General features: G+C 74.6%; 66 protein-coding genes (1 of these 66 cut by a window edge). 22 read left to right on the top strand and 44 right to left on the bottom strand.

Going from position 1 to position 80,788, the window contains the following annotated elements:
* Nucleotides 1–1,451: the 3' portion of a phosphoenolpyruvate--protein phosphotransferase gene (ptsP, locus tag OIE69_RS33270; RefSeq protein ID WP_326578031.1), read on the top strand. The gene continues 220 nt to the left of window position 1, outside the view; 1,451 of the gene's 1,671 nt are visible here — the last part of the coding sequence; its start codon lies beyond the left edge, outside the window; it ends in the stop codon at nucleotides 1,449–1,451.
* An 81-nt stretch (nucleotides 1,452–1,532) separates the two neighbouring features.
* On the opposite strand, the gene OIE69_RS33265 is transcribed toward ptsP, so the two are convergent.
* Together OIE69_RS33265 and OIE69_RS33260 are read right to left on the bottom strand one after the other, a co-directional pair.
* Complete coding sequence (locus OIE69_RS33265) at nucleotides 1,533–2,465, bottom strand: hypothetical protein (RefSeq protein ID WP_326578029.1); 933 nt, start codon at nucleotides 2,463–2,465, stop codon at nucleotides 1,533–1,535.
* 32 nt (nucleotides 2,466–2,497) lie between these two features.
* Nucleotides 2,498–3,847 carry an MFS transporter gene (locus tag OIE69_RS33260; RefSeq protein WP_326578027.1) on the bottom strand — a complete coding sequence of 450 codons (1,350 nt, stop codon included), beginning with the start codon at nucleotides 3,845–3,847 and terminating at the stop codon, nucleotides 2,498–2,500.
* A 47-nt stretch (nucleotides 3,848–3,894) separates the two neighbouring features.
* On the opposite strand from OIE69_RS33260, the gene OIE69_RS33255 reads away from it, so the two are divergent.
* Nucleotides 3,895–5,214, top strand: coding sequence for an aminotransferase class I/II-fold pyridoxal phosphate-dependent enzyme (locus tag OIE69_RS33255; RefSeq protein WP_326578025.1), 1,320 nt, complete (start codon nucleotides 3,895–3,897; stop codon nucleotides 5,212–5,214).
* Between the two features lie 35 nt (nucleotides 5,215–5,249).
* Here OIE69_RS33255 and OIE69_RS33250 read toward each other — a convergent pair whose 3' ends face one another.
* Nucleotides 5,250–7,265, bottom strand: a complete 2,016-nt coding sequence (locus OIE69_RS33250) for an acetoacetate--CoA ligase (protein ID WP_326578023.1) — start codon at nucleotides 7,263–7,265, stop codon at nucleotides 5,250–5,252.
* Between the two features lie 220 nt (nucleotides 7,266–7,485).
* Between OIE69_RS33250 and OIE69_RS33245 the strand changes: the two genes are divergently transcribed.
* Nucleotides 7,486–9,840, top strand: coding sequence for a glycoside hydrolase family 31 protein (locus OIE69_RS33245; protein WP_326578021.1), 2,355 nt, complete (start codon nucleotides 7,486–7,488; stop codon nucleotides 9,838–9,840).
* A gap of 19 nt (nucleotides 9,841–9,859) precedes the next feature.
* Here OIE69_RS33245 and OIE69_RS33240 read toward each other — a convergent pair whose 3' ends face one another.
* Nucleotides 9,860–10,369, bottom strand: coding sequence for an NUDIX domain-containing protein (locus tag OIE69_RS33240; protein WP_326578019.1), 510 nt, complete (start codon nucleotides 10,367–10,369; stop codon nucleotides 9,860–9,862).
* A gap of 117 nt (nucleotides 10,370–10,486) precedes the next feature.
* Between OIE69_RS33240 and OIE69_RS33235 the strand changes: the two genes are divergently transcribed.
* Complete coding sequence (locus OIE69_RS33235) at nucleotides 10,487–11,944, top strand: VWA domain-containing protein (protein ID WP_326578017.1); 1,458 nt, start codon at nucleotides 10,487–10,489, stop codon at nucleotides 11,942–11,944.
* Here the strand turns inward: OIE69_RS33235 and OIE69_RS33230 are convergent.
* The 4 genes from OIE69_RS33230 to OIE69_RS33215 form a co-directional block, all read right to left on the bottom strand.
* Entirely contained in the window at nucleotides 11,875–13,182 is a 1,308-nt protein-coding gene (locus OIE69_RS33230; RefSeq protein ID WP_326578015.1) for an adenylosuccinate synthetase, read from the bottom strand. The two genes, OIE69_RS33235 and OIE69_RS33230, sit on opposite strands and share 70 nt — an antisense overlap.
* A 25-nt stretch (nucleotides 13,183–13,207) precedes the next feature.
* Complete coding sequence (locus OIE69_RS33225) at nucleotides 13,208–14,200, bottom strand: hypothetical protein (protein ID WP_326578014.1); 993 nt, start codon at nucleotides 14,198–14,200, stop codon at nucleotides 13,208–13,210.
* Between the two features lie 69 nt (nucleotides 14,201–14,269).
* Nucleotides 14,270–15,286 (bottom strand): molecular chaperone DnaJ, encoded by a 1,017-nt coding sequence (locus OIE69_RS33220; RefSeq protein WP_326578012.1) that lies wholly within the window; start codon nucleotides 15,284–15,286, stop codon nucleotides 14,270–14,272.
* Nucleotides 15,283–16,209: an NUDIX hydrolase gene (locus OIE69_RS33215; RefSeq protein WP_326578009.1), complete on the bottom strand. Its 927-nt coding sequence runs from the start codon at nucleotides 16,207–16,209 to the stop codon at nucleotides 15,283–15,285. The genes OIE69_RS33220 and OIE69_RS33215 overlap by 4 nt, the downstream gene beginning before the upstream one ends.
* Nucleotides 16,210–16,367: 158 nt before the next feature.
* Here OIE69_RS33215 and OIE69_RS33210 point away from each other — a divergent pair, with 158 nt between their 5' ends.
* The 4 genes from OIE69_RS33210 (at nucleotide 16,368) to glpK (ending at nucleotide 20,470) form a co-directional block, all read left to right on the top strand.
* Nucleotides 16,368–16,829 (top strand): Zn-ribbon domain-containing OB-fold protein, encoded by a 462-nt coding sequence (locus tag OIE69_RS33210; RefSeq protein WP_326578007.1) that lies wholly within the window; start codon nucleotides 16,368–16,370, stop codon nucleotides 16,827–16,829.
* Nucleotides 16,826–18,022 (top strand): lipid-transfer protein, encoded by a 1,197-nt coding sequence (locus OIE69_RS33205; protein WP_326578006.1) that lies wholly within the window; start codon nucleotides 16,826–16,828, stop codon nucleotides 18,020–18,022. The genes OIE69_RS33210 and OIE69_RS33205 overlap by 4 nt, the downstream gene beginning before the upstream one ends.
* Before the next feature lie 152 nt (nucleotides 18,023–18,174).
* A complete protein-coding gene (locus OIE69_RS33200; protein WP_326578004.1) occupies nucleotides 18,175–18,906 on the top strand; it encodes an MIP/aquaporin family protein in 732 nt (243 codons plus the stop codon).
* A gap of 7 nt (nucleotides 18,907–18,913) precedes the next feature.
* The gene (gene glpK, locus OIE69_RS33195) at nucleotides 18,914–20,470 is read left to right on the top strand and encodes a glycerol kinase GlpK (protein WP_326578002.1); all 1,557 of its coding nucleotides are present in this window, start codon (nucleotides 18,914–18,916) and stop codon (nucleotides 20,468–20,470) included.
* Nucleotides 20,471–20,515: 45 nt separating this feature from the next.
* On the opposite strand, the gene OIE69_RS33190 is transcribed toward glpK, so the two are convergent.
* From OIE69_RS33190 to OIE69_RS33175, 4 genes are all read right to left on the bottom strand, one after another.
* A complete protein-coding gene (locus tag OIE69_RS33190; protein ID WP_326578000.1) occupies nucleotides 20,516–21,121 on the bottom strand; it encodes a GTP-binding protein in 606 nt (201 codons plus the stop codon).
* A gap of 243 nt (nucleotides 21,122–21,364) precedes the next feature.
* On the bottom strand, nucleotides 21,365–21,757 hold the full coding sequence (locus OIE69_RS33185; protein ID WP_326577998.1) for a DUF742 domain-containing protein: 393 nt from the start codon (nucleotides 21,755–21,757) through the stop codon (nucleotides 21,365–21,367).
* Nucleotides 21,758–21,767: 10 nt separating this feature from the next.
* Nucleotides 21,768–22,190 carry a roadblock/LC7 domain-containing protein gene (locus tag OIE69_RS33180; RefSeq protein ID WP_018561123.1) on the bottom strand — a complete coding sequence of 141 codons (423 nt, stop codon included), beginning with the start codon at nucleotides 22,188–22,190 and terminating at the stop codon, nucleotides 21,768–21,770.
* Nucleotides 22,187–24,805: a sensor histidine kinase gene (locus tag OIE69_RS33175; protein ID WP_326577994.1), complete on the bottom strand. Its 2,619-nt coding sequence runs from the start codon at nucleotides 24,803–24,805 to the stop codon at nucleotides 22,187–22,189. The genes OIE69_RS33180 and OIE69_RS33175 overlap by 4 nt, the downstream gene beginning before the upstream one ends.
* A 323-nt stretch (nucleotides 24,806–25,128) precedes the next feature.
* Here OIE69_RS33175 and OIE69_RS33170 point away from each other — a divergent pair, with 323 nt between their 5' ends.
* Nucleotides 25,129–25,569, top strand: coding sequence for a hypothetical protein (locus OIE69_RS33170; RefSeq protein ID WP_326577993.1), 441 nt, complete (start codon nucleotides 25,129–25,131; stop codon nucleotides 25,567–25,569).
* A 170-nt stretch (nucleotides 25,570–25,739) separates the two neighbouring features.
* Here OIE69_RS33170 and OIE69_RS33165 read toward each other — a convergent pair whose 3' ends face one another.
* The 9 genes from OIE69_RS33165 to OIE69_RS33125 all read right to left on the bottom strand — a co-directional run bounded on the left by OIE69_RS33165 (nucleotide 25,740) and on the right by OIE69_RS33125 (nucleotide 42,230).
* Nucleotides 25,740–30,461 carry a coiled-coil domain-containing protein gene (locus OIE69_RS33165; RefSeq protein WP_326577991.1) on the bottom strand — a complete coding sequence of 1,574 codons (4,722 nt, stop codon included), beginning with the start codon at nucleotides 30,459–30,461 and terminating at the stop codon, nucleotides 25,740–25,742.
* Nucleotides 30,462–30,541: 80 nt separating this feature from the next.
* Nucleotides 30,542–31,423 carry a hypothetical protein gene (locus OIE69_RS33160; RefSeq protein WP_326577989.1) on the bottom strand — a complete coding sequence of 294 codons (882 nt, stop codon included), beginning with the start codon at nucleotides 31,421–31,423 and terminating at the stop codon, nucleotides 30,542–30,544.
* 40 nt (nucleotides 31,424–31,463) lie between these two features.
* On the bottom strand, nucleotides 31,464–33,014 hold the full coding sequence (locus OIE69_RS33155; RefSeq protein WP_326577987.1) for a hypothetical protein: 1,551 nt from the start codon (nucleotides 33,012–33,014) through the stop codon (nucleotides 31,464–31,466).
* A 44-nt stretch (nucleotides 33,015–33,058) separates the two neighbouring features.
* Entirely contained in the window at nucleotides 33,059–36,661 is a 3,603-nt protein-coding gene (locus OIE69_RS33150) for a hydantoinase B/oxoprolinase family protein (RefSeq protein WP_326577985.1), read from the bottom strand.
* 4 nt (nucleotides 36,662–36,665) lie between these two features.
* Nucleotides 36,666–37,628, bottom strand: a complete 963-nt coding sequence (locus OIE69_RS33145) for an SGNH/GDSL hydrolase family protein (protein ID WP_326577983.1) — start codon at nucleotides 37,626–37,628, stop codon at nucleotides 36,666–36,668.
* Entirely contained in the window at nucleotides 37,625–38,779 is a 1,155-nt protein-coding gene (locus OIE69_RS33140) for a glycosyltransferase (protein ID WP_326577981.1), read from the bottom strand. The genes OIE69_RS33145 and OIE69_RS33140 overlap by 4 nt, the downstream gene beginning before the upstream one ends.
* A complete protein-coding gene (locus OIE69_RS33135) occupies nucleotides 38,776–39,897 on the bottom strand; it encodes a glycosyltransferase family 4 protein (protein WP_326581492.1) in 1,122 nt (373 codons plus the stop codon). Before OIE69_RS33135 ends, OIE69_RS33140 begins: the two co-directional genes overlap by 4 nt.
* A gap of 122 nt (nucleotides 39,898–40,019) precedes the next feature.
* Nucleotides 40,020–40,199, bottom strand: coding sequence for a hypothetical protein (locus tag OIE69_RS33130; protein ID WP_326577979.1), 180 nt, complete (start codon nucleotides 40,197–40,199; stop codon nucleotides 40,020–40,022).
* A gap of 606 nt (nucleotides 40,200–40,805) precedes the next feature.
* A complete protein-coding gene (locus OIE69_RS33125) occupies nucleotides 40,806–42,230 on the bottom strand; it encodes a HEAT repeat domain-containing protein (RefSeq protein ID WP_326577977.1) in 1,425 nt (474 codons plus the stop codon).
* Nucleotides 42,231–42,578: 348 nt separating this feature from the next.
* Between OIE69_RS33125 and OIE69_RS33120 the strand changes: the two genes are divergently transcribed.
* The gene (locus OIE69_RS33120) at nucleotides 42,579–44,066 is read left to right on the top strand and encodes a PP2C family protein-serine/threonine phosphatase (RefSeq protein ID WP_326577975.1); all 1,488 of its coding nucleotides are present in this window, start codon (nucleotides 42,579–42,581) and stop codon (nucleotides 44,064–44,066) included.
* 259 nt (nucleotides 44,067–44,325) lie between these two features.
* Here the strand turns inward: OIE69_RS33120 and OIE69_RS33115 are convergent, their stop codons facing one another.
* On the bottom strand, nucleotides 44,326–45,801 hold the full coding sequence (locus OIE69_RS33115) for a DNA-binding protein NsdB (RefSeq protein ID WP_326577973.1): 1,476 nt from the start codon (nucleotides 45,799–45,801) through the stop codon (nucleotides 44,326–44,328).
* A gap of 395 nt (nucleotides 45,802–46,196) precedes the next feature.
* Here OIE69_RS33115 and OIE69_RS33110 point away from each other — a divergent pair, with 395 nt between their 5' ends.
* Complete coding sequence (locus OIE69_RS33110) at nucleotides 46,197–47,291, top strand: aminoglycoside phosphotransferase family protein (protein WP_326577971.1); 1,095 nt, start codon at nucleotides 46,197–46,199, stop codon at nucleotides 47,289–47,291.
* Nucleotides 47,292–47,609: 318 nt separating this feature from the next.
* Nucleotides 47,610–49,619, top strand: coding sequence for an N-acetylmuramoyl-L-alanine amidase (locus tag OIE69_RS33105; protein ID WP_326577969.1), 2,010 nt, complete (start codon nucleotides 47,610–47,612; stop codon nucleotides 49,617–49,619).
* On the opposite strand, the gene OIE69_RS33100 is transcribed toward OIE69_RS33105, so the two are convergent.
* The 7 genes from OIE69_RS33100 to OIE69_RS33070 all read right to left on the bottom strand — a co-directional run bounded on the left by OIE69_RS33100 (nucleotide 49,582) and on the right by OIE69_RS33070 (nucleotide 57,769).
* Nucleotides 49,582–50,082 carry a hypothetical protein gene (locus OIE69_RS33100; protein ID WP_026251371.1) on the bottom strand — a complete coding sequence of 167 codons (501 nt, stop codon included), beginning with the start codon at nucleotides 50,080–50,082 and terminating at the stop codon, nucleotides 49,582–49,584. The genes OIE69_RS33105 and OIE69_RS33100 overlap by 38 nt on opposite strands.
* Nucleotides 50,083–50,131: 49 nt before the next feature.
* Nucleotides 50,132–53,014: an ATP-binding protein gene (locus OIE69_RS33095; RefSeq protein ID WP_326577966.1), complete on the bottom strand. Its 2,883-nt coding sequence runs from the start codon at nucleotides 53,012–53,014 to the stop codon at nucleotides 50,132–50,134.
* Between the two features lie 384 nt (nucleotides 53,015–53,398).
* On the bottom strand, nucleotides 53,399–53,638 hold the full coding sequence (locus OIE69_RS33090; protein WP_018561140.1) for a DUF397 domain-containing protein: 240 nt from the start codon (nucleotides 53,636–53,638) through the stop codon (nucleotides 53,399–53,401).
* Nucleotides 53,639–53,746: 108 nt separating this feature from the next.
* A complete protein-coding gene (locus tag OIE69_RS33085) occupies nucleotides 53,747–54,925 on the bottom strand; it encodes a thiolase domain-containing protein (RefSeq protein WP_326577963.1) in 1,179 nt (392 codons plus the stop codon).
* Nucleotides 54,922–55,995, bottom strand: a complete 1,074-nt coding sequence (locus tag OIE69_RS33080) for a thiolase domain-containing protein (protein ID WP_326577961.1) — start codon at nucleotides 55,993–55,995, stop codon at nucleotides 54,922–54,924. The genes OIE69_RS33085 and OIE69_RS33080 overlap by 4 nt, the downstream gene beginning before the upstream one ends.
* The gene (locus OIE69_RS33075; protein ID WP_326577959.1) at nucleotides 55,992–56,945 is read right to left on the bottom strand and encodes an OB-fold nucleic acid binding domain-containing protein; all 954 of its coding nucleotides are present in this window, start codon (nucleotides 56,943–56,945) and stop codon (nucleotides 55,992–55,994) included. Before OIE69_RS33075 ends, OIE69_RS33080 begins: the two co-directional genes overlap by 4 nt.
* Nucleotides 56,946–56,965: 20 nt before the next feature.
* A complete protein-coding gene (locus OIE69_RS33070) occupies nucleotides 56,966–57,769 on the bottom strand; it encodes a crotonase/enoyl-CoA hydratase family protein (protein WP_326577957.1) in 804 nt (267 codons plus the stop codon).
* A 257-nt stretch (nucleotides 57,770–58,026) separates the two neighbouring features.
* On the opposite strand from OIE69_RS33070, the gene OIE69_RS33065 reads away from it, so the two are divergent.
* The 7 genes from OIE69_RS33065 (at nucleotide 58,027) to OIE69_RS33035 (ending at nucleotide 63,380) form a co-directional block, all read left to right on the top strand.
* Nucleotides 58,027–59,658 (top strand): acyl-CoA synthetase, encoded by a 1,632-nt coding sequence (locus OIE69_RS33065; protein WP_326577956.1) that lies wholly within the window; start codon nucleotides 58,027–58,029, stop codon nucleotides 59,656–59,658.
* Nucleotides 59,659–59,707: 49 nt separating this feature from the next.
* Nucleotides 59,708–60,328, top strand: a complete 621-nt coding sequence (locus OIE69_RS33060; protein ID WP_326577954.1) for a hypothetical protein — start codon at nucleotides 59,708–59,710, stop codon at nucleotides 60,326–60,328.
* 67 nt (nucleotides 60,329–60,395) lie between these two features.
* A complete protein-coding gene (locus OIE69_RS33055; protein WP_089226808.1) occupies nucleotides 60,396–60,917 on the top strand; it encodes an isochorismatase family protein in 522 nt (173 codons plus the stop codon).
* A complete protein-coding gene (locus OIE69_RS33050) occupies nucleotides 60,908–61,600 on the top strand; it encodes an aminoglycoside phosphotransferase family protein (protein WP_326577950.1) in 693 nt (230 codons plus the stop codon). Before OIE69_RS33055 ends, OIE69_RS33050 begins: the two co-directional genes overlap by 10 nt.
* A gap of 9 nt (nucleotides 61,601–61,609) precedes the next feature.
* Nucleotides 61,610–62,158, top strand: coding sequence for a chloramphenicol phosphotransferase CPT (cpt, locus tag OIE69_RS33045; RefSeq protein WP_326577948.1), 549 nt, complete (start codon nucleotides 61,610–61,612; stop codon nucleotides 62,156–62,158).
* 215 nt (nucleotides 62,159–62,373) lie between these two features.
* Nucleotides 62,374–62,961, top strand: coding sequence for a cysteine dioxygenase (locus OIE69_RS33040; protein WP_326577946.1), 588 nt, complete (start codon nucleotides 62,374–62,376; stop codon nucleotides 62,959–62,961).
* Nucleotides 62,958–63,380 carry a rhodanese-like domain-containing protein gene (locus OIE69_RS33035; RefSeq protein WP_326577944.1) on the top strand — a complete coding sequence of 141 codons (423 nt, stop codon included), beginning with the start codon at nucleotides 62,958–62,960 and terminating at the stop codon, nucleotides 63,378–63,380. The genes OIE69_RS33040 and OIE69_RS33035 overlap by 4 nt, the downstream gene beginning before the upstream one ends.
* On the opposite strand, the gene OIE69_RS33030 is transcribed toward OIE69_RS33035, so the two are convergent.
* From OIE69_RS33030 to OIE69_RS33010, 5 genes are all read right to left on the bottom strand, one after another.
* Complete coding sequence (locus tag OIE69_RS33030) at nucleotides 63,349–64,047, bottom strand: alpha/beta fold hydrolase (RefSeq protein ID WP_326577942.1); 699 nt, start codon at nucleotides 64,045–64,047, stop codon at nucleotides 63,349–63,351. The genes OIE69_RS33035 and OIE69_RS33030 overlap by 32 nt on opposite strands.
* 83 nt (nucleotides 64,048–64,130) lie before the next feature.
* On the bottom strand, nucleotides 64,131–64,952 hold the full coding sequence (locus OIE69_RS33025) for a universal stress protein (protein ID WP_326577940.1): 822 nt from the start codon (nucleotides 64,950–64,952) through the stop codon (nucleotides 64,131–64,133).
* Between the two features lie 77 nt (nucleotides 64,953–65,029).
* Entirely contained in the window at nucleotides 65,030–66,598 is a 1,569-nt protein-coding gene (locus tag OIE69_RS33020) for an acyl-CoA synthetase (RefSeq protein WP_326577938.1), read from the bottom strand.
* A gap of 13 nt (nucleotides 66,599–66,611) precedes the next feature.
* Nucleotides 66,612–67,715, bottom strand: a complete 1,104-nt coding sequence (locus OIE69_RS33015) for an NAD(P)H-dependent flavin oxidoreductase (RefSeq protein ID WP_326577936.1) — start codon at nucleotides 67,713–67,715, stop codon at nucleotides 66,612–66,614.
* 532 nt (nucleotides 67,716–68,247) lie between these two features.
* Entirely contained in the window at nucleotides 68,248–69,165 is a 918-nt protein-coding gene (locus OIE69_RS33010) for an SDR family oxidoreductase (RefSeq protein ID WP_326577934.1), read from the bottom strand.
* A gap of 181 nt (nucleotides 69,166–69,346) precedes the next feature.
* Here OIE69_RS33010 and OIE69_RS33005 point away from each other — a divergent pair, with 181 nt between their 5' ends.
* Nucleotides 69,347–70,243, top strand: a complete 897-nt coding sequence (locus OIE69_RS33005) for a LysR family transcriptional regulator (protein ID WP_326577932.1) — start codon at nucleotides 69,347–69,349, stop codon at nucleotides 70,241–70,243.
* Between the two features lie 6 nt (nucleotides 70,244–70,249).
* Here the strand turns inward: OIE69_RS33005 and OIE69_RS33000 are convergent, their stop codons facing one another.
* The 6 genes from OIE69_RS33000 to OIE69_RS32975 all read right to left on the bottom strand — a co-directional run bounded on the left by OIE69_RS33000 (nucleotide 70,250) and on the right by OIE69_RS32975 (nucleotide 75,172).
* A complete protein-coding gene (locus OIE69_RS33000) occupies nucleotides 70,250–72,280 on the bottom strand; it encodes a serine/threonine-protein kinase (RefSeq protein WP_326577930.1) in 2,031 nt (676 codons plus the stop codon).
* A gap of 77 nt (nucleotides 72,281–72,357) precedes the next feature.
* On the bottom strand, nucleotides 72,358–73,224 hold the full coding sequence (locus OIE69_RS32995; protein ID WP_326577928.1) for an oxygenase MpaB family protein: 867 nt from the start codon (nucleotides 73,222–73,224) through the stop codon (nucleotides 72,358–72,360).
* Nucleotides 73,225–73,364: 140 nt separating this feature from the next.
* Nucleotides 73,365–73,820, bottom strand: a complete 456-nt coding sequence (locus tag OIE69_RS32990) for an SPW repeat domain-containing protein (RefSeq protein ID WP_326577926.1) — start codon at nucleotides 73,818–73,820, stop codon at nucleotides 73,365–73,367.
* Between the two features lie 175 nt (nucleotides 73,821–73,995).
* Nucleotides 73,996–74,370, bottom strand: a complete 375-nt coding sequence (gene crcB / locus OIE69_RS32985; protein ID WP_326577924.1) for a fluoride efflux transporter CrcB — start codon at nucleotides 74,368–74,370, stop codon at nucleotides 73,996–73,998.
* On the bottom strand, nucleotides 74,367–74,714 hold the full coding sequence (locus OIE69_RS32980) for a DUF190 domain-containing protein (protein WP_326577922.1): 348 nt from the start codon (nucleotides 74,712–74,714) through the stop codon (nucleotides 74,367–74,369). The genes crcB and OIE69_RS32980 overlap by 4 nt, the downstream gene beginning before the upstream one ends.
* Nucleotides 74,711–75,172, bottom strand: a complete 462-nt coding sequence (locus OIE69_RS32975) for a fluoride efflux transporter FluC (protein ID WP_326577920.1) — start codon at nucleotides 75,170–75,172, stop codon at nucleotides 74,711–74,713. The genes OIE69_RS32980 and OIE69_RS32975 overlap by 4 nt, the downstream gene beginning before the upstream one ends.
* A gap of 286 nt (nucleotides 75,173–75,458) precedes the next feature.
* Between OIE69_RS32975 and OIE69_RS32970 the strand changes: the two genes are divergently transcribed.
* Entirely contained in the window at nucleotides 75,459–75,953 is a 495-nt protein-coding gene (locus OIE69_RS32970) for a nucleotidyltransferase domain-containing protein (RefSeq protein ID WP_392567598.1), read from the top strand.
* A 365-nt stretch (nucleotides 75,954–76,318) separates the two neighbouring features.
* On the opposite strand, the gene OIE69_RS32965 is transcribed toward OIE69_RS32970, so the two are convergent.
* The 4 genes from OIE69_RS32965 to OIE69_RS32950 all read right to left on the bottom strand — a co-directional run bounded on the left by OIE69_RS32965 (nucleotide 76,319) and on the right by OIE69_RS32950 (nucleotide 79,837).
* Nucleotides 76,319–77,497: an acyl-CoA dehydrogenase family protein gene (locus OIE69_RS32965; RefSeq protein WP_326577919.1), complete on the bottom strand. Its 1,179-nt coding sequence runs from the start codon at nucleotides 77,495–77,497 to the stop codon at nucleotides 76,319–76,321.
* Between the two features lie 89 nt (nucleotides 77,498–77,586).
* Nucleotides 77,587–78,450: a 5-oxoprolinase subunit C family protein gene (locus tag OIE69_RS32960; protein ID WP_326577918.1), complete on the bottom strand. Its 864-nt coding sequence runs from the start codon at nucleotides 78,448–78,450 to the stop codon at nucleotides 77,587–77,589.
* Nucleotides 78,447–79,076, bottom strand: a complete 630-nt coding sequence (locus tag OIE69_RS32955; protein ID WP_326577917.1) for a 5-oxoprolinase subunit B family protein — start codon at nucleotides 79,074–79,076, stop codon at nucleotides 78,447–78,449. Before OIE69_RS32955 ends, OIE69_RS32960 begins: the two co-directional genes overlap by 4 nt.
* Nucleotides 79,073–79,837, bottom strand: a complete 765-nt coding sequence (locus OIE69_RS32950; RefSeq protein ID WP_326577915.1) for a LamB/YcsF family protein — start codon at nucleotides 79,835–79,837, stop codon at nucleotides 79,073–79,075. Before OIE69_RS32950 ends, OIE69_RS32955 begins: the two co-directional genes overlap by 4 nt.
* 217 nt (nucleotides 79,838–80,054) lie before the next feature.
* On the opposite strand from OIE69_RS32950, the gene OIE69_RS32945 reads away from it, so the two are divergent.
* Nucleotides 80,055–80,765, top strand: a complete 711-nt coding sequence (locus OIE69_RS32945; protein ID WP_326577913.1) for a GntR family transcriptional regulator — start codon at nucleotides 80,055–80,057, stop codon at nucleotides 80,763–80,765.
* Nucleotides 80,766–80,788 lie beyond the last annotated feature (23 nt).

Below are 80,788 nucleotides of genomic sequence, written 5' to 3'. Positions count from 1 at the left end.
CCCAGGCGCTGATGGCGCAGGACCCCGAGCTGATGGCCGACGTGGAGCGCCGCATCGCGGTGGGCAGCTCGGCGGAGCGTGCGGTCTACGACGCCTTCGCCTCCTACCGGGCGCTGCTCGCCAACGCGGGCGAGTACCTGGCGGGGCGGGTCGCGGACCTGGACGACGTGCGCAACCGCATCGTGGCGCGGCTGCTCGGGGTGCCGATGCCGGGTGTCCCGGACAGCGACGAGCCGTACGTCCTGATCGCGCGGGACCTGGCGCCGGCCGACACCGCGCTGCTGGACCCGTCGCTGGTACTCGGCTTCGTGACCGAGGAGGGCGGGCCGACCAGCCACAGCGCGATCCTCGCGCGTGCGCTGGGGGTGCCCGCGGTGGTGGCGCTGCCGGGTGCCACGGAGCTGGCGGAGGGCACGGTCGTCGCCGTGGACGGCAGTACCGGTGACATCTACGTGGACCCGGGCAAGGACCGGCGGGCCGAGCTGGCGAAGGCCGCGGAGGAGCGCAGGGCGGCGCTCGCCGCGACCTCCGGTCCCGGTGCCACCTCCGACGGGCACAAGGTGCCGCTGCTGGCGAACGTCGGCGGTCCCGCGGACGTCGAGGCCGCCGTGAAGGCGGGCGCGGAGGGCGTGGGCCTGTTCCGTACGGAGTTCCTCTTCCTGGACGACTCGAAGCACGCGCCGTCGGAGGAGAAGCAGGTCGAGGCGTACCGGCAGGTGCTGGAGGCCTTCCCCGAGGGCCGGGTCGTCGTCCGGGTGCTGGACGCGGGGGCGGACAAGCCGCTGGAGTTCCTGACCCCGGCGGACGAGCCCAACCCGGCGCTCGGTGTGCGCGGTCTGCGGACGCTGCTCGCGCACCCCGACGTGCTGCACACGCAGCTGCGGGCGCTCGCCAGGGCCGCCGAGGGTCTGCCGGTGTACCTCGAGGTCATGGCGCCCATGGTGGCGGACCGCGTCGACGCCAAGGCGTTCGCGGACGCGTGCCGGGAGGCCGGGCTGCACGCGAAGTTCGGCGCGATGGTGGAGATCCCGTCGGCGGCGCTGCGGGCGCGTTCGATCCTGCAGGAGGTCGAGTTCCTCTCGCTGGGGACGAACGACCTGGCGCAGTACACCTTCGCGGCGGACCGCCAGGTCGGCTCGGTCTCGCGGCTGCAGGATCCGTGGCAGCCGGCGCTGCTGGACCTGGTGGCCGCGGCGGCCGAGGCCGCGCGGGCCGAGGGCAAGAGCTGTGGTGTGTGCGGTGAGGCGGCCTCCGATCCGCTGCTGGCGTGCGTGCTGACGGGTCTGGGCGTGACGAGCCTGTCGATGGGCGCGGCGTCGCTCCCCTACGTGCGGGCGACGCTGGCGAAGTACACCCTGGCGCAGTGCGAGCGGGCGGCGGCGGCCGCCCGGGCGACGGACACAGCCGACGAGGCGCGGCGCGCGGCGCAGGCGGTGCTGTCCGGGGAGTGATCGCTTCCCGTTCTCTCCAGGGGCGTCCCACCGGTGGTGGGGCGCCCCTCGGCGATCCCCGGTTCCCCCGTTCTGCCGTGCTCAGTCGTCCTCCGGTGGCGGGAGGGCGAATCCGGGGCGGTGGACGACCCCGGGCTCCGGTGGGACTGGGTCGCCGGACTCGGCATCGGTGCAGTAGGCGTTGAAGACCTGTGCCTCGGTGAGGGGCTGGAGCCAGCCGTCGCGCAGGGTCCAGCCGCGGACTTCGTCCGGGCGGTCCGGCGGGGGCTGTCCGGTGCCCACGCCGCTGCGCAGGACGAGGCCTCCGGGGCTGTCCTCGGCGAAGCCCGCGGCCAGGACGGTGCAGCAGACCAGGGCCTCGGCCTCGACGAGGTGGACCATGCCCTGCTCGTCGCAGCGGGCGTGCATGGCGGCGAGGAGCGTGGTGCCCTCGGCCGGGACGCTGCAGACGAGGTGGTGGTGGCCCGGTCCCGCGGCTTCGAGGAGGCGCATCAGGGCCTGGGACGCGCGGTCGAAGGAGGTGCGGGCGAGGTCGTCGCCGCAGCCGGCGCAGTCCCCGGCGTCGGCCAGGATGCCGGAGGCCCGTTCCCAGGTGGCCTGGCGGCCGGCCTCGTACTCGAGCTCGGTGACGAGGAGTCCCAGGGGCTGTCCGGTGTAGGGGACGGTGGGTCCGGTCGTGGTGACGTCGGCGGCGTAGCGCGTGCGGGAGCGCGAGCTGTCGGGGTCGTGTCCGGTGCCGGCGCAGTACTCGGCGTACTCGTCCGGGTCGAAGGGGCCGACGCGGACGTGGATGCCGCGGGAGGCGAGGGAGCGCAGCAGGCCCTCGATCTGCCGGAGGTAGGTCGGGTGGTCGTCGAAGGTGAAGCTGCGATAGCCGCGCATGGCGGCGAAGTCGGCGGGGTCGGTGAGGACGGCGACGGTGGTCGGCGACTCGCGTCGCAGGGTGCGGCGGCCGCTCCTCGCGGCGCCGCGGGCGGGGCGGGTGCTCTGCTTGCGGTGCTTGGTGTGTGCCATGACGGCTCCCCCTCGGTACGACGGATCAACTGTCACTCACCGTAATCGACGCTACTGACAGTGACCGTGCCGCTGGGGACGGCGGGGGCCTGGGGGGCCGCGGCGCGGGGCCGTTCCAGGGCGTCCAGCCGGTCCAGGCGGCGGCGTACGAGGGTGCGCTGCCCGACGGAGACGGCCGCGAGCGCGCCACCGAGGCCCAGCCAGCCGAGCGGGCCCGCGGCGATGACGGCGGAGGTGAGCAGGACCGGGCCGGCCGAGCGCTGGGCCGACTGCGCGAGTCCGTGGACGCCTAGGTACGCGCCCTGGGACCGGCCGGGGGCGAGGGCGAGGGACAGCTCCCAGGAGATCACGGCGTGGACGATCTCCGCGGCGGTGAAGGCCGTGGCGGCGACGACGAGGGCGACGACGGCGATCCCCGCCGAGTCCACAGCCGAGACGGCCATGGCGCCGCCCGCGACGAGGAAGGCGACGCCGAGCAGCGGAAGCGAGGCGGCGGCCCTGCGGGGCTCGTCGCCGAGGCGGCTGAGGCGGACCTGGAAGAGCACGACGAGGACGTTGTTGAGCACGAAGAGCAGGGCGACGAGGCTGTGCGGTGCGGCGGTCGCGGTGGCGATCCACAGGGGCAGGCCGACGTTGAGCGCCGTGTCGTCGAGGAACAGCAGGGTCTCGGTGGCGGTGTACGCGAGGTAGCCGCGGTCGCGCCAGGGGCCGGTGGCCGGGGCCTTGCTCCGGGGCGGTTCCCCGCCGGCAGCGGTGGAGGCGGTGGCCACCACGCGTACGGGCGACGGTGGTTCGGCGCAGCGCAGGACGAGCAGGGCGGCACCGGCGAAGGAGAGGGCGTCCCCGACGAGCATGGTGCGGTAGGCGGTGTCGGTGCCGATCGCGAGGGCGACGGCGGCGGCGAGTCCGCCGATGCCGAAGCCGATGTTCACCACGGTGCGCTGGAGTGCCTGGTAGCGGACGCGGTCCGGGCCGGCGACGCGGGCGGCGTACAGCTTGGTGAGGACCGAGGCGGAGCGGTCGCCGAGGCTGCCGAGGGCGGCGATGGGGAGCAGCAGCCAGAGGGTGCCGGTGAACAGGATGCCGACGGCGGCCGCGGCGCGCAGCGCGTGGACGGCGGGGAGCAGCCGGGTGAGCGGGACGCGGTCGGCGACGCGGCCCGCGACGGGGGTGCCCGCGACGCCGACGGCTCCGGCGACGCCGAGCAGGAGGCCGATCTCGTGCGGGGCGAGTCCGGCCACGTAGGTGTAGTAGAGGGCCGAAGTGCCGTACCAGAGGCCGGATCCGGCCTTGTCGGTCAGGCTCACCCAGAGCATGCGGCGGCCTTCGCGGCCGCCCGGTACGAGGTGCTCGATGTCGCTGCGGCTGCGAGGGAATCGCATGTACTGCCCCCTTGACCCGAAGTTTGTATTGATACAGACTTGCGAATGTGGCAGCACAATATGCGATCAGCGGCACGAGCGCCAAGGGCATTGCCGCGTCCGTCGAACGAGGCGTGGCCGAGGGGACGTTGGCCCCCGGGGCCGCGCTCCCGCCGGTGCGGACGCTGGCCGATCGCCTGGGAGTGAGCCCCGGCACGGTGGCGACCGCCTACAAGGAGCTGCGGCAGCGCGGGATCGTCGTCACGCGCGGGCGTGGCGGCACCGTCGTCGCGCAGGCGCCGTCGGTGGCGTCCAGGAGACCGCCGAAGGTGCCGGCCGGGCTGCGGGACCTGGCGGGCGGCCACCCGGACCCGGCGTTCCTGCCGGAGCTGCCGCCGTCGGTGCAGGTGACGCCCGGGGCGCGCTCGCACCGGTCGGCTCCGCGGCTGCCCGAGCTGGAGGAACCGACCCGCGCGTGGTTCGACCGCGACGGGGTGCCGGCGGACGACGTGACCTTCGCGCACAGCGCGCTCGACTGCGTGGGGCGGCTGCTCTCCGTCGAACTGCGGCCGGGCGACGCGGTGGCGATGGAGGACCCGGGCTACCACCATCTGCTCGACCTGGTGCCCGCGCTGGGGCTGCGGATGGTGCCGGTCGCGGTGGACGACGAGGGCATGCGGCCCGACGCGCTGCACGACGCGCTGCGGGCCGGGGCCCGCGCGGTGGTGTGCAGTCCGCGCTCCCAGAACCCGTACGGAGGGGCCTTCTCGCCCGAGCGACGGGACGCGCTGCTCGGCGTGCTGCGGGAGGCGCCCGACGTGCTCGTGGTCGAGAACGACCACGCCGCGGAGGTCGCGGGCGTGCCGCTGCACAGCCTCGCCTCAGGTGGGCTGCCGCGCTGGGCACAGGTACGTACGGTCACCAAGTACCTGGGCACGGACCTGCGGTGGGCCGCCCTCGCCTGCGACCCGACGACCCTGGCGCGGCACGACGGGCGGCTGCTGCTCACCTCGGGGTGGATCAGTCATGTGCTGCAGGGGATGGCCGCGCGGCTGATGACGGACGCCGCGGCGCGGCTGCTGGTGGACGCCGCCCGGAACGCGTACGCGCAGCGGCGCGAGGCACTCGTGGCGGAGCTGGGTGCGCGCGGGATCGCGGCGCACGGGGCGAGCGGGCTGAACGTGTGGGTGCCGGTGCGCGACGAGGCGGCGGTGGTCAACGGCCTGCGCTCGCGCGGATGGTGGGTGGCCGCGGGGGCGAGGTTCCGGCTCGCGGCGGGGCCGGGGGTGCGGATCACGACCGCAGGTCTGGCCCCCGCGGAGGCGGGTGCCCTGGCCGCCGACTTCGCGGACGCCCTGGGCGAGTTCGGCGCGACGTACGGGGGGTGAGGCGGGCCTGGCCCGCCCCTCCCCCCTCCGGGCGCTCAGCCGCGGGTGCGGGAGAGCTCCTCGTAGAACCGGAGCAGCTCCACGTTGTCGACGGAGCCCGGGTTGACGGCCTTGTCCATCGGCGTGCCCTGCAGCAGCTTCTTCACCGGGACCTCGATGCGCTTGCCGGTGAGGGTGTGCGGGATGCCGGGGACCGGGATGATCTCGTCGGGGACGTGGCGGGGGGAGAGCTGCTCGCGGATGGTGCGCCTGACCTTGTCGCGGAGGGCGTCGTCGAGCACCGCGCCCTCGGCGAGCTGCACGAACAGGGGCATCCAGTAACCCCCGTCGGGCTCCTCGACGCCGATGACGAGGGACTCACGGATCTCCGGGAGCCGTTCGACGGCCTCGTAGATGTCGGCCGAGCCCATGCGGACGCCCTGGCGGTTGAGGGTGGAGTCGGAACGGCCGTGGATGACCACCGTGCCGCGCGAGGTCAGGGTGATCCAGTCGCCGTGCCGCCAGACGCCGGGGAACATCTCGAAGTAGCTGTCGTGGTAGCGGCTGCCGTCGGGGTCGTTCCAGAAGTGGACGGGCATCGACGGCATGGGGTTGGTGACGACCAGCTCGCCCACCTCGTCGGTGACGGGCTTGCCGTACGGGTCCCAGGCCTGCAGGTCGGTGCCGAGGCAGGGAGCCTGGAGCTCGCCGATGTACACCGGGAGGGTCGGGACGCCGCCCGCGAAGCAGCTGCACACGTCGGTGCCGCCGCTGACGGAGGCGATCCACAGGTCCTCCTTGACCTCGTCGTGGATCCAGCGGAAGCCGTCCGGCGGGAGCGGGGAGCCGGTGGTGGCCACGCACGTGACGGCCGACAGGTCGTGGTCGCGGCCGGGGCGGACGCCGGCCTTGCGGCAGGCGATGACGTACGCGGCGGAGGTGCCGAACACGGTGGTGCCGGTGCGCTCGGCCACACCCCACTGGGCGCCGGTGTCGGGGAAGCCGGGGCTGCCGTCGTACAGCACGATCGTGGAGCCCGCGAGCAGTCCGCCGACGAGGAAGTTCCACATCATCCAGCCGGTGGAGGTGTACCAGAAGAACCGGTCGCCCGGGCCGAGGTCGAGGTGGAGGCCGGTCTGCTTGAGGTGCTCCAGCAGGATGCCGCCCTGGGACTGGACGATGGCCTTGGGCAGGCCGGTGGTGCCGGAGGAGTAGAGCACCCACAGCGGGTGGTCGAAGGGGACCTGCTCGTACACCGGCTCGGGGTCGCCGGAGACCACGGACTCCCACTCCAGGGCGCCCTCGGGGGCGGGCGTGCCCAGCAGCGGGATGTGCACGACGGCGCGCAGCGAGGGGAGTTCGGCGCGCAGTTCGGCGACGACGCCGGTGCGGTCGTGCTCCTTGCCGCCGTAGCGGTAGCCGTCGACGGTGAACAGGACGACGGGCTCGACCTGCTGGAAGCGGTCCAGCACGCTGCGGGCGCCGAAGTCCGGGGCGCAGGACGTCCACACGCCGCCGACGGCGGCGGTGGCCAGCAGGGCGACGACGGCCTGGGGGACGTTGGGCAGGTAGCCGCTGACCCGGTCGCCGGGACGGACCCCGAGGGCGCGCAGCTCGTGGGCGAGGGAGGCGACCTGGCGGCGCAGACCGGCCCAGCTGGTGGCGCCGATCTCGTGCCGCTCGTCGAGGTGGAGCAGGGCGGGCTCGTCGGCCCGCGCGGCGTCGCCGGCGGGACGCAGGGCGTGCTCGGCGTAGTTGAGGGTGGCCCCGGGGAACCACTTCGCGCCGGGCATGGAGGCGTCGGCGAGGACGGTCTCGTACGGCGAGGAGAAGCGCACGTCGAACCACTCGACGACGGACCGCCAGAAGGTCTCGGGCTCGCGCACCGACCAGGCGTGCAGCGCCTGGTAGCCGGCGACGGGATCGGCGGTGTCGGGGGCGGGCGCGCCGTGGTGCTCGGCGGCCCAGGCCTGGAAGCGCGTCACCTGGGCACCGGAGACACGGTCCGGGCCGGGCTGCCACAGGGGCCGCTCGGTCGCCGGGTCGGCGGTGGACTCAGGTGTGGTGCTCATGGGGCGGCTCCCGGACGGTACGCGACGCTGCGTGATGTGCGGCTGGACCCCGACCGGGCGGAATGTCCCCGGTCGCGGATGGGCAGGACGATGCCACGTGATCGTCTCCGGCGCCAGGGCACACCCCACACATTCGGGGGTGGAAGCATGTGCCCGGCCGCCAGACGGAAGGCGGCCGGCCGGCGGCGGGGCGGGCGGGAACGGTGAAAGGGTGGGCCTTATGGATGCTCGGGACCTGGTGCGACAGGTACGGCAGGTCGGATCGGCGAACGGGCTGAGGGCGGTGCGCGCGGCATGGCGCCGGCAACGTACGGACGCGCGGGACCTCCCGCGCCGGGGACCGGAGCGCGCGCGGGTGCCGGGACCCGCCGAGGGCGCGGACCCGCTGCCGGGCGGTGGACTGGTCCGCTTCGCCCGCTCGACCCTGCGGGTGCGGGTCGCGGCCGGCGGCGCGGTGTTCTGCGGGTGGGACGGTGCCGAGCCGGAGCCCTCGTACGCGCTGGACGGAGGCTGCCCCGACGCCGACACACGGGCCGTCATCGAGCCCGACAAGGACGGCTGGCGGGTGGTGTCGGAGCGGATCACGGTGCTGGTCTCCCGGCACGGGGCGGTGGAGTTCCGCACACCGGGCGGCCTGCTGCTGCGGCGTGACCTGCCACCGCGCTGGTGGGACCCGGTGAACACGGCGGAGGACGCGCAGCCGCGCTGGGTGCATCGCTCGGAGACGGCGGCGGACGCGGCCGTGTTCGGGCTCGGCGGGCGGGCCTCGGGACCGCGGCTGGGCGAGGGCACGTACCGGCTGTGGAACACCGACCCCGGCGGCGCCTTCGAGCCGCAGACCGATCCGCTGTACATCACCATGCCGCTGCAACTCGTCGTCGCCGACGCGGGCAGCCATCTGGTCTTCCACGACAACACCTGGGACGGCCGCGTGACCCTGCGCGACGGCGAGGAGGGCGCGGGTTCCGGCCACGACCGCCCCGGCGGCTGCGAGACGCGCATGGACGGCGGCCCGCTGCGCTACTGGGTGATCCCCGGCACGCCCGCGCGGATCCTCGCCTCCTGGACCGCGCTGACCGGCCGGCCGGCGCTGCCGCCGCGCTGGGCACTGGGGTACCAGCACTCGCGCTGGGGCTTCGGCACGGCGGCGGAGGTGCGGCGGGTCGCGGCGGGTTACCGCGAACGGGAGCTGCCGCTCTCCGCGCTGCACCTGGACATCGACCACTACGACGGCCACCGGGTCTTCACCGTCGACCGCGAGCGCTTCCCCGACCTGCCCGCGCTCGCCGAGGAGTTGCGCGGGCACGGGGTGCGCCTGGTGTCGATCGTCGACCCGGCGGTCAAGCTGGAGTCGGGCAACGCGGTGCACGACAGCGGGGTCGCGGCCGAGGCCTTCGTACGCGACGCGCAGGGACACCCGGTGCGCGGCGTGGTGTGGCCGGGCGACGCGCTCTTCCCCGACTTCACCGACCCGCGGGTTCGCACATGGTGGGGCGGGCTCTACGCGGAACGGCTGACCCAGGGCTTCGCCGGGGTGTGGCACGACATGAACGAGCCGGTGTCCTTCGCCGCGTTCGGCGACACCACCCTCCCCCGCTCCGCCCGGCACGCCCTGGAGGGCCGCGGCGGCGACCACCGCGAGGCCCACAACGTGTACGGGCTGACCATGGCCCGGGCCGGGCACGAGGGGCTGCGCGAACTGCGCCCCGACTCCCGGCCGTTCCTGTTCTCCCGTTCCGGCTGGGCGGGCATGCAGCGGTACGGCGGCACGTGGTCGGGCGACGTGTCGACGGGCTGGCCCGGGCTGCGCTCCTCGTTGTCCCTGGTGCTGGGGCTGGGCCTGTGCGGGGTGCCGTACTCCGGGCCGGACGTCGGCGGGTTCACCGGGAGCCCGTCGCCGGAGCTGTATCTGCGCTGGTTCCAGATGGCCGCGTACTTCCCGTTCTTCCGTACGCACTCGGCGATCGACGCCGGGCACCGCGAGCCGTGGGAGTTCGGGCCGAAGGTGCTGGAGGCGGCCGGGGCGGCGATGCGCGAGCGGGAGCGGCTGATGCCGTACCTGTACACACTGGCGCACACCGCGCGGCGTTCGGGCGCGCCCTATGTGCGGCCGGTGTGGTGGGGCGACCCGGAGGACCGCAAGCTGCGTGCCTGCGGGGACGCCTTCCTGCTGGGGGACGCGCTGCTGGTGGCGCCGGTGCTGGAGCAGGGGGCGACGGAGCGGGCGGTACGGCTGCCGCGGGGCCTGTGGTACGACACCGCGACCGGGCAGGCGTACCAGGGGCCCGGGCAGGTGCTGTTGCCCGCGCCGCAGGAGCGCGTCCCGGTGCTGGCCAGGGCCGGTGCCGTGGTGCCGGTGGCGGAGGAGGACGGCACGGTGGCCCTGGAGGTGTGGGCGCCGGCGCCCGGGCGCGACGGGGGCGGCACGCTGGTCACCGACGCCGGGGACGGCTGGGCGGAACCGCGGGTGGAGCGCTTCACCTCACGGGTCTCGGACGGGGAGGTCGTCGTGGTGCGCGAGGAGCACGACGAGGTGGGGTACCGGGTGCGGGTGCGCGGCGCCGCCCCCCGGTAGCGGCCGTTCGGGCGGCGCGTCAGTAGCGGCCGCCGAACCAGTTGCGCGCCGCCTCGGTGTGCAGCGGGAACGCCAGCTCCGCCGGGGCGAGGAGGATCTCCCGGCCGTCGGTCTCGTCGGTGGCGACGGCGGGCGGGAGGTCCTCGGCGGTCCGCTCCGGCAGGAGGCCGAAGACCAGCAGGTGCCCGGTGTCGCCGCTGAGGGCGTCCGCCAGCCGTACGTCGCCGGCGGCGGCCTTGACGCCGGTCTCCTCGTCGAGTTCGCGGACCACGGCCTCCTGCCACGTCTCGCCGAGGTCCACGAAGCCGCCGGGCAGGGCGAGCAGTCCGCGCCGCGGCTCGATGGACCGGCGCACGAGGAGCAGACCGGTGCCCCCGGGGGTGCGCACGGGCAGCAGGGCGATGGCGACGGGAAGCGGATTGCGGTACGTGACGCCGCCGCAGGCCGCACACGAGCGCGGCCAACCCGCGTCGGGGGCGAACTCCGCACCGCAGTAGGTGCAGTGGCTGTCCTTCTGACGAGTGGTCACGCGCGGACTGTAGCGGACCGCGTCGGGGGAACCGGCCGGATCCGCGCGGCCCGCCATGGCACGGGGGTCGTGCGGAGCCCTGTCCGTCGCGGTGGGTGAGAGGGCACACTGGCGTCCGTGACACCCGAATCCCTCGGAAAAGGCGCCAATCTTCCGGTACCCGTGCCCGCCGTGCGGGCCGTGCTCGACTGGAGCGCGGGCCCCGGCGTGCCCGATGTCGACGCCTCGGCACTGCTGCTGACCGGCGACGGACGGGTGCGTTCGGACGCCGACTTCGTCTTCTACAACCAGCCCGCGCACGCCTCCGGCGCCGTGCGCCACACCGGTAAGCAGGCCGGGCCCGGGCAGGCCTCGGACACGCTCGACGTCGACCTGGCCCGCGTGGAGCCGGCGGTCGAGCGGATCGTGCTCTGCGCCTCCGCGGACGGCGGCACCTTCGGCCAGGTGCCGGAGTTGCGGCTGCGGCTGCTGGACGCGCGCAACGGGGCCGAGATCGCTCGGTTCGACATGGGGGCGACGACGGAGACCGCGTTCCTCGGCGGTGAGCTGTACCGGCGCAACGGGGTCTGGAAGTTCCGTGCCGTCGGGCAGGGCTGGAACTCCGGACTGGCCGGGCTGGCCACGGACTTCGGGATCACCGTCGACGCGCCGCAGCCGCCCGCGGCGCCGTCCGCCCCGGCCGCACCAGCGCCGCCCCCGCCCCTGCCTCAGCCTCCGCAGTACCCGCGGCCCGCGCGGCCCGTGACGGTGCCCCCTCCCCCGCCCCCGCCGGTCTTCCCGGCGGCTCCCCCGGCGCCCGCCACGCGGCTCACCAAGGGCGAGGAACATCTGCCTCCCGACATGCGCAAGCGGCTGAGCCTGCGCAAGGAACAGGTCGCCGTCAGCCTGCGCAAGCACGGCGCGGCAGGCGTGGTGGCGCGGGTGATCCTCGTGCTGGACGCCTCGGGCTCGATGAGCGGCCTGTACGCGCGCGGGGTCGTCGCCGACGTGGTCGAGCGCATGGCGGCGGTCGCGGCGCAGCTCGACGACGACGGCGACATGCAGGCGTGGACCTTCGCCTCGCATCCCGCTCGCCTGCCCGACCTGCGGATCGGGGAACTGCCGCTGTGGCTGCGGCTGCACGTCCGGGTGGGCGAACTGAGCCTGTTCGGCCGTCCCAAGAAGCCCCGGCACGGGCTGCAGGCGGGACAGGTCGACATGCGGTTCGTCGGCATCCAGAACGAGGAGCAGAAGGTCATCGCCGAGGTGCGGGGCTTCGTGCGGGCGTACCCGACGGCGGTGCCGACGCTCGTGCTGTTCTTCTCCGACGGCGGCGTCTACCGCAACGCCCAGATCGAGCAGCAGCTGCGGGAGGCGGTGGAGGAGCCGGTGTTCTGGCAGTTCGTCGGTCTGGGTCGGGCCAACTACGGGGTGCTGGAGCGCTTCGACACCCTGCCCGGCCGGCGTGTGGACAACGTCGGGTTCTTCGCCGTGGACGACATCGCCTCCGTGCCGGACGCGGAGCTCTACGACCGGATCCTCTCGGAGTTCCCCTCCTGGATCACGGCCGCGCGGCAGGCGGGCATTCTGCGCTGAACGTCCCGCTTGTCGGCGGCCGTCGGGCCGTGGGACTCCAGGACCACCGGCGCGCCGAGCACCTCGCCGACCGCCTCCGACCACACGGCCGGATCGGGGCCGGGCACGTCCCAGCGGGCCGGACGGGCCTTCAGCAGCCGCTCGGTGAGGGCGGCCCGGCGGCCGAGGTCCCCGGGCGGGGCGGTGGGCAGCTGCGTCCCCACGGTGTCGTACGCGCGGACCAGCCGCAGTTGCGGGCAGCGGCGGGGCGCGTCGAGGTGGGTGAGGGCAAGGGCGTCCACACCGCCGCAGGCCTCGACGGCGTAGCGGTGGGCGACACCGTCGAAGTGGCCGGTGCGGAAGGCGCCCTGCCAGGGGCCGTGGCCGTTGTGCGGTTCGGGCAGCAGCGGGGCGAGTTCGGGGTCCTCGGTGACGTGCGGTCCGGGTCCGTGCCGGGTGGTGTACGTCCGTACGACGCCGAGCCGGCGGGCCTCACGGCCGGCTTCGGCGAGCAGGGTCTCGGCATTGGCGAACGTGGTCGTGGACCACGTGGTGTACGGGTGGAAGCCGTGCCACTCGTCCAGGAGCACGCCCTGGGCGCCCTCGAGGACGACGGGGCCCTCGCGCAGGACGCGGGCGAGGTGGCCGTCGCCGGTGAGGGTGACGGCGCGGGCGAAGGCCGTGAAGGCGTCGGCGCAGTCCTCGGGCGGCGGTGCGGGCAGCCGCCGGCCGAACTCGTCGGCCAGGCGGTCGCGCAGCAGGCGGAGCTTGCGCAGCAGCCGGGGGCGTGAGGCGCAGTCCCCGGCCGTGGGGGCGTCCTCGGGGTGGGCGAGGGCGTAGGCGGCGGTCTCCCCGATGCCCATGCCGCACGAGCCGTGGCGGGCCGCGCCCCGCGATTGCTCCCGCAGCCGGTTGGCGGCGGCGTGGTACGGGGTGGTCAGGCGCGCCGCGCGGTCGACACTGAGCAGGGCGTACGGCGCGGGGACGCCGAGGGCGGCGAGGTGGTCGGCTTCGGCGGCCAGCGCGAGGGGGTCCACCAGCATGAAGCGGGACAGGTGGGTGGGGACGCCCTGGAGGGTGCCGGAGCCGAACTGGGCGAAGGTGTGGTGGCGTCCGTCGGTGGTGACGACGTTGTGCGCCGCCTGGGCTCCGCCGTTGAAGCGGACCACCGCGCGGACCGGTCCGCTCGCGCAGAGCCGGTCCACGACGGTGCCCTTGCCGGCGTCGCCGTAGCCGAGGTCGACGACGATGGTGTGCACGGGGTCCTCCGGGGCGGGGGCGGGCCTACAGGCGGGTGGTGCCGGTCGCGGTGTCGTCGCTGTCGATCAGGGGCGTGTCCGTCACCGCGACGGCCGCGCGCTCGCGGTCGAGGGCGGCGAGGGCCTTGCCGACGGTGCCGGTGGCGGTGGAGCCGAGGTCGGCGAGGTCGTCGAGCCCCTCGGCGAGGTCGATGGCCTCCTCGCCGAGCCCGATGGTGAGGGCGATGGTCTCGCAGACGGCGTCGAGGTCGTCGAGCTCGATGACGTTCTGCCCGAGCAGCTTGCGCCAGGTCCCGAGGACTTCGCTGTTGCCGACGTAGGAGGAGCCCGCCGGGAGGATGTAGTAGACGTCGAACTTCCGCTTGAGCTCGGCGACGATCCGCGTGACGGGGATGTCCTCGGCGAGGTCCTCGCCGAGGACCTCGCGCACCTCGCGGGCCTTGACCTTGCCGTAGGGCAGCTCGTCGCCGATCAGGAAGAGGTAGCCGCGGCGGCCGCGCTTGCCGTGGCAGTCGAGCGAGGTGTGCCGGGCCATCGCGTACATGGCGAGCTCGTAGGACTCGGTCATCTGGCCGCCGCCCCCGCCCTCGAGCAGGATGTTGCCGAGGTCGTCGTCCATGCGGTTGTCGGACTCGAACTGCCCGAGCTGGAGCGGGACCCGGTCGCAGGTGGCGTCGCCGACGGCGCCGAAGAGGATCTGCGGGTGCTCGGTGTAGCCCTTGCGCAGGAGCAGGCCGAAGAGCTCGGGGAGCTTGGTCTGCAGGACCTGGGGGACGGTGCGCATGGAGCCGGTGACGTCGAACAGGACGGCGATCGCGAGCGAGGTGGGGTGCTCGTCGGAGTCGCGGCTCTCGCGGACGCCGATGTCCTTCGGGTCGAGCGAGGGGTGCGCGGTCCAGGAGCCGCGCGGTGCGGACGAGGTGACGCGGTCGCTGTAGGCGAAGGCGCCGGTGCCGCTGGCGGCGCGGTAGCGCGAGGCGGCGTCGTAGACGTTGGTGGACCAGCTTCCGCTGCCCATGGTGGTTCCCCCTTGGCGTCAGATGTCAGATGTCAGATGTCAGGTGTCAGGCGTCAGGTGTGTCGGGTGTCAGATGTCGCCGCCCGGCATGGTGAACGGGCGGAAGGTGCGCGGGCCGTAGAGACCTTCCAGGACGTCGTCGAGCTCCGCGAGAAGCCGCCACGCGTCGTGCGGGCGACGGGCCTCGGCCGGGAGCGTGCAGCCGCGGAGGAAGGCGCGCAGCGGTCGCGGCGCGCGGTCCCCCATCAGCTGCTCGACGCAGCGCGAGGCGAGGTGGATGTCGGTGGCCTCGGTGGCGGGGCGCCGGCCGGTGACCTCGGGCGGATAGAGGGCGCGGTGCCGCTCCACGAGGGCGGGGACGGTCGCGCCGCGTTCGGTGGCGTAGCACCAGTCGACCAGGACGAGGCCGTGCTGTGCGGGGTGGATGAGGACGTGCTCGGGCAGCACGGCGCCGTGGACGACGCCGGCCCGGTGCGCCCAGCCGAGGGCGACCAGCAGGCGGCGCCACATCCATGCGGCGTCGCGCGGGTCGAGGCCGTCGGGGTGGAGCGCGCGGACCTCGGCGAGGGTGTGGAACCCGTGCAGCCGCTGCACCGCGTTGACGCGGCGTTCGGCGCCGTCGGGGCCGCGGTGGCGGAAGGACTCGGCGAGGCGGGGTGCGTAGGCGCGGTGCCGGGCGTCGGCGACGGTGTGCAGCCGGGTGAGGGTGTCGGCCTCACGCTCCATCAGGTCGTTGTCGGCGGGCCGACGCGGGATCTTCAGTACGGTGCCGGGCCCTGCGGCGCGCAGCACGGCGAGGTCGCCCTCGGCGAGGACGGGCCCCAGCGGGTACACGCCGCGGGCGGTGGTGAGGGCCTGGCCGTCGCCCGTGTGCCGCCGCCAGAGGTCGGTGAGCCGGACGAAGGCCGCCCCGGCCTCGTCCGCGCGGCCGGGCGGGGCGGTGTCGGGGTGGAGGAGGCGGGCGAGCCGTCGGTAGTGGCGGGCGGCCTCGCCGGGGCCGGCCGGGAAGGGCCGGCCGAGGGCGGCCAGGGCCTCGTCGAAGGTACGGACGCGGTGCGCGGACGCGGGACGGGTCGTGGCGGTCATCGGACACCGTCCTCACGGTCGGGGCGGAGCAGTGCGGGGTGGAGGAGGCGGGCGTCGCCGGCGCGGTAGAGGCGGGCGCGGGGGCCGCCCTTGGAACCGCCGCGGCCCGCGGTGGTGCCGGTGGACTCGACGAAGCCCGGCACCGACAGGACCTTGCGGTGGAAGTTCCCGGCGTGCAGGGTGCGGCCCCAGACCGCCTCGTAGACCGAGCGGAGCTCGGTGATGGTGAACTCCTCGCCGAGGAAGGCGGTGGCCAGCGGGGTGTACTCGATCTTGGCGCGGGCCCGGTCGAGGCCTTCGGCGAGGATCGTGCCGTGGTCGAAGGCGAGGCCGGCACCGCGGTCGGCACCGCGGTCGGCACCGCGGTCGGCGTCGGGACCGGCGCCGTCGCCGGGTGCCTCGCCGGACCGGCGGCCGGAACCACCCCCGTGGATCCCGGCCGGCCGGTCCTGCTCCATGGGACGCGCGGTGGCGGCGTCGGGGTTCCCCTGCGGCGCGACTGCCTCGACGGGCACCCATTCGGCCGCCGCGGCGTCGCCGCCGGCCTGCGCCTCGGGGAGGTCCGGAGCGAAGGCGAGGTAGGCGACGGAGACGACGTGCATGCGCGGGTCGCGGTCGGGGCGGCCGTAGGAGCCGAGCTGTTCGAGGTGGACGCGGCCGAGGCCGCGGGCCGCGTCGAGCCCGGTCTCCTCGGCCAGTTCGCGGGCCGCCGCCTCGTCCAGGGACTCGCGGCCGGCCTGGACGAACCCGCCGGGCAGCGCCCAGGCGCCCTCGTACGGCTGTCCGCCGCGGCGCACCAGCAGCACGTGCAGGGCGCCTTGACGAAGGGTCAGGGCGACGACATCGACGGTCACGGCGATGGGCTCGAAGGCGCGCGGGTCGTAGGCGGCCAGGAACGCGTCCTCACCCTGCCGGTCTGCCATCGTGCGCCACTCCCCGCCAGTTGTTCTCATATTGAGTATTTCTCGATTCGAGAAGAACCTAGCACCCGGCACCGACAGCGTCCACCCCGTTCCGCGGTACGACCCACCCGTGGCAAACTTCTGACGATCCGTCAGAAGCGAGGGGGAGGGGGCCCGACGTGACACGGTCGCGGAAACCCGTGGTGGCGGGCTGGTTCACGCAGGACCCGGCGGAAAGCGGCGGCTTCCGGCTGCTCGGCACCCGGTGCCGCGGCTGCGGCGCGGTGTTCTTCCCGCGCGAGGACCACGCCTGCCGCAACCCGGCCTGCGACGGCGCCGAAGGGGACCTGGAGGAGGTCCCGCTGTCGCGGCGGGGCCGGGTCTGGTCGTACACCGACGCCCGCTACCGCCCGCCCGCCCCGTACGTCTCCGACCCCTCACGCCCCTGGGAGCCCAGCACACTCGTGGCGGTGGAGCTGGCGGCGGAACGGATGATCGTGCTCGGGCAGGCCGCGCCAGGGACAGGCGTGGCCGACCTCGCCGTCGGCATGGAGGTGGAGCTGGTGCCCGGCGTGCTGCACGAGGACGCGGAGCACACCTGGACCACCTGGCACTGGCGTCCCGTGGGGGGCGGACGATGAGCCGCGACGTGGCCGTGCTCGGCGTCGGTATGCACCCCTGGGGCAAGTGGGGCCGGCCCTTCACCCGCTACGGGGTCGCGGCGGCGCGCGCCGCGCTCGCCGACGCCGGGCTGGACTGGCGCGACGTCGGGCTGGTCGTCGGCGCGGACACCGTGCGCGGCGGCTACCCCGGTCACGTCGCCGGGGCGGCCTTCGCCCAGGCGCTGGGCTGGCAGGGCGCCCGGGTGGCCAGCGTCTACGCCGCGTGCGCGTCCGGGGCGCAGGCCCTCGACACCGCCCGGGCGCACATCCTCGCCGGCCTGGTGGACACCGCCCTGGTCGTGGGCGCGGACGCGGCCCCCAAGGGCTTCTTCGCGCCCGCCGGGGGCGACCGGCCCGACGACCCGGACTGGCTGCGCTTCCGCGTGCTGGGGGCCACCAACCCGACGTACTTCGGGCTGTACGCACGACGCCGCATGGCGCTGCACGGCGACACGCCCGAGGACTTCGCCCGGGTCAAGGTGAAGAACGCGGCAGCCGGCGCCGCCAACCCGCTCGCCCGCTACCGGACGCCGGTCACCGCCGCCGAGGTGGCGGCCTCCCCGGTCGTCGCCGACCCGCTGCGGCTGCTGGACGTCTGCGCCACCTCCGACGGGGGCGCCGCCGTCGTCCTGTCCGGCCTGGACTTCGCCCGGCGCCGCGCGACGGCGGACCCGGTGCGCATCCGCGCGGTCTCCACCGTCACCCCCGTCTACCCGCGCACGGTGCCCGATCTCCCGGACATCGCCACCGACTCCGCCCTCGCCACCGCGCCCCCGGAGCCCGCCACGGGCTTCCGGTCGGCCGTCGTCCGCGCCGCGTACGAGGAGGCCGGCATCGGCCCCGAGGACCTGGACCTGGCGGAGGTGTACGACCTGTCGACCGCGCTGGAGCTGGACTGGTACGAGGACCTGGGCCTGTGCCCGCCGGGCGGGGCGGTGAAGCTGCTGCGCGACGGGGCCACGGCGCTCGGGGGGCGGATTCCGGTCAATCCCAGCGGCGGGCTCTCCTCCTTCGGGGAGGCCGTGCCCGCCCAGGCGCTCGCGCAGGTGTGCGAGCTGACCTGGCAGTTGCGCGGCCTGTCGGGGCCCCGGCAGGTCACGGGGGCCCGCGTCGGGGTGACGGCGAACCAGGGCCTGTTCGGGCACGGCTCGTCGGTGGTCGTAATCAGGTGATCTGTCCGATACCTTGACGCTCCATCACCCCGGGACAACACTTCCGGGTGGCGCGGAGGCCGGGCGGGAGGCGGGACCTCCGTACCCGCGTCTCCGTGCGCCATTCTCTGGCGGCGCATGCCCGACACGTGCGCCCGCACGAAGGAGCCGTCATGTATTCCAACGGAGACGTCTTTGTCGGCGAGATCATCGGAACGGCGATCCTGATCCTGTTCGGCGCCGGCGTGGTGGCCGGGGTGCTCCTCCACCACTCGAAGGCTCGGGCATCCGGGTGGATCGTGATCTCGTTCGGGTGGGGCCTCGCGGTCCTGGCCGGCGCGTACACCGCGGGCCCGCTCTCCGGCGGGCAGCTGAACCCGGCCGTCACCTTCGGCGTCGCCATCAGTTCGGGCAAGTGGAGCCAGGTGCCGGTCTACCTCGCCGGGCAGATCGTCGGCGCGATGCTGGGCGCCGTCCTGTGCTGGCTGGTGTACTACGGCCAGTTCGCGGCGAACCGCACCGAGGAGACCCGCCAGCCCACGCTCGCCGTCTTCTCCACCGTCCCCGAGATCCGCGTCTGGTGGCAGAACCTGATCACGGAGGCGATCGCCACCATGGGGCTCGTCCTGCCGATCCTGGCCTTCGGCCTCAGCAAGGGCCTCGGCGAGACCGGCACCGGCACCCTGATCGTGGCGCTGCTCGTGACCGGCATCGGGCTCTCCCTGGGCGGCCCCACCGGCTACGCCATCAACCCGGCGCGCGACCTCGGGCCGCGCATCGTCCACTCCCTCCTGCCGATCCCCTTCAAGGGCACCTCCGACTGGGCGTACGCCTGGATCCCGGTGGCCGGTCCGCTGATCGGCGGTGCCCTGTCCGGTCTCATCTACAACGTCGCGTTCAAGTGAGGCGGTCATGACCGATACGTCCGGCACGGCGACCCGATACGTGGCCGCCATCGACCAGGGAACGACCTCCAGCCGCTGCATCGTCTTCGACTCCGACGGGTCGATCGTGGCGCTCGACCAGCGCGAGCACCGCCAGATCTTCCCCAAGCCGGGCTGGGTGGAGCACGACGCCACCGAGATCTGGGCCAAGGTGCAGGCCGTGGTGGCGGGCGCGCTCGCGAAGGCCCGGCTGCGCCCGGACCAGCTCAGCGCGCTCGGCATCACCAACCAGCGCGAGACCACCGTGCTGTGGGACCGCACCACCGGCCGCCCGGTGCACAACGCGATCGTGTGGCAGGACACCCGTACCGCCGCGCTGTGCGAGCGGCTGGGCGGCCAGGACGGCCAGGACCGCTTCCGCGAGTCCACGGGGCTGCCGCTGGCCAGCTACTTCTCGGGCCCCAAGGCGGCCTGGCTGCTGGACAACGTGCCGGGGCTGCGCCGCCGCGCGGAGAACGGCGAGATCGCCTTCGGCACCATCGACTCCTGGCTGATCTGGAACCTGACGGGCGGCACGGAGGGCGGCGTCCACGTCACGGACGTCACCAACGCGAGCCGCACGATGCTGATGAACCTGGAGTCGCTGGAGTGGGACCCGGCGATCCTCGCCGCGATGAACGTCCCCGAGGCGGTCCTCCCGCAGATCCGCTCCTCCTCCGAGGTGTACGGCACGGCGGTCGGTCAGCTGGGCGGTGTGCCCGTGGCCTCGGCTCTCGGCGACCAGCAGGCGGCGATCTTCGGCCAGGCCTGCTACGGGACGGGCGACGCCAAGAACACCTACGGGACGGGCAGCTTCCTGCTGCTCAACACCGGTAACCGGCCCGTGCCGTCGAAGAACGGTCTGCTCACCACCATGGGCTACCGGCTGGGCGGACAGGCGCCGGTCTACTGTCTGGAGGGGTCGATCGCCATCACCGGCGCCCTGGTGCAGTGGTTCCGCGACAGCCTCGGCATCATCACCGCGGCGGACGAGATCGAGGCGCTCGCGGCGAGCGTCCCCGACAACGGGGGCGCCTACATCGTCCCTGCGTTCTCCGGGCTCTTCGCCCCGTACTGGCGCTCCGACGCCCGCGGCGTGATCACCGGCCTGACCCGGTACGTCACCAAGGCGCACCTGGCGCGGGCGGTGCTGGAGGCGACCAGCTGGCAGACCCGCGAGGTCGTCGACGCGATGTACCAGGACTCCGGTGTGCACATCACCGGGCTCAAGGTCGACGGCGGCATGACGGCCAACAACCTGCTGATGCAGCACCAGGCGGACGTACTGGGCGTCCCGGTGGTGCGGCCGCGGATCTCGGAGACCACGGCGCTGGGCGCGGCCTACGCCGCGGGGCTCGCCACCGGCGTGTGGGACGGGCTGGACACCCTCAGGGCGCACTGGCAGAAGGACGCCGAGTGGCAGCCGCGGATGGACGAGAAGACCCGCGAGAAGGAGTACCGCCGCTGGAAGAAGGCGGTCGAGCGGAGCTTCGGCTGGCAGGACGAGGACGAGGACGACGGCCCCGCGCCGGCCGCCGGGGACTGACCGGCCCGCTGCCACCCTCACCCGCCCGCACCCGCGGCGCGCGGCTCAGTTGGCGGCTGCCGCCCGGCGGTCGCCGGCCACCTGGGCCGCGTGCTCGACCACGCTGATCAGCACCTTCTTCGCGGAGGCGCGGTCCCGCGCGTCGCACATCAGCAGCGGCACCTCGGGGTCGAGGTCGAGCGCGTCGCGCACCGTCTCGGCGGGGTGGCGCTCGGCGTCGTCGAAGACGTTGACGGCCACGGCGAAGGGGATGCCGCGGCGCTCGAAGTAGTCGACGGCGGAGAAGCAGTCCTCCAGGCGCCGGGTGTCGGCGAGGACGACCGCGCCGAGGGCGCCCTGCGCCAGCTCGTCCCACAGGAACCAGAAGCGGTCCTGGCCCGGCGTGCCGAACAGGTAGAGCACGAGGTCGTCGCGGACCGTGATCCGGCCGAAGTCCATCGCCACGGTGGTGGTCCGCTTGGCCTCGACGCCCGCGGTGTCGTCGACGGGCCGGCCGGCCTCGCTGAGCGTCTCCTCGGTGCGCAGCGGGCGGATCTCGCTGACCGCGCCGACGAGCGTGGTCTTGCCCACGCCGAAGCCGCCCGCGACCAGGATCTTCAGCGTGACGGGCTCGACGGGCGAAGGGCGGCGCTCAGAGCGTCCGAAGGCCATGGCTCACTCCTCCGGTCATGCCGTTTACACAGGTCAGAGGCATCCTGGGTCCTAGGGACTGCGTCGGGCGATCAGCTGTGGCAGTGGAACATTACTACGGTCCTACCGGACAACTGCCAGCGGTCCCGGGGCCGTTGCCGGTCCGCCGGTCCGCCTGCCGGGCCCGGGACCCTCCTGACGGCCCCCCAGGCCCCGCCCAAAGGCGCCGCGGGCAACGGTGTGACCGCGGCGCCCCGGGCGCGTTCAGAGCGCGCGCAGGCCGTCGATGACGTCGCGGAGCAGCCCGGCGTCCGGCAGCTCCGCCGGCGGGACGGGCCGGCTGATGTGGACCAGGCCGGCCTCCAGGACGTCGCCGATGAGCACCCGGACGACGCCCACGGGCAGGTCGAGGTCGGCCGCCAGCTCGGCGACCGACATCGGCTCCGCACGGCAGAGCTCGACGATGTCGAGGTGTTCGGGCGACAGGGTGCGGTCGACGTCGGCGTCGTCGTCCTCGCCGCGAGACTCGGCGATCACCAGGGCGATCAGGTCGAGCCGGCCTTCCGCGGCGTGGCTGGTACGGCCGCGCGTCATGGCGTAGGGCCGCACCACGGGCCCGGCGTCGTCGTCGTACCAGCGGTCCGCTTGGGGAGTCATGACGTCCTCGTCACACCGCCTGCGCCGCGTCGTCGTCGGTGCGCGGCGCGGTCGCGAGGTGGACGCCGACCCGCTTCACCAGCAGCGCCATCTCGTAGGCGACCTGCCCGACATCGGAGTCGGCGTCGGCGAGCACGGCCAGGCAACTGCCGTCGCCCGCGGCGGTGATGAACAGGAAGGCCTCGTCCAGCTCCACGAGGGTCTGCCGGACCTTGCCGGCCTCGAAGTGCCGCCCGACGCCCTTGGCGAGGCTGTGGAAGCCGGAGGCGACGGCGGCGAGGTGCTCGGCGTCCTCACGGGTGAGGCCCTCGGACGCGCCGGTGGCCAGGCCGTCGCTGGAGAGCACCAGCGCCTTGCGGATGCTGGCCACGCGGCCGACCAGTTCGTCGAGAAGCCAGCTGAGCTCGCGGGTCGGGCTCGATGGTGCCGTCATGGACCGTTCCCCTCGGTGGTGGTTCTGGTTGTGCTGTCGCCGCCCCGATCCGCCGGGGAGGTTCCCGGGCGGTCGGCGGGGCGGACGTCGTCGGTGCCGAGGTCGTCGGCGGTGTCCGCGCGGCCGCGCAGCCATCCTCGCTGCAGGGAGGCCATGCGGTCGCGCACCTCCTCGGGCGAGCGCTCCTGGCCGGCGTCGTCGTCCGCGCCGGCGGCGGTACGCGTCCGGGTGGTGGAGTCGCTGCGCAGCTGCGGGGCGAGGCTGGCCTGGCGGACCCGGCGGGGCAGTCCGGCGCCGGCGGGCTCCTCCTGCGGCGCGGCCACGGCGGGTTCCTCCTCGGGCGCGGGGTCGGCGGGCTCCTGCTGGGGCGCGGGGTCGGCGGGCCGGGGCGCCTCGCCCACCGGGTGGCCGTTCTCGGCGACCAGGACCGGGGTGCGGCGGCGGCGCGGCAGGACCGTGAGCCCCTCGCCCGGCGCCAGGGAGGGCGGCGTCCGCGTGGCCGCGTCACTCTCGGCGGCCGGTGCCGGCGTCCCTTCGGCCTCGATGACGTGCGGCCGGTGCTCGCGCGGCTCGTCGTCCGGCTCCGGGACCAGGCCCCACTGGCGGAAGCTGTGCTCGGTGGCGGCCGACATCGGTCTGACCCGCGGCTCGTCCCGCTCGGCGGGCGCCGTCCCGTCCGGCGCCGGGGCCTCGTCGAGCGGCACGTCGGTCAGGTCCTCGCCGGGCTCGGTCAGGAGCGGCGCGGGGACGAGCACCACGGCCGTGGTGCCGCCGTACGGGGACTGGCGCAGCGAGACGCGGACGCCCTGGCGCTGGGCGAGCCGGCTGACCACGAAGAGGCCGAGCCGGTCGGTGTCGGAGAGCTCGAACTCGGGGGTCTCGGCGAGGCGGAGGTTCGCCTCCAGCATGGCGTCGGGGGTGAGGCCGAGTCCGCGGTCGTCGATCTCCAGGACGAAGCCGTTGGCGACGGACTCGCCGTGCACCTGGACGCTGGTGTGCGGCGGCGAGAACACGGTGGCGTTCTCGATGAGTTCGGCGACGAGGTGGGTGAGGTCGGCGACGGCGTGGCCGGTGACGGCGAGCCGCGGCAGCCGGCGTACGTCGACCCGCTCGTAGTCCTCGACCTCGGCGACGGCCGCCCGCACCACGTCCATCAGCTGCACCGGCTTGCGCCACTGCCGGGACGGCACCGCGCCGGAGAGGATCACCAGGCCCTCGGCGTGGCGGCGCATGCGGGTGGTCATGTGGTCGAGCCGGAAGAGGTCGGCGAGTTCCTGCGGGTCCTCGGTGCGCCGCTCCATGGCGTCGAGCAGGGTGAGCTGGCGGTGCAGCAGCACCTGGCTGCGGCGGGCGAGGTTGACGAAGACCTCGGAGACCCCGCGGCGCATCTCCGACTGGCGCACGGCGGCCTCGACGGCCGCCCGCTGCAGGGTGTTGACGGCCTTGCCGACCTGGCCGACCTCGTCGTCGGGGTAGTCCAGCCGCGGCGCCTCGGTCTCGACGTCGACCTCCTCGCCCGCGGCGAGCCTGCGCATGACGCGCGGCAGCCGGGCGCCGGAGACCTCCTGGGCCTCCGTGCGGAGCCGGGACAGGTCGCGGATGAGGCTGCGGCCGATGCGTATGGAGACGATGACGGAGGCGACGACCGCGATCAGGCCGAGGCCACCGGCGGCCGCGGCGATGGCGACCAGGCGCATGCCGATCGGTTCGGCGCGCTTCTTGTGCAGGTCGCCGGCCTCGACGCCCATGCGGTCGAGGTCGGTCAGGGCGGTGGTGGCCGTGGTCTGCCAGGACACGCGGTCGGCGGCCTGGGGCGCGCCGGAGGCGCCCGCGGAGATGACCGCGTCCTCGGCGGCGCGCAGGGCGCGGCCGGAGGGCCCGGCCCAGTACGCCTCGTAGATGGCGCGCTCGTCGCTCGTCAGCAGGTGGAGGTTGTCGGCGTAGTAGGCGCGCTGCTCGGCGACGGCGAAGGTGAAGGAGCGCATCTCCGCCGCGCTCATGCGGCCCGCCGCGATGGCCGCCACCATGAGGGCGTCCTCCTGGCTGATCGCCTCGCGGGCCCGGGTGACCTGGATCAGGGCGCGGCCCTGCTTGTCGATGGCGACGTTGTTGAGCGGGTTCAGCGAGTCCAGGAAGGCGTAGGCCGGGACGAACAGGCCGCTGTACGCGCCGAAGGCGTCGTTGCGGGCGATGCCGCCCTTGCCGACCTTGTCGCGCAGCGTCTCCAGGCCGCCGAAGCCGCGGACGACGAGGTCGAGCCGGCGCAGCGATTCGGGGGCCAGCCGCTCCCGGTTGCCGGCGGAGCGCGCGTTGGCGCGCAGGCGGGCGATCACCTTGTCCGTCGCACGTTCCCGGGCCAGCAGGGTGCCGCGGGCGTCCGACCGTCGAGGATCGGCCAAGTAGAGCATGGCGGAACGACGTTCCTGCTGGAGCGCCTGGATGCTGTCCTCGACCGGGTAACCGAGTTCGTTGACGGTCTGCTCGACGCCGAAGAGGCCCCAGACCTGACGCCCGGTCAGGGTCGCGGCGAAGGCCCAGATGGCCGTGAGGGACACCAGCGGAATGAGCAGCAGTGCCACGATCTTCCGCCGGATCGTCGTACCGCGAAAGCGCATGGCCTCCCCAACGTCAAACCCGGTCAAGGGCTGTCGTGTTCCGACTGCAAACGGCGCGAGCCTACTACTGCCGGATGACCAAACCGAAAGCGCCGCCTCCGCCCTTGCCCCGGGACGACCCGTTTCGTACGGATGAACAGCCGGTACGGCTGGCCGAAATGCAGTGCACAGGGAACCGACGGGGCCGCTGCCTCGTTTGACCGGCGGGGAGGGGTGCTCCGGATGCGGAGGGCATTCATCGGCGGAAACCGGGCAGCCACTCTGGAGTCGGACATCGGGGATCCGGCACCGCACCACCGGTATGCCGCAGGGGAGCAGATTTCATGGACGACCTCGTCGAGGACGCACTGGATCGCGACATTCCGCCGCGGAAGACACGGCGGCCGTTGTGGGTGGAGGAGCCCGTGGGGCGGCCACGCATGCCCGACCCGGTACGCCGGGCGGCGGTGCGGGCCGTGCTCGTCGTCTCGTTGACCTTGATCGCCGCGGTGATCGCCATGCTGGGGGCGGCCGGCGAGTCCTGGCTCGCGGCGCCGGCGATGCTCACCGCCATAGCCTTCACCGTCGTCGCCACGTGGGCGGTGCTGGACGTGTGGATCACCCGCCAGGTCTGGAACCAGCGCAACGGCGTGGTGTCCAGCCCGAGCAGCGCGGCCCGCAGGCTGCGCCGCGAGCGCAGGCGCGGACGGCGGCGGGCCCGGTCCGAAGCCCGCGCCGCCGCACGGCGCGGGCACCTGTCCGGCACCGGCGCCAGTACCGCCTGAGGAAAGCGCGCCACCCGCGGAACCCGCACCGTCCCGGACGCCCGACCCGAACGGCCTCGATGAACCGGGGCCTTCGGGACGGGTCCGTCCCGGGGCTCCCTGGGGCGGCCAGGGGCCAGCCGCAGGCAAGGAGCAGACCGGCCGGAGCTCGGCCGGAGTCCGGCCGGAGTTCAGCCGCTCTGCGGGGCCGGCTGCTCCGCCGGGCGGCGGAACATCCGCGTCGCCGTGATCTCGCCGTGCACCGGCTCGGACTCCGGGTCCTGCACGGGGAGTCCGGGCCGCAGGTGCTCCTCCACGCTGATGTACTTCAGTCCCGCGCGCAGATCCGCGTCGTTGCGCAGCCGTACGACCAGCGGGAACTCGGCGAGCGCCGTGGTGTCGAACAGGCCCGTGGTGTAGATCAGCTGGACGCCCAGCGCGTCGGCGACCGCGCGCTGCAGCTCCAGCAGGTAGGTGGCGTTGGCGCGGCCGATCGGGTTGTCGAGGAAGAGCGTGCCCGCGTGCCGGTGCCGGTCCCTGCCGCGGTCGTTGCTACGCAGCGCGGCCATCGTGCAGTACAGCGCGATGGCGGCGGTGAGCAGCTGGCCGCCGGAGAAGACGTCGCCCATCTGCCCGACGGGCACGCGCTCGGCGCGCAGCACGGCGTCCGGCTTGAGGATCTCGACGGCCACGCCCCTGGGTTCGAGGCCGGCCGCGACCCCGCGCAGCAGCAGCGACATGCCGTCCCGGCGCAGGTCGGAGTTCTTGCGGACGGCCGCCCGGGTCGCCTCGTCGATCACGGCGCCGAGCCGCTCGTTGAGCGCAGCGTGGTCCGGGTCGTCGAAGCGGATCCGCAGGAACTCCTGCCCCGACCACTCCCCCAGCCCCTCGGGCAGGCGGGACAGCCGCTGCGCCGACCGCAGGGTGGCCAGCGAGGACTCCACCATGCCGCGCAGCCGGTCCACGATGCTGTCGCGGTTGCGCTCCAGCTGCTCCAGTTCGTCGGTCAGGACCCGCAGCCGCGGCGCGAAGGCGGTGTGCCAGGCCTCCGCGTGCTCGGGCAGCGCGGAACCGGGCAGTTCGCGGATCTGCTGGCGGGCCGGGGTGCGCACCTGCTCGTAGCGGGCCGCGTTGGCGTGCCGCACGAGGACGTCGCAGGCCTCGCGCAGCTGCGACTCTGCCGCCGACAGGTCGGCGGCGCAGCCGCGGAGGCTGCGGCGGGACTCGGCGACGGCCGTCCTGGCCGCCTCCAGGGAGCCGGAGTGCGGTTCGGACTCCTCCTCGCCCTCCTCGGGCTGCCGGTCGCCGTCGCGGAGCAGGTCCCGCAGCAGCGCGGCCAGTTCGTCGAAGCCGGTCGCGGCGTCCTCGGCGGAGCGGTGCGCACGGACCAGGTGACCGTGGCCGTCCCGGGCGTGCGCCAGCGCCTCGGTGCGGGCGGCCAGTTCGCCGTTGGCGCCGCGCAGCAGTTCCTGGGCGTGCTCGGCGTCGCGGGGCAGCAGCTCCTCGGGGAGCTCGGTGTGCGCCTCGCCGTCCGCCGGGGCGTGCCGCTCGGACTCGCCGCGCAGCCGGCCGAGCTGCTCGCTGGCCGCGGAGGCACGGGAGTCGAGGGTCGCCACCAGCTGTTCCGCACGGGCGGCCGCGGCCTGGCGCGCGGGACCGTCGGCGCCGTCCGGGCCTTCCAGCAGCAGCGCGGCGCGGGTGCGCACCTTGTTGGTGAGGCGCTCCAGTTCGGTGAGCGCGGACTGCTCGGTGCTCTCGGCACGGGCCTGCTCGGCCCGCAGGTCGGCGCCGACGCCCACCTTCTCGTACACCTGGGAGGCGGCACGATAGGCCTCGCGCAGGGTGGGCAGCGGGCCGGCCGGCCGGCCCGCGCCGTCCTCGTCCTCGAGGGCCTCGTCGGGGGCGCCGGTGATCTCCGAGCGCTCGGCGCGCAGCACACGCGCCGTGCGGCGCGCGTCGTCCGCGGCACGCTGAGCGGCGCGGCGGTCCTCGTCGGCGGCGCGCGCCAGGGTCAGGCAGGCGTCGGCGCGGGTCTCGGCCTCGACGGCGTCCTCGGCCAGCTCCCGGGTCCTGCGCTGCCAGTTGGCCCGCTCCCGCAGCCGGAAGGCGAGACCGGCGAGCGCGTCGGCGGCCCGCCGGGCCTGCTGCGCCGCCTCCTGGCGCTCGTCGCGCACAGCGGTCGACTCGGCGGCGGCCTCGTCGGCCTCCATCCGTACCGAGCGTGCCCCGGCCAGCTCCTCGCGGGCGGCGACCGCGGTCTCCCGGGCGGTCTCCACCGCCGCGGCGAGCTCCGCGAGCCGGCCGCTGGGGCAGCCCGAGCGCCACGAGGAGAGCCGGGCGGCCAGGGTGCGGTCCTCGGCCAGGCGGGCGGCGAGCCCGCGGATGGCCTCCTCGCGGGCGGTCGCGCGGGCGCGCAGCGCCTGCCGCTCGCCGTCGGCGGCCAGTTCGTCGTGCATGGCCGGGTTGGGCGGGACGAGGAAGAGCTCGGGCTCGGCGCCCGCCGGGGGCGGCGGGGCGAGCAGCGCCGCCGCCGTGCCGACCGTGACGGTCGACCGCGGCAGCAGCGCCGCCTGCGCCAGGGCCTCGCGTGCCCTCATGTAGCTCTGCGGGTCGGTGACGACCACGCCGTCCACCAGCTCCGGGCGCGCGGCGAGCACGGCGGCGTGGTCGGCCGGGTCGACGGCCTGCGCGAGGTAGCGCCAGCCGGGAAGCGCCGGGATGCCCTGCTCGCCCAGGTACTCGACGGTGGCGAGGACGTCGGGGCCCGGCGGCAGCAGCCCGCCGTCGCCGAGCGCCGCCAGGATGCGGGCGTCGTCGGCGGCGGCGGTGCGCAGGTCGAACAGCCGGCGCTCGGCGGAGGCCACCGCGCCGTCCAGCATCTCCTGGAGCGGCTCCGCGAAGATGTCGAGTTCGGCCGCGGTCAGCGGGCCCTGCTCGGCGGGGCGCCGTACGTCCGCCTGGGCGCCGCGCCGGGCCGCGGAGGCCTGCGCGGGGATGGCGGGGCCGCGGTCATCGGCGGTCTCCCCCGCCGGGTCCCCCGCCGCGTCGGCCGCGACGGTCCCGGGTGCCTCCGGCAGGCTGAGCAGTCCGGCCAGGCGGGGCTCGGCCGCGAGGGCGTCCGCGACGCGTGACTCGGCGGCATGGGCGGCCTCGGCCGCGGCGAGGGCGTCGGCCGCGCGGGCGGCGGACAGCTCGGCGCGCGCATCGGCGGCGGCGGCCTCCCGGGCCCGGTCACCGGCCCGGCGGGCCGCGTCGCGCGCGGTCTCCGCGGCGGTCGCGGCGGCCTTCTCGGCGTCCGAGGCCTCCAGGGCCGCCCGGGCCGGGTCGGCGTCGGGGGCGGAGTCGTCCAGCCAGCCGGCCCGGACCGCCTCGGCGGTCTCCTGCTCGACCTCCGCCAGCCGCTGCACCAGGTGCCCGGACTCGCTGCGGGCGCGCTGCGCCTCCGTCGCGGCGGCGGTGGCGTCGCGGTGTGCCGCCTCGGACTGCGCCTGGAGTCCCGCTGAGCGTTCCTCCTCCGCGTCCGCCCGCTCGTCGGCGGTGTCCGCGGCGGCCCGCAGGGCGCGGACGAGGTCGCCCGCGGCGGTCGTGCGGGCGGCCAGCGCCGGCGCGGCGTCCCGTTCCGCCTCCCGGATGGCGGCGGTGACGCGGGCCAGGCGGTCGGCGGCGGCCCGGTGCCGCAGCACGATCTCCGCGGCCTGCCAGGCGGACTGCAGGGTACGGGCGTCATTGAGCTCGCGGCGCAGCGCTGCGGCGCTCTTCTCGCCGGCGGCCAGGGCCAGCGAGGCGTGCCGGTAGGCGAGTTCGGCTGCGACCAGGGCGCCGCGGCCGCGGGCGGCCTCGGCGTCGGTGACCGTGTGCGCGGCGCTCGCCGCCTGCTGCGCCAGCTCGGCGGCGCGGCCCCGCTCCTCGCGGGCGCGCGCGGAAAGCCCGCGGGCCAGGGCGCGGGTGCGGCGCTCGGACTGGGCGTGGACACCGCGTGCCTGTTCGCGGGTGGCGGTGGTGTCGACGATGCGGGCGAGCAGTTCGAGGGAGCCCGCCGTGAAGTCCCGTTCCGCGGTGAGCTCGGCCCTGCGGCCCAGCTTGCCGGCGAAACCGTGGACCAGGTCGGCGAGACCGTCGGTGTCCCTGGTGTCGGTGACCGCGCGCAGCAGGAGGTCGGTGAAGTCGGAGTCCTTCTTCACCGCGAAGAGACCGGCCGCCTCGCCCTCGTCGGCGTTCATCTCCCGCTGGTAGCGGAAGAGTTCGGGGTCGAGGCCGAGTTCGCCGAGGTGCTCGTTCCACCGGTCGTGGATCTCCTCCCACACCACCTCCAGGTGCGGGTAGTAGCGTCCGGCGTCCGTCAGGGCGTCGCGGAAGCCCTTCATGGTGCGGCGGCGGCCGCGGGCGCCCGAGGCGCCCTCCGCTGAGGGGCGGACGGCGGTGGACTCGGCCACGGGCAGCGAGTCCAGGCCGAGCCCGGGGCCGGGCCGGAAGGAGTACCAGGCCTCGGCGAACTTGCGCGGGTCAGAGGAGACCTGGCGGCCGCGCCACTCGCTGACCTTGCCGACGACGACCAGCTCGCCTGTGAGCGTGTGCTGCCACTCCAGGGCGACGTGGCCGCAGTCGTCGGCCAGCAGGAACTTGCGGAGCACGCCGGAGCTCGCGCCGCCCAGGGTGTTGCGGTGGCCGGGCAGCATGACGGAGAAGATCAGCTTGAGCAGGACGGACTTGCCGCCGCCGTTCTCCAGGAACAGCACACCGGCCGGCGCCGGACGGCGCGGCGGCCCGGTCGGCTCGTCCTCGAAGAACTCCGCCTGGGCGGGCGCGGGTTGCGGCACGAGTTCGCCGACTCCGCGCAGGTCCAGCACGGTGTCGGCATAGCGCGCGCCGGCGGGCCCGATGGAGTAGAGGCGGACCCGGGACAGCTCGTACATGGGGGGCTCTCGTCGTGGTGGTCTGTGGTCGGCAGGTTCGGGTGGATCGGCGGGATCCGGGCGGCGGGACGGGCCGCCGTTCAGGAGTGGAAGGGCAGGCCCGCCCCGGCCACGAGGCCGAGGTCCTCGCCCTCTTCCGCGGGCATCAGCGCCGCCGACTCACCGGGCCGGGGCACGATGCCCAGGTCGAGGAGCTCGGCCATGGCGGCGCTGCCCGCCATGTCGCGCACCTGGAGCTGGTAACGGGCGGTGGTGCGGTACGTGCCGCCCGACTCGTCACCCGTGCGCTGCAGGAAGCCCGAGTCCACGAGGAAGGAGACGGCCTTGCCCACGATGCCGGTGGTGGAGCCCGCGAGGCGCCGGGCGTCCTTGGTGGCGCCGGTGGAGGTGCGGCGCACATAGACCCGCCAGGCGGCCTCCAGGCCCGGGGCGTCGGTGGCCGGGTCGGTGTTCTCGCCCTGCTCCTCGGCCCGTTCCTCCAGCCGGCGGCAGGCCTGGCGCAGGAAGCCGTCGATGCCGTTGACGGTGACGCGCCCGATGTAGGCGTCGTCGGCGAGGTCCTCCGGTCGCGGGAAGGCCATGGCCGCGGTGGCGAGGTGGGCGAGGCCGTGCAGGAAGCGGTCGCCCGCGTCGGACGCGGCGCGGCGGGAGTAGTCGCCCATACGGACGGCGAAGACCGAGTCCTCACCGGCGGCCAGCGCCATGCCGGCCCGCGGCGAGACCTCCAGCACGACCAGGCCGAGGCCGGCGGCGACGGCGTCGGCCAGCCGCGAGAAAAGGGGCTCCTCGCGGTAGCGGCGGATCAGCTCGGCGTACTCGATGTCGCGCGCGGGCAGCAGCTTCGGCTGGAGGCCGAAGGAGACGAGGCGGGCGGCGTCCGCGGCGTCGCCGGGGGTGACGGCCGCCGGGCCGGGGGCCGCCGCGGGCGGCTGTGTGCTCTCGCCGTCGCGCTGGTCGCTCACGGGGTCGTCTCCTCGGTGCGGATGGTCGGTGCGCTCATCGTCACGCCGCCTCGGACCGCTCGGCGGCCATCCCGGCGGCGTCGAGCCGGGCCGTGCCCACGATCAGGTCGGCGCCGCCGAACTCGGGGTCGTCCAGTTCGGTGCCGTCGTCCACGGCGAACAGCAGCCGCTCCTCGCCCTGGCGGTAGGCGGTGCCGACCGGCGGGCTGGCCGCGTGCACCGCCAGCAGGGCGACCAGGTAGGGCAGTTCGGGGTCGAGGCGGCGGGCCTCGGCGAGCAGCCCGGACAGCCGGCGGGGGGCGTCGTGGGGCAGGTCGAGGAGTTCCAGCGCGGTCTCCAGCTGCTCCTCGCTGAACCGGCTGTCGTCCGGGGTGGCCACGAGGTCGGGCTCGGGCATCTCGGCGCCGAGGTGCTCGCGCTCCACCGGCGGGGTGAGCAGGGCGTCCACGAGGTCGGTGACGCGTACCGAGGCGGGGGTGCGCAGGCCCGTGCCGCGGGCGAACCAGGCGTCGGTGACGCGGGTGGCCTGCTCCACCGGAAGCGGCAGGACGGGCGCGACCAGCTGCCCGTACAGGTCGAGCATGCCGACGAGGGCGCCGCCGCGGGGCGCGGCGAAGGCCTGCCGGTCCTGTTCGGCGCGGAAGATCGGGCCGGCCTCCAGCAGCCGGGACTGCAGCTGGGTGTGGCGGCGGATGCAGTCCTTGACGATGTCGACGAGTTCGGCGGCGCGGCGCTTGTGCTCCGGGTCCTCCGACTCGTCCCTGGCCTTGCGGATGTTGGTCAGGATGGCGTTCTCGTGCCGGTAGCGGTCGGCGACGTGGTCGAGCGCCTCGGCGATCATGTCGGGGACGGTGCGGATCCAGTCGACGGCCCGGACGTTGCGGCGGGTGGCGTCCAGGGCGCGGCGCAGCGTCTCGGCGTACTGCACCGTGCGGTAGCGGGCCTGTTCCGCGGCGAGCTGGGCGTCGGCGAGCCGGCCCCGGTTGATCAGCACCTCGAGCTTGACCTCGGCCGCGATCTGGGCGCTGGTCACGTCGGTGTCGAGGGCGCCGACGAGCACATTGACGGCCTCGTCGGTGGTACGCAGGTAGACGGTGCCGTCGCGACCCGGGACCTCCTCGATCAGCTTGAAGTCGTAGTCGCGGCGGACGTACGCCCCGTCCGCGCCGAAGGTGCCGTAGACCGCGCGGAAGCCGCGGTCGACGCTGCCGACGTTGATCAGGTTCTCCAGGACCCAGCGGCCCACCCGCTCGTGCTCGGCGGCGGCACGGCCGGGGGCCTGGGCGGCGATGCGGGGCAGCAGCCGGGAGATTATCTGGTCGTGGTCGGCGCCGGTGTCGAAGTCCATGTTGAGCGTGACCAGGTCGATGGCGGCCAGGGCGATCTCCGCCATCGCGTAGACCGAGTACTCGCCCGCGAGGTTGGCCTTGCGCGCGTCGAGGTCGTGCAGCGGCGCGGTGCAGGCCAGGGCCTTGAGCCGGCGGGCCAGGCCCTCGTCGGCGGCCGGGCCCGGCGCGGGCCGGACACCGCCGCTGAGCTGGTGCGGAACGGTCGTGGTCACGACGCACAGACTAGGCGCTCGGACCGACATCGTCCCAAACGGCACGGTCCGGGCACCCCCGCGTCCGGAGCCCCTCAGGCGCCGGCGGTCCCGTAGCCGCCCCCGCCGGGCGTGGCGACGACCAGGACGTCACCGGGCCCCACGTCGGCGGAGTCGACCCCGCCGAGCAGGGTGACGGTGCCGTCCGCGCGCTCGATGCGGTTCTCGCCGAGCGCGCCGGGCCCACCGCCCGCCAGGCCGTACGGGGCGACGCGCCGGTGGCCCGACAGCAGGGCGACCGTCATGGGCTCCAGGAAGCGGATGCGGCGCACGGCGCCGCGGCCCCCGTGCCACCGGCCCTCGCCGCCGCTGCCGTCGCGCAGGGCGAAGCCCTCGACGCGGACGGGGTAGCGCCACTCGAGGATCTCGGGGTCGGTGAGCCGGGAGTTGGTCATGTGGGTCTGGACGGCGTCGGCGCCGTCGAAGCCCTCGCCCGCCCCGGCCCCGCTGGCCACCGTCTCGTAGTACTGCACCCGATCGTTGCCGAAGGTGACGTTGTTCATCGTGCCGGAGCCCTCGGCCTGCACCCCGAGCGCCGCGTACAGGGCCCCGGTGACGGCCTGGGAGGTCTCCACGTTGCCGGCGACGGTGGCCGCCGGGTACTGCGGTGCGAGCATCGAGCCCTCGGGGACGCGGACGTCCAGCGGCTTGAGGCAGCCGCTGTTGAGCGGGATGTCGTCGGCGACGAGGGTGCGGAAGACGTAGAGCACGGCGGCCATGACCACGGACCGCGGCGCGTTGAAGTTGCCCTCCTGCTGCGGCGAGGTTCCGGTGAAGTCCAGGACGGCGGAGCGCGCCTCGCGGTCGACGCGTACGGCGACGCGGACGACCGCGCCGTTGTCGGTCTCGTACGCGCACTCGCCGTCGTCCAGGCCCGCGACGATGCGCCGCACGGACTCCTCGGCGTTGTCCTGCACGTGCCGCATGTAGGCGTGCACGACGTCGAGGCCGAACTGCGCGGTCATGCGCCGCAGCTCGGCGATGCCCTTCTCGTTCGCGGCGATCTGCGCGCGCAGGTCGGCGATGTTGGTGTCCGGGTCGCGCGAGGGGTACAGGGCGTCCGCGAGCAGGGCGCGGGTCTCCTCCTCGCGCAGGCGGCCGTCGCGCACCAGCAGCCAGTTGTCGAAGAGGACGCCCTCCTCGTGCACGGTGCGGCTGAAGGCGGGCATCGAGCCGGGGGTGAGGCCGCCGATCTCGGCGTGGTGGCCGCGCGAGGCGACCAGGAAGAGCAGCGACCGCCCCTCCTCGTCGAAGACGGGGGTCACGACGGTGACGTCGGGCAGATGGGTGCCCCCGTGGTAGGGGTCGTTGACGGCGTAGGCGTCTCCCGGGCGCATGGTGCCCTCGTTCCGCCGCAGCACCTCCTTGATGGACTCGCCCATGGAGCCGAGGTGCACGGGGATGTGGGGCGCGTTGGCGATGAGGTTGCCCTCGGGGTCGAACAGGGCGCAGGAAAAGTCCAGGCGCTCCTTGATGTTGACGGAGTGGGCGGTGTTCTCCAGGCGGACGCCCATCTGCTCGGCGATCGACATGAAGAGGTTGTTGAAGATCTCCAGCATCACCGGGTCGACCTCGGTCCCCACCGCCACCCTGCCGGGCCGCGGCCGCACCCGGGTGAGCAGGAGGTGGCCGTGCTCGCCGACCGCGGCGCGCCAGCCGGGGTCGACGACGGTCGTCGCGTCGGCCTCGGCGATCACGGCGGGCCCGTCCAGGGTGTCGCCCGGCCGCATCCCGTCCCTGCGGAACAGGGGGCAGTCCTGCCGCCGGCCCTCCGCGTACAGGGACACCTCGGCGGCCGGTCGCAACGGGCCCTCGCGGGCCGGCAGCTCCACGAAGTGGCGTCCCCGCGGGCCCGCGGAGCCGACCGCCTCGACCGAGACCGCCTCCACGACCAGGGGCTTGTCCATGGTGAAGGCGTAGCGGGCGCGGTGCTCGGCGGTGAACGCCTCGCACATGTCCTCGACGGTCCCGAACGGCACGGGGAGCGCCGCGTCGGTGCCCGCGTAGCGGACGTGGACGCGGGTGACGGTCTCCACGGTGTCGTCGGGCACCCCGTCCTCGCGCAGTTGGGCGCGGGCCAGGCCGTCGAGTTCGTCGCGGGCCTCCCGCAGGGCGGCCCGCCCGTCCTCGGTGAGCCCGCTCTCCACGGAGCGCTCCCGCATGGCGGTGGCGTCGGCCAGGCCGATCCCGTACGCGGACAGCACACCCGCCAGCGGGGGCACGACGACCGTGTCGACGGACAGCGCGTCGGCGACCGCGCAGGCGTGCTGCCCGCCGGCCCCGCCGAAGCTGGTGAGGGCGTAGCGGGTGATGTCGTGGCCGCGCTGCACGGAGATCTTCTTGACCGCGCCGGCCATGTTGAGGACGGCGATCTCCAGGCAGCCCGCGGCGACCTCCTCCGGAGTGCGGCGGTCGCCGGTCGCGGCGGCGGCCTCGTCGGCGAGCCGCGCGAAACCGGCGCGGACGGTCCCGGTGTCCAGCGGCTGGTCGCCGTCCGGGCCGAAGACGGCCGGGAAGTGCGCCGCCTGGACACGGCCGAGCATCACATTGGCGTCGGTGACGGTCAGCGGGCCGCCGCGCCGGTAGCAGGCGGGGCCGGGGTCGGCGCCCGCGGAGTCGGGGCCGACGCGATAGCGCTGCCCGTCGAAGTGCAGGACGGAGCCGCCGCCCGCCGCCACCGTGTGGATGTTCATCATGGGCGCCCGCATCCGTACGCCCGCCACCTGGGTGCCGAGGACGCGTTCCAGTTCGCCCGCCCAGTGGGAGACGTCGGTGGAGGTGCCGCCCATGTCGAAACCCACGACCCGGTCGAACCCGGCCTGCCGGGAGGCGCGGACCATGCCGACCACCCCTCCGGCGGGTCCGGACAGCACGGCGTCCTTGCCCCGGAAGTGACCGGCCTCGCGGAGCCCGCCGTTGGACTGCATGAACATCAGCCGGACACCTCGCAGCTCGGCGGCCACCTCGTCCACGTAGCGGCGCAGGATCGGCGACAGATAGGCGTCCACCACGGTGGTGTCGCCGCGCGGGATCAGCTTGATCAGCGGGCTCACCTCGTGGGAGCAGCTGATCCGGTCGAATCCGGCCTCGCGTGCCGCCCGCGCCACGGCCTGCTCGTGGGCGGGATGGCGGTAGCCGTGCAGCAGGACGACGGCGAGGCTCGTCAGGCCGTCCCGGCGGGCCTCGCGCAGGGCGGCGCCGACGGCGGTGGGGTCGAGGGGCCGGACGACCTCGCCGTGCGCGTCGACGCGTTCGCGGACCTCGACGACGCGGTCGTAGAGCGCCTCGGGGAGGACGATCCTGCGGTCGAAGAGCCGCGGCCGGTTCTGGTACGCGATGCGCAGCGCGTCGCGGAAGCCCTCGGTGACGACCAGGAGGGTCGGCTCCCCCTTGCGTTCCAGGAGGGCGTTGGTGGCGACCGTGGTGCCCATCTTGACGGCGGAGATGCGGTCGGCGGGCACGGGTTCGCCGGGGCCCAGTCCCAGCATGCGCCGGATGCCCTCGACGGGGGCGTCCCGGTAGCGCCCGGGGTCGTGGGAGAGCAGCTTGCACGTCTCCAGGCCGCCGTCGGGCCGTCTGGCGACGACGTCGGTGAAGGTGCCGCCCCGGTCGATCCAGAACTCCCAGCGTCCGGTCACGCCCTCATTGTCCCAGGGACGTCCCTCCCAGGCGGGCCAGCGCACCGGCCGTGGCGTCCCGGGAGCGCAGGTCCAGCAGCCCGTCGGTGCCCGCCAGCCGGTGCCGGGCCTCCCGGCCGGCGAGCCGCAGCAGGTCGGGCAGCAGATCGGTGCAGCGGTCGGCGACCCAGCGGGTGCCCTTGGTCGCCATCCACCACACGCTCGCCGCGGCGCCCGGTCCCGGGCCGCCGGGGGTCGTGGACGGCGGTGCGCCGTCCGACAGGCCGCGGGCCGCCAGGAGGTCGTGGAACTCGCGGGCCAGCAGCCGGTGGCCGAGTTCGCTGGGATGCAGCCGGTCCGCGCTCCAGGATGCGCGGTCGGCCACCCACGGGTGGCGGGCGGCGTGCAGGTGCACGGCTCCGTACCGCTCGGACAGGACGTGCACGACCTGGTTCAGGGCTGCCATCCGGCGGCCGAGCGGGCGGGCGAGCGGCCACGGCAGGCCCAGCATGCGGCCGGGGTCCGGCAGACAGGCGGTGAGCACCTCGGCTCCGTGGGCGCGCAGTTGGGCCAGGACGGTGTCCAGGCGGCGGGCGACGGTCTCGATGTCGAAGCTGCCGCGCAGCGTGTCGTTGGCGCCGATCACCACGGAGGCCAGGTGCGGCCGGTGGTCCAGGGCGCAGGGCAGTTGGTCCTCGACGACGTCCTTGGTGAGGGCACCGCTGCGGGAGCAGTTGAGCAGGCGCACGGCCGAGGGCTCGGCGGCCAGCCCTTGCGCCAGGAGCGGCGCCCAGCCGCGCCAGCCGGCGGCGACGGGGTCGCCGAGGCCCTCGGTGAGCGAGTCGCCGAGCGCGGCGAAACGTATCTCCTTCGTGCCGGTGGAGGCGCCACCGGCCTGGGCGGGTGCCGCGGCCCCGGTTCCGGTGGGCAGGTGGGCCGCGGGTCTGGGACGTCCGGGGACGGTGGGCGCCTGCGTGCCCGTCGTCATGGCGTGACCTCCGGGGCGGTGAGCCGGGGCGCGGCGTCGTGGGCGGCGAGGAAGGCGCTGACCGCGGTCGGCCAGCCGTAACGCTCGGCCTGGGCGCGGGCGATGGCGCGGCGCATGGGCTCGGGACGGGACAGCAGGTGGCCGACGGCGTCCGCGAAGGCGGGGCCGTCGTCGGTGGCGGCGGCACCGGCCGGGCCCAGGATGTCGGGCAGCGCGGACAGCGCGCTGGCGACGACCGGGGTGCCGCAGGCGAGGGCCTCCAGGGCGGACAGGCCGAACGTCTCCACCGGGCCCGGGGCCAGGACCACGTCGGCGGTGGCCTGGAGGGAGGACAGGGCGCGGCGGACCGGGACGTGCCCGAGAAAGGTGACCGGCAGCCGGGACTCCCGGGCCCGGGCCTCCAGACGGGCGCGCATGGGTCCGTCCCCGGCGACGACGAGGACGGCGTCCACGCCCCGGTGCCGCATGTGGGCGAGGGCCTCCAGGGCGCGTCCCGGCCGCTTCTCGGGCGACAGGCGCGAGCACATCACCAGCAGCACCTCGGCGTTGCCGGCGTACCGGGCGCGCAACTCCGGGTCGTGGTGCGCCGGGTGGCACGCCTCGAGGTCGACACCGAGCGGCGCACGTACGACGTTGCGGGCCCCGATCCGCTCGAACTCCGCCGCCGCCCAGGCCGTCGTGCAGACGATGCGCGAGTACACGTGCGCGCTGCGGCGGTTGAGCCGGTCGGCGGCACCCTGGGCGAGGCCGCTGGGCAGGCCCCAGGTGCGCAGCACACCGTCGACGCTCTCGTGGGACACCATGACGGACGGCACGCGGCGGCGGCGCGCCCACTCCCCGGTCCAGCGCAGCGTCGTGCGGTCGGAGACCTCCAGGCGGTCCGGGCGCAGGCCGTTCAGCACCGCCTCCAGCCGGGCCCGGCCGGTCAGCACGCGGTAACCGCCGGTGCCGGCCACCAGGGGGCCGGGGAGCGTGATGACGCGGCCCTGCGGGGTGATCTCGTCCTTGGCGGCGGGACCCGGGACGATCAGGACCGGGTCGTGGCCGGCCGCGAGATAGCCCTCGCCGAGGTGGCGCAGGGCGGTGCGCAGGCCTCCGGAGGTGGGCGTGACGAAGTTCGCCAGCCGGACGATGCGCAGCCGGCCGGTCATGCCGCCACCGCCGTACGGGCGTCGAGCACCTGCGCGTAGTGCTGCAGGAGCAGGTCGCCGACGGCCTCCCAGGTACGTGCGGCCACGTCGGCGCGCCCCTCGGCGCCGAATTGGTCGCGCATCGCCGGAGCGCTCGCCAGCAGCCGTACGGCGCCGGTGAAGGCGTCCACGTCGCCGGGCGGCACGAGCAGCCCGGTGCGGCCGTGGTCGACGAGGTCGAGCGGACCGCCGGCGGCGGGGGCGACCACGGGCAGCCCGCTGGCCATCGCCTCCTGGACGGTCTGGCAGAACGTCTCGAACGGCCCGGTGTGGACGAAGACGTCGAGCGAGGCGTAGATCCGGGCCAGGTCGTGCCCGGTACGGCGGCCCAGGAACACCGCGCCCGGCAGCGCCTCGCGCAGCCCGGGCGCGCTCGGGCCGTCGCCGACGACGACCACCTTCACCCCGGACAGCCCGCAGGCGCCGGCCAGCAGCTCCACGTGCTTCTCCGGGGCCAGGCGGCCGATGTAGCCGACCAGGACCTCGCCGTTCGGGGCGAGTTCACGACGCAGCGCCTCGTCGCGGTGGGCCGCGTCGAAGCGTACGGAGTCCACGCCGCGCGGCCACAGGTGCACGCGCGGGACGCCGTGCGCCTCCAGGTCCTGCTGGGAGGCGCTGGACGGCGCGAGCGTGCGGTCGGCTGCCGTGTGCACGGCGCGGATCCGGCGCCACGCGGTGCTCTCGCCGAGGCTCAGGTAGGTGCGGGCGTACCCCGCCAGGTCGGTCTGGTAGACGGCGACCGCGGGGATGTGCTGCCGGGTGGCCGCGGCCATGCCGCGCACCCCGAGGATGAACGGGCTGGCCAGGTGGACGAGTTCGGCACTGTGCGCGGCGATCGCCGCCGCGGTCCTGCGGCCGGGGAGCGCCACCCGGACCTGCGGGTAGCCGGGCAGCGGCAGCGACGGCACGCGCACGACGGGGCACGGTTCGTCGCCGGCAGTGGACTCGTGCGGGCCGGCCGGTGCTATGACCAGAGGCTCGTGGCCCCTGCGGACCAGATGTTCGGCCGTGCGCAACGCGCAGTGGGCCACTCCGTTGACGTCGGGTGGGAAGGACTCCGTGACGATGGCTACTCGCATACGGACGTTGTCGGCTCCCCGGGCGTTGTCCGGGTCACGTGGATCTTTCACCTTGGGGAACGTGCCGTGAGCGTTGGCCCCGGATCGGGCCTTCCGGCCGCTGCGCGACTCCCCCCGGGGGCTCAGGCGCCGCTCGAAGGTCCCGGCAGGAGTTCGGCGCCGAGCACCGGTTCGGCGGTCAGGGCGGCGTACGGGAGGCCGGCGCCGAGCCCTTCGGCGAGGTGGTGGAAGAGACCGCGCGGACCTCGGCCGTGTCGTCGAACGCCCTCCCCCAGCCTTCGGCCGGGGGTGCCCCCAGGCACGGCACTCCCCCAGCCTTCGGCCAGGGGGAGTTGCCGAATCGTCCGAGTTGCCCACTACGAGGACGACTCTCCGCCTCGCGATGCACCGCACCTGGGGGCACCTCCCAGCGGTAGCTGGGGGAGCTCATGTGACGACACGGCCCAGGGGCCCGGGGTCGCCCTCCTCGGGCACGGCTCCCAGGGCGCGCAGGGCGGGGGCGAACCGCTGGGGATCGCGGCCGGTGAAGCCGTCCGGGTGGCGGCCCGTCAGGGTGTGGATGCCGGTGACCGGGTGCCCGCCCTCGGTGTGGCGGGACTGTGCCGTCGGCTTCTCGCCGGCGTGCGGCGCCGGGGCCTGTGTCCCCGCCGGGACGCCGGGCGGCAGCCGGTCGTCCCGGACGCGTCGCCGACCGCCGGGGTCCCCGTACCCGCGGCGCCGACGACGTACCCCTCGTCGGCGTACTGCAGGTCGCCGGACTCGTCGGCCGGTTCCTCCTGGCCGCGCGGGGCCGTCCGCGCCCGTCCGCTCCGGGAGTTCCCGCGGTGGCCGGCCTCTGCCGTCCTCCCGCTCCGGCTCCGCGCCCCGGCGGCGGCGTACGAGCGGACGGCGACCACCGTGGCCCGGGGTCAGCGCGCGGGGTCCCCGGAGCTGAGGCGGCCGCGGACGGCGGTCTGGACCTCGGCCTCCTCCGCGGGATCCGCGGCGAGGCTGCGCAGCCGGGCCAGGACGCGGACGTCCGCGGTCGTGGCCGTACGGGCGGCGAGTTCGCGGGTCGTCTCCTCGCAGTCCCACAGGCACTCGACGGCGAGCCCGGCGCCGAAGCTGGGATCGGTGCGGCCGAGGGCGTGGGCGGCGACGCCGCGCACCTGCGAGGAGCTGGTCTCGCGGTAGACGTGGCGCAGCACGGGGGCGGCGCACTCGATGGCGAGCCGGCCGGCCCCCTCGACGAGCACGGCCAGGCCCTCGGCGTCGGCGCCCTCGCGCTGGACGAGGCGGCGCAGCGCGCCGAGGACGCGGTCGGCGTCCTGTTCGCCGCCGCGACAGGCGAGCATGCGGGCGGCGGCCGCGCCGAGGACGTCCTCGCGGCGTGACCAGGCGCGGGCCCGGGTGAGGGCGGCGACGCTGCGCATCCGCTCGAAGGACTCGACGGCAGCGCGGGCGACGACTTCGGACGTGCTGAGGGCGGCGGCCTCGATGAGGTCGAGGGCCTCGCGGTCCTGGCGGTCGGACAGGTGGCGGAGGGCGGCCGCGCGGGCCGCCTCGGGACCGCCGCGGGCCGACCGGACGAGCTCCTCGCGGTCCTCGGGGCCGGCGACGGCGGCGAGGCAGCGGGCGGCGGGGGCGTCGCGGTGTTGCGGCGGGTGGGCGGCCAGGCCTTCCTGTGCCCATTCGAGCACGGCGCCCACGCTCCAGCCGGGGGTCGGCCCGGCGGGCCGCATCTGGCGCTGCCATCGGTCGAAGGCGGTCTGTTCCGATGCCTTGCGCACGCGTTCGGAGACGACCGGGTCCGGATCCTCGGCCCACAACCGCCAGGGCCGCGGCTCGTACGCCTCGCGGAGCGCGGCGGCGAGCTGACCGTCACCCTCCGTGGTCATGGGGAAACGGGCGAGCACGGCCGGACCGAGCGCACGCAGCGCGTCGTCCTCGTCACGTACGGCGAGCTCGTCCAGGGCCCACTCCCAGTTGCCGCCGGTGGCCGCGTAGCGGCGCAGCAGCAGGACGGCGTCCCTGCGGCCGTAGCCGGCGAGGTGCCCGAGGACGGACAGGGCCAGGCCGCAGCGGTGCTCGTCCGGGCTGATGATGTCGTCGGGGTGGAAGAGGTGCTGTTCGATCCCGTCGAGCGGGCCCTCGAGTTCCGAGTAGAGGCGCGCGTAATAGAGGGAGCGGGACTCCACGCGCCAGTCGTGACGGGGGTCGCGCAGGACGCACTGCTCCAGCGCGGCGAGCGCGTCGGCTCGCTGCGCCGCGAGGGCGTGCAGGGTCCCGTCTCCGCGTCCTCTCTGGAGGAGGCCGAGAAGGGTACCGCTGGGCGCTATGTCGGGGTCGAACATGAGGTCAGCATCCGGTGCGGGGGGTTGGTTGGCAACGGGATTTTCCGTTACCGGCTGCGAGGTATCTTCGCAGATCGTCCCGGGTTCAAACCCTTTGCGCGGCACCCGGGCAGCCCCTGAGCACGCTCACGGGCGGAGTCCCGCAGCTTACCCGGACCGGGGCATTCCGCGGAGTCCTCCGAGCGTGGGGGCACCCCAGGCTTCTGGCATATGCCTGCAGCACCACCGGATCGGGTATTGCAGAAACCCTTACGGGCCATCACTCCTTGTGCAAGAGTCGTGACCGGCCCATCCGTACGGCCCCCGTTGAGGCCGGCGCCCGGTTCGGAGACATGTTCGGAGAGCGTCATGCCGCCCCATTTGCATGAGGATCGCGCCACCGCGAAGCCTGAGCCCGGCACCGTGGACGCGCTCATCTCCCAGACCCGCCAGCTGCGCGGCAAGGTCGACGCCGTCCGCCGCGACGCCGCCGCGGAGGACGAGGAGGACCCGCAGCTGCGCTGGCAGCGCGCGCTGTGCGACCTCGCCGTCCACCAGCTCGACGACCTGGGCGCGCACCTCGGGCAGCTGCGTGACGGCCTCCCCGACCTCGGCCACCGGGAGGCGGCCGCCGGGCCCGGCGCCGCCGCCCACGCGGCCCGCCCGCCGCGGGAGGTGCCCGTCCCCGCACCGGTCCCCGGTGCCGTGATGGCCCTGGGGCGGGCCGGCAGCGCCGAGTGGAACCTGGTCACGGACGGTGTCCAGTGGTCGGACGAGCTCTACCGCATCTTCGGCCGCACCCGCGAGGACGGGCCGCTGACCCTGGACGAGCTGCCCTCCTGGCTGTTCGCCGAGGACCAGCAGACCCTCACCGCGGCCGTGACCGGCTGCCTGGTGGACGCCCGGCCGATCGACTGCGAGTTCCGCATCGTCCGCCCGGACGGTGCCGTGCGTACGGTGCACATGGTGGGCGAGCCGGTGCTCGACGCCGCCGGCGCCACCGCCTCGATGTGGGCGGTGCTCCGCGACGTCAGCGAACTGCGCCGCAGCCAGCGGACGCTGCGCGAGACCCGTGACTCGCTGCAGCGCGAGCGGCAGATCGCGCAGACCGAGCGGCGGCTGGCGGTCGAGCTGCAGGAAGCCGTGCTGCCGCCGTGGCGCGGTTCCCTGCGGTTCCCGCAAGAGGGCGGCCCCACCACGATCGACCTCGCCGCCCACTACCTCCCCTCCTCGACGGGCACCCTCGTCGGCGGCGACTGGTACGACGCGCTGCAACTGCCCGACGGCTCCGCGCTGCTCACCGTGGGCGACCTGACCGGGCACGGGGTCTCCGCCACCTCCGGCATGGCCATGCTCCTCGGCGCGCTGCGCGGTATGGCGATGACGGGGCTGGACCCGGCCCCGCTGCTCGGCGGGCTCAACCAGCTGCTGGACAGCTCCGCACAGCCCGCGCTGGGCAGCGCCCTGTGCTGCCGCTACCGCCCGGAGGACCGCTCCCTGGTGTGGGCGCAGGCCGGACACCCCGCCCCGCTGCTCTTCCGCGACGGGACGGGGCGGCCGCTCGACGCACCCGAGGGCGTGCTGCTGGGCGCCACGTCGGGCGCGCAGTACGGCCAGGCCACCGAGCAGCTGCTCCCCGGCGACCTGCTGGTGCTGCACACCGACGGCCTGCTGCCGCGCCGTTCGGGTCCGGTGGCGGCCTCGGACACGGCCGCCGCGGTGCGGCACCTGCTGGGACTCGGCCCGAGGTTCGCCCGGGCCCGTACCCCTCAGGAGTGCGTGCGCATCGTGGTGGAGGAACTCGGCGCCCCCGAGCGCGAGGACGACGCCTGCGTGCTCATCGCCAAGTTCCGCTGAGGTCCTCGGCTGCGCCGAGGTCCACAGCTGCGCCACCAATCCGGCACCGACCCTTCACGAGCCCCGCGCGAAACCCGCACCCCATACGGGTGCGGATCCGGAGGCCGTGTCATGACATGTCGATGTGTCGACAGGAGGAGGACATCCGGGAGAGCCGGCCCATTCGGCGTCGAGTCGGCTGGTCCCGCGCATCCATGTCCGCGATGCCTGTGATGTCTGCGGCATCCCCGTCGTCCACGTCCTCCGCTCGGTGCTCCGCTCAGATCACGGGGCCCCTGCGCTGGGGTCCGCTCGGCAGCGCGATCTCGATCTCCTCACGTAGGTCCTGGATCCCGGTGAAGTCGGAATAGCGGGCCGTCAGCCGGTACATCTCGCGCAACCGGTCCCAGGTACGCAGCGACGAGTTCTGCCTTATGGTCAGCAGCGCCAGTCGCGCGTAGCGGTCCGCCTGCTCCGGGTCGTCGGCGATGAAACAGGCCGAGGCCAGTGAGATGTAGTCGAAGATGTTGGACCGGTCCCGGCCCTTGTCGCGCAGTTCCAGCGCCTGTTTGGCGTGCTGCTGTGCCGTCCGTGCGGCCAGCGGTTCGTACTCGGCGAGGGTCCGGTACGCGAGCGCCTGCATGCCGTGCAGATCGGCCTCGTCGAACATCTGCATCCAGCTCGGCGGCGGGACGTCGCCGCGGTCGGTGGCGAAGAGGTCCTCGGCCTTGCCCAGGGTGCGGCGCATCGCCTGGCCGTGTCCCATGGAGGCCTGTGCCCAGGCCTCGATGGTGCAGAGCATGGCCCGGGTGCGCGGCAGAGTCTCGTGCCCGGAGCCGGACTGCGCCAGCTTCATCAGGTCCAGGGCGTCGTCCGGCCGGCCCAGGTGGACCATCTGCCGGGCGGCGCGTGAGAGCGCCTCGCCGGCCCTCGGCCGGTCGCCGCCCTCACGGGCGGCGTGCGCGGCGATGACGAAGTACTTCTGCGCGGTGGGCTCCAGGCCCACGTCGTGGGACATCCAGCCCGCCAGGACGGCGAGGTTGGCCGCCACGCCCCAGAGCCTTCGCTTGAGGTGCGGGGGGTGCTGGTAGGCGAGCATGCCGCCCACCTCGTTGAGCTGACCGACCACCGCCTTGCGCTGCAGCCCGCCGCCGCGGGACGCGTCCCAGGCGCGGAACACCTCGACCGAGCGCTCCAGCGCCTCGATCTCCTGGGAGCCGACGGGGGCCGCCTCGTAGCGGTCGTAGGAGGCGGCGTCGGCGGTGAAGGGGTCGTGGGTGGTGGGGGCGTCGGCCGCGAGCGCCGGATCGGTGTGCAGCCAGTCGTACATGGCGCTGCTGAGTGCGGAACCCGCGGCAAGCGCGGCTCCCGCGCCCACCAGACCGCGTCGGTTGAGCATGAGGTCCATTCCCGTGAATTCGGTGAGGACCGCGGCTGTTCGCTCCGGTGGCCAGGGCAGTCCGTCGGCGCTGACGGACTGCTTCCTTCCCGTACGCCGATGCCGGCCGAACCCGAGATCCTCGATGGTTACGACACGGCCGAGACGCTCGGTGAACAGGGCCGCCAGCACGGTGGGCACGGGTTCGCGGGGAGATTCACCGGTGTCGATCCAGCGGCGCACGCGCGAGGTGTCCGTCGCCAGCTGCGGGTGGCCCATGGCCGCCGCCTGCCGGTTGACGAGTCGCGCGAGCTCTCCCTTGGACCATCCGGTGAGTGCGAACAGGTCCGCTAGCCGTGTGTTGGCTTCCTTGTCCATCCAAGCCCCCAGGTTCCTCGGCACTGTTGACACTAACGGCCGGTCAGCGCCGCCGCGAGCATTCGCCATGGTTCGCCAGGGTGCGCCAGATGGTCTGCCACCCGCACGCGGTGGTCAGGTAGGAACGCGCCACTCGGCCCGGCACTCGCCGGCTCGCGAACGGTCGCATATGAACAACTTTCGAAAAACGCCGATCAGCGTTGAACAACTCGAGAGGCATGTGCGTACTGGTACGCGAGGGGCGTACGGCGCGTGGACAGTTCGGACCGCCGGCCCGGACCCGCATTCCCCAGGGTGCGGGACCGGACGCCGACTCCGGCTCCGGATCCGTCCACGCGCCGGCCCCGCCACCTCGTCAAGAGCTCGTTGGCACACGAAGGGATCTGTCTCCCCATATGTATTCAGCATCGTCCTCCGTGTCCGCACCGCCCCGGCCGACCCAGATCCCGGGGTTCACCGGGACAGGGACCGCCATACGTCCTCGCCCGGTGCTGCCCGCTCCGCGCCGAGGCGCGCCGGGGACCTCCCATCCGCTCAGCGGGAGGCTCGACTTGACCGGACCCCAAGGCGCGCAGCTGCGCTCGGCCGTCGCCTCGGTGCAGCGCATCTGCCCTGAGTTCACGCCCGTCCAGATGCTGCGGCGCAGCGGCCGCTCGGTGCTGCTGGTCGGCACCTCGGGCCGCGCCCCCGCGGTCGCCAAGTGCCTGCTGGACCACTCCCCCGCCTGGGTGGAGCGGTACCGCCACGAGATCGCCGCGTACCGGGCGTTCGTACGGCACCGGCCGCCGGTCAGGGCGCCGCGGCTGATCGCCGCCGACCCCGAGAGCTGCACGCTCGTCCTGGAGCGCATGCCCGGACGGGTCGCGGCCCTGCAGCGGCACCCTACGGAGGCCCCGCCGCGGGCGGACGTGCGGATGGCGCTCAGCGCGATCTCCCGGGTCAACATGTGGCGTCCGCCGGCCGGGGTCTTCGACGCCCCGATCGACTACGCGGCGCGGCTGTCCCGCTACCACGAGCTGGGACTGCTCACCGACCGCGACATGGGCGACCTGCAGAAGCTGCTGCACGGACTGGCGCACGCACAGGGCCAGTTCAACCACGGCGACGCCCTGCTCTCCAACATCCTGCTGTCCCCGGCCGGGCCGGTGCTGGTCGACTGGGAGCACGCGGGCTGGTACCTGCCCGGCTACGACCTGGCGGTGCTCTGGATGATCCTGGGCGACGACCCGGCCACCCGGCGGCAGATCAGCCAGATGGCACAGGCCGCGGGACCGATCGCGCGCGACGCCTTCCTGGTGAACCTGATGCTGGTGGTCACCCGCGAGATCCGCACCTACGAGACGGCCGTGCAGCGCACGATGCGCAGCACCGTCCCGGCGGGTCCGGGCGCGGGCGAGGCCGGCGAGGAGCAGCGGCTGCTGCTGCGCCGGTTGCACGACGACGCGGGCCTCGCCCGGCGGGCCGTCAGGGCCGCCGTCGGCACCAGGTGACCCCCCGGCCGGTTCCCGGACGGAAGGGGAGGAACCGGTGCGTGACGGACGGCGGCGTACCGCGGTCGCGGACCCGGAGTCCAGGGGAGTGTTCTCCGGTGCCGTCGCGGTGCCGCCCGAGCGGCTTCACGGCCGGGGCGGCACCGCCGGTGGTCCAGTCCACTGACGCACCGCAGGCCACGGCGCCCGTGCGGGGAAAGCTCCCGCATGGGCGCTGACATGCGTAAACAGTGATCCCATCGCACAGTTGACGGATCGTCGACCAACGGATACCTCTGTGGTGCCGAACGGCCCCGTGCGTCACCACAGGAGGCTGCAGTGCGAGGAACCCCCCACAACGCGAGACGCCCGCGCAAGGTCGTCACCGCCGCAACGGTCACCGTGGCCGTCGGCGCCCTGCTCTCCGCGCTGTCGCCGCTCCCCGCGGCCGGCGCGACCCCGGAAGAGCGGGACGTACCGCTCCGGCAGGCCTTCGAGGACGCCGCGGAACGCCACCACGTGCCGGAGAGCGTGCTGATGGGCGTGGCCTACCTGGAGTCGCGCTGGGACACCCACCGCGGGCTGCCCAGCGTCACCGCCGGATACGGCCCGATGCACCTGACGGATGCCCGGGCGGCGCTCACCGACTTCCCCCGAAGGGGCGATGGCGGTGACGACCCGCGCGGCGACGTAGGACGTCCCCTCACCGACGTCGGACCACCCACCGTGGACACCCGCGCGCTGCCGCCGACGCTCACGACGCTGGACCGCGCCGCCGGGTTGACCGGGCTGCGCGCCCAGCAGCTGCGCGAGGACCCGGCGGCCAACGTCGAAGGCGGCGCGGCGCTGCTGGCCCAGGCCCAGAAGTCGCTGGGTGCGCCGCTGAGTCCGGACCCGGCGCGCTGGTACGGCGCGGTGGCCCGCTACTCGGGCGCCGACGACTCCGCCACCGCCTCGGTCTTCGCCGACGACGTCTTCCAGGTCATCCGGGACGGCGCCACACGCACCACGGACGACGGGGAGACCCTCACCCTCGCCGCGCACCCCGGTCTCGCGCCGGACACCTCACGGCTCCGCTCCCTGGGCCTGCGCACCGTCACCGCGGACGGGACGGAGTGCCCGCGCACGATCGCCTGCGAGTGGCTCCCGGCCCCGTACGAGGAGTACGGCACGGACGACTACGGCAACCACGACCTCGCCGACCGTCCGCACGACCAGAAGATCGACTACATCGTCGTGCACGACACCGAGGCGACCTGGGACACCACCCTCCAACTGGTGCAGAAGCCGGACTACCTGGCGTGGCACTACTCGATCCGCTCCGCGGACGGCCACGTCGACCAGCACGTGCGGACCAAGGACGTCGGCTGGCACGCGGGCAACTGGTACGTCAACGCCAAGTCGGTCGGCATCGAGCACGAGGGCTTCCTCACCGACCCGGGCACCTGGTACACGGAGGCCATGTACCGGGCGTCCGCGCGGCTGGTCCGCCACCTGGCCCGGCGCAACGGCATCCCGCTGGACCGGCAGCACATCCTCGGCCACGACAACGTCCCGGGGCCGACCCCGGCGAACATCCCGGGGATGCACACCGACCCCGGCCCGTACTGGGACTGGGCGCACTACTTCCAGCTGCTGGGAGCGCCCTTCCGGCCGACCGCCGGGCCGGGCAGCGCCCTGGTGACGATCGCCCCGGACTTCGTCTCCAACCGGCCGGTCCACACGGGGTGCGCGACCGCCGGCGACACCTGCCCGTCCCGGGGATCCACGGCCGTCCGGCTGTACACCGAGCCGCGCGAGGACGCCCCGCTCGTGAAGGACACCGGCCTGCACGGGGAGGCCCCCTCGACGACCGGGGTGAACGACACCGGTGCCCGCGCCTCGACCGGCCAGCAGTTCGCGGTGGCCGAGCGGCGCGGGGACTGGACGGCGATCTGGTACCTCGGCCAGAAGGCCTGGTTCCACGACCCCAGGGGACACCGGACCGCCCTGCCCGCCACGGGCTTGCTGGTCACGCCGAAGGAGGGCCGCGGCGAGGTCCCGGTGTACGGGCGCGCCTACCCGGAGGCGTCCGCCTACCCGGCGGGGGTCCCGGTGCAGCCGGAAGCCCCGCTGCCGTACAGGCTCCTCGCGGGCCAGAGCTACGCGGTGGGCCAGGCGACGCGCGGCGAGTACTACCGGGCGGTCACCTTCGACGCCTCCCAGCACGTGGTGGTGCGCGGCGAGCAGCTCTACTACGAGATCCAGTTCGGCCACCGGGTGGCCTGGGTCAAGGCCGGGGACGTGGCCCTGCGGCCCTCCTGGGCCCCGTTCAGCCCTGCTGGAACATCTCCGCGGGGAGGGGCTTGAGCAACTGGTAGAGGTCGTCGGTGATCGGACGGTCCCAGGTCGCGATGGTGACCAGGACGCCGTCGCTGCGGTCGAACTGCGTGCAGGCGATGCGCCCCTCGGAGAGCTTCACCTTGCGCACGATCAGCAGGTTGTCACCGTGCATGACCGGGGTGTCCTCGGTGCCGACGACCTCCACCGGCTCGTCGTTGCCGAGGGCCAGCATGAGCTGCGCGACCTCGAAGGGGATCTGGCCCTCTTCGAGGTCGCGGGCCGGCGAGCCCTCGGGGAGGTTGCCGATCAGCATGGCGGGACCGCGCCCGCCGAAGAGGTCGTAGCGCAGGAAGATGCCCTGGCAGCTGCCGTCCTCCCCGGGCAGCAGCCCGGCGCCGAGTTCCCCCGGCCAGTCGCCCGGGTCCATGGCCAGGACGTCGAATTCCGGCCCTGTGGGCGTTGCGGCGCTGCGGCGGCGGAGGAACGACATGCGCCCATCGTACGGTCCCCGGGCGGCCCGTGTGCCCGGGGTCGCGTCGCTACGGTGCCAGGGCCCTGGCGAGGCCCGCCCGGTCGGTGCCGATCTTGCGGTAGACGGCGGAGAGCAGACGGGTGACGCTCTCCACGTCGGTGTCCAGACCCGCGGCGATCTGCTCGTCGTCCTCGCCGCGGGCGGCCCGTGAGGCGGCCGTCCGTTCCTGGGCGGTGAGGGCGTCGGTCTCCGTGGTGCGGAGCCTGCGCGGGCGGAGTCCGGCGGCGGCGAGTTCGTCACGGGCGCGTTCGGCCAGGGTGTCGGCGCCGCAGTGGACAGCGGTCTCCAGACCCCGGTAGAGCTGCTCGGCCGCCTCGGGGAGCCGGGCCTCGCGGCGCAGGACGGCGCCGTGGTCGACCATGGCCCGGGCCAGCTCGTAGCCGGCGGGTGAGCGCTCCAGATGCGCGACCGCCTCGTGCAGCAGCTTCAGCCGGTCGGACTCCGCGGCCACCTCGGCGGAGACCCGCAGCGCCTGGCCGATCGCGGACGCGGTGCCGTACTGGCGGGCACGCTCGACGGCGTCGGCGGCGGTGGCACGGGCCCGCTCCGGGGTGTCCCGGGCCTCGGCGAGCGCGAGGTGGAGCTTCCACGGCGACCAGCCGGGGTTGCGCATGCCCCGGGGGTCGAGTCGGCGACCGCACGCCTCGAGCTGGGCGATGGCCTCGTTGACCATGCCTCGTTCGAGCAGCAGCCGGCCGTAGACCGTCTGTGCGTCGGGGAAGGTGACGGCCGCCGGGAAGGGCTCGCGGAAGTCGTACTCGTCGGCGAGGGCCGTTGCCTCGCGGACCCGGCCCCGGGCGAGCAGGATCTCGACGAGGATCGCCACGGTGTACCAGACGACCGGGGTGCCGCGGCCGACGCGGTCGGCCAGCCGCAGGCCGTCGCGGGCGAAGTCCTCCGCCTCGGCGAGCCGGCCGCGGCGGTAACGCACGTAGCCGAGCAGGGAGTAGCCGAAGGCGAGGTGGGCGCCGCGCCAGCCCTGGCGCTCGTAGTCGCCGATGCCGGCGGCGAAGAGCTCCTCCGCCCGGCCCGGCCGGTCGGCGTACATGTACGTCATCGCGACGAGGACCGGTACCTCGAACCCGAAGTCCTCGCTGGCCCAGGGCAGGCCGCCTTGCAGTGCCCGGTCGGAGTGCCGCAGCGCGGTCTCGGCGGGCTCGCCGCGCAAGGTGGCGTCCCAGGCGCGCAGTCCGATGATGTAGCGCTCGGTCAGGTCGCGTCCGGTCAGCCGGTCGGCGAGGCGGGTCAGCCTGCGGGAGCGCGCCGGTGAGTCCGGTTCGTCGGAGCGGAAGGCGTCCCACATGAACTGCTCTTCCTGCATCCGCAACCGGGCCCGCGCGTTGGTGGCGGTACGGGCGGCCTGCCCGACGGTGTCCGCGGCCTCGCCGAGCCGGTCGGAGTGGGCCAGCGCCTGGGAGAGCCGGTAGGTGATCGCGTCGCGCAGCGCCGGGTCGACGATCGGCTCCCCGAGCGCGGCACGCAGGTGGTTGACGGTGGTGGCCGGCTCGGTGAGCAGGGAGGAGCAGCCCAGTTCGAAGAGCACGGCCGCCCGGTCCTCGAAGGGCGGCGGCTCGCGCAGCGCACGCGCGAGGTAGCGGCGGGCCGCGTCGGGGGCGCCGGCCCGGGCGGTGTCCCTGGCGGCCTGGCGCAGTTGGCTGACGACCCAGGGGTCGCCCTCGGGGTGGGTCTCCAGCAGGTGGCGGGCGGCCGCGGAGGGGCCGAGCCCGGCGTCCACGACGGACCAGGCGGCCTGGCCGTGCAGGGCGACCCGGACGGCGTCGGGGATCGCCCGGTACACCGCGGTGGCGATGAGGGGGTGGACGAACTCCAGTACGTCGCTGCCCGTGAGGATGCGGGCCTTGCGCAGCCGGTCCGCGGCGTCGGCGGCCTCCTCGCCGCCCAGGCCCGCCACGCTCGCGGCGATCGCCGGCGAGATGGACGTGCCGAGGACGGCGGCGGCCCACGCCATGCGGACGGTGGAGGTGCCCAGGCGCTCCAGGCGGGCGATGAGTCCGCTGCCCTTGGCGGCGGCGGCGAGGTCGCGCAGGAGGTGCGCGCTGGACTCGTCGGGCCGCAGGGCGCGGTCGAGGACCTTGGCGGTGAGCTCCACGGCCTCGAAGGGGTTGCCGGCGGTGACGGCCCAGGCCTCGCGGCAGAAGGCCTCGTCGGCGTGCTCGCCCACGGTCTCGCGGACGAGCCGGCCGATGGCGGCCGCGCTGAGCGGTTCCAGGCCGAGCGGGCGGGTGCCGGAGCGGTCGGGCAGCCCGCGGAACGCCTCGGCCTGGGCGGGGAGTTCGTCGGGCCGGTAGGCCACGACGACGAGCATCGGGAGCTCCTCGGCGCGGGGTGCGAAGGCGGCCAGCCAGCCCAGCGACTCCGGGTCGGCCCAGTGGGCGTCGTCGAGCACGAGGACCACGGGGGCCCGCCGGACGGCGATGTGGGTGAGCACCCAGTCGAGTCCGTCCGCGAGGCCCTGCGGGTCGGGGGGCGCGCCCGCGCCGTCGGTGCACAGTCCCAGGGCGGGGCCGACGATGCCGTACCAGCTGCCGAGGGTGGAGCGGAGCACCTCGTCGCCGGCCCCGGCGAGCTGGGGCTGGAGCAGTTGGCGGGCGACGTGGAAGGCGACGCCCTGTTCCTGGTCGCCGCCGCGGGCGTACAGGACGGTGCAGCCGAGGGCGGAGGCCCGGCGCCGGGTCTCCGCGAGCAGGGTCGTCTTGCCGAGGCCCGCGGGGGCGGCGAAGGCCAGCACGCCGCCACGCCGTGTGCCGCTGCGGGGATGGCCGCCTTCCGCCCGTATGCCCGTGAGTTCGGCCAGCGCCTCGTCGACGGCCACGAGTTCGGCCTCGCGTTCGAGGAGCGGCCTCCGGGACTTCGGTGTGCGCCGCGCCATAGTGCACCCCCTGCCCCTGATCCGGCGCGCGCCGGGAGCGCGCCGGTGTTACTCGGACACCTGTCCGGTGGCACCTCAGCGTACGCCACCGGGGACCCTGCGTGAGTGGATAAATGCGAACTGGTGACGGCTGTTCAAAATCGTCCGAGGAATGATCGACTGTGCTCGATCAGGTGCGCCCACATGCGGGAATGCGTAGCCACGATGCCCCCGGCACATGCCCGACGGCTATGGCATGACGTGCCGTCGGGTGCGTTCACAGGGGGCGTACAACGGGCGCGGCCGACCGGCGGACACGGCCGGCGCGCAGACCTCGGGCCGGGTGCGCCGGCAGCTCGCCGCCATGGACGAGGGCGGGCCGCCGGAAGCACCCGTGAGGTTCCGTCAGGTGAGGTCGAACTCGCCGTCGCGGGCCCCGAGGACGAAGGCCCGCCACTCCGCCGGGGTGAAGATCAGCGAGGGCCCCTCGGGGCTCCTGCCGTCCCTCATGGCGATATAGCCCTCGACGAAGGCGATCTGGACGTCTCCCGTGCCCTGGCTGCTCGACTGCCATGTTGCGTTGGCCAGATCAAGCTGCGGCTTCTTCCCGTTGGCCAACGGCGATCCGATCGTGCTCTCGGCCACGTCCGTTCTCCTCCCGACTCCGTCGTCCGGGCCAGCCTAGCGACCGTGCCGGGGCCCGGACAGGTCATGGAAGAACCTGCCCGGTCCCGGTACCGGTTCATGCCCGCTTCACTCTCCGGGGTGCCCGGATCCGACCACCCACATGGCGAAGAACTGCGAACCGCCGCCGTACGCGTGACCCAGCGCCAGACGTGCGCCGTCCACCTGGTGCCCGCCCGCCGTACCGCGCACCTGGAGGGCGGCCTCGGCGAAGCGGATCATCCCGGAGGCGCCGATCGGGTTGGTGGACAGCACACCACCCGAAGGGTTGACGGGCAGGTCGCCGTCGAGCTCCGTCACCCCCGACTCGGTGAGCTTCCAGCCCTCCCCCTCCTGTGCGAAACCGAGGTTCTCCAGCCACATCGGCTCGTACCAGGAGAAGGGCACGTACATCTCGACGGCGTCGATCTGCCGCCGCGGATCGGTGATGCCGGCCTGCCGGTAGACGTCGGCCGCGCAGTCGCGTCCGGCCCGCGGGCTGACGAAGTCCTTGCCCGCGAACATCGTGGGCTCGCTGCGCATCGCCCCGCCGTGCACCCAGGCCACCGGGCCCGGGGCGCGGCGCCCGCCCGCCTCGTCGGTGAGCACCATCGCGCAGGCGCCGTCGGAGGAGGGGCACGTCTCGGAGTAGCGGATCGGGTCCCAGAGCATGGGCGAGGAGCGCACCTTCTCCAGGGTGATGTCCTTCTCGTGCAGATGGGCGTACGGGTTCCGCAGCGCGTTGCGCCGGTCCTTGTACGCGACGAGCGCGCCGACGGTGTCGGGCGCACCCGTGCGCCGCATGTAGGCGCGCACGTGCGGTGCGAAGAACCCGCCCGCCCCGGCCAGCAGGGGCTGCTGGAAGGGGACGGGCAGCGACAGTCCCCACATCGCGTTGGACTCGGACTGCTTCTCGAAGGCGAGCGTCAGGACGGTGCGGTGCACCCGCGCCGCCACCAGGCTCGTCGCGACGAGCGCGGTGGAGCCGCCCACGGAACCCGCGGTGTGCACCCGCATCATGGGCTTGCCGACCGCGCCGAGGGCGTCGGCGAGGTAGAGCTCGGGCATCATCACGCCCTCGAAGAAGTCGGGGGCCTTGCCGATGACGACCGCGTCGACGTCCGCCCAGGTCATCGACGCGTCCACCAGCGCACGGTGGGCCGCCTCGCGGACGAGTCCCGCGATGGAGACGTCGTGCCGCGCCGAGGTGTGGTGGGTCTGGCCGACCCCGACGACCGCGACGGGCTCCTTGCCGTTCACCGCGCTCATCGGTCTTCTCCTTCCAGGACGGCGACCAGGTTCTGCTGCAGGCAGGGCCCGGACGTGGCGTGGGCGAGCGCCCGGCGGGAGGCGCCGCGGTGGATGCGGGCGGCGGCCTCGCCGAGCCGGATCAGGCCGGCGGCCATCACGGGGTTGGCGGCGAGCGGGCCGCCTGAGGGGTTGACCGCCACGTCGTCCCCCAGGCCGAGTGCCTTGCGGAGCACGACCTCCTGGGAGGTGAAGGGGGCGTGCAGTTCGGCGGTGTCGACGGGCGCGTCGAAGGCCCCGGCGCGTTCCGCGGCCAGCCGGGTGGAGGGTGAGTCGGTGAGGTCGCGGACACCGAGTGCGTGGGCCTCGATGCGGTGGTCCATGCCGCGGATCCAGGCGGGGCGTTCGCACAGCCGCCGTGCGGTGTCCCCGGCGGCCAGCACGACCGCGGCCGCGCCGTCGCCGACCGGCGGGCAGTCACCCCGGCGCAGCGGCCGCACCACGTACTCCCCCTGCGGCCGGTCGCCGGCCTCCTGCGCGTACGGATTGGCGCCCGCGGCGGTCCGGTTGCGGCCGGCGACGGCGGCGAGCGCGGCCTCGTCCGTGTCGCCCGCGTCGATCAGCGCCTGGGCCTGGAGCGCGGCCAGGGCGACGGAGTCGGGCCACAGCGGTGCCAGGTAGTACGGGTCGAGCTGGCGGGTCAGCACGTCCCGCAGCCGCCCCGGCGAGGACTTGCCGTAGGAGTAGACGAGGGCGGTGTCGGCCTCGCCGGTGAGCAGTTTGACCCAGGCCTCGTACAGCGCCCACGCGCCGTCGGTCTCCACGTGCGACTCGGAGATCGGCGGCCAGGCCCCGACCCCGTCCAGTGCCATGGTGAAGGAGAAGGCCCGGCCCGCCAGGTAGTCGCAGGAGCCCGAGCAGGTGAAGCCGATCTCCCCCGCGGTGAGGCCCACCTGGTCCAGCACCTCGTGCAGGACCGGCATCAGCATCTCGACCTCGGAGAGCGCGGCGCTGTCTCGCACGTGCCGGGTCTGGGCGAAGGCCACGATGGCCACGTCCCGGCGCGCCTCGGGCCTCGTCCGCGTGGTCACAGCAGCTCCTTGTAGGCGTCGTAGTCGGCGTCGGGCTCGCCGGTGGGCCGGTAGTGGTCGGGGTAGCGGCCGTCGCCGGTCCAGACGGGCTCGACGCGCAGTCCCATGCGCACCTGGTCGTACGGGATGCCGCCGATGCGTCCGTGCAGGGCGAGGCCGGCGCCGTCGAGGGCGATGTGGGCGTAGACGTAGGGCACCTCGATGTCGAGGCCCCTGGCCTTGATGTTGACGATGCAGTAGGTGGTGACCGTGCCGCGCGGACCGACTTCGACCTGCTCGTCGGTGGCGACCCCGCAGGTGGGGCAGGCGCCCCGGGGCGGGACGTACACCTTGCGGCAGGAGGGGCAGCGCTCGCCGAGGGTGCGGCGCTCGGCGAGGCCCGCCAGATAGCGGCTCTGGGCCCGGCCGGGGGCGTGGGCGTACTCCAGCCGGGCGGGCACGGTGATGCCGGTGACGGGTTCGGTGAACGCGCCGGTGTGCGCGGCCGCCTGGGCCTCCGTGGCGGCGGTGCCGTCCGGGGCGGGTTCGAAGCACGCGATGTCGGTGACGGCGCCGGTGCGCCGTTCGGCCCAGCGGACGCGCACGCGCATGCCGGTGCGCACCGCCTCGGGGCCGGGTGCGTCCAGGACGTGCAGCAGGGCGGTGTCGGCGCCGTCGAGGCGGACCAGGACCCAGGCGAAGGGCGTGGACATCGGCTGCTGGGGCCGCGGGGACGGGTTCCAGGCCCAGGTGGTGACGGTGCCGGTGGTGCCGACCTCGACGAGGTCGCGCAACTCCTGCGCGGTGACCGGGTCGTACTCGACGGGCGGTACGAGGACCCGTCCGTCCCCGGTTCGTACGCCGAGGACGGTCCGCTCGCGAAGGCCGGTGAGGAAGGCGCTCTGCACCGGGCCGAGGGATCGGGTGAAGGGGAATTCGACGACGAGGGACGCGGTGAGCGGTTCGGGCATGGCGGTGGTGACCTCCCGTGTCAGGCGCGGCGGTAGACGGGCGGGCGCTTCTCGCCGAAGGCCTTGGCGCCCTCCTTGGCGTCGGCGGTGGCGAAGACGGGCCAGCCGCGCTCCAGTTCGGACTTCAGCGCCTCCGTCTCGGTCAGCTCCGCGGTCTCGTAGACCGAGGCCTTGACGGCCTCGACGGCCAGCGGGCCGTTGGCGTTGACCAGGGCGGCGATCTCCAGCGCCCTGTCCAGGGCGGTGCCGTCGGGGACCACGTGGCCGACCAGCCCGATCCGCTCGGCCTCGGCGGCGGTGTAGGGGCGGCCGGTGAGCAGCATCTCCAGGGCGTGCGTGCGCGGTATCTGCCGGGCGAGGCGGACGGTGGAGCCGCCGATCGGGAAGAGGCCGCGGCGCACCTCGAAGAGGCCGAAGACCGCGCTCTCCCCCGCGACGCGGATGTCGGTGCCCTGGAGGATCTCGGTGCCGCCGGCCACGCAGGGCCCCTCGACGGCGGCGATCACCGGCTTGCGGGGGCGGTGGTGTCGCAGCATGGCCTTCCAGTGCAGGTCGGGGTCGGCGGTGAGCCGCTCCCGGTACTGCTGCCCCGCCATCCCGCCGTCGGCGGCCAGGGCCTTGAGGTCCATTCCGGAGCAGAAGGCCCCGCCGGCGCCGGTGAGGACCACGGAGCGGATCGCGTCGTCCCGGTCGGCCTCCGTCCAGCCGTCGTGGAGTCCCACGAGCATGGGCAGGGAGAGCGCGTTGCGCGCCTCCGGCCGGTTCAGGGTCAGTACGAGTGTCGCGCCGACGCGCTCCACCGTGAGGTGTTCGGTGCCGCCCATCGCCGTCCTCCCGCGTCGCGTACCGGACCTGGGCCCTGTCGTCGAAGTCCCTCCCCCAGCCTTCGGCCGGGGGAGCTACTTCGACGACCGGGCCTAGAACAGGTTGCAGTAGGCGCAGGTCGAGTTCAATACTTTTCTGACTGTCAGTCAGATTCTTGTCGCGGGACCCCTTCACAGCCCCCTCACGGGGTGCTCTGATGACCGGCTGGGAGCCGGTCGCGCACCCGGTCCCCCGGCCCCCGGTCAGGAGGAGTGCCGTGGAGTACAACCTTGCCGACCTCTTCGAATCGGTCGCCGACACCGTGCCCGGCCGCGAGGCGCTGGTCCACCTCGACCACCCGGGTACGGGCGCCGAGCGCCGGCTCACGTACGCCGGGCTGGACGCCGCGGCCAACCGCCTCGCCCACCACCTGGCGGCGCAGGGCGTCGCCCCCGGCGACCACGTGGGCCTGCACCTCCTCAACGGCGTCGAGTACCTGCAGACGGCGCTGGCCTGCATGAAGATCCGCGCCGTCCCGGTCAACGTCAACTACCGCTACGTCGCGGACGAGCTCGTCTACCTCTACCGCGACGCCGACCTCACGGCGCTCGTCTTCGACGCCGGGTTCACCGGCCGCGTCGCGGCGGCCCTCCCCCGCACCGAACGGCTGCGCCACCTGATACGGGTCGGCGCCGCGCCCCCGGACGCGCCCGAACCCGCCGTCACACCGGTCGGCTTCGCCGATGCGGAGGCCTCCGGCTCACCCGACCGCGACTTCCCGGCCCGCTCCGCCGACGACCGCTTCATCATCTACACCGGGGGCACGACGGGCATGCCCAAGGGCGTCATGTGGCGCCACGAGGACCTCTTCTTCTCCGGGATGGGGGGCGGCGCCCCCACCGGCGTCCCCGTCTCCCGGCCCGAGGAACTCGCCGAACGGGTCGCGGCGGGCGGCGAGGGCCTGGTCTTCTTCCCCACGGCGCCGCTGATGCACGGCACCTCCACGCTGACCGCCTTCATCGGCTTCCACTACGGCCAGAAGGTCGTCGTCCACAGCAAGTACGCGCCCGTGGAGGTGCTGCGCACGATAGAGCGCGAGAAGGTCACCAGCGTCTCGCTGGTCGGCGACGCCATGCTGCGCCCCCTCGCCGACGCCCTGGCCGGACCGCTCAAGGACACCGACGTCTCCTCGCTGTTCAGCCTTTCCAGCTCCGGCGCGATCCTCTCCGAGACCGTGCGCGACCAGTTCCGGGCGCTCGCCCCGAACTGCATGATCCTCAACAACTTCGGCTCGTCCGAGTCCGGCTTCAACGGCACCGCCACGGACGACTCCGGTCCGCGCAGGGGCTTCCGGCTGCGCGTCAGCGCGCACATCGCGGTGGTCGACCCCGCCTCCCTGGGGCCCGTGGCCCCCGGTGAACCGGGGCGCATCGCGCTGCGCGGCCACGTGCCGCTCGGCTACTACAACGACCCCGGCAAAACCGCCCGGACCTTCTTCGAGCGCGACGGCGAACGCTGGGTGCTGCTCGGCGACATGGCGACCGTCGACGACGAGGGCGTCGTCACCGTGCTCGGACGCGGCTCGCAGTGCATCAACACCGGTGGCGAGAAGGTCTACCCGGAGGAGGTCGAGGAGGCGCTGAAGGCCCACCCCGACGTGTACGACGCCCTGGTCGCGGGCGTGCCCGACGCGAAGTGGGGCCACCATGTCTCGGCCGTCGTCCAGCTCCGCGAGGGCGCCCCCGCGCTCTCCCTGGAGGAGGTCCAGACCCACTGCCGGGCCCGCCTCGCCGGTTACAAGGTGCCGCGCAGCCTCGTCCTCACCCCGCTCATCCAGCGCTCCCCCAGCGGCAAGGCCGACTACCGCTGGGCCCGCACGGTGGCCGCGGAGGGCGCGGCCGGGGGCTGAACTCCGGTGTGCCCCGCGGGCGCACCGGCCTCTGCCACCATGAACGGCCATGAGGCGGAAGACGGCGGACATCGCGACGGCGGCCCTGGAGCGCGGACCGTTCGCCCCGGGCGGCACGACCATGGACAGACGGAGCGTGGACCTGGACGGCGGTCCTGTCGCGGCCGGCGTCTGGACCGACGGTGGCCTCGGGTTCGTCCTCGTCCTGCACCGCAGGAGGGACGGGTTCGCCGCGAGCGAGCTGTATTGGTCCACCCGGGGACCCGATCTGCGGTGGACCGTGGCCGAGCACCTGTCCGGGGGTCTGACCGGATGCGACCCCGCGTATGCCTCGTCGTGGGAGGCGGTTCTGGCCGACGCGGCGTTCACCGTGCTCTCCTCGTCGGAGTCGCTGCTGTCGACGGGCGCCGACGTCTTCGAGGAGGAGGACGAGGGGGAACTCGTAGGCGTCCACGAGCTTCTGGTGAGCCGGCGGGTCGTCCACCTCCGCATCGAGAGGTCCGCCCTCGGGGTGGGGCCGTCGTACGCGCCGCACACGGTGCGGAAGCAGCCCTTGGCTTCGCCCTTCGCCCTGGTGGCCGTCCGGCCCGCTGAACGCGTCTACGTGGTCGCGGTGGAGCGGGACGGCACGGCGGGCGAGGGCGTCGAACTCCTCCCACCGACGGGATGAACGCGGTCGTGCACTCGATCGACGGGCGGCCCTTCGCACGGGCGGCCCCGCTCCTTAAGGTGTGCGCATGACGCGTCTCGAGGCCCAGCGCACCGCACTTGTCGTGATCGACCTGATGGAACGCATCGTGGAGCTGCCGTTGGCCCCGCGGTCCGGTGAGGAGGTCGTGCTGGCGTCGCTCGGACTCGCGGCGGCCTTCCGGGAGGCGGGGGCACCGGTCGTGCTGGTGCGCGTGGAGCGCCCCGGGGTCGACGAGCAGCCGCCGGGGAGCGAACTGGTCGAGGGGCTGGAGCGGGAGGGCGACCTCGTGATCGTCAAGCGGACGGTGGGCGCCTTCCACGGCACGGGGCTGGACGGGGAGTTGCGGGCGCGCGGCGTCGACACCCTCGTGGTCGCCGGCATCGCGACGAACATGGGCGTCGAGTCCACGGCCCGCGCCGCGGCCGACCACGGGTACGAACTCCACTTCGCCGAGGACGCGATGACCGCGCTCAGCGGCGCGGAGCACGAGGCCGCGGTCACGCTCGCCCTCCCGCGCTTCGGGACCGTGGCCCCCGCCGCGGAGCTGGTCAAGGCACTGTGGAGCTGATCGGCGCGGGCCGCGACGCCGACGTCTGGGCCCTCGACAGCACGCGGGTCCTGCGCCGCTACCGGCACGGCGGCTCGGCCGACGAGGAGGCCCGGGTGATGGCCCACCTGGCCGGGGTGGGTTTCGCGGTGCCCCGGGTGCACGACGTGAACGGCGCCGACCTCGTCATGGACCGCCTCACCGGGCCCACCATGGCGCAGGACCTGGCCCGCAGGCCCTGGCGGGCACACTCCCACGGCCGGCTGCTGGCCGGCCTGCAGGCGTCCCTGCACGCCGTCCCGGCACCCGGCTGGCTCCGCCGCCGCTTCGGCACCGGGGATCCCGCCCGCGACCGCGTCCTCCACCTCGACCTGCACCCGGAGAACGTGATCCTCACCCCGGACGGGCCGGTGCTGATCGACTGGAGCAACACCGCCGGGGGCGACCCCGCCGCCGACACCGCGCTGACCGTCGCCATCCTTCGCGGCGTCAGCCTGGGCCCCGTCCGCAACACCGGACTGCGCCTCTTCCTCACCGGCTTCCTGCACGCCGCCCCCACCCACCCCGCCCCGCGCATGGCCGAGGTGATCACCGCCCGCCTCGCCGACCCCAACCTGCAGCCCGCGGAGGAACGCAGGCTCAGGCGCTTCGCCCGCAGTGCCCGAGCGGCAATTGACTCGCGTACCCGCGAGGTGGGCTCCTAGCCTGGCGCGATGGCGTACCAGGTGATCGTGCTCAACGGCGGCTCCAGTTCGGGCAAGTCGGGCATCGCGCGCTGCCTTCAGGCGGTGCTGCTGCCGCAGGCGTGGCTGACGTTCGGCACCGACACCCTCGTCGACGGGATGCCCGCCGGGCTGCGGGGCTCCGGGCCGGGCGCGGGCATCGGCTTCGGCGCGGACGGCGTCGTGTCGGTCGGCGAGGCCTTCCGGGCCCTGGACGACGCCTGGGCGGTCGGCATCGCCGCCATGGCGCGGGCCGGGGCCCGGGTGATCGTCGACGAGGTGTTCCTCGGCGGCCCCGCCTCGCAGGACCGCTGGCGGCGGGCCCTGGACGGCCTGGAGGTGCTGTGGGTCGGCGTCCGCTGCGCGCCCGAGGTGGCGGCGGGCCGGGAGACCGCGCGGGGCGACCGGGTGGCGGGCATGGCGGAGGCGCAGGCGGAGGCGGTGCACCGGGGAGTCGGCTACGACCTCGAAGTGGACACGACACACACCGAGTCGATGGAGTGCGCGCGGATCATCGCCGCGCGTGTGTCACCCATGTGACGGCTGCGACGGTGACCGCGACGGAACGGCCGGTCCTGTGCTTTGATGGCGGCATGCGCACGAACATCTGGAACCTGGGCCCCCTGTGGCCGGGACGCCGTGCGCACCACTTCGACCAGAGCTGTCGCCGGGGCTGACCTCCGCAGCCCCGACCACCCCATGACCTGCCCCCGCCCAGGCGGGGCACGTCGTGTTCCCGCTCTGGAGCCCTTCCCATGGCCCTGCACGACCGGGCGAGCGGTCCCACCCCGCTCGTCCTCCCGCAACTGCGCGCGCTCGTCCTCGGCTACGCCGCCGCCGTCGAGGCCGGCGTCCACCTCCCCGTCCACCTGCCCGACCGCCGCTGGTACACCAGGCTGCACCAGGACCCCTACGTGGACGTCTGGCTGATCACCTGGCCCCGCGACACCTCCACCGAACTCCACGACCACGCGGGCTCGCTCGGTGCCCTGAGCGTCGTCGACGGCACCCTCACCGAGCACCGCTGGCTCCACGACGACCGGGGCCGCGGCCGCATCACGACCCGTGAACTCGCCGCGGGCGGCGGCGCGGGCTTCCCCCTCGGGCACGTCCACGACGTCGTCAACGCCTCCGCCGCGCCCGCGGTGAGCGTGCACGCGTACTCGCCGCCCCTCACGGCGATGTCGTACTACGCGGTCGACGACGCGCGCTCCCTGCGGCGTACGCGTACCGTGCTGACGGACGAGCCGGAGCCCTCCGCGGTGCCCCGCGCCGTCCCCCTGTCACGTGCCCTGACCGTGACCGCGTCCGTGTCCTCGACCGCTCCGGAGGCCGTCCGATGAACCCGTCCACCACCGTCGGTTCCGGCATCGACCGGATGCTCGACCGCGCCCGGGCCCGCCTGCGGCGGGTCGGGCCCGAGGACGCGGCGGCGGAGATCGCCGCGGGTGAGGCGCTGCTGGTCGACATCCGCCCGGCCGCGCAGCGGGCCCGGGAGGGCGAGTTCCCGGACGCCCTGGTGATCGAGCGCAACGTCCTCGAATGGCGGCTGGACCCGCTGAGCGACGCCCGGATCCCGGAGGCCACCGGCCCCGCCGTGCGCTGGATCGTGGCGTGCTCCGAGGGCTACACCTCCAGCCTCGCCGCGGCCTCGCTCCTGGACGTCGGTCTGACCCGGGCCACCGACCTGGAGGGCGGTTTCCAGGCGTGGCTGCGGGCCGGGCTGCCGGTCAGGGACGGGGCGCCGGAAGGAAACCGCTGACCTCGGCGAGGAAGTCCGCCGGGCGTTCCCCGTGGACCAGGTGCCCCGCTTCCACGGCCACCAGCCGCGCCCCCGGCACGCGGGCGGCGATGGCCGCGATCCCGTCCTGGGGGACATGGCTGCCCGCTCCGCCGGCCAGGACGAGGGTGGGGCAGTCGATCGTCGCCAGCAGCTCCCACCAGCCGGGGTCGGGGGCGTTGCGCCAGCGGTTGACGGCCGCGATGACCCGCCAGTCGCAGGTCTCGTCCCCCTCCGGGCCGGAGGGCACGGCCCGCGGCGGCACCTCCGGGTCCGGCGGCACGGGCTCCTCCAGCACGAGGGCGGCCAGCCGGGACGACCGCTCCGCCGCCACCAGGTAGGCGACGACCGCACCCATCGAGTGCCCGGCCAGCACCACCGGCTCGGGGCCGAGGGCGTCCAGGAAGGCGACGACGTCGTCGCGCATGGCCTCGAAGGCGTACTCGCCCGGCCGGTCGCTCGCGCCGTGGCCACGCAGGTCGGGGGCGTACACCCGGTGGGTCGCGGCCAGGGCGGGCGCGACGGGCTGCCAGTCGGCGCCGTCCGCGCCGCGTCCGTGGAGGAGCACGAGCGGCGGCGCGTCCGGCTCGCCCCAGGTGCGGTAGGCCATCCGGATGCCGTTCACGTGCAGGGTGTGGAGATCGCTCACCCGGGCGACGCTACCCGTCGGCGGCGGACGTCACCCGTCCGGCGGCACCCTTCCGCTCAGGGCTGAGGCGGTCCGCGCGGGCGTCAGTGCGGGACGACGGCGACCGCGCAGGCTGCGTGGTGCAGTACCGCGTGCGCCACGGGGCCGAGGTGCGGGCCGACGCCCCCGGGCCGGTTCCGGCACCGCCCGACGACCAGCAGCGAGGCCCCGGCCGCCGCGTCCACCAGGGGCTGCGCGGCGCTGCCGGCGGCGACCTCCTCCGTGATCTCCACACCGGGCACCTTCTCCCGCCACGGCGCGAGGGCGGCCTGCACCGCGTGCCGCTCCGCCGCCGAGATCTCCGCGCCGCAGGTGGGGTCCATGGCCGCGGGGACGTATCCGTACGTCGGGGGGTACGACCAGGCGTGGACGACCCGCAGCTGCGCCCCGCGCCGCCGCGCGTCCTCCAGCCCGAAGGCGATCACCTCGTCGGCGCCCTTGCGCAGGCTGAAGCCGAGCACCACGGGCCGGCGGTCGTCCCCGGTCTCCTCCTCCTGGCCGGTGCGGACGACCACGACGGGACCCTCCGCGCGGGCCAGCGTCGTCTGCCCGACGGAACCGAGGAGGAAGCCGCCGAGCCCGCTCAGCCGCTGCGAGCCGAGGGCCAGCAGATCGCTGCGTCCCGCTTCCGCGACGAGCAGTTCGGCCGGCGGGGCGTCGGCCACGTCGGTCGTCACGGGCAGGTCAGGATGGCGCTCGGCGAGCTCCTGTGCGGCGTCGCGCAGCAGCGCGTCGCCGTACGGGTGTCCCCCGGCGTGCACCAGGCGCAGCTGCACGGATCTCCGCAGCGCCTCCCCCGCCGCCCAGTGCATGGCGGCGCGGCTTTCCGGCGAGCCGTCCAGGCCCACGGTGACGGGTCGGGTCATCGGATGTGCCTCCCTCGCCTCCACAGTAGGCGCCGCCGCCCCGCCCGGCGCCCCGGCGGGGCCGGGCGGTCCCGCCGTCACAGGGGCCGTGCGCGGCCCTCCCAGTACGGGTCGCGGAGCCGGCGCTTGTAGAGCTTGCCGTTGGGGTCGCGGGGCATCTCGGCGACGAAGTCCACCGACCGCGGGCGCTTGTAGCCCGCCAGGCGCTCCTCGCAGTGGGCCAGGACGGAGGCGGCCAGTTCCGTCCCCGGCTCGTGGCCGGGGGCGGGCTCGACGACGGCCTTGACCTGCTCGCCCCAGTCGTCGTGGGGGATGCCGAAGGCGGCGGCGTCGGCGACCGCGGGGTGGCTGAGCAGGGCGGCCTCGATCTCGGCGGGGTAGATGTTGACCCCGCCGGAGATGATCATGTCGATCTTGCGGTCGCGGAGGTAGAGGTAGCCGTCCTCGTCCAGGTAGCCCAGGTCCCCCACGGTGAAGAAGTCGCCGATGCGGTTCGCCCGGGTCTTGGCCTCGTCCTTGTGGTACCGGAAGCCGGGGGTGTTCATCTTGATGTACACGGTGCCGAGTTCGCCGGGCGGCAGCCGGTTGCCGTCGTCGTCGTGGACGGCGATCTCGCTGATCGGCCACGCCTTGCCGACCGTGCCGGGCCGCTTCAGCCATTCGGCGGCGGAGGCGAAGGTGCCGCCGCCCTCGCTGGCCGCGTAGTACTCCTCGACGCACGGCCCCCACCACTCCAGCATGGCCCGCTTGATGTGCTCGGGGCAGGGCGCGGCGCCGTGGACGGCGTGCCGCATCGAGGAGACGTCGTGGCGGCTCCTGACCTCCTGGGGGAGGGCCAGCAGCCGGTGGAACTGCGTGGGCACCATGTGGGTGTGCGTGCAGCGGTGGACGTCGATCAGCCGCAGCATCTCCTCGGGCGTCCACTTGTCCATCAGGACGACCGGGTGGCCGATGTGCAGGGCGGCGCCGGCGAACTGCAGCACGGCCGTGTGGTAGAGCGGCGAGCAGACGAGGTGGACGTTCCCGTCGAAGGGGCGGATGCCGAAGATGCCGAGGAAGCCGCCGAGGTACGTCTCCTCGGGGGGCCTGCCGGACAGGGCGCGCCGGATGCCGCGGGGGCGGCCGGTGGTGCCGGAGGTGTAGTTCATGACCCAGCCGGTGGTGCGCTCGTCCGGCGGGGTGGCGGGCATGCCGGCCGACAGCTCCGCGTAGGGGCGGAAGCCCTCGACGCCCGTGGCACCGACGGCGTAGCGGCGTGTCCCGGGCAGACCCGCCTCGTCGGCGGCGGCGCGGGCCTGGTCGGCGAAGCGCTCGTGGGCGACGAGCACCTTGGCGCCGGAGTCGGCGACGATCCAGGCGATCTCGGGCCCCACCAGGTGGTGGTTGACCGGGACGAGGTAGAACCCGGCCTGGAAGGCGGCGAGGTACGCCGTGAAGAACTCGGCGCCGTTCGGCAGCACGACCGCGAAGGCGTCGCCGGTTCGCAGGCCCGCGGCGCGCAGTCCGTGGACGAGGCGGTTGCACTCCTCGTGCAGCCGCCGGGCGCTCCACCGTTCGCCGTCGGGAGCGGTGAGCACGATGCGTTCCGGGTCGGCGTCGGCCTGGCCCCAGAATCCGTTGGGGGCGCCCGCGGTGGTCGATGTCATGGCTGCCGCCTCCTCAGGTGCGTCCGGCGATGCGGTTCATGCGGGTCAGGGCCCGCTCGAAGCCGCGGGTGAGGTCGTCGAAGACCGCCTGGGCGGTGCGGACTTCACGCATCTGGCCGACGATCTGGCCGACCGGGGTGCCGAGCAGCGGCTCCACCTCGTACTTCTGGATCCGGGTGATCGCGTCGGCGACCAGCAGGCCCTGCAGCGGCATCGGCAGCGTTCCGGGGCCGTCCGGGGCCTCCCAGGCGTCGGTCCACTCGGTGCGCAGCTGGCGGGCCGGTTTGCCGGTCAGGGCGCGTGAGCGCACGGTGTCGCCGGAGCCGGCCGCGAGGAGCTTGCGGACCAGGGCGGAGGAGGGGAGTTCGGCCTCCGTCGTGGTCAGCCACACCGAGCCGAGCCACACGCCCTGGGCGCCCAGCGCCAGCCCGGCGGCGACCTGTTCACCGGTGCCGATACCCCCGGCGGCCAGCACGGGCAGCGGGTCGACGGCACGGACGACCTCGGGCACGAGCACCATGCCGCCGATCTCGCCGGTGTGCCCGCCGGCCTCGTAGCCCTGTGCCACGACGATGTCGATGCCCGCCTCCTGGTGGTGGCGCGCGTGCCGGGCGCTGCCGGCGAGGGCGGCGACGGGGACGCCCAGCTCGTGGGCACGCTGTACGACGTCCGCGGGCGGGGAGCCCAGCGCGTTGGCGACCAGGCCGATCGGGAAGTCGAAGGCGACGTCGAGCTGGGAGCGGGCGACCTGCTCCATCCACCCCGTGATGCGCCAGCCCGTGGGGTCGCCCGGCTCCAGTTCGGGCACGCCGTACTTGGCCAGCACGTCCCGGACGTAGTGCCGGTGCCCTTCGGGGATCATCGCCTCGACGTCCGCCTCGGTGACGCCCTCGACCTTCTTGGCGGGCATGACGACGTCCAGCCCGTAGGGCCGGCCGTCCGTGTGCGCCTCCATCCACTCCAGGCTCCGGGCCAGCTCGTCGGGCGCGGTGTAGCGCACCGCGCCGAGGACGCCCATGCCCCCGGCCCGGCTGATCGCGGCCGCGACGGCGGGGAACGGCGTGAAGCCGAAGATGGCGTGCTCGATGCCCAGCCTCTTGCTCAGCTCCGTCTCCATGGGGGCAGGATGCCCGAGCGGACCGGCCGGGGGAAGAGATTTTCTGATGCAGCGTCAGATTTTGGCCACGCGGGTCCCGGACGACCACATGGCCGGGCCCCGCGAGCTCCCCGCGATGCGGCCCGCGCGGAACGAGGGGGCCCTGCTGCCCGGCGGGTGCGGCGTCCGGCCCGAAGTACCCGGCGTCCAGGGCGCGTTCCCGCCGTGTCCCGCTGCCCGCGGCGGGCGCCGCCCGCTCACGGGGCGGTGCGGCGGGCAGGAACCACTCGGGGCGGATCAAGGAGCCGAAGTACCCGGGAGGGGGCCCCTCTTGCCCTTCCCGGGTGTGCGGCTCGTCGAGGGTCACCGCGAAGGCGAGGTCCCCGCTGATCTCGACGAGCGCGCTCGGGGAGTGCGCCGGGGCGACCGCTGCCGCCGGGTTGCGGGAGGCGCCCGGCGACGGCGGTCGGCAGCCGCGGATCGCCCTGCCCGTACCGGAACCACGTCACCGGCCGGGCGCGCACCCCCGCGTCGGACTCCCCCCCGTCGCGGGTCAGGCGTCGGACCGCCCGAAGTAGTGGCCCGCCGCCAGGTCCGGGAGCAGGGCGGGGTGCTCCGGGCGCCATCCCAGGAGTTCCCTGGTGCGCGTGCTCGACGTCGGGTTGTCGAGCGTCACGAAGCCGGACAGGAAACCGAAGTGCTCCTGTGCCGCCTCGCGCGGCACGCTCTTCACCGGGACGTCCAGGCCGCGGCCGATCGCCTCGGCGATCTCCCGGAAGGGGACGCCCTCGTCGGCGGCCCCGTGCAGTCGCGAGCCCGCCGGTGCCGCCTCCAGCGCCAGCCGGAACAGGCGCGCAGCGTCCAGGGTGTGGACGGCGGGCCAGCGGGTGGCGCCGTCCTCCACGTACGCCGAGGCGCCCTTGTCGCGCGCGAAGCCGATCAGCTGCGGGACGAACCCGTGCCGGTCGCCGGGGCCGTGCACGGACGGGGCGAGCCGGACGACCGACGAGCGGACCCCACGCGCGGCGAGCGCGACCGCCGCGTTCTCCGCCTCGGCGCGCGGCACCGGGGGCGAGGCGGGGGCTATCGCGTCGTCCTCCGTCCCGAGGCGTCCCGGTGCGGCGAACGCGAGCATCAGCGTGCCGGACGTGATCACGAAGGGCCGGCCGGTGCCCTCGAGCGCCTCCCCCATCGCCTCGACGGCCCGCAGGTCGGTGGCGAGCGCACCCGCGTAGTCGGAGAAGTCGTGGCCGAAGGCCAGGTGGATGACGCCGTCGGCCGCCGCTACGCCGCGACGCAGGCCGTCGGGGTCCTCCAGGCTGCCGCGGTGGACCCCGGCGCCCGCGGCCTCCAGGGCGGCGGCGGAACGGTCCGAGCGGGCGAGGCCGACGACCTCGTGCCCGGCCCCGCGGAGTTCGGCGACGACGGCGGTCCCGATGTGACCGGTGGCGCCGGTGACGAATACACGCATGCTGCGATCCTTCGATGAAGTGGTGTGGTGCCACCCCTCGCGCGATGCCGGCGGCGCGGTGCGGGGCGGCTTCCATCGTGCGGGCCGGGAGCTCCCGCGGTCCAAGGCCCGTTCTGCACGGCGCAATGCGTTCCGGGCATCACCACAGGTGGAAGGGGTTGTGGCTGGTTACACTGGGGCCATGTCCGAGTCCTCCTCCGCGCCGCCGGACCTCGACCTGCGGCTCGTGCGCTACTTCACGGCCGTCGCCGAGCACCGGCACTTCGGCCGCGCCTCCGAGGCGCTGCACGTCACGCAGCCGTCCCTGAGCCGGCAGATCCGGCGCCTGGAGCAGCAGCTCGGCGCGCGCCTGCTGGACCGCACCCCGCGGGGCACCGTCCTCACCGAGGCCGGGGAGGTCTTCCTGCCCCGGGCCAGGGCGTTGCTGCGCTCGGCCGCGAGCGCGGCGGCCGAGACCCGTGCCGCCGCCCGGCCCAGCCGGATCACCGTGGGCTACACCTCGGGCCTCATCGTCACCCCCGCGGTGCGGGAGCTGCGCCACCGGCATCCGGACGCCGACGTGCGCACCCAGCACGTGCCCTGGAACGAGGCGGGCGCGGCGCTGCTGGACCACCGGGTGGACGCGCTGGTGACCCGGCTGCCGTTCCCCACCGGCGGGCTGGACGTGACGGTGCTGTACGACGAACCCCGGGTGCTGGTGGTGCCGCTGGACCACCGCCTGGCGGGCGAGGAGTCCGTCACCCTGGACGACATCGCCGGCGAGCCCCTGCCCCGGGTGCGGGAGTCCGACCCGTCGTGGAGCGCGTTCTGGCGCATCGATCCCCGGCCGGACGGCAGCCCGGCACCGGACGGTCCCCTCATCGACGCCGTCGAGGACAAGTTCGAGGTGGTCGCCGCCGGGCAGGCCGTGACCATCTCGGCGGGCGTCCGCGGCGGCCTGCGTCCCGACCTCACCGCGATCCCCCTCGAGGGCGTCGAGCCCAGCCACGTCGTGCTGGCGACCCGCGCCGGCGACGGCAACCGGCTCGTGGCGGCGTTCCGCAAGGCGGCCCGGGCACGGCTCACCGGCCGCCCCTGAAGCGGGTCAGTCGCGCAGGCCCAGCCGCTCACGGCACAGGGCCCGGTCCTGCCCGCTGGCGACCGTGTCCGGGTGGTCCGCGCCGAGGACGCGCTCACGCGCCTCCCCCACGGCCTCGTGGAGGGCCAGGGCCTCGCGCCAGTCGCCGAGCCAGCCGAGGGCGACGGCGATCTCGCGGCGGCTGACGAGCGTGTCCGGGTGGTCCGCGCCGAGGACGCGGGTGCGGACCGCCGTGACGTCGCGGGCCTCGGCGAGGGCGTCCCGCCAGCGGCCGAGGCGCCCGAGGTTGACCCCGAGGCCGTGCCGGGCGCGGAGGGTGTCGGGGTGGGCCGGCCCCGAGACGCGGGTGCGGAGGGCGACGAGGTCGGTGTAGAGCTCGTGGGCCTCGGCCCCGAGGCCCATCCGCCCCAGGCAGATGCCCAGTTCATGGCGGGTGGCGAGGGTCTCCGGGTGGTCGGCGCCCAGCAGTCCGGCCCGGATCGCGGCGACGTGGGCGTAGGTGGCACGGGCCTCCGGCCAGCGGCCGAGCAGCCCGAGCAGATGGCCGGCCTCGCAGCGGGTGGTGAGCGTGTCGGGATGGGAGGGGCCCAGGACGCGGGTGCGGGAGTCCGCGACCTGGGCTGCCGAGGCGTACGCCTCCTGCGTACGGCCGAGCCGCCCGAGCGTGACGGCGAGGTTGTGCCGGCAGTGCAGGGTGTCGGGGTGGTCGGTGCCCTGCCGCAGTTCCCGGGCGGCGAGCACCGCGGCGTACCCCTGCCGGGCCTCCTCGTGACGGCCGAGGCGCCCGAGCACGTAGGCGGCCTCCTGGCGGGCGGCGAGCGTGCCGGGGTGATCGGGGCCCAGCGCCTGCGCACGGGCCGCCGCCACGTCCTCGTACATGCGCAGCGCCTCGGCGTGGCGGCCGCCGCGGCTGAGGCACAGGGCGAGTTCGTAGCGGCTGGTCAGAGTGTCGGGATGGGTGGCTCCGAGCAGCCGCTCGCGCTCCTCGGCGACGGCGCGGTGCGTCCGCTCGGCCTCGGGCCAGCGGCCCAGCCGGGCGAGTCCGACGGCCGCGGTGTGCCGGCTCGCCAGGGCCCCGGTGCCGTGCGCGCTGGGCGCCCCCGACTGCAGTTCCAGACGGCGCGCCCAGGACGGCAGCCCGGACCCGGGGCGGGTACCGCCGTGCCCGCCGTCCCGGAGCGTCTTGAGCCGGCCCGCCACGTCCGCCGCGCTCTGCGGGCGGTCCTCCGGGCTCTTGGCGAGCAGGTCGAGGACGAGCTGCTCCAGTTCGCCCGGCAGGTCGGGCCGGTGTTCGCGCGGCGGCCGGGGCGGGGTGTCGCGGTGGCCGACCAGGACGGCCCAGGTGTCGTCGAGGTCGAAGGGCGGCGCTCCGGTGGCGATCTCGTAGAGCACGCAGCCCAGCGAGTAGAGGTCGCTGCGGTGGTCGATGCCGTCCTCGCCGCCGATCTGCTCCGGCGACATGTAGTGGGGGCTGCCCATGGCGACCCCGGTGCCGGTCAGCCGCGAGGTGAAGCCGATGTCGTGACCGAGGCGGGCGATGCCGAAGTCGCAGATCTTGACGTCCCCGTCGGCGAGCCGCATGACGTTCGCCGGCTTCAGGTCGCGGTGCACGATGCCCCGGGCGTGGGTGTACGCGAGGGCCGCCGCGATCTGCGCGGCGATGTCGGTGACGTCGGGCAGGGGCAGCGGGCGGCCCTCGTTGTCACCGAGCAGCTGCTTCAGGTTGCGGCCGTCGAGCAGTTCCATGACGAGGAAGAGCACGCCCTCGCTCTCGCCGAAGTCGTGGACGACGGTGACGCCGCGGTGCTGGAGCGCCGCCGCGACCCGTGCCTCCCTGCGGAACCGCTCCCGCAGCACCCGGTGCACGGACGGGTCGAGCGAAGGGCTCGTCGGCTTGAGGCACTTGACCGCGACCTCCCGGCCGAGCGACTCGTCCAGCGCCTTCCACACCTCGCCCATGCCGCCGCGCCCGATCCGCTCCCGCAGCCGGTAGCGTTCGCGCAGCAGTGTTCCCCCGTCGTACTGAGCTGCCGTCATGGTGTACGCCGCCCCCGGTCGTCCGCCTCTCCCCGCACCCAGTATGGACGCGGGGGGGCGCGCTTGGGGACCCGCCGCTACCCCGGGGAACGCGCCTGTTCGCGCAGTCGGTGGGCGGACGGGTGGGTGCCGGGGCCGAGACGTCCGACCGCCTTGAGGATGTGCCCGGGCGGCAGCTGCCAGCGCACGTAGGAGGGGATCGTGCGCAGCAGCAGCCCGGTACCGCGCAGCCGCCGCCCGGTGACGGGGACGGCCGGGGCGGGCCGCCCGTACAGCTCGTGGGCGAAGGGCGGCAGCGCGGCGTAGGCCAGTGCGGTGGCGCGGCCCCACACGGCGAGCCGCAGGGGCAGCAGCGCCCGGGGCACGGGCGGCCCCTGGAGGAAGGCGAAGACCTCCAGGGCCTCGGGGGTGGCGGCCAGCTCGGGCCGTACCTTCTCGAAGTACGCGGCGAGCGACTCGGTGTCGTCGGGGACCTCGGCCGGGTCCAGGCCCACCAGCCGTGCCGCCTCGCGCTGTTCGGCGACGTAGGCGTCGGCCTGCGCGTCGGTGAGGGGGAAGCCGGAGCGCCGCGCCACCTCCAGGTAGGAGTCGATCTCCGCGCAGTGCACCCACAGCAGCAGTGCGGGATCGTCGACGGGGAAGCGCTCACCGGTGTCCGGATCGGTCGCGGACAGCCTGCGGTGGATGCCGCGCACCTTGGCGCCGGCCCGCTCGGCCTGCAGCGTGGTGCCGTAGGTGATCGTGCCGACGAAGTCCGCGGTGCGCAGCAGCCGGCCCCACGCGTCCTGCCGGAAGTCCGAGTTCTGCGTGACGCCGCGCACCGCGCGCGGGTGCAGCGCCTGCAGGTACAGCGCCCGTACACCGGCGATCCACATCATGGGGTCGCCGTGCATCTGCCAGGTGACCGAGGCGGGCCCGAAGAGCCCGGGGTCGGCGTCGCGCATCGCAGCCTCCTGTCGCCGTGCGACCACGGCCGGCCCCACCCGTGACCGGGACGGCGACGCGCGGCCTGGTGCCCGCAGCGCCGAGCATAGGGCCGCGCGGGGCGCCGGGTCTGCCCCGCGCGGCCTCCCGCGGAGGCGCGTCAGCGGGCGGGTGCGGCGTCGGCCGGCGGGCGGGGGCGCCGTCGCTCGATCAGCGCCAGGCTCACGGCGCCGAGGACCATCAGGACCGCACCCGTCACGATCTGGTTGAGGGGCGCGAGACCGGCTCCCGGGTCGCCGAAGTAGCCGAAGACGAACGGCGAGACGACCAGGCAGGCACCGCACACGATGGTGATGACGTCGCTGCCGGGCCCGCGGGTCCGGGCGACGCGCGCGATCGCGTTGAGCAGGATGATGGTCGCGAAGACGAGGTCGACGTTGCGTACGTTGTTGCCGACGTGCGTGTCGGGGTACGCCAGCGCCCAGCCGCCGGCGAACAGCCACCCGCCGATCAGCAGCAGGGGCGCCGTGAACAGCGAGTCGCGGATGTCGGCCGGTGGGGTCTGGGCGTGGCCCGCCGTCTGGATCCGGGTGCCGGGACGCTGGGTCAGGGACATGGAGTCCTCCCGCGGTGGGAGCCGCGTCGCCCGGGCGCGGCGCACTCCTCGCGGCGCCTGTCGGCGGGGAGCACACCCGCGTCCGCTCCGGGCGACAGGCCGGAGTGTGGACCTCTTCATTTTAGGTGGGTTGGGCGGAACGTCCTGTTCGGGCGGCCTCCGGTACCGGGTCCGCTCAGGCCCAGATCGCCTGGGCCAGCGCGGCACCGGTGAACGCCGCGCCGATGCCGGCGACCACGCTCGCGACGACGTTGGCGACGGCGAAGACCCGCGCCCCGGTCTCGGCCAGCCGCAGGGTCTCGTACGAGAAGGTCGAGTAGGTGGTGAGCGCCCCGCAGAATCCCGTGCCGACCAGGAGCTGGACCGAGTGGGAGGCCGCGCCGTAGGTGACCGCGCCGGCGAGCAGCCCCAGGACGAGGCAGCCGACCACGTTGACGGTGAAGGTGCCCCACGGGAACACGGTGTCGTGCCGGGCCTGGACGGCACGGTCGGTGAGGTACCGCAGCGGCGCTCCGACCACGGCCCCGGCGATGACGAGCATCCAGTTCACCCGTGGTTCCCCCGTCCGACGTAGCGGATGACCTCGACCTCGTCGAGGGTGACCAGCCCTTCGGTGACCAGTTCGTCGAGTTGCGGCAGGAACGCGCGGACGCGCTCCTCGTGGTCGACGATGACGACGGCCACCGGAAGGTTGTCGCTCAGCGAGAGCAGCCGGCTGGTGTGGATCAGCGAGGAGGCGCCGAAGCCCTCGACCCCGTGGAAGACGCTGGCCCCGGCCAGGCCGGCGTCGTGGGCGCGGCGGGTGATCTCGGAGCACAGCGGCTTGTGGTGCCAGGTGTCGTTGTCGCCGATCAGGATCGTCAGCCGCAGCGCGGTGCCCTTCAGCCGTGTCATGTCTGCCTCCATCCGATGAGGCGGCGGGCCGTGTGCGCCGCGCCCCACACCGCCGCCAGGGCGATCAGCGGCGTCGCGGCGAGGTAGGCGAGCCCCGCCTCGGCGTGACCGCCCTCGACCAGGCCGTGGATGTCGACGGCGTACGTGGAGAAGGTGGTGAAGCCGCCGAGCACGCCGGTGCCGAAGAACGGGCGGACGAGCCGGTGCGCGGACCACATCTCGGTGATGAGGACCATGAACACGCCGATCACGGCGCAGCCGAGCGCGTTGACGCCGAGGGTGGTCCACGGGAAGGCGCCCGGCGCGGTGGGCCACAGCAGGCCCGCGCCGTAGCGCGCGCACGCCCCCAGGGCGCCGCCGACCGCGACCACGCCGACGGCGGGCGCCTGCTCCCGTATCCGCGCGGATCGCGGCAGGGGCGGCGGAGGCTCGGCGTCGGGCGGTGCGGGCTCGGTCATCGGGGGGAGGGGGGCCGGCGAGGTCATGCGTCTCCTACTCGTGCGGCGCCCTGCGCAGGGCGCGTTCCGTCACAAGTAGGGACCGTTGGCGGCGTCCTCACCGCGGTTCGGGTACGGCGGGCCCCACCGCCGCGCGGCGGTCACGAGGGACCACCGCTGCTTTCACGATACTCCGGAGTTCCGGACCCTGTGATCCGGCCCTGTGATCCGGCCCCGTGATCCGGCCCCGTGATCCGGCCCCGGGTGACACCCTGGGGCTCCGACCCGGGCGAGGGGGGACGCGTCGATGATGACCGGACGGGACGTGGTGGAGATCCTGGGCCTGCTGCGGAGGGCCGGCGCCGAGGTCTGGGTCGGCGGGGGCTGGGGGATCGACGCCCTGCTGGGCAGGCAGACCCGGGACCACCGGGACCTGGACCTCATGCACCGCCACGAGCAGGAGGAGACCGTCGTCGCGGCGCTGGCCGCGGCGGGTTTCACCGAGTCGCTCGACGGGCGGCCGGTGCGCTTCGTCGTCACCGACGCCCGGGGCCGCGAGATCGACCTGCACCCCCTGTCCTTCGCGGCCGACGGGAGCGCCGAGCAGGCGTCGCCGGAGCCGGGGCGCCCCTTCGGCTACCCGGCCGCGTGCTTCGTCACCGGCGAGGTGGAGCGGACCGCCGTCCCCTGCCTTTCGGCCGAGCAGCAGGTCTACTTCCACCAGGGGTACGAGCCGGCCGACCGGGACCGCCACGACATGCGCCGGCTCCGCGAGGCCTTCGGGATCGCCACTCACTTCTGATCAGCCGTCGAGGGGCGTCAGGAGGATCCAGACGTACCCGAAGGGGTCGCGGAGCATCGGCTGCCGCGCGCCGTGGGGCATGTCGGCCGGGGCCGTCAGCAGTTCGGCGCCGGCGGCCACGGCACCGGCCGGCCGGCCGGCCGGCCGGTCAGCGCGTCAGGACTCCGTCGCTCCGAACGCGGCCGTGTGGAACCTGATCGCCTCGGCGGCGCCGTCGGCCAACGCGTGCGCGATGACGGCGTACTTGTACTGCTCGGGGATCTCCATGCGCCGCACGCCAGGCCCGCCCGGACGCGCCGGGCATCGAACCGGGGTCCCGTCCTGCCTTACGCCGGTGGACGTAGGACCGGCTTCGGCCCGACCGCTCACCTGCGGACGCGCGGCATGCCCAGCCCGATCCAGGAGATGATCTCGCGCTGGATCTCGTTGTTGCCGCCGCCGAAGGTGAAGATGACGGCGCTTCGGTAGCCGCGTTCCAGCTCGCCGTGGAGGACGGCGCCCGCGGAGCCCTCCTTCATGGGGCCGACGGCGGCGGTGATCTCCATCAGCCAGGCGTACGCGTCACGACGGGCCTCGGAGCCGTATACCTTGACGGCCGAGGCGTCGTGCGGGGTGAGTGTGCCGCGGTGGAGTGCGTCGACCATCTGCCAGTTGAGCAGTTTCATGGCGTCCAGCCGCACGTGGACGCGGGCGAGGCGGCCGCGGACCCAGGCGAGGTCGATGACGCGGCGGCCGTCGGCCAGTTTGGTGTCGGCGGCCCAGCGGCGCACGTCGTGGAAGGCGCGGATCGCCATCGTGCCGTGGGCGGCGAGCGTGACGCGCTCGTGGTTGAGCTGGGTGGTGATCAGCCGCCAGCCCTGGTTCTCCTCTCCGACGCGGCGGTCGACGGGGACGCGGATGTCCTCGTAGTAGCTCGCGGTGGTGTCGTGGGAGGCGAGGGTGTTGATGATCGTGCAGGAGTAGCCGGGCGCGGTGGTCGGCACCAGGAGGATCGAGATGCCCTTGTGGGGCGGGGCGTCGGGGTCGGTGCGGACGGCGAGCCAGACCCAGTCGGCGGTGTCGCCGTTGGTGGTCCAGATCTTCTGGCCGTTGATGACGTAAGCGTCGCCGTCGCGTACGGCGCGGGTGCGCAGCGCGGCCAGGTCGGTGCCGGCGTCGGGCTCGGAGTAGCCGATGGCGAAGTCGATCTCCCCGGACAGGATGCGCGGCAGGAAGTACGCCTTCTGCTCCTCGGTGCCGAACTGCATGATCGTGGGGCCGACGGTGTTGAGCGCCATCAGCGGCAGCGGGACGCCGGCCTGGGCGGCCTCGTCGAAGAAGATGAACTGTTCCATCGGGGTCATGCCGCGGCCGCCGTACTCCTCGGGCCAGCCGACGCCGAGCCATCCGTCGCGGCCGAGCCGGCGGACGGTCTCACGGTAGAAGCGCTTGGCGGCGGTCCGGTCGAAGTGCCGGGCGTAGGCGTTGTCGGGCACCAGTCCGGCGAAGTACGACCTGAGTTCGGCGCGCAGCCGCAGCTGCTCCGGTGTGTGGTCCAGGTGCACGGCCCCTCCCGAGGTCCGGTCGCGTCCCTGAGCGACGACGGCGCCAGAGTAGAACGCGTTACAGAAATCTGGAAGAGCCGTGACCGGTCTCAGCGTTGGGGAACGAAACGCACGGGCAGCCCCGGGACGGCCTGCGCGGCCGCGGCCAGGCCTCGCTCGGGGACCACGCCGACGACCGGGTAGCCGCCGGTGGTGGGCGAATCGGCGAGGAAGACCACCGGCCTGCCGTCGGGCGGCACTTGGACGGCTCCCACGACCATGCCCTCGCTCGGCAGCTCCCGGTGGACGGCCCGCTCCAGCACGGGCCCCGTGGTGCGCAGCGCGATGCGGTTGCTGCGCTCCGACACGTGGAAGCGGCCGGCGGCGAGGGTGCGGACGGCGGCGGCGGTGAACCAGTCGTCGCGCGGCCCGAGCCGCAGCGGCAGCACCAGTTCCCGCGGCGGACCGGCGTGCGGGGCCAGGTCGGCGTGGACGGGGAGCGCAGGCCCCGCGCCCAGCGGCAGCACGTCGCCGTCCCTGAGCGGCGCGGGCCCCAGCCCGGACAGCAGGTCGGTGGAACGGCTGCCGAGCACCGCGGGCACGTCGACACCGCCGCCGACCGCCAGGTAGCTGCGCACACCCCGCGTGGCGGGCCCCACCTCGATCACGGCCCCGGCCGGCAGCCGCACGGCGGCGCCCCAGGGGGCGGGGCGGCCGTCGAGCAGGACCGGTGCCGGTGCCCCGGTGACCGCGACGACGGCCGGACGGACGACCCGAACGGCCACCCCGGTCAGCGTGGTCTCCAGGGTCGCGGCCCGGTCGGCGTTGCCCACCAGGCGGTTGGCCAGCCGGTGCGCCGGCCGGTCCAGGGCCCCGGAGCGGGCGACGCCGAGCGCGGCGTGACCGTACCGCCCGAGGTCCTGGACGGTGGTCAGCGCACCGGCCCTGACGATCCGCAGCTCGCCGCCGCTCACGCTCCCGCCCCCTCGGGCGCGGGAACGAAGCGCACACGGGTGCCGGGCGCGAGCAGCGCGGCCGGTTCCCGTGCCAGGTCCCACAGGCGGACGGAAGTGGTGCCGATCAGCTGCCAGCCGCCCGGTGAACTCCTCGGGTAGATGCCGGTGTAGGGGCCCGCGACGGCCACCGAGCCGGCGGGCACCGAGGTGCGGGGCTCCGCCCGGCGCGGCACGCCGTACCGCTCGCCGAGCCCGGTCATGTAGGCGAAGCCCGGGGCGAACCCGCAGAAGGCCACGCGGTGTTCGGCGCCGCTGTGCACCCCGGCCACCTCCTCCGGCCGCACGCCCCACCGCTCGGCCACCACCGCGAGGTCGGGCCCGTCGTAGCGGACCGGGATCTCCACGAGCGGCCCGCCGGCCGCCGCCCGGGCCGTGACGGACCAGCCGCGCAACTCGGCGCGGAGCGCGGCCGCGTCCGGCACCCCGGACAGCAGCACGGTCCGCTCGCCGGGGACGATCTCGCGCACCGGCCCGAGGCCGCCCTCGCCGCGGCGGCGCAGGAGTTCGGCGTGCCAGGACCGCGCCTCGCCGGGGGTGGCCAGGTCGATCAGGAGGGCGTCCTCCCCGACCGTGAGGACCCTCATGCGAACGCCTCCAGCCGCACGCCCGCGTCCTCGAGCGCGGCCCGCACCCGCAGGGCCGTGGCCACCGCGTCCGGGGAGTCGCCGTGCAGGCACAGCGACCGCGCCCGTACGGTCACCCGTTCACCGGTCAGAGCGGTGGTGACGCCGTCCCGGGCGAGGGCGACCGCCTGCCGGGAGACCTCGTGGGGATCGGCGATGAGCGCGCCCGAGGTGCCGCGCGGCACGAGCGTGCCGGCGGCGGTGTAGGCACGGTCGGCGAAGGCCTCCCCCACCACGTCCAGCCCGGCCCGCCGGGCCGCGCGCTCCATGGCCGAGCCGGGCAGGCAGAGCACCGGCAGGGCCGGATCGGCCCGCCGGGTGCCCGCGGCGACGGCGGCGGCCTGGCCGTCGTCGACGACGACCTTGTTGTAGAGGGCCCCGTGCGGTTTCACGTACGCCACCTGGGCCCCCGCGGCGCGGGCGAAGACCTCCAGCGCGCCGATCTGGTAGGTGATCTCGTCGGCCAGTTCGTCCGCGGGCACCTCCATCGCCCGCCGGCCGAACCCCGCGAGGTCCCGGTACGAGACCTGGGCGCCGATGCGCACGCCGCGCGCGGCCGCGGTGTCGCACACCCGGCGCATGATGCCGGGGTCGCCCGCGTGGAAGCCGCAGGCGACGTTGGCGCTGGTGACCACGGACAGCAGGGCGTCGTCGTCGGTGAGGACCCACCGTCCGTAGCCCTCCCCCAGGTCCGCGTTGAGGTCGATCACGAGGTCTGTCATCGGTACGGCGAACTCCTCGGGAAGGGCCGCGTCCGGTCGGGCGACGCGAGCTGCGGTGTCCGGCGGGCCGGGCGCGAACCATTCCCGGCGTCCGATCACCGTAGATTCTTGTTGAACAATCCGACAAGAGTCCCGTTGTCTTCTCCCCCGCTCTCGGATTGACTGGGCCCGCGCCGCGGGCCCGCGGCCGGCTACGGAGCGAGAGGGCGGGGGGACGATGGCGGCAGAGGTGGATCCCGCGGTCCTCGCCGGCGACCGCGCGCTGCTGGCGCGCTCCAGCACCGCCGACCGGGTCGCCGCGGTGCTGCGCACCAGGATCTCCGAGGGCCACCTGCCGCCGGGCGGCAAGCTCGCCGAGGACGTCGTCGCCGGGGCGCTCGGTGTCTCCCGCAACACCCTCCGCGAGGCGTTCCGGCTGCTGACGCACGAGAAACTGCTGGTCCACGAACTCAACCGCGGGGTCTTCGTCCGGGTGCTGACGGCCGGGGACGTCTGCGACATCTATCGGGTACGGCGCCTGGTCGAGTGCTCCGTGATCCGCGGCCTCGGGCCGGCGCCGTACGACCTGACCGGTGCCGCGAACGCCGTGGCGGAGGGCGGGCGGGCGGCCGCCGGGGAGCGGTGGGGAGAGCTGGGGACGGCCGACATCCACTTCCACCAGGCGCTGGTCGACCTGGCGGGCAGCGCCCGGCTGACCGGGCTCATGACGGGCGTGCTCGCCGAACTCCGCCTCGCCTTCCACGCGATGGACGACCCCCGGGCGTTCCACGAGCCCTACCTCGACGGCAACCGGGAGATCCTCTCCGCCCTGGAGGCGGCCGACCCGGCGAAGGCGGAGTCGCTGCTGGCGTCCTACCTCGACCAGGCCGAGGCGCAGCTCGTCCGCCGGTACGCGCTGCCCGCCGCGGACGGGGGCGGACCCCGGTAGACCCTGTGCACGGTGCACATGAG

This window comes from Actinacidiphila glaucinigra, assembly GCF_035918135.1.
GTDB classification, from domain to species: domain Bacteria; phylum Actinomycetota; class Actinomycetes; order Streptomycetales; family Streptomycetaceae; genus Actinacidiphila; species Actinacidiphila glaucinigra.
The sequence above is the reverse complement of the archived record's forward strand: the minus strand, read 5'-3'. Positions and strand labels throughout refer to the sequence as shown.

What these genes read in the sequence shown, in the direction of transcription:
- OIE69_RS33265 (WP_326578029.1), bottom strand. Translation starts at nt 2,465, where the DNA reads ATGGCACACACCAAGCACCGCAAGCAGAGCACCCGCCCCGCCCGCGGC.
- OIE69_RS33260 (WP_326578027.1), bottom strand. Translation starts at nt 3,847, where the DNA reads ATGCGATTCCCTCGCAGCCGCAGCGACATCGAGCACCTCGTACCGGGC.
- OIE69_RS33250 (WP_326578023.1), bottom strand. Translation starts at nt 7,265, where the DNA reads ATGAGCACCACACCTGAGTCCACCGCCGACCCGGCGACCGAGCGGCCC.
- OIE69_RS33245 (WP_326578021.1), top strand. Translation starts at nt 7,486, where the DNA reads ATGGATGCTCGGGACCTGGTGCGACAGGTACGGCAGGTCGGATCGGCG.
- OIE69_RS33225 (WP_326578014.1), bottom strand. Translation starts at nt 14,200, where the DNA reads ATGGGCAGCGGAAGCTGGTCCACCAACGTCTACGACGCCGCCTCGCGC.
- OIE69_RS33220 (WP_326578012.1), bottom strand. Translation starts at nt 15,286, where the DNA reads ATGACCGCCACGACCCGTCCCGCGTCCGCGCACCGCGTCCGTACCTTC.
- OIE69_RS33215 (WP_326578009.1), bottom strand. Translation starts at nt 16,209, where the DNA reads ATGGCAGACCGGCAGGGTGAGGACGCGTTCCTGGCCGCCTACGACCCG.
- OIE69_RS33205 (WP_326578006.1), top strand. Translation starts at nt 16,826, where the DNA reads ATGAGCCGCGACGTGGCCGTGCTCGGCGTCGGTATGCACCCCTGGGGC.
- OIE69_RS33200 (WP_326578004.1), top strand. Translation starts at nt 18,175, where the DNA reads ATGTATTCCAACGGAGACGTCTTTGTCGGCGAGATCATCGGAACGGCG.
- glpK (WP_326578002.1), top strand. Translation starts at nt 18,914, where the DNA reads ATGACCGATACGTCCGGCACGGCGACCCGATACGTGGCCGCCATCGAC.
- OIE69_RS33190 (WP_326578000.1), bottom strand. Translation starts at nt 21,121, where the DNA reads ATGGCCTTCGGACGCTCTGAGCGCCGCCCTTCGCCCGTCGAGCCCGTC.
- OIE69_RS33185 (WP_326577998.1), bottom strand. Translation starts at nt 21,757, where the DNA reads ATGACTCCCCAAGCGGACCGCTGGTACGACGACGACGCCGGGCCCGTG.
- OIE69_RS33180 (WP_018561123.1), bottom strand. Translation starts at nt 22,190, where the DNA reads ATGACGGCACCATCGAGCCCGACCCGCGAGCTCAGCTGGCTTCTCGAC.
- OIE69_RS33175 (WP_326577994.1), bottom strand. Translation starts at nt 24,805, where the DNA reads ATGCGCTTTCGCGGTACGACGATCCGGCGGAAGATCGTGGCACTGCTG.
- OIE69_RS33170 (WP_326577993.1), top strand. Translation starts at nt 25,129, where the DNA reads ATGGACGACCTCGTCGAGGACGCACTGGATCGCGACATTCCGCCGCGG.
- OIE69_RS33165 (WP_326577991.1), bottom strand. Translation starts at nt 30,461, where the DNA reads ATGTACGAGCTGTCCCGGGTCCGCCTCTACTCCATCGGGCCCGCCGGC.
- OIE69_RS33155 (WP_326577987.1), bottom strand. Translation starts at nt 33,014, where the DNA reads ATGTCGGTCCGAGCGCCTAGTCTGTGCGTCGTGACCACGACCGTTCCG.
- OIE69_RS33145 (WP_326577983.1), bottom strand. Translation starts at nt 37,628, where the DNA reads ATGACGACGGGCACGCAGGCGCCCACCGTCCCCGGACGTCCCAGACCC.
- OIE69_RS33140 (WP_326577981.1), bottom strand. Translation starts at nt 38,779, where the DNA reads ATGACCGGCCGGCTGCGCATCGTCCGGCTGGCGAACTTCGTCACGCCC.
- OIE69_RS33135 (WP_326581492.1), bottom strand. Translation starts at nt 39,897, where the DNA reads ATGCGAGTAGCCATCGTCACGGAGTCCTTCCCACCCGACGTCAACGGA.
- OIE69_RS33125 (WP_326577977.1), bottom strand. Translation starts at nt 42,230, where the DNA reads ATGTTCGACCCCGACATAGCGCCCAGCGGTACCCTTCTCGGCCTCCTC.
- OIE69_RS33120 (WP_326577975.1), top strand. Translation starts at nt 42,579, where the DNA reads ATGCCGCCCCATTTGCATGAGGATCGCGCCACCGCGAAGCCTGAGCCC.
- OIE69_RS33115 (WP_326577973.1), bottom strand. Translation starts at nt 45,801, where the DNA reads ATGGACAAGGAAGCCAACACACGGCTAGCGGACCTGTTCGCACTCACC.
- OIE69_RS33110 (WP_326577971.1), top strand. Translation starts at nt 46,197, where the DNA reads ATGTATTCAGCATCGTCCTCCGTGTCCGCACCGCCCCGGCCGACCCAG.
- OIE69_RS33100 (WP_026251371.1), bottom strand. Translation starts at nt 50,082, where the DNA reads ATGTCGTTCCTCCGCCGCCGCAGCGCCGCAACGCCCACAGGGCCGGAA.
- OIE69_RS33095 (WP_326577966.1), bottom strand. Translation starts at nt 53,014, where the DNA reads ATGGCGCGGCGCACACCGAAGTCCCGGAGGCCGCTCCTCGAACGCGAG.
- OIE69_RS33085 (WP_326577963.1), bottom strand. Translation starts at nt 54,925, where the DNA reads ATGAGCGCGGTGAACGGCAAGGAGCCCGTCGCGGTCGTCGGGGTCGGC.
- OIE69_RS33075 (WP_326577959.1), bottom strand. Translation starts at nt 56,945, where the DNA reads ATGCCCGAACCGCTCACCGCGTCCCTCGTCGTCGAATTCCCCTTCACC.
- OIE69_RS33070 (WP_326577957.1), bottom strand. Translation starts at nt 57,769, where the DNA reads ATGGGCGGCACCGAACACCTCACGGTGGAGCGCGTCGGCGCGACACTC.
- OIE69_RS33060 (WP_326577954.1), top strand. Translation starts at nt 59,708, where the DNA reads ATGAGGCGGAAGACGGCGGACATCGCGACGGCGGCCCTGGAGCGCGGA.
- OIE69_RS33055 (WP_089226808.1), top strand. Translation starts at nt 60,396, where the DNA reads ATGACGCGTCTCGAGGCCCAGCGCACCGCACTTGTCGTGATCGACCTG.
- cpt (WP_326577948.1), top strand. Translation starts at nt 61,610, where the DNA reads ATGGCGTACCAGGTGATCGTGCTCAACGGCGGCTCCAGTTCGGGCAAG.
- OIE69_RS33040 (WP_326577946.1), top strand. Translation starts at nt 62,374, where the DNA reads ATGGCCCTGCACGACCGGGCGAGCGGTCCCACCCCGCTCGTCCTCCCG.
- OIE69_RS33035 (WP_326577944.1), top strand. Translation starts at nt 62,958, where the DNA reads ATGAACCCGTCCACCACCGTCGGTTCCGGCATCGACCGGATGCTCGAC.
- OIE69_RS33025 (WP_326577940.1), bottom strand. Translation starts at nt 64,952, where the DNA reads ATGACCCGACCCGTCACCGTGGGCCTGGACGGCTCGCCGGAAAGCCGC.
- OIE69_RS33020 (WP_326577938.1), bottom strand. Translation starts at nt 66,598, where the DNA reads ATGACATCGACCACCGCGGGCGCCCCCAACGGATTCTGGGGCCAGGCC.
- OIE69_RS33015 (WP_326577936.1), bottom strand. Translation starts at nt 67,715, where the DNA reads ATGGAGACGGAGCTGAGCAAGAGGCTGGGCATCGAGCACGCCATCTTC.
- OIE69_RS33010 (WP_326577934.1), bottom strand. Translation starts at nt 69,165, where the DNA reads ATGCGTGTATTCGTCACCGGCGCCACCGGTCACATCGGGACCGCCGTC.
- OIE69_RS33005 (WP_326577932.1), top strand. Translation starts at nt 69,347, where the DNA reads ATGTCCGAGTCCTCCTCCGCGCCGCCGGACCTCGACCTGCGGCTCGTG.
- OIE69_RS33000 (WP_326577930.1), bottom strand. Translation starts at nt 72,280, where the DNA reads ATGACGGCAGCTCAGTACGACGGGGGAACACTGCTGCGCGAACGCTAC.
- OIE69_RS32995 (WP_326577928.1), bottom strand. Translation starts at nt 73,224, where the DNA reads ATGCGCGACGCCGACCCCGGGCTCTTCGGGCCCGCCTCGGTCACCTGG.
- OIE69_RS32990 (WP_326577926.1), bottom strand. Translation starts at nt 73,820, where the DNA reads ATGTCCCTGACCCAGCGTCCCGGCACCCGGATCCAGACGGCGGGCCAC.
- OIE69_RS32980 (WP_326577922.1), bottom strand. Translation starts at nt 74,714, where the DNA reads ATGACACGGCTGAAGGGCACCGCGCTGCGGCTGACGATCCTGATCGGC.
- OIE69_RS32975 (WP_326577920.1), bottom strand. Translation starts at nt 75,172, where the DNA reads ATGACCGAGCCCGCACCGCCCGACGCCGAGCCTCCGCCGCCCCTGCCG.
- OIE69_RS32970 (WP_392567598.1), top strand. Translation starts at nt 75,459, where the DNA reads ATGATGACCGGACGGGACGTGGTGGAGATCCTGGGCCTGCTGCGGAGG.
- OIE69_RS32955 (WP_326577917.1), bottom strand. Translation starts at nt 79,076, where the DNA reads ATGAGGGTCCTCACGGTCGGGGAGGACGCCCTCCTGATCGACCTGGCC.
- OIE69_RS32950 (WP_326577915.1), bottom strand. Translation starts at nt 79,837, where the DNA reads ATGACAGACCTCGTGATCGACCTCAACGCGGACCTGGGGGAGGGCTAC.
- OIE69_RS32945 (WP_326577913.1), top strand. Translation starts at nt 80,055, where the DNA reads ATGGCGGCAGAGGTGGATCCCGCGGTCCTCGCCGGCGACCGCGCGCTG.